Genomic DNA, 112811 nt, shown 5'->3' with positions numbered 1-112811 from the left:
GCCAGGGCGGGCGGGACGGCCAGGACGAGGTGCCTGGCGTACAGCGTGCCGGCCGGGGTGCGGACGGCGAGGGGGCCGTCGCCGTCCGGGCGGATGGCGGTGACGGGTGTGTTCAGCCGCAGCGTGTGGCCGGGCAGTGCGGCGGCGAGGGTGGTGGCGAGGCGCTGGGCTCCGGCGGCGAAGCGGCGGGAGGGGACGTCGAGCAGGTTGCCGGCCAGCCGGCGTACACCGGTGGCCTCCTGGAGCAGGGTGTCACCGGCGAGGTGCTGGCCGAAGGTGGCGATGCCGCTGCGCGCGACCAGGGTCCGTACGCGCTCCTCACCGTCCCAGAACCAGGTGGCGCCCAAGTCGAGGGCGCGTTCGGGGTGTTGGGCGGGAACGGAGAGCAGGCGTCCGCCGATGCGGTCGCGGGCCTCCAGGCAGAGCGTGTCGCGGCCGGCGGCGTGCAGCGCGGTGGCCGCGGCCAGCCCGGAGGCGCCGGCGCCGATCACGAGCACGTCGTGGGCGTCCCGGTGGGGCATGGAGGGTGCGTCCTTTCGCGTGGGACATGGGGCTTGAGACAGGGGGCATGGGGCGGACCGAGTCCCCGCTGGCGGTCACCGGGGGTGCGCCGTCCGGCTTTCGGGGCGGGCTGACGCCGAAGGGGGCTGGTTGCGCGCGGCCGGGGCACGGCCTCGTCGGCCTGCCCCCGGCGGCAGCGGGCCCCGTGCGCCCGGTCGTCGGACGTAGGAGGCGGGAGGGCGTGACGGCGACGGCCGTGGCTACCGGCTGCCCTGCGGTCCTCCCTCCGGCAGCGGAACGACGTTCCGCTGCCCATAACTCATGGTTATGCTGCGTCAGCTGCTGGCTCTGCTGTGGTGGTGGCGGCCCACCGTATGCGGGGCCCCGGCAGCCCGGTAGGGGACGCCAGTGAATGGAGAGATAAACGGTGGCTATGGCCGATCGACTCAATCCCGAAGCGCTCCGGTACGCGCAGGCGGTCGCCGAGACCAAGTCGTTCAGCGCCGCCGCACGCGCCTACGGCGTGACCCAGCCCGCGCTGTCCAACGGCATCGCCAAACTGGAGGAGCGCCTGGGCGACAAGCTGTTCCACCGCTCCCCGCGCGGCGTGACCCGGACCGCGTTCGGCGCCCGGATCCTCCCCCTGATCGAGCGCGCCCTGGAAGCGCTCGACGCCGTAGCGGCGGAGGCCGGACGGCTGACCGAACCAGGTGAGCAGAAGATCCGCATGGGCCTCTCCCCGCTGATCGGCTCCTCTCTGGTCGCCCGCGTGTTCAGCATGGTCCAGGACCTGCCGGTGGCCCGCGACCTCGTCCTGCGCGAGGCGAACATGCAAGAGCTGCGCGCAGACCTGCGGGACGGCCGGCTCGACATCATCCTGATCCCGGCCGTGGCAGCGATGCCGCGCTTCGAGCACCGCGTCGTCGACGTCGAGCCGATCGTGGTCGTCAGCCCCGACCCCGCGCAAGCGGCCCCGCTCGAACTCGGTGAAGCCGGTGACGAGCGCTTCATCCTCGTGCCGGACACCTGCGGCCTGACCACGTTCACCACGCAGCTCTTCCAGGCGCACGAGATGCCCCTGCGCACCTATCCGGGCGAGGCCGCCAGCTACCAAGTCCTGGCGGACTGGACGAAGTTGGGCCTGGGCTCGGCCATGATTCCCCGCTCCAAACTCACCTCCCCCGACGTCCCCCACCGGCCGCTGCTGAACGGGGGCCGCGAGGTGCAGATCTCCTTCGAAGCGGTCTGGAGCGCCGCCTCCCCGCTCGCCGCTGACCTCCTCCACCTCGCCGACGGCCTCGCGGCAGCCCGCCCCTAGCCATACGCACTGCTTATGACGTGATTCAACGAGGACCCCTACCCGGCCCGTTGGCGGGACGCCTAACGTGGCGTTCGCCCGCACCCCTGACCCTCTGACCCGGCAGGCGGCATCATGCACGACACGACAGAACTGCTCCGCGAGTACGATCGGGCCCGCGCCTATACCGACGAGCTGTGGAAGGACCTCACCCCGGACGAGGTCACCTGGCGTCCGCACGAGAACTCCAGCGCCATCGGCTGGCACCTCGGCCACCAGGCCCACGTCGCCCACTTCATGATCCGCAACCTCACCGCGGCCGAGCCCAGCCCCGACCCGGAACTGGACGGGATCATGGACTCGGCCAACCCGGAGAAGTTCCGCGGCGCCCTGCCCACCGTCGAACGCCTCACCGCCTTCCGCGACACCGTCGCCGAACGCGTGCACGCCCGCATCGGCGACATCGCCGCCGGCAGGGTCGGCGCCCCTGCCCAACTGGCCGTCGTCGCCCATCACCTGCTGGTCGCGTTGATCAATCACGAGTACCAGCACGACCAGTGGATCAGCGAGGTCCGCGCCGACAGCCTCGGCCGTGCACTCCCGCCCGACCCCACCTCGGACCGCCTCAGCCGCATCGACGGCTACCTCGTCTGCAACCCGTACGCCTGAGCCTGGCCGCCGGCCACTTCCTCCCTTGCCGTGCAGCCCGGCGCCGATGAGGCGGCGGCGTCTCAAGCCGTGGGCTGCGCGGCCTGGGTGTGCAGGTGCTGTTGGAAGAGGAGGCCGTAGCGGTCGATGCGCCAGAGTTGGCCCATGACGACCATGGTGGTGCCGAGGGCGAGCGGCCAGATGCGCAGGGCGGTCAGGCCCCAGAGGATGAGGGCGAAGCCGGTCAGGCCGGTGGCGATCAGCACGTTGAGGATCGTCTTGTGCTCGGCGGGGAGTCTGCCGTCGACGTGGAGCTGCTCACCGTAGATGCCTCTGGCCGTCCAACCGGTCGGCTGGACCGGCGGGAACACGCGTACGTTGAGCCAGAGCCAGGCAATGACCGCGGCGAGGGCGGCCAGGCACCACCAGCCGAGCCACTGCCGGCTCCAGACGGCCAGCTCGAAGGCCGGGATGGCGGCGAAACGGGTCCAGACGCTCCAGGGGTTGGCGTGCCTCTGCCATGCCTCGTCGGACATTCCGTGGAGGGCGGCTACCGCGTTCTTGCCGGACATGGTGGGTGGGCCCTTCTGGTGGGTGTGGGCGGTGGCGTGGTGCCGTGCAACGCAGCTAATCGTGCAGAACTTTCAGAGATCTGTAAATACTCTGAGTGGGGAGAGTTTTGGTTAGGGTTGCGGGATGAGCGATGACGAGCAGCTGCGGGCGGTGGCGGAGAGGCTGGCGCTGATCCTGGCGCAGGGCGGTATGCAGAAGACGACGGCGCGGGTGATGACGTCCCTGCTGTTCAGCCAGCGGGGCACGATGACCGCCGCTGACCTGTGCGAGGAGCTCCAGATCAGCTCCGGCGCGGTTTCCGGGGCGGTGAAGCAGCTCACCGCGAGCGGTCTGCTGGAGCGGGTGCCGGCGCCGGGCAGCCGCCGGGACCACTACCGCTTCCCGGACGGTGCCTGGGCCAGGCTCATGACGCAGCAGAACCAGATGCTGGCCACCATGGGGGAGGTCGCCGGGCAGGGGCTTGTGGCGGCTGGGGACCCTGCCACGCCGGCGGGGCAGCGGTTGACGGAGATGGCCGACTTCTACGCGTTCATGCTGCGTGAGTTGCCTCCGCTGGTCGACCGGTGGCGGGCGGACTTCGCGGCGAAGGGGGAAGGAGCGGGGGAGGGGGAGGGGGCCGGGCGGTGACGGCCCTCGCACGTCGCACGGTTGTTGTAGGGGCGGTCGGGTTCGGGTTCGGGGTGTGGCGTGGGTGGGCCCCGGCTCCAGGTGGGGAGTCGGGGCCTGGCCGTTTGGTGCGTTGTCGGCCGAACGGTGGTGCTGGGTGGGCGCGGCGGTCAGTCCTTTTCGTACTGGGACAGTGCCAGGCCCAGGCCGAAGAAGGTGGGTGCCCACTCGCCGACGAAAATGCCCCACCGGTCGGCGCGCTCCACGCCGGCCGATTCACCCTTCACGGATCCGGCCCAGGCCACGAATGCCAGGCCGATCGAGGCGATAGCGGCCGTGTAGGCGTGGTCGCTGCGCAGGCCGGCCTCGTGCAACTTCTTGATCACCATGGAGAACCCCTCGGATGGTGGAAGGCAACAGACCCCTCCACGGTCCTCTTCTTGCAGGTGGCGCGCCCGGAGATACCGCCAAACGGGTGAATGCCTGGCGTCGGGGGCCCGTGACTTCGCGGTCCGGTTGCGGGGCCCGTGCGGTGCGTAGCCTTGTGTGTGCCGGGTGCCGGGTGCCGGGTGCCGGGTGCCGGGTGCCGGGTGGCTTGTGCCTTGCCGGGTTCGGCGTCAGTCGTCGATGGCCTGGTAGACCGTGGTCCAGAAGTCGTGGATGAGGCGGGCCGAGTCCGGGGTGGACATGCCGACCTGGGTGAGGAGGGTTCCGGTGAGCTGGTGGTGCGGGTCGGCGTAGGTGGTGGTGCCGGTGCCGCCGTCCCAGCCGAACTGGCCGACGGGCGCGTAGTCGCCGCGGTAGGTGCGTACCGCCATCCCGAAACCCCAACCGCCGTGCTGCCCTTGCCCGAACGAGATGTGGACGTTGTCGCGGGCCATGGCGTTGCGGACGGCGTTCTGTTCGGGCGTGAGGCAGTTGGTGGTCATCAGCGCGACGGCGGCCCGGGACAGGATGCGTGCGCCGCGGTGCGTACCGCCGTTCAGCAGCATCTGGAAGTAGGCGTGGTAGTCGTCGACGGTGGAGACCAGACCGCCGCCGCCTGACCGGAACGCCGGGGGCCGGCTGTACTGGCCGCCCGCGGCCTCGTCCCACACGGTGAACTCCCCGGTCTGCGGGTCGGGGACATAGCTGGTCGGCAGCCGGTGGATCTTGTCGGCGGGTACGTGGAATCCGGTGTCGGCCATCCCGAGCGGATCGAAGATGCGTTCCCGCAGGAATGTCTCGAACGCCTGGCCTGTGACCCGGGCGACGAGCACGCCGAGCAGATCGTTGCTGATGTGGTACTGCCAGCGCTCTCCGGGCTGGTGCATCAGCGGGAGTGTGCTCACTCGGCGCATCCACTCATCCGGCCCGGGCGCGGCTTCCGCTCCCTGCGAGAAGACACCGCGCTCGAAGATCGCGTCCATGATCGGGGTGCCCAGCGACGTCAGGTCCACGCCGAGACCGAAGGTGGAGGTCAGCAGGTCCCGTACGGTGATCGGTCGCCGCGCCGGAACGGTGTCGTCCAGCGGGCTGTCGATGCGCTTGAGCACCCGCCGGTCGGCCAGTTCCGGCAACCACGGTTCCACGAGGTCGTCCAGGCGCAGCCGGCACTCGTCGAGCAGGACCATCGTCGCCGCCACGGTGACGGGCTTGGACGTCGAGGCCATCCGGAAGAGCGTGTCCCGGCGCATCGGCGCGCCACCGTCATGGCGCATCGTCCCGAGCGCTTCGACGTGTGTCTGGCCGCCGCGGCTGACCAGGGCGACGAGGCCGGGGATCTTTCCGCTCTCCACATGCCGTGCCAGCACGTCGTGGATCCGGCGCAGCCCTGACGGGGAGAAGCAGTGGTGCCGGTCGGCAAGGGCGGTGGTGGGGGTGGACATGGGTGGGTGCTCCTTTGATGGGACAGGTGGTGGGAGGAGGGAGGGAGGTGGGCGGAGGGGGATGGGGGACGGCGGTCAGAGGGGCTGGGGGCTCCTTCGGCTGCCTGGGGGCTTGTGCGAGCCGTGGGGCGGGAGCAGGGGACTGGCAGTCCGGTGCTGCTGCGCGTTCAGAGGCTGCGGGCGGTGATGTCGCCGTTGTCGGTGGTGGCGTGGATGGTGAGTTGGGGGGTGCCGTTGTTCTTGAGGGTGTTGTTGATGCGGCCGTGGGGGGTGCCGGCGTCGAGGGTGGCGGAGGTGCCGGGGGCGGTGCCGAGGGTGATGTCGCCGTTGTGGGTGTGGAGGGTGAGGGTGCCGGTGGTGGCTTCGGTGATCTGGATGTCGCCGCGTGCGGTGGTGATCCGGGCAGGACCGTTGAGGCGGCCGATCTCGATGTCGCCGTCGATGGCGGTGAGGTGGAGGCGGGCGGTCTCGTCGAGCTTGATGTGGCGGTGGGCGCCGTCGAAGGTGACGTTGCCCAGACGGCCGACGGTGCGCAGCTCGCAGCTGGCGGTCGTGGCCTGGAGGTGGGATCCGGCGGGCAGTTTGATGGTGATCTCGACGGATCCGGTGGGGCCGAAGTACTGGTCCGTGGCCGTGGACCGGATGTGCAGGGTGCCGTTGGTGTGGGTGGCGGTGGTCCGTTCGGCGGCCTTGATGTCGCGGCTCTTGGCGGGGTTGGCGGGCAGGATCTCGACGGTGGTGTCGGAGCGGTGGGCGGCGATGATCTGGATGCGGCCGGCGGGGATGTTCACGACGGCGGAGAGGGGGGCGGGGGTGTGGAAGGTCTGCATGGCGTTCTCCTGGCGATCGGGGCGGGTGCCTCGGTGTTTCCGAACACTGGAAAAGCTACGTTGCTTTCCGCTAGGTGGCAACGATTGATGTGCAGAGGCAGGCTATTTCCGCAGGTAGTTGGGCTGAAATCATTGCAACGCGCTCTCGCTTAATGCAATGTTCGGGACGACTGTCGTTGCAACGGGGTGTTGGTGAACGCTATGGTGGGGGCGTCGAGGGACGTGGAGAAGCCCTGCCGAGCGGTGGTGGGGCGCGAAGGGGGTTGTGGTGCCGGGAGGCAGGCTTTCCCAGTCCGAGCGTCAGGCCATCGCGGCGGGATTGGCCGAGGGCCTGGCCTATGCGGAGATCGCGCGGCGTTTGGGCCGTCCGACCTCCACCGTCACGCGTGAGGTGATGCGCAACGGCGGCCCCTCCGCCTACCGCGCCGACCTGGCCCACCGCGCCACCCGGCAACGGACCCAACGTCGCCGGCAGAACGCGCCCGCGGGGCCCCAGGCGGCCCCGCAGCCCTATGGACGCGATCCCCAGGCCGTGCGCGACTACCAAGAGGCCCTGACCACCGTCTACATCACGTCCGGCGTGCCCAAGATGATGGCCCGGGTGCTGGGCTGCCTCTACACCACCGACTCCGGCAGCCTGACCGCCTCGGAACTGGCCCAGCGCCTCCAGGTCAGTCCGGCCTCCATCTCCAAAGCCATCACCTTCCTGGAAAGCCAGGACCTCGTCCGCCGCGTGCGGGACGAACGCCAACGCCGTGAGCGCTACGTCGTGGACGACGACCTGTGGTACCAAGCGATGATCCGTAGCGCCCGGGCCAACGACGAGTTCATCGAGGCCGCGCGGCAGGGCGTCGGAGTCCTCGGCCGCGGGACCCCGGCCGCCGTGCGCCTGGAGAACGCCGCCCGTTTCCTGGACTTCGTCAGCGAAGGACTCATTCGCGCCGCGGAGCAGGGACGCGAAGTCCTCCACACCCCAGCCACGGCAACGGGCAAGGCGGCCCCGACGGACGCGGATGCCGAGCGTGGATGACGTAAGGCTGTGAGGGGCTGGGGGGCTGAAGGGGCGGTCGGAGACCCGATGATGACGGCCCGTCAGGAGCGTGCTTAGACAGCGGCGTTGGTAGTAGCGGCGTTGGTAGTACGCGTAGGTCAGGACCAGCAGCATGGGTCCCCACAGGAGGAACAGGCCGCTGACGGTCATGGCCAGGATGTCCCAGCCGTCGGCGAACGGAAAGCGCCGGCCGCCGAGGTGGAAGGCGCTGCGCAACCAGTCGGCCAGCAGGACGAGGAACGCGAGCACGCCGAGCGCCGCGGGGACGATCACCGCGAAGGGTGGGATCCGCCTGCCCCGCAGCCCGGGTACCCAGGCAGGCACCACCTCGCCCCAGCGTCGCACCAGGCCGAAGCAGAGCAGTGCCAGCAGTTCGGAGACGATGCTCAGGGCGAGGGCGTAGGGGGCGTTCCACGGTGACGGAGGCATGGGCGTCCCGCCCATGGCGTAGCCGAAGCCGATGGGCAGTCGCCAGAGGCACACGGGCAGTGCCGTCAGGGGGATGAGGTGAGGTTCCGGCCGGGCCTGCTCGCTGCCGGACCTCTTTGCTGCCGGGCCTGCTTGGGCGGCGCCGGAGTCCGTCAGGGCCCTCTGTGGGGTGGTGGAGGGGGCAGGCGGGTCGGGAGGAAGGGGCTGTGGCCGGATTTCGATCGTGGGTGGGGGGTGTCGGATTGGATCGCCTTCTGTGAGTACCTTCCAGACGCCACCGCCCTCCCAGCAGCCCGGTCCCGGCTTCGGGCCGGTGCAAGCACCGTACGGTCAACCGCAGGGCGTGCCGTCCCAGCCGTATCCCGCGCAGTCCGCGGTGCCGGCCTACGGGCCGCCGCAGACCCTGGCGCCGCAGACGGGCGGGCCGCAGGGGCCGCCGGCGCAGGCGCTCGCGGTCCCCGGCATGCGCCTGCTGGCCCGGTTCCTCGACTACCTGATCACCGGCGCGCTGATCGCGGGTGCCTGGGTACCGACAACTCTGTGGATGGGCAGGACCTTCGTGCCTGGGGACAGTCGCGGGGTGCCGGTGGTTCTCGGCCTCTTCGCCTGGTCGTTGCTCGTCGGCCTCTTCTTCGAACCGCTGACGATGGCGATGGGCGGCACCCTCGGCAAGGCCATCTGCGGCCTGCGCGTCGTCCGTGTCGAAACCGGTCGCAAGCTCGGCTTCGGTCAGGCGCTGGGGCGCTGGCTGGCCTATCTCGGTATCGGCATGGTGCCGGTCCTGGGCCTCATCGGCGTGTTGTCGTGCCTGTGGAACGAGCCGTTCCGGCAGTGTCTGCACGACCGGGCCGCCAAGACGGTGGTCGTCAAACGCCGCTGGCAGTGACACGTCGCCGCATGGCTGGGGAGGCGAGCGGGGCCGTGGAGCGCGGGGTGGGGAGGAGGCTGCGGCCTCCGGTGTGAGGGCCGGATGCCGGTGCACGACGTCACCGGCCGGGTGCGCAGGCCGCCGGTGCCGCCGCAGCGCTTCGAGCGCCACGCCCAGGTGGCCCTGCTGTGGACGGATCCGCGACCGGGTGGCGGACTGGCTGCGGGCGGGCCAGGCCCTGGAACGGGAGCTGCTGACCGCCACCGCGCACGGGGTGCGCACGTCGATGCTGCACCGGGCGAGCGAGTGGCCGGACCTGCGGGCGGCGGCCGGCCTGCCGCGGCGCCGCTGCTGCGCGCAGGCGCTGATCCGGTTCGCTACGGCCCCGACGGCGGCCGGACGCCGCGCGCTACCGCCTGGGCGAGCCCGTGCCGGTCAGTTCCCGCCCGGTGACCCACTCGGCCTCGATGCGGAGGAAGACCCCGTCCCGGGCGGCGATCCAGGGGCGCGGGCCGGTCCGGGCCAGGCGCCGGCGCTCCGCGGGATCGGTCACCACCGCGGCCCGGCCGGTGACGACCACGCTCCAGCCCGAGTGCGCCGCGGTGTCGAACGCGTCGGCCTCGAAGGCGACCACCACCCCGTCGACCGCCCGGACCAGGTCGGAGGCGGCCGAGGTGCGGATCAGGACCGAACAGTCCCGGTCCAGGCCGAAGTTGACCGGGAGGACCGCGGGCAGCGCCTGCCGGGTGTAGACGACGCGGCCGACCGGCACCCCGGCCAGCAGCCGGAGGCACTCCTGCCGGTCGAGCGCGTGGAAACCCTCGTCATGGATCACCCGGCCATGCTCGCGCACCCGGCCGGAGCTGCGTAGGGCCGGGCGACCCCTCCTCGCCCGGCGTTCACGAGGGGCGCGCGGGCCCGGACCGGGGACCAAAGGCCCGCCGATGCGGGCCCGACGGCGGAGGTGGCCAGGGAGATCATGCGGCTCCTCGGTCCGCCCACCGAGGTCGAGGAGGGCGGCCTGTTCCCCGCGCCGGCCGGGGGCGCCCCCGACCGGATCGCCGCCCTGGACGACGCGCACCCCCGTAGCGGGGCGGTGCCGGCCGAGGCCGTCGCGGACCCGCCTCGGCACCCAGGAGGGGGGAAGCGGTCGAGGCCGCGCGCCAGGCGGGCCGCCCGCCGGCCCGCCCCGCCGTCCGACCGGTCCGGCGCTTCCGGGTCCTCCGGGCCGCGGCGGGCTCACTGCGTGCGGGGGAGCGGCACCACCCACTCGACGACGGTGCCGCGGGGCGCGTTCGCGGTCAGGCGGAACTCCCCGCCCAACTCCTCGGCCCGGCGGCGCAGGTTGGCCAGTCCGCTGCGGCGGCGCACCGCGGGGTCCATCCCGCGGCCGTTGTCGGCCACCCGCAGCCGCAGCTCCGAGGCGGTGACCGAGACGCTGACGTCGACCGCGGTGGCGTGCGCGTGCCGGGCCGCGTTGGACAGCGCCTCGCCGAGCACGGCCAGCAGGTGGTCGGCGTGCTCGCCGGGGACGGTGGTGTCCAGCAGACCGGTCATCCGCAGCGCCGGGGCGAAGCCGAGTGCCTGGCCGGCCCGGTCGGTGGCGGTCACCAACCGGGAGCGCAGGCCGGCGCCGAGCCGGTCCCGGTCGTGCTCGCGCAGGCCGTAGATGGTGGACCGGATGATCTTGATGGTGTCGTCCAGGTCGTCCACCACCCGCTGGACGCGCTCGCTCACCTGCGGCCGGTCGGCGACCCGGCCCAGGGTCGACTGGAGGGTCAGGGCGCCGGCGAACAGCCGCTGGATGACCAGGTCGTGCAGATCGCGGGCGATGCGGTCGCGGTCGGTCAGCACGAGCATCTGCTCGCTGTCGCGCCGGCGTTCGGCGACCTCCAGGGCCAGCGCCGCCTGGTTCCCGAACCCGATCACCATGTCGACCACGGCGTCGGGGAAGAGCGGGCCGCCCGGTACGTTCGCCACCTGTAGCACCCCGCGGACGTGCGCGCGCGTCCCGAGCGGTACCAGGAACGCCGGCCCCAGCTCCACCATCGAGGCGCTGCCGCCCTCGGCGCGCGGATCGGCGCTGACCGCCTCGCTGAGGACCGTCTCCCCGGAGGCGAAGACCTTGGCGGCCAGCGTGGTGGCGGGCAGCGCCAGCCCGCGCACCTCGGCCGCGCAGGTCCCGGCGGCCGCCTCGATGACCAGCTCACCGCGGTCGCCGACCGGTACCGCCAGGGTGACCAGGTCGGCGCCGGCCATCTCCCGCACGGTGCCGGTGAAGCGCTCCAGGACAGCCGGGGGCTCCTCGCCCGACAGCAGGCTGCGGGTCAGCTCGTTGCCGGCCGCCAGCCACCGCTGCCGGCGCCGCGCGTCGTCGTACAGCCGGGCGTTGTCGATCGCCACACCGGCCGCCGCGGCCAGGGTCTGGAGCACCGCTTCGTCGTCCGCGTCGAACGGTGCGCCGCCCTTCTTGTTGGTCAGGTAGAGGTTGCCGAACACCCGGTCGCGCACCCGGACCGGGGCGCCCAGGAAGCTGGTCATCGGCGGGTGCCCGGGCGGGAAGCCCGTGGACGCCGGGTGCTGCGACAGGTCCGCCAGGCGCAGCGGCTCCGGCTCGCGGACCAGCAGTCCCAGGATGCCCTCGCCGCGCGGGTAGTGGCCGATCCGGGCCACGGTCGCCTCGTCCATGCCGACCGTGAGGAACTGCGTGATCGTGCCTTCCTCGCCCAGCACCCCCAGCGCCCCGTACTCCGCGTCGACCAGGGCCACCGCGGACTCCACGATGCGGTGCAGGACCACCCCCAGCTCCAGGTCGGAGCCGATGGCCAGCACGGCGTCCAGCAGCGTGTGCACCCGGTCCCGCGCCGCCCGCACCTGCGTCACCTGCCGCTGCAACCCCTCCAGCAGCTCGTCCAGCCGCAGCTGCGCGACGGATCCGGACGTCGCCTCCCGGCAGCAGGGCCCCTGTGTTCGCTCTTCCACCCCAGCTCCCGTTCCCTCTCGTACGGCCCCCCACCAGCATGCCCGACGCGCCCTCTCCCGCCGCCGGCCGCCGGGCCCCGGACGACGCCGCGGAGCACGCGCCCCGCCCCAACGCCCCCTCCCCGCACGGGAACCGGCCGGCCGCGCCCGCCGGCGCCGTGACCGGCATCACTCCCCCCGCCATCGAAGTACCCCGGCCCCGGCCCCGAAGTCCGGACCGAAAGCCCCTCCCACCAGGGGAGTTCGCCCCTGGCCAGGCACCGCCGACGCACACACCCCCCTCCACGCCGCGGGCGCCGCGCCCCGACCCCGCAGGACCCCGGCCCGCTCCCGCCGCCGCCCACGCCGCCACCCCGGCCCCGCCGCTGCCCGGGGCGGCCGGCAACTCCCGTATCCCGCACGCGGCTTGACCGGCCACCAGCTCCTATGCTCCTCCCATGACCGACACGGAAACCGCCCACGAGACCCCGGCGGCCAGGGACGCCCGATTCCGCGCCGAGGCGGCCGCCCGGGGCATCCCGGCCGCCGAGGTCGCGGCGCACCTCCGCGCCGCCCGCCCGGCGCTCTACCTCGCCGAGGACGGCCCCGGCCCGGTGGCGGCGCTGACCGGCGGGCACCCGCCGCTGCCGGCGGACGCACCCGCACCGGAGACGGCGTTCGTCGCGGCCGTCGACTGCGCGGCGCTGCCGCCCGGGGCGACGGACCTGCCGCTGCCCGCCGACGGCCGGCTGCTGTTCTTCGCCGACCCCGATCCGGGCCATGGGTACGTGGCCGCCGACGCGGTGCGGTACGTACCGGCCGGGACACCCACGGCCGAGCGGCCCGCCGATCCGGACCGGGGCCCGGATCCGTACCGCCGGGCGCGGTTGGACTTCTGCTTCCACCAGTGGTCGTGGCCGTGCCCCGAGGAGGACGACGACGAGGAGTCGCAGCGGGCCGCCGAGCTGGCGGCCGCCTGGTCGCACGTGGTCGGCTGGCGCCCGCGCTGGCGCCTCCAGCTCGGCGGCCACCCGGTCCTCTTCAACTGGGACCCGGTCGAGGCGGCCGGGGACGACGTGCCGCTGTCCGCCGCGGACGGCGACGCGTGGACGCTGCTGGCCACCTGGCGCGGCGACGACGACTGCGACGCACTGGAGTCGGGCCTCTTCCACTGGGTCATCCGCCGCACCGACCTGGCCGCCCGCCGCTTCGACCGGGTGTACGTGTACGTCGACGCGTTCTGACCGCCGGGCGCCCCCGCGGAACCCGGGGGCGCCGCGCCCGGCGCCGGTCCCGCCGGGTCAGCCCGCGGCGATGACGGCCCGGATCAGGCCCGGGAACCGGCGGTCCAGGTCCTCCGTGCGCAGGCGCATGTGGAGCCCGTTGCCCGCGTCGCGCTGATGGACCAGGCCCGCCTCGCGCAGGACGCGCCAATGGCGGGTGCGGCTGGACTTGCTCACCGGCAGGTCGAAGGAGGCGCACAGCCGCTCCTCGTCCGGCCGCTCGGCCAGTTCGGCCACCACCCGGCGCCGGTTCGCGTCCGCCAGGGCCAGCAGGATGGGCCCCACTTCCAGGTCCTCGGCCCGGGGGTGCACCAACTCGTCCGCCGCCATCACTCCACCCCTCGGCAAGGTACGCGTCCGTGCGTACCTTGCCGTCATCGGGGGAGTCATGTCCGCACCCGCATCCGCATTCGCGCCCGCATCCGCACCCGCGCCGGGAACCGCCCCGCGGCGCCGGTGGCTCCCCGCTCGCCCCGAGAGCCTTCGCCCGATGCGCCGGTCGGGAAAAGTAGTCTTCTGCGGTAAGAACCGGCAAATGCGAGTAAAGGGTGTCGCATGGGCAGCAAACGGACCCGGTCACCAGCGCGCGACCACCGGCTGCCGCGGCCGCCCGGGAGCCGGTGGTGGCGCGGTGTGGTGGGGGTGCGCAGCGTCGCGGGGCAGGTGTTCGTGCTCCAGTGGGTGATGGTGCTGCTGCTGATCGCGGTCGGCGCGGCCGTGCTGGCGTGGCAGAACCACTCCGCCGATGTCCAGGCCGCCCGGGACCGCTCACTGGCGAGTGCGGTCGCCCTGGCGGAATCCCCCTCGACGCTCGCGGCGTTGCGGTCACCCGAGCCCACCGCGACGCTGCAACCCGTCGCGGTGCGCGTGGGCCGCTCCTCCGGAGTCGACTTCGTCGCCGTGCTGAGCCCGTCCGGCATCCGCTACACCGACACCGACCCCCGCCTGATCGGGACGCGGGCCGCCGGGGACTTCAGCCGGGCGCTGGCCGGCCAGTCGTACACCGAGCGGTTCCAGGGGGCGCCGCAGGCCGCGGTGCGCGCGGTGGTCCCGGTCAAGGGCGCCGACGGCGCGGTGGCGGGGATCGTGACGACGGGGGTGGAGTTCACCACGGTCTCGGCGATCCTGGGCCGGGAGCTGCCGCTCATCGCGGCCGGCGCGGCGGTGGCGCTCGCCCTGGCCACGGCGGGCGCCGGCTGGCTGAGCCGGCGCCTGAGCCAGCAGACCCACGGGCTGGGCCCGGCGGAGGTCACCCGGATGTACGAGCACCACGACGCGGTCCTGCACGCGGTGCGCGAAGGCGTCCTCGTCACCGGCGGCGACCGGCGCCTGGTGCTGGCCAACGACGAGGCCCGCAGGCTCCTGGCGCTGCCCGAGGACGCCGAGGGCCGGCCCGTCGGCGAGCTGGGCCTGGCGCCCGACCTCGCCGACCTGCTGACCGGCCGGCGGGTCGCCACCGACGAGGTGCACCGGGCCGGGGACCGGCTGCTGGCCGTCAGCCACCGCCCCGCCGGGCGCCCCGGACAGCGCGCCGGCAGCGTGGCGACCCTGCGGGACACCACCGAGCTGCGGGCGGTGGCCGGGCGCGCCGAGGCCACCGCGCAGCGGCTGCAACTGCTCTTCGACGCCGGGGCGCAGATCGGCACCACGCTCGACGTCGTGCGCACCGCCGAGGAGTTGGCCGCGGCCGCCGTCCCGGGCTTCGCCGACGCGGCCAGCGTCGACCTGCTCGACTTCGTCGTCGCGGGCGAGGATCCGCCGCCGGCCGTGCCGGAGGCGACGCGCCGCGTGGCGGCGTGCAGCATCACCGCCGAACACCCGCAGTTCGCCGTCGGTGCGCAGGTGCCGCTGGTGCCCGACACGCCGCAGCGGCGGAGCCTGGAAGAGGACCGCGCGGTCCTGGTGTCCGACCTGGCCGCCGCCGAGGACTGGCGCGCCCCCAGCCCCGGGCACGCCGAACGCGCGGTTCGTGCGGGCTTCGACTCGCTGATCGTCGTCCCGATCCGGGCCCGCGGCACGGTGCTGGGCCGGGCCAACTTCTGGCGCTGCGAGGACAATCCGTTCCACCCCGACGACCTGGCGTTCGCCGAGGAACTGGTGGCGCGGGCGGCGGTGTGCCTGGACAACGCCCACCGCTACACCCGCGAACACGTCCTCGCCGTCTCCCTCCAGCGCAGCCTGCTGCCCGGCGACCTGCCCGAGCAGAACGCCGTCCGGGTCGCCCACCGCTACCTGCCCGCCCAGCCCGGCGTCGGCGGCGACTGGTTCGACGTCATCCCGCTGCCGGGCGCCCGGGTGGCCCTGGTCGTGGGGGACGTGGTCGGGCACGGCGTGCACGCCGCGGCGACCATGGGTCGCCTGCGCACCGCCGTCCACAACTTCACCGCGCTGGACCTGCCGCCGGACGAACTGCTCAGCTACGTCGACGAACTCGTCACCCGGATCGACCAGGACCCGCCGCGCGGCGTCCAGCCGGGCCAGATCACCGGCGCCACCCTGCTCTACCTCGTCTACGACCCCACCACCGGCCGGTGCCGCAGCGCGAGCGCCGGCCACGTCCCGCCCGCCCTGGTCCGGCCCGACGGCACCGCGGACTTCCTGCCCGTACCGGCCAACCTCCCGCTCGGACTGGGCACGTCGGTGTTCGAAACCCATACCGTGGACCTGCCCCCGGGCAGCCGGCTCGTCCTCTACACCGACGGGCTGGTGGAGAGCCGGGACCGCGACCTCAACACCGGTCTCGATCTGCTGTGCACCGTACTGGGCGGTGCCCGCGGCGGAAGCGAGCAGACCTGCGACGAGATCCTCGGCGCCCTGGTGCCCCCGCGCCCCACGGACGACATCGCCCTGATGGTGGCGACCACCTGCCGGCTCGACCCGTCCCGTGTGGCGCAGTGGGACGTCGAGCCCGACCCGTCGGCCGTCGGCCCCGTCCGCGCGGCGTGCGCGGAGCAGCTGGTCCGCTGGGGCCTCGGTGAGACGGTCTTCACCACCGAGCTGCTCCTCAGCGAACTGATCACCAACGCCATCCGCTACGGCGCCCCACCGATCACCGTGCGCCTGGTCTGCGACCGCCTCCTGACCTGCGAGGTGGCCGACGCCAGCAGTACCGCGCCCCACTTGCGCAAGGCCGCCGCCACCGACGAAGGGGGCCGCGGCCTGTTCCTCGTCGCCCACCTCGCCCAGCGCTGGGGCACCCGCTACACCTCGCGCGGCAAGATCATCTGGGCCGAGCAGGCGCTCTCCGACGGCACCGGCCGGCCCCCCTCCGACCTGGCCGACACCCTCCTGGACCAGGCGGACGAGCTCGGCCGGTGAGGTGCGCGGCAGCTGCCGCTTGAGAAATACATACGCCCGACCGTATTCTATCCGGCATGGAGCAACTCGTCCTCACCGAGGCGACCGACCCGTTCTGCCTGGACCGGGCGGAAGCCGCGGCCCTGCTGGCCGGGGCCCCGTGGCGCAGGTACGCCGTGATCGGCGACAGCCTTTCGGCGGGTACCGGCGATCCCACCCCGGGCTACCGGGACCAGGGCTGGCCGGACCGGGTCGCCGACGCCCTGCGGTCCGTCCGGCCGGACGCGGCGTACCTCAACGTCTCCGAGCGGGGCGCGACCACCGCCCGGACGCTCGCCCACCAGGCGGCCCGCATGCGGGATTTCGCCCCCGACCTGCTGCACCTGCCGTGCGGGGCCAATGACATCGTGCGGCGCAGCCCGGACTTCGGCGAGATCGCGCGCACGCTGCGGCGGATGTACGAACTGGCCCACGCCACCGGTGCGTTGCTGACCACGTTCACGCTCGGCAAGGCGTACGTCGTCCCGGCCTTCCCCGACTGGCCGGAGCGGATCGCCGCGGTCAACGGCATCGTGCGCGGACTGGCCGCGGAATACGGCGCCCTCGTGGTGGACATGTGGGACCACCCGGTCAACGCCCGCGGCAACCTGCTCAGCGCGGACCGCATCCACTTCTCGACCTCCGGCCAGGCCGTGCTGGCGGCCGAGGTGCTCAGAAAACTGGCCGGTTCCCCGGGACCCGCCACCCCGGCGCAACCCGAACGCGAATGAGGTCTTTCATCGTGGCACGTAGTCAGCAGACAGCCGGCCGGCCGGTAGCGGCCGCGAAGGCCGATGCCATCCCCTGGATGACCATGGCGGTCGTCCTGGCGGCCCTGTTCATAGCGGTCCTCGACTCGTTCATCGTGGTGGTCGCCGACCCCTCGATCGTGGCGGACCTGCACGCCTCCGACAGCGACATCCAATGGGTGCTGGCGGGCTACCAGTTGAGTTACGCGGTCTTCATCATCACCGCCACCCGCCTGGCCGACCTGTACGGCCGCAAGCGGATCTTCCTCCTCGGGGTGGCCCTGTTCACCCTGTCCTCCATCGCCTGCGCCCTCTCCCCGAGCGCGGGCAGCCTCATCGCCGCGCGGGTCCTCCAGGGCTTCGGCGCCGCCCTGATGGTCCCCCAGGTGTTCGCCTACGTCACCGTGCTGGTGCCGGCGGCGAGACGGCACAGCGTCTACGGCGTGGTCGGCCTCGTGATGGGCATGGCCACCATCGGCGGGCAGGTCATCGGCGGACTGCTGATCGGTGCCGATCTCTTCGGCTCCGGCTGGCGCCTGGTGTTCTGGGTGAACGTGCCGATCGGCCTCGCCATGTTCCTGCTCGCCCTGCGCCACGTGCCGAGGACGGGCGCGGCCGCCACCCGCAAGCTGGACCTGCCCGGCGTCCTGGTGCTCAGCGCGGCCCTCTTCCTCCTGGTGCTCCCGCTGATCCAGGGGCAGCAGGCCGGCTGGCCGGGGTGGGTGTGGCTGTGCTTCGCGGGCAGCGCGGTCGCCTTCGGCCTGTTCACCGCGATCGAGCGGGGGCGGGAACGGCGGGGCGGGGATCCGCTGGTACCGCTGACGCTCTTCGGGCAGCGCTCGTTCTCGCTCGGCATCGTCCTCGTCCTCGCCCTCTACGCGCTGATCTACTCCTACTACCTGGCCCTGTCGGTCACGCTTCAGCAAGGACTCCACATGTCGGCGCTCGGCGCGGGCCTGACCTACGCGCCGGCCGCCACCGCGTTCTTCGTCTTCAGCATGGTGGCGAGCCGGACCATCCCGAAGTACGGACGACGGGTCCTCGAAATCGGGGCGGTCATCCTGGCGAGCGGCTATCTGGCGACCGGGCTCCTGCTGGTCTCCGGCCCGCGCCTGACCCCGCTGCTGGTGATCCCCACCCTCGTCCTCCAGAGCGTCGGTGGCGGACTGGTCATCACCCCGGCGCTCAACACCGTGCTGAGCCGCGTCACACCGGAGTCGGCCGGTGTGGCGTCAGGGGTGCTCTCCACGGCCCAGCAGTGCGGGGGAGCGCTGGGTGTCGCCGTGATCGGAGCGGTCTTCTTCAGTGCGTTCCGCCCCGCGGAAACCGGCCGGGTCGCCGCCGCCGGTCATGCCTTCGCCGTCGCGTCCTTCGGGACGTTCGTCATCGCCGTCATCGCGGGCATCGTGGTCTTCCTGCTGCCCAAACAGCCGGCGGCGCAGCCGAGCTGACGGATCGTCACTGCGGCGGGGCGGCCAGCAGGCCCTCGACGGTGCGGCGGACCTTGTCCACCGCGCTGTCGTCCCCGAGCCGCAGGGCCGTGTTGGCGGCGCACAGCACCGCGTCGATCTGGAACACGGCGAGGTCGACGTCGAGCGGGGCGATCTCGCCGAGGTCGACGGCGTGCCGCAGTTCGCCGGCGAGGACGTCCAGCCACTCCCGCTGGTCGCGGAAGAGCGCGTCGTGGACGGGCCCGCTCCGGCCGTCGAACTCCGCGAGGTTCGCGGCCCGGAAGCACCCGCCCTCGAACAGCGGGGCGGTGGCGTAGTCGACCCACGCGTCGAGCAGCGCACGCAGCCGTGCGGCGCCGCGCGGCGCGGACCGGGCCGGCCGGATGACGTGGTCGACGAACATCTCGCGGGCGAAGTCGACGGCCGCCAGTTGCAGCGCTTCCTTGGTCTTGAACAGCGTCTGGATGCCCGCCTTGCTGAGCCCGGTGTCCGTGGCCAGCCGGCCGAAACTGACGCCTTCGAGGCCGTCGAGGGAGGCGATGTCCACCGCCCGCTCCAGCACGGTCTTCCGGGTGCGGGCGCCGCGCAGGAGGCGTTTGTCGGTGACCTCCGCGACCTCTGCCCTGGCACTACCCATACGGTCGATCGTACCCCAGACGGTCCGGCCCGGTCAGGGCACGGAACGGCGGACCGGGCCGGCCTCGCGCACCGCCCGTTGTCGGATCCCCATAACCACAGCCCGCTCGCCTTGGCCCCGGACCACCGGCCCGGAAGCGGGCGGTCCGGAGAGGATGAGCCGCATGCTCCCTGTCCTGGACCCCTCGGACCCGGTGTTCGCCCGTGACCCCTACCCCTCCTACGCGCGGCTCCGCACCCAAGGCCCCGCGACCCGGGTGACGTTGCCCAACGGAACCCAGGCATGGCTGGTCACCGGTTACGACACCGCGCGCACCGTGCTGGCCGACCCGCGCTTCTCGAACGTGCCGCCGCCCGCCGCCGGCCGGCCCCGCCCCGACTCACCGGCCCGGCGCGCCCGGGCCGTGCTGGCCCGGCACATGCTCAACCGCGATGCGCCCGACCACCGGCGGCTGCGCGACCTGGTCGCCGGGTCGTTCACGCCGCCGCGCGTGCAGGCCCTGCGCCCGCGGATCGCGCAGTTGGCCGACGGCCTGGCGGCCGAGGTCGCGGACCGCCTGGCCGGCGGCGGGCCGGTCGACGTGGTGGACGCGTTCGCCTTCCCGCTGCCGGTCCTGGTCATCGCGGACCTGCTCGGCGTCCCGGAGCGCGACCGCACGGACCTGCGCACGTGGACCTACCGGGTGGGCTCACCCGCCGACGCGCTGCCGCCCGGCGCGCTCGACGACGCCTGGGCCTGCCTGTACGGGTACTTCACCGAGCTGATCGCCGCCAAGCGGCGGGCTCCGGCCGGGGACGTGCTGAGCGCGCTGGTGGCGCGGTCCGGCGACCCCGGGCTGGACGAGGGGGAACTGCTCGCCATGGCGTTCCTGCTGCTCTTCGCCGGCTACGAGACCACGATGAACCTGCTCGCCTCCGCGGCGCTGCTGCTGCTCACCCACCCCCGGGAACGCGCCGCCGCCCGCGCGGGCGGCCCGCCGTACTGGGCCGCCGTCGCCGAGGAGACCCTGCGGCACGCCAGTCCGCTGGAGGGGGCGACCTGGCGGCGCACCACCGAGCCGGTGGACCTGGGCGCCGGCGTGACCATACCGGGCCAGGCATCGGTCCTGGTCGTCCTGGCCGCCGCCAACCGCGACCCGGACCGCTTCCCCGACCCGGACGCCTTCCGGCCCGCCCGCTACCTGGCGGACGGCGCCAGGCCCGCCCCGCACCTGGCGTTCGGGCACGGTCCGCACGTCTGCCTCGGCGCCCGGCTGGCCCGCCTGGAGGCCGCGATCGCCCTGCCCCGCCTCTTCGCGGCGCTGCCCGACGCGGTCCTGAGCGCGCCCGCCGGCACCCTGCCCTACCGCCCGGGGCTGCTGGTCCGCGGCCCCCGCCACGTCCCCGTCCACCGCGGCCCCCGCTCCTGCGGGCCCTGATCCGACGAGCCGGACGCGCCGGCGGAGCGGAACCGCGCGCGTCAGGACTCGCCCAGCACCGCCCGGATCACGTGCCGGGCGTTTCGCGCCATACGCCGGATCGCCCACCCCCGCGCACCCGAAGTCGAGCACCGCGGTCGACGCCCTCCTGCGGGATCCCGCGCAGTTCCCCGATCGCCGCCCGGGTCGCCGCGTCGAGCGAGGCGAGCGGGCCGCCGCGATGGGCCTGCGGCGCGCCGGGTAGGGCGACCTCCCGGACGGCCGCCACGACCGCGGCCAGGTCTTCGGCCAGCGGCACCGGCCGGCCGAGCGCCCCCGCCTCCGGTTTCCTCCCGGCCAGCCTCCGGTACACCGGCCACGGCCACGGATACCCCTCGGCGGGCCGCCCCGCCCCGGGCGGACGTCCCCTCGTGCATCTGCCCGGTGCCCATGGGGCGCCATCCGACCGCCGGCCGCCCGCGCACGTCAAGTGCTGTGCGGGGGCGGGGACTTGGGTGAGGGGCGGGGCTGCTGCTCCGAGGGCTCCCGCACGCGCACCGCGAGGGCGGCGATGTCGTCGGCCAGGCGCCCCCTGCTGTACCGGAGGAGGTCGCGGTGGAGCGCCGCGAGCAGCTCGTGGGGCGGTGCCGGGCGCTGCCGGCGCATCCAGGCGGCCAGCGGGAAGAACCCGCCGTCGCGGGCGCGGGCCTCGGTGACCCCGTCGGTATAGAGGAGCAGCAGGTCGCCGGGGACGAGGTCGAACGTGTCGATGTGGTACTGATCGCCGATCAGCTCCGCGAGGTTGAGCAGCGGAGAGGGGGCGGTGGGGTCGAGGGCGCGGACACCGCCGCCGTTCAGGAGCAGCGGCGGGGGGTGGCCGCAGTTCAGGATCGCGAGGCGCCCGCCCCTGTGCGGGATCTCCACCAGGAGCGCGGTGGCGAAGCGTTCCATCGGCCCCTCGGGGGGAAAGGCGGCGTTGTAGCGGGCGCTGCTGGCGTCCAGCCGGCGTGCGACGCTGACCAGGTCGGCCTCGCCGTAGGCCGCCTCCCGGAAGGAGTTGACGATCGCCGCGGCCGCGCCCACGGCCGGCAGGCCCTTGCCCCGTACATCGCCGATGAGCAGCCGGACCCCGTACCGGGTGTCGGCGACCTCGTAGAAGTCCCCGCCGATCCGGGCCTCCGCCGCGGCCGCGAGGTACAGCGACTCGATCTCGACGTTCCCGAAGCGGCGCGGCATCGGGCTCAGCACCACCTGCTGCGCCGCGTCGGCGACGAGCCGCACCTGGAAGAGGGTCCGCTCCCGCTGGAGCCGGACGTGGCTTCCGTACGCGGCCGCCACGGTGACCGCGATGATCCCGCCGGCCGTCCACCACGTCCCCAGCCCGGGGAACACCACGCTCAGACCGATCATCAGGAAGAGGCAGGCCGTCCCCAGCAGGACGGTGGGGAGCACCGGCCACATGGCGGCGGCGAGGGCGGGCGCCGCGGGCAGGAGGCGGCTGAAGGCCAGTTCCGGGGGGGTGGCGTAGGCCAGGCCGGCGATGACGACGGTCAGGACCACCGGCGACAGCCGCACAAGCCTCCCCCGGCCGCGGGAGCGGCGGAGCCGCGGCCCTCCAGACTCGATCACGCACCACAGAATATCTACAGAAAGGTGGCATATGGGGCTAACGGGTCGGAGTCGGCCCGAGCACCCGTCCGGTTCACCGGATTCGCACGCGTGGCCGGCGCCTCGCCGGGGGTGGCCGCCCCGCCGGACGACGCGGGGCGGGCGGTGGCGTGCTCACCGGCGGCTGGCCGGTGCTCCCGCTGCCGTTCGGAGTCCGATGTGTGGCCGTTCCGTGTCCGCTCCCCCGGCAACCGACCGGGCCGCTGGCCGGTCGGGGGACGACCTCAACGTCGTGGTGGACGTGAAGGGGCAGGCGACGCCGCGCGCGGGCCGCCGGCCAACTGGAGTTCCTCGCCACCCGGCTCCAGGACGCGCAGGTCAACGGCTTCACCCTCCGGGCCAGGGTGGGCGAGGAGACCGCGCTCGACCTGATGGACGTGGACGGCTACCACGAGGGCGACACGTTGCTGCCCCTGCCGGAGGGCGTCGGCGTGGCGGGGAGCCGGGGAACAGCACCGCGCCGATCACGGTGGAGTACCTCGGCCGGCGTCCCGTCCGCCCCCCTCCCGGAGGACCGGCGGTACCGCGGTCGCCGCCCCTCAGCCGCCCAAGTAGTCGATCCGGACGGAATCGGCTCCGAGGGCGAGGATCTTGACCTGCTTCAAGGAGGTGCTGCGGGCCGATCGCGACGCGTTGCGGCACCGCAGGACGACGCTGTCCGCGTCCCGGTAGGTGTGGGCGACGGTCAGCGTGATCGGGGCGCTGCCCGCGGGAGGTACGTCCGCGGCGAGGATGTCGTAGTCGTTCCCCGCGTCGAGCCGGCAGGTGACCCGTACGCCGCTGTCCTCGGGGTTCTCCGCGTACAGCTTGGCCCAGATCACGTACGAACCGGCCGCCAGCGGCAGCGCACCGATCCGCACGTCCTCGTCGGCGTGGCTGCGGAGCAGGAACTCGTCGTTGAAACCGATGGCGACGGGCGGCGCCGTCACCGCCCCCAGCAGGGCGCCGGCGCCCAGCACCAGCGCCGTGCCCCCGCTCACCACCCCGCCGGCGACCGCCGTCGTGACCCACAGCCGCCTGCGGGGGGCTTCCCGGCGGGCCCGCACGGTCGCGAAGACGCTCAGCCCCAGGGACAGCGCGACGAGTGCGAGCAGCGCGCGGTTCCCGGGGCTGAGCTGCTCGGCGAGTTGCGGTAAGGAGGTGATGAGCACACCGATGACGGCGGCGACCAGACCGGTGGCCGCCCCTGAGGACGGCCCCCCGCCGGCCCGGTCGGGCGGTTGCGTATCCGGCTCCGACATGCCCCCTCATTCCGGCCCGCGGCTCGCGCGGCCCTCCACCCCGTGCACGTCGGCCCCAACTGTCCCCTCCCCACGGCCGTTTGGGAAGATGCCGGCGCGCGGGCGGCGCGGCACCGCCGCACGCCGCGGGGTGGCAGCAAGGGCCGAGCGCGGGCGTGAAGTTCTCCATGCGGTGCTACGTCACCCACCACGACGGCAACCTGTGGATCCACGGGCGACCGGCCGGGTCCGAAATCAAGGGCTGGGAGTCCGGTGACAACGTGTCCTGGGTGGCCGGTTCGCTCAGCCACTGCTGACGACGCAGCTCCAGGCGCCCCACCGGCCGGCCCGCTACCCCTGCCCCCCGAGGGAGAGGTGCCTGGGCTCGGCTCCGCCCCCGGTCGCGGACCTCGCCGTCCCGGGAGCGGCGCGGCGGAGTCCGCACCGCACCGGCCCGTTGCGGCCGTCAGTCCGACGCGCCCCGGGACGCACCGCGCGGCGCGGGGTGCCGGTCGAGGATCCCCGACACGATCCTCAGCACGCGGTCGCCGGGCCGGTCGATGCTGCCGTTCTGCATGCTGACCTGCGCACCTTCGAGGACGAAGGTGATCTCGGCCGCGGTCTGCTCGGGGTCGGGCAGGCCGGCCTCGGCGCACATGGCGACCATCCTGCGGGTCTGCCGGGCCTTGTGCTGCTCGATCACCTGCCGGGCCGGATGGGACCGGTCGGGCAGCTCGGCCAGGGAGTTGATGAACGGGCAGCCCCGGTGGGAGATCGTCGGCAACCCCTCGGCGATGAAACGGGCCACGCCCAGGATCTGCTCCCGCGGCCGGCCGGGGTGTTCCGCCTCGACCCGGTCGAAGACCGCCTGGTACTCCGCGGCAATGATCCGCAGCCACTCGGCGACCAGCGCGTCCTTGGTCTCGAAGTGCCGGTAGATCGCCATCTTCGTGGTCTCGGCCCGTTCGGCGATCGCCTGGACGCCCACCCGCCGGATCCCCTCGTTCTGGAAGAGCTCCTCCGCCGCGTCGAGGATGCGCTCGCGCGGCGGCAGTTTCGCCACCCTGCCCGGCCTTCCGGCGGTCGATGCCATGACTTGCTCCGTGACGTCCGTCCGTTGTGGGCCCTCCCACCTGCTGCTACGGTACCAGGCAGTTCCACGCGATACCGCTCGGTACCATTCGGAACCGCTTGGTATCGCCAGTCCCGCGGACGGGGCGTGGGGCACAGGCAGCCACGGCCGCGGCGACAGCGGCAGCGCCGGCGACAGCGCCGGCACCGGGGAGAGGGAGAGCAGCAGTGCGGGTGAGTGAGTACGTGGAGTTCGACGCGGTCGGGCTCGCGGAGTTGGTGGCCAGCGGCGAGGTGACCGCCGCGGAGGTGGAAGCGGCCGCGCGCCAGGCCGCGCAGGCGGTCAATCCGCAGATCAACGCCATCGTGGAGACCTGGCCGGCCGACGACCGGCCCCGCCCCGGCAGTGCGCCGCTGGCCGGGGTCCCGTTCCTGATCAAGGACATCGCGGTCGCCATGGCCGGGCGGCGCTCGGAACTGGGCAGCCGGCTCGCGGCCGGCAACGTCGCCGCCGCCGACTCCGCCCTGATGCGGCGCTTCCGCCGCGCCGGCCTCGTGACGTTCGGCCGCACCGCGACCCCGGAGCTGGCCTACAGCACGACCACCGAACCGGTGCTGTACGGCGCGACCCGCAACCCCTGGGACCTGGAGCGGAGCGCGGGCGGATCCAGCGGGGGCGCGGGCGCGGCCGTCGCCGCCGGGGTGGTGCCGCTGGCCCACGCCACCGACGCCGCCGGTTCGCTCCGCGTCCCCGCCGCCTGCAACGGCCTCTTCGGGCTCAAGCCCACCCGCGGCCGGGTCTCCATGGGCCCGTTCGTCGACGAGGTCTTCAACGGCCTGGCCGTCCACGGCAGCGTCAGCCGCACCGTACGCGACAGCGCCACGCTCCTGGACCGGATGCGCGGCCCGGAACCGGGCGACCCGTACACCGCCCCGGAGCCGTCCCGGCCGTACGCCGAGGAGGTCACCCGCGACCCCGGCATGCTGCGGATCGGCGTCCTGGCCCAGGCGTGGGGCGGCCGCCGCACCACCGCACCCGTGGCCGACGCCCTCGCCCGCACCGTCCGGCTGCTCGAAACCCTCGGCCACCGCGTGGAGGAGGCGTCGGTCGAACTCGGCGTGGAATGGGAGGAGTTCCTCCTCGCCAGCGCCCGCCAGTGGTCGGCGAACCTCACCGCGTTGATCGACGAACTGGCCACCGCCTTCGACCGGCCCATCGACCCCACCACCCTGGAACCGGCCACCCTCGCCGGCTACCACTACGGGCGGCAGGTCGGCGGCGCCCAGTTCGTCGCCGCCCTGGAGCTGCGGAACCGGGTCGCCCGGAGCCTGGCGCGCTCCTTCGCGGCGTACGACGTCCTCCTCACCCCGACCCTGCCCGAACTCCCCGTGCCCCTGGGCACCTACGCCGAGGGCGTGGAGGCGCTGGACGGCCTCGGCTGGCTGCACCGCGTCTTCGACCGCTCGCCGTTCACCGCGGCGTTCAACGTGTCGGGCACGCCCGCCATGTCCGTGCCCCTGACCACCGACCCCGCAACGGGACTCCCGATCGGCATGCAATTCGCCGCCGGCTACGGTCTCGAATCCCGCCTCTTCCGCCTGGCCGCCCAACTCGAACAGGCCAGCCCGTGGTCCCACCGCATCCCGCCGGTCTGGGCGGGCCGCCCGTAGGCGGGCCGGGCCGGGCCGCGGGCCCGCCGCGCGGGGCGCCGTTCCGGTGCGCGCCGCGGAACCGGAGGCCCGGTCAGCGCGCCGGCCCGGCTTCCGGGGCGCCGGTCGGGGCCGGGTGGTCGGCGGGCGGCGGGGTGCACAGGTCGGCGACGAGGGCCCGCGCGAAGCGGTCGTCCGTGCCCGGGAGGGAGAAGACGACGCGGAAGTAGAGGGGGGCGACCACTCGATCGAGGACGCGCTCCAGTGAGGGGGGCGACTCGCCCCGTTGCGCGGCGGCCTCCAGTGGGGCCTGGAAGCGGGCGCTGACCCGCTCCAGGCATGCCTGGAGACCGGCCCGGCGGTCGTCGACGTCCGGTGCCACTTCGGCGCGGAAGAAGGCCACGCCTCCCGGGCGGGCCAGATCCCTGAGCGTCCACACCGCCACCCGCTCCAGGTCCTGGCGCAGGTCGCCGACCAGTTCGGGGGTCTCCTCGTCCTGGCGCCGCGCGGCCACGTCCGCCAGGAGGGCGGAGATCGTGCCCCAACGCCGGTACACCGAACTGGGGTTGACGCCGGCGCGGCGCGCGGCGGCGGGGATGGTCACCTTGTCGGCGCCGACTTCCGCCACGAGGTCCACCACCGCTCGGTGGACGGCCTCGCGTACGCGGGCGCTGCGGCCGCCGGGCCGGCTGTCTTTGCTTTTGGCGGGCATGCCCCCATCTTAAAGCAAAGAGTTGTGCTTTAGTGGTCGGCCCGGTTAGCCTGCCTAAGGCATTGATCGTCGCTTTAAGCGTGCTGCTGCACGCGCACTCCGGGAGGAATCCATGACGCGGTACGACGCCGCCCACCAGCTCGGCAAGCGGTTCCACGGCTGCCTCGCGGCCGGGGACTGGGACGGCATCAGGTCGCTGCTGACCGACGACGCCACCTGGACGCTGCCCGGTGACAACGCCGTCTCCGGCACGGCGTCCGGCGCCGACGCGGTGGTGGAGCGGGCCAGGAAGATCGCTTCCTACGGTCTCCGCTTCGAGCTGCTGCACATCCTGGTCAGCCGGGAGAACATGGCCCTCTCCCTGCACAACACCGCCCGCCGGGGCGAGGTCCGGCTGGACGAATACCTGTCCACCGTCTGCCGCCTGCGCGACGGCAGGATCGCGAGCATCGAGACCTACCTGTCCGACGTGGCCGGGATGGACGCGTTCTTCGTCTGACCGGCTCGCCCCGCCGGGTCGCCCGGCCGGACGGCCCCGCCGGACCGGGCCTTCGCGCGCGGCCCGGTGGGGGGGCTCGCGGGTGCGCCGACGCCCGGGTGTGCTCAGGCGCGGTCGGGGCCGTGCCGGAGGCGGAGGGCCAGGGTGGGGCACTGGTTGACGGTGCGGCGGGCGTCGTGTTCTTGCCAGGGGGCGACGGGGAGGGTGGGGGACGTGGGGTAGCCGTGCGGGCCGAGGCGGACGAGGTCGGGGGCGAGGACGGCGCACAGGCCGTGGCCGGCGCAGCGGGACCAGTCCACCTCCAGGCGGGTGCCGCCGGCGCGCGGCAGGGGCAGGACGCCGCGGACGGGACGGCCGCAGCCGGGGCCGGCGAGGTGGGCGGCGACGTCCTCGGCGAAGACGTCGAGGGCGGTGAGGACGAAGCGGGCCGTGCCGTCCGGGTGGGAGCAGGCGCCGCCCGCCTGGGCCGCGCCGAGGGCGCGCCGGGCATCTTCCAGGACGGCCGGGTCGGCGGCCCCGGCGGCCAGGGCGGCGAGCGCCTCGGCGGCGTCGGGCAGGCCCCGTTTGCACGGTCCGCACTGGCCGGCCGACTCGGCCGCCAGCCAGGCGGCGACCTGGGCGGTCTCGCCCAGCGGGCAGGTGTCCTCGGGGAGCGCGACGATCGCGCCCGCGCCCAGGGTTCCGCCGAGGCCGGCCAGTCCGGCGCGGGAGAGCGGGGCGGCGGGCGCGTCCGCCGCGGGCAGCCAGGCACCGTGGTAGCCGCCCACCAGCACCCCGGCGCCCGGCCGGAGCCCGCAGGTGTCCAGGACGAGGCCCAGCGGTGTGCCGGCCGGCACCTCGACGACCAGTGGTCCGGCGTGCGGGCGGTTGACGGTGAGGAGGAGGGTGCCCGGTTCGGCGGCGGTGCCCACGGCGGCGTAGGCGTCGGGTCCGAGCCGGGCCGCGAGGGCGAGCTGGGCCCAGGTCTCGGCGTTGGAGAGGAGGGTCGGGCGGCCGCGCACACCGCCCGTTCCGCCGTCGGACGCGCGGGTCCTGCGCGGTGGCGGGGCCACCGGCAGGCCGTTGATGCCGCGGATCACGGCCCCGGACTCGCCGGAGACGAAGCGTTCGGGCAGGCATACCGTGCGGGCCCGGCAGGGCAGGTCGCGTTCGGCGAGGGCGGCCGGGACCGACACCTCGCCGGGGCTGCCCGCCGTGACGGCGACCACGATCTCCTGGGCGCCGAACGCCGCCGCGGCCAGGCAGGCGCCGTCCAGCACCAGATGCGGGGCGCGGGCGAGCAGCATCGTGTCCTTGGCGCTGGCCGGTTCGCCCTCGGCGCCGTTGACCACGATGACCGGCGGGGTGCCGGTGCGGTCGGCGGTGGTGAGCGCGGCCCTGGCCTTGCGGGCGAACGGGAAGCCGGCGCCGCCCCGCCCGGGCAGGCCGACGGCGTCGGCCAGGGCGAGCAGGCCGGCCCGGTCCGCACCGCCGAGCGGCGGGTGGACACGGGTGTGCGCGGCGAGGTCCAGGCGCTGGTGCCGGTCCAGGCCGGCGGTGAGCCGGGCCGCCCCCAGCCGGCGCGCCTCGGGCAGCTCCAGTGCGGTGGGGGTCATTCGGCGCTCCTTGGTTGGGCCAGCCGGAACGGCCGGGGCCGCGGGCCCGCGGCGTGCTTGGGCTGCCTGGCCGGGACGGCGCCCTGCCCGGTGCCGTGCCTGGACTGGCGGACCGCCGCCGGTGTCGCCGTCGGTCCCGGTGCCGGTGCCGGTGCCGCGGCCGGTGTCGCCGTGGCTGGGGGCGTCGCCGTGGGAGTGGGGGCCGTCGGTGCGGGGGCCGTGGGCGGTGTCGGTGGTGCGGGCCGGGGGCCGCGGGCCCATGCGGGGGAGTGGCGGGGAGCGGAGAGGGGGGCCAGCGCGGCGGGGCGGGTGGCGGCCGGGCGGTAGGCCCGGGCACCGCGCCGGTGCCGGCTGCGGGCCCGGTGGCGGCCCAGGCAGGCAAGGGCCCGCACCAGCAGGGCGAGCGCCACCGCGGCCGCGCACAGACCGTAGCCCCAGAACACCCACGGGTGCGCCATGCGCCCCGCCGACAGCCCGTGCGCCAGCGCGATCGGCCAGCACGCGTACGCCGTCGAGTGCAGCGCCCGCCACAGCCAGGGGCGGCGGCTGCCGGCGAACCGGCCGCGGAGCACGCCGGTGGCCGTGATCAGGATGAGCAGGTCGGCGGCGACGGTGCCCAGGCTCACCGCGAGGGCGGCGCCGCCGGTGAACGGGACCACCGCGGTCTGCGGGGCGGCGTGCCGCTCGACGACCTTGACCGCGATGTGGACGGCGAGGAAGCCGAGCGCGGCGACGGCGCACGCGCGGTGCACCGACTGCACGGCGACCCGCATCCGCGGGGTGAGCACCAGCCGGTCGGTGGCGGCGAGCCCGCAGACCACCACGGCGGTCAGCGCGAGCAGGGTGAACACCCCGGCGAAGTAGTCCAGGAACGCCAGGATCCGGCCGGCCGCTCCGGGTGTCGGGGCGCCCACCGGGGCCTGGGCGAGCAGGGCGACGCTGTGAATGGGGCACCTTCTTCCGTGCGCTCGGGTCACGCAGCCGGGACCGCGACGGGCGGGGCCGGCCGCCGGATCGGGAATCCGGCCCGCAGGTCCGCGTCGGGAGGTCACCGGCGATGGCACAGGCGGCCCTGCACGACTGCCGACATTCTTAGCGCGTCCCCGGGCAGGGACAACGCCCGCCAGTACGACCCGCGACCGTAGACGGGCCCGGGCCGGGGCCCGGGATTCCCGGCGCCGGGCTGCCGGTTGGGCACTACGAGCGCGCGTAGTAGACGCCGGGAGGGGTGTGACCGGACTCACCGGGGCGGCGGGGCGGCGGGGCGCGGGGCGCGGAGCGAGGGATGCGGGGCGAGGCCCGGGGCCCGCCCGCCCCTCATCCGCGCTGCCACCCGGCGCCCGTCAGTCCGCGCCCCGCGCCCGTCACCCCGAGAGCGTCGCCTCGGCCAGGGCCCGCCAGTCACCGTGCCGGCCGGTACGGGTCGCCTCGGCGAACGCGGCCTCCCCGAGGCGGTCCCGGGCGGCCCCGGCGATCCGGGGGGCGTCGGGCTGCGTACGGTCCGCGGTGCCGCGCACGCGGTCGCTCGCCGCGAGCAGCCGCACGGCCTGCGCGTACTCGCCCTGGCGCAGCGCGACGTCCGCGACCCCGACCAGCACCTGCGCGATCAGCGGCTGGTGCCCGATCGCCACCGCGGCGCGGAACGCCTCGGCCCGGTGCGCACGGGACCGCTGGAGATCCCCGGCGAGATAGCCGTACAGGTCCTCGGCCGCGGCGCCGATGCCGGTGCGCTCGGCGCCGCCCGGCCGCGGCCGCACCAGCGCCAGCCGCGCGCGGGCCTGCTCCGGGTCGCCCCGCCACCACGCCAGGTACGCCTGGGTCAGCGCCAGCTCTGCGAGGGCGTCCGGCCAGGCGATCCGGTCCGCGCACCGCTCCGCCTCGGCCATGGCCCGGGCGCTGGACCGCTCGTCGCCGAGCAGCCAGTACAGGTGGGCCTGCCGGGCCCGCAGACCCACCACGTCCTCGGTCGCGCCCACCTCCGTCAGTGCGGCCGCCGCCTGCTCGTAGTGCGCGCAGGCCCGGGTGAACTCGCCGCGCAGCGCGAGCCGTTCGGCCAGGGTGGTCAGCGCGAACGAGATCCCCCACCGCTCACCCAGGGCGCGCAGCTCGGTGAGGGCCGCCTCGATGTCCGCTTCCGCGTCCGGTGCGTCGTGGCCGAGCCGGAGGCGGAACCGGCCGCGGTTGAGCCGGGCCTGCGCGCGCACCCACGGGTCGTCGTCGGCCAACAGCGGCTCGAAGGCGGGCAGGAAGTCGTCCGGTTCGCGCAGCATCCGCTCCAGCGGCCCGATGAGCCAGCGCAGCGGGTGGCGGTGGTCGGCGCGCAGGGTGAGGCGGTGCGCCTGCCGGATCCACTCCTGTGCCTGGAACTGATCGCCGTGCCCGGCGGTCAGCAGCATCGCCACGATGGTGTACGCCATCGCCCGCGTCCCGTCGGGCACCGGACCGTCCAGGGAGGCCGCCGCGATGCTCAGCTCGGTGCCCTCGGCCTTGTGGCCGCTGAGGAACCAGTACCACCCGACGGCCGCGACCAGCCGCATCGCCTCCTGGGCCCGGCCGTCGGCGATCGCGCCGCGCAGCGCCGCGCCGATGTTGTCGTGCTCGGCTTCGAGGACGGCCAGCCAGTCCAGCTGCTCGGCCCGGCGCAGGTGCGGCTCGGCCGTCTCGGCCAGTTCGGTGAAGAAGGCGCAGTGGGCCTCGCGCGCCCGCTCGGCCTCGCCCGCCTCGGCGAGCCGCTGCGCCGCGTACTCCCGGATGGTCTCCAGCATCCGGAAGCGCGGCGCGCCCTCGCCGTCGGCGATCAGCAGCGACTTCTCGGTCAGCGCGGTCAGCAGGTCCAGGACGTGCTCGCCGTCCGCGCACACCCGCTCGGCGGCCTCCAGGCTCGCGCCGCCGGCGAACACCGACAGCCGCCGCAGCACCCCGCGCTCGTCGTCGGTCAGCAGGTCCCAGCTCCAGTCCACCACCGCGCGCAGCGTCCGGTGCCGGGGGAGCGCCGTGCGGCTGCCGCCGGTCAGCAGGCGGAACCGGTCGTCGAGCCGGCGCGCCAGCTGCTCGACGGACATCGTACGGAGCCGTGCCGCGGCCAGTTCGATCGCCAGCGGCACCCCGTCGAGCGCCCGGCAGATCCGGGCCATCGCGGCCAGGGTCCGCGCGTCGGAGCCGGTGTCCCGGCGCACCGCGGCGGCCCGGTCCCGCAGCAGCCGCACCGCGGGCGACGCGCCGGCCTCGTCCGGGCCCGCGCCCTCGGCGGGCAGCGGGAGCGGCGCGACGTGCCAGAGCGCCTCGCCGGTGATGCCGAGCGGTTCCCGGCTCGTGGCCAGGATCCGCAGCCGCCGGCACGCTCCCAGCAGCCGGTCCGCGAACGCCGCGGCCGCCTCGATCATGTGCTCGCAGTTGTCCAGGACGAGCAGGGCCGCGCGGTCCCGGAGCGCGGCGACGAGCCGGTCCACCGGGTCCCCGCCCGCGGCGCCGCCGGGCAGCGCCTGGTCCCGCAGCCCGAGCGCGGTCAGCGTGGCCTGCGCCAGCTCCCCGGCGGCCCGCACCGGGGCCAGCTCGACCAGCCAGACCCCGTCCGGCAGTTCACCGACCAGGGTCCGGGCGCTGCGGGTGGCCAGCCGCGTCTTGCCGGAGCCGCCCGCCCCGGTCAGGGTGACCAGCCGGTGGCCGGTGGCCAGGGCGGCGACCGCGGCGACCTCGTCGTCCCGGCCGACGAAACTCGTCAGCTCGGCACGCAGGTTCGTCCGGTGGTCCGCCGCCCGCCCGCCCAGCTCGCCGCGGAGCAACGCGGTGTGCAGGGCGGCGAGTTCGGCCGACGGGTCGGCGCCCAGCTCGTCGGCCAGCCGCTCCCGCAGCCGCTGGTACGCGGTCAGCGCCTCCGCGCCCCGGCCCGCCTCGGCCAGGGCTCGCATCAGCGCCGCGACGAAGCCCTCCCGCAGCGGGTGCTGCGCCACCAGACCGGTCAGTTCGGGGACCAGCTCCGCACCGCGACCGAGCCGGAGTTCCGCGTCGATCCGCTCCCCGAGCGCGGCGAGACGGCGTTCGCCCAGCCCCGCGACCGCGGCGTCGAACGCCGCGCTGCCGCGCAGCGCGATGCCCTCCATGGCGGTGCCGCGCCACAGGTCCAGCGCCGCGCGCAGCAGCGGGGCCCGGGCCGGCTCCCCGGCGGCGCGGGCCCGGGCGACGAGGCGGTCGAACCGGCTCACGTCCACCGCGTCCGGGTCGATGACCAGCCGGTACCCACCGGACCCGGCCTCGATCACCCCCGCCGGCAGTACCTTGCGCAGCCTGGACACCAGCGCCTGCACGGCGTTGGCGGCATCCGCGGGCGACCGCTCGCCCCAGACCCAGTCGACCAGCCGCTCCCGCGGGACGGTGCGGCCCGGTTCGAGCGCCAGCGCGGCCAGCAGCGCGCGCACCCGGGCGCCCGGCACCTCCACGGCGACCCCGTCGCCGGCCTGGACCAGGAACGGCCCGAGCATCCCGATACGCACCGGGCAATCCTGCCACAGCAGTTCGAGCCCCGGTCCGCCGGCGACGTCCGGACGCCGGGCGCCCGCACGACCCACCGGCGGCCCCCGCTGCGGTTACGTCCAGGACACCGGCAGCGCGTGCACGCCGTAGATGTTCATATCGGTCCTGAGCTTGACCTCGTCGGCCGGGACGGCGAGTTCCAGGGTCGGGAAGCGGCGCAGCAGTCCGCCGAAACCGGCGCGCATCTCGATACGGGCCAGCTGCTGGCCCAGGCACTGGTGGACGCCGTGTCCGAACGACAGGTGGCCGCGGGCCCTGCGGTGGACGTCCAGGGCGTCGGGGTCCTCGAAGCGCTGCGGATCGCGGTTGGCGGTGAGCACCGAGACCACGACGGTCGATCCCGCGGGGATGGTCTCCCCGCCGACTTCGAGGTCCTCCGTGGCGTAGCGATAGAAGATGTCGCCGACGGCCAGGTAGCGCAGGAGTTCCTCGACGGCGTCGGGCAGCAGGTCCGGGTCGGCGCGCAGTGCGGCCAGCTGGTCGGGGTGCTCCAGGAGCGCGAAGGCGCCCAGCGCCAGCATGTTGGCGGTGGTCTCGTGGCCGGCGAGCAGCAGCAGGAAGGAGATGCCGACCAGTTCCTCGGTGGACAGGTCGTCCTGCCGGGCCAGGTCGGACAGGATGTCCTCGGCGGGCTCGGCGCGCTTGCGGGCGACCAGTTCCGTGAGGTACGTGGTCAGCCCGGTGTACGCGGCGATCTTCTCCTCCAGCGTCTGGTCCTTGACCATGAACTGGGCGGAGTCGGCCTGGAAGCCGTCCCGGTCCTCGTAGGGGACGCCGAGCAGTTCGCAGATCACCAGGGACGGCACCGGCAGCGCGAACTCCTTCACCAGGTCGATCGGCGGGGCCAGCCGCGCCATCTCGTCCAGCTGCCGTTCGGTGATCTCCGCGATGCGGTCCTCGAGCTGCTTCATGCGCTTGACGGTGAACGCGCCGGTGAGCTTGCGCCGCAGCCGGGTGTGGTCCGGCGGGTCCATGGAGATGAACAGGCCCGGCTCCTGCGGGGAGGGTTCGGTCGGGGCGGGCATGCCGGGGGTCTCGTAGGGGACGTGGAGGATGCCGATGTCCTGGCGGGAGCTGAACCGGGTGTCGGCCAGCACCTGGCGGGCCGCCTCGTATCCGGTGACCAGCCAGCCCTCGTGGCCGTCGGGGAAGAGCAGCGGGCTGACCGGGCGGGACTCCCGCAGCCGGGTGAACTGCGAGGGCGGGTCGAAGGGTCCCGCATCGCGCTCACTGGTCAGACCGTTGGGGAGGGGGGCCGTGTCGCTCACCGGATGTCCTTTCGTGGCGGTTGATGCGACCACGCTCGCCGACCGCCCTGACATCCCGCTGACACGGCCCTGACACCGCCCGCGGCCGTGACGCTCTGGCTGAGGCCGCCGGCGGTGGCCGCGTACAGGGGCCAGGGCTCGTGCTCCACCGGGACCTCTTCCCAGGCCGGGGGATGGCCAGGGCCCTGATCCGGGCCGGTTCCGCCGGGTCGCGCAGCGGCCTGCCCGAGGCGTCGAGGTAGCGGAAACCCCGTCCCTGGCGCCGACGGCTGAGCCCGGGACCACCCGGGCCGGAGTGGGACATGCGCACACGGACCGCCCTCCTCGGACGGGCCGCCCCTGACCGGCTGCTTACCGGCAGGCGCCTTCCGGAAGGGAAGGGACCGGAACGGGCCGGAAGCGGCCGGAAGGGGCCGGACCGGACCGGTCCCGAACGGAAACGGCCCCGATCCGCTCGCCGCCCCGGGCGCCCACTCACCCCCTCGCACTCCGGCGCACAGCGCGCCGCGGCCGCAGGCCGGTCCGCGCGCCCCGGTGCCCCTCCTCCCGCACATCCGGTGCCGTTCCCCCTCGTTGTACTCCGTGATGGAAGGTGACATGTCGTGACAAGGGATGCGGAAGGCGGCACACCATGACGGCGGCAGCGGAGGCGGGTGCGGGCGGGGCGGCGGCGGGGGAGCGGGCGGCCGGGCAGGCGGCGGGCGGACGGACGGCGGTGCGTACGGTGGCCCGGCGCCTGCTGCCGCTGCTGTTCGTGCTGTACGTGGTCAACTTCCTCGACCGCGCCAACATCGGCGTCGCCGCCCTGGCCATGAACGCCGAACTCCACCTGAGCCCCACCGCCTACGGAACGGCCGCCGGGATCTTCTTCATCGGCTACCTCGTCTTCCAGGTCCCGGCCGCCTGGGCGCTCAACCGGTTCGGTGCCCGCCGCTGGCTGGCCGGGGTGATCACCGCCTGGGGGCTGTGCTCGGCCGCCACCGCGTTCGTCGCCGACGCCCGCGGGCTGTTCCTGGCCCGCTTCCTCCTCGGGCTGGCCGAGGCCGGCTTCTTCCCCGGTGTCGTCGCCTACCTGACCACCTGGTTCCCCGCCCGCCGGCGCACCCGGGCGCTGGCGGCGTTCCTGCTGGCCATCCCCGTGGCCACCGCCATCGGCCTGCCCACCTCCGGCCTGCTGGTCGAGCACGCCGGCCTCTTCGGCCTCAGCGGCTGGCGGTCGATGTTCCTGATCGAGGGCGCGCCCGCCGTCGTCCTCGGGATCGCGGCACTCCGCCTCCTGCCCGACGCACCGGACCGGGCCGCCTGGCTGTCGATCGCCCAACGCCGGGAACTGGCGGCCGAGGTGGCGTCGGACACCCCGCCCGACCGCACGGGCGGCGCGGTCCTCGGCCGCGTCGCGCACTTCGCGCTGGTGCAGGCGGGCATGGCCTTCGCCGCGTACGCGCTCCAGTTCTTCCTGCCGCAGGTCCTCACCGGCCTGTTCCCCGGCGTGCGCCCGGCCGGCGTCGCCGCGCTGGCCGCCCTCCCGTACGTGGTCGCCGTCCCGGCCATGCTGCTCTGGAGCCGCCACGGCGACCGGGCGGGCCACCGGGCGTCGCTCATCACCGTGCCCCTCGCGGGCTCCGCCCTCGCCGCCGCCGGAGCCGCGCTCTCCCACCTCCCCGTCCTCACTCTGACCGCGCTCACCGTGATGGTCGCGGCGAACCTCGCCGCGGTGCCCGCCCTCTGGAGCCGCTGCACCGGCGCACTGGCCGGCCGGCACGCGGCGACCGCCATCGCCGGGGTCAACGCGCTCGCCAACGTCGCCAGCTTCGCGGGCCCCTCCGTGACCGGGCGCCTCGCCGACGCCACCGGCGGCTACCAGGCGGTCTACGCGGTCATGGCCTGTGTCACGGCGACCTCCTGGGCAGCGGCCCGCCGCCTCCCCGGCCCACCGGCCGCCCCGGCCGTCCCCGCCCCGGCCGCCCTCCCCGACGGCACGGCCGGCTGACGCCGCCGAGGAGGAGCGCTCACGGTACGGCCCGGTGGGGTCGGCCGGGCCGGAGGGTGTGGTGACGAGCGTGATCGTGCCGGGGCGGGTGAGGGTGCCGGTGCTGGTCGGCTGCACGTCGTGCCGGGGCAGGCCCCACAGGATCATCGCCAGCATCGTGGCGGCCATGGCCGCCATCAGCCACAGGAAGGCCCGGGACGCCCGGAGTCCGTAGCCGGACAGCGCCCAGTACGCGGTGAGCAGCGCCCGTTCGGCCCAGGGGATGTCGACGGCGTGGCGCCGCATCGACTCCCCGCAGTGACACGACACGTACCCGGCTGCCGGGCGAACCCCTCTCCGCCAACGGCTCGCCGCCCGTGGTGAAGGGGCGGGAACGGGCGGCGATGCTCACCGGGTGTTCCAGCACGGCGTCGCTCAAGTCGACCTCGGCGTGCCGCAGCCGCAGTGCGGCGGTCGACGCCCAGCGCGTCCGCCGGCCGACCACCGCCGGTGCCGCCACCTCGATGGTCACGGAAGCTCCGAAGGTGGCCTCCGAAAGCTCCACCGTCCCCAGGCAGACCAACGGGCCTACCCCACCGCCCCGTTCGAAGGCAGCCCTGAGGAAGCCGGCTTCACCGCGGAACTCTGCCGCACGGAACCAGGTCTCGCCGCTGAACCGGGCACCGCCGAACCAGGCGGCCTGGCGGAAGCGCGCGGTGAGGAACGAGGCATCCCGCCCGAACCCCACACGTCCTCGACGCCCCACCCGAGCCGCCCATCGTGCAGTCCCCCTCCTACCTCCCGGAGCCGTGCCTCCTCTCACCCGAGCAGGTCACCGAATTCCCCAACCCCTCGGAGCTGAGCCGCCAGCTGCGGGAGCGGCTGGCGGACATGAGCCGCTGGGAGGCGATCGACCCCGCGCGGTACACCACGTACGCGGACGACCCGGGCGAGCTCTACCTGAACAACCTCTGCCACGCCCCCGGCTGGAAGACCGGCGGCTGGACCCGCTGGAGCCCCGCCGACCCCGTCGACCGCCCCTGCCCCGAGTGCGGCACCGAGATGATGCACGCCGTGCCGGCGTTGTCTCGGCGCAGGGCCCCGATGGGCCGGCTGGTGGGATACGGCTGGGGGCCGGCCGCCGCAGCCCGCGGTGCGCCTCCCCGAATCGCCGAGACGCCCGACGCACCACGCCCCTCAGGCGTCGTACGTCAGGCGTCATGGGTCGGGTGTCATGGGCCGGGCGTCGTGCGTCAGGCGCGTAGCAGCAAGGTGACGAGCATGCCCAGGCCCGCGCAGGTGGCCAGGGTCAGGGCGAGGCAGCGGTGCCGCAGCTGTCGGTAGCGGGCCTCGTATTCGGCGCGCAGCGACCGGCACCGGGCGGCGATGCGTTCGAGGTCCCGGCGGGCCCGTCGCAGGCTGTCCTCCACGTAGCGCTGCTCGATCTCCACGCGCTGCGAGGTCGTCAGCCACTCCAGGGGCCGGACGAACTCCTCCGCCCGCTGCTCCGCCTCGCGGACCCTGGCCTGCCACAGCAGGTACCCCTCGACCTCGTTGCCGAGGCGTTCGCTGTCGGTGCGGTGACCCGGTGTTCCGCTCACGGGTGTCCTCGGTCGGTCATGGCCGGACTTCGTGGTGCGCGGGCGCCTCGACGCGCGCGAGGTCGGGGTGGTGGAGGTCGAACGCCGGGGACTCGCTGCGGATGCGCGGCAGCGTGAGGAAGTTGTGCCGCGGGGGCGGGCAGCTCGTGGCCCATTCCAGCGAGCGGCCGTAGCCCCACGGGTCGTCCACCGCGACCGGCGTGCCGTACTTGGCGGTCTTCCAGACGTTGTAGAGGAACGGCAGCATCGACGCGCCCAGGACGAACGAACCGATCGTGGACACCGTGTTCAGCGCGGTGAAGCCATCGGCGGCCAGGTAGTCGGCGTAGCGGCGCGGCATGCCCTCGGCGCCCAGCCAGTGCTGGACGAGGAACGTGGTGTGGAAGCCGATGAACAGCGTCCAGAAGGTGATCTTGCCGAGCCGTTCGTCCAGGATCTTGCCGGTCCACTTCGGCCACCAGAAGTGGAAGCCGGCGAACATCGCGAAGACGACCGTGCCGAAGACCACGTAGTGGAAGTGGGCCACCACGAAGTACGAGTCGGAGACGTGGAAGTCCATCGGCGGCGACGCCAGGATCACGCCGGTCAGGCCGCCGAACAGGAAGGTGACGAGGAAGCCGATGGCCCACAGGATCGGCGTCTCGAAGGAGAGCGCGCCCTTCCACATCGTGCCGATCCAGTTGAAGAACTTCACCCCGGTCGGGACCGCGATCAGGAAGGACATGAAGGAGAAGAACGGCAGCAGCACCCCGCCGGTGACGAACATGTGGTGCGCCCACACGGTGATGGAGAGGCCGGCGATGGAGATCGTCGCGGCGATCAGTCCGATGTAGCCGAACATCGGCTTGCGGGCGAACACCGGGATCACTTCGCTGATGATGCCGAAGAACGGCAGCGCGATGATGTAGACCTCCGGGTGCCCGAAGAACCAGAAGAGGTGCTGCCACAGCAGCGCCCCGCCGTTGGCGGTGTCGAAGACGTGGGCGCCGTATTTGCGGTCCGCCTCCAGCGCCAGCAGCGCCCCCGCCAGGACCGGGAAGGCGAACAGCACCAGGACGCCGGTGAGCAGCACGTTCCAGGTGAAGATCGGCATCCGGAACATCGTCATGCCCGGGGCGCGCATGCAGATGATGGTGGTGACGAAGTTGACCGAGCCCAGGATCGTGCCGAAGCCGGAGAACGCCAGGCCCATGACCCACAGGTCACCGCCGATGTTCGGCGAGAAGACGTCGTTCGTCAGCGGCGAGTACGCGAACCAGCCGAAGTCCGCCGCGCCCTGCGGGGTGAGGAACGAGCTGACCGCGATCAGCGAGCCGAAGAGGTAGAGCCAGTAGGCGAACATGTTCAGCCGGGGGAACGCCACGTCCGGCGCGCCGATCTGCAACGGCATGATCCAGTTCGCGAATCCGGCGAACAGCGGCGTCGCGAACATCAGCAGCATCGCCGTGCCGTGCATCGTGAACGCCTGGTTGAACTGCTCCTTGGAGATGATCTGGAGGCCCGGCCGCGCCAGCTCGGCGCGCATCACCAGCGCCAGAAGGCCACCGACCAGGAAGAACGCGAACGACGTCGCCAGATACAGCGAGCCGATCACCTTGTGGTCGGTGGTCGTCAGCCACTTCACCACGACCAGGCCGGGGCGCTTTCGCCGGACCGGCACAGCACTGTCGTCGGTGGTGGCCGGCCCCGTGGGGTCGTTGAGAATGCTCACAAGTCCTGTGTCTCCCGATACGCGGTACGCCGAAGCGGTGGCGGCTGCCAGCCGTCATTTTTCCGGCGCGGGGGAGCCCCGGCGGCGCTGCGCCGCCGACACGCGGCACCCACCCGGCAGTCACACGCGAACGGAGCAACGGGACGTGCGGGGCCGGTCGGCGGCGGGCCGGCGGACGTCGCCGGGGGCCTCGTGCGGACCGAGCGCGCCACCCTGCTCGTCGCTGATCATGCGGAGGGCGGTGAGTCCCGCCGTCCGCGGCCGGTAGCCGGCACCGGCACGCGCAACTCACCCGTCGGGGCGGCCGGTTGGCGCGGACCGGCCGCCGGACGGTATCAGCGGAGCGCTAGCGGGGCAGGGGGCCGGGGTCGATGCCGGCCAGGTCGCGGCTCGCCGCCCACAGGCGGGCGGCGACGGCGGTGTCGGTGAGATGGCTCCAGAGCGCTTCGAGCCGGGGCGTGCCGCGCAGACCGAAGACCCGCGGCCCCCACAGCTGCCCGCCGCGTACGGCCGGGTCGAGGACCGCGCGGACCGCGGGCCAGGCACCGGCGTCCTTGCCCTGCACGAGGAGGCCGGCCGGGGCCGCGCGCAGCCGTGCGCCGGCGCTCCGTTGCTGCACCTGCGGCCGGGGCGGGGTGAGGGAGTCCAGGGCACCGCCGGGATGGACCACCACGCTCGCCACCGGGCTGCCGGCGGCCCGCAGGCGGCGGTCGAGTTCCAGCCCGAAGTACATCTGCGCCAGCTTGGACCGCCCGTAGCTGCGCTTGGCGCGGTAGTCCCGCAGGGATTGCAGGTCGGCCAGGTCCAGTCGTTCCGTTTTCGCCGCGAAGCTGCCGACGGTCACGATGCGGGCCGCCGGCGCGGCCGCGAGGAGCGGCATCAGGTGGCCGGTCAGTGCGAAGTGGCCGAGGTGGTTGATGCCGAACATGAACTCGTGGCCGTGACCGGTTTCGCGGCGGGGCGGGGCGTCGAGGGCGACACCGGCGTTGTGCACCACCGCGTCGAGGCGCCGGTCCGGGAGGGCGTCCACCGCGGCGGGGAGGGAGGAGAGGTCGGCCAGGTCGAGCCGGACGGCCCGGACCTGGGCGCCGGGCACCCGTGCCCGGATCGACGCCATGGCCGCCTCGGCCCTCGCCGCGTCCCGGCTGCCCAGCACGACGGTGGCTCCGGTGGTGGCCAGTTGCTCCGCGGTGAAGTACCCGATGCCCGCGTTGCCGCCGGTGACGAGGACCACGCGGCCCTCGGCGCGCGGCAGCCGGCGGACGTCCCAGGGCGGGGTGGCGGGGGTGGACGGCATGGCGGTGGCTCCCTTGCTGCGGCGGGACCGGGACGGCGGACGCCCCGGGGCGGGCGGTGCCTGCCGCTCGGCGGAGCGGCGGCGTGCCCGCCACGCTCCCAGGGGCCACCGACGCCTCGCCTACGGATCACCGACAGCCGCGCCGCGGCCGCGATGCCGCACCGCCACGCGGGACCGCCGGGCACGCGCGAACGCCACGCGGGCGTGCGGGTGCAGCACCGTGCGCGGCGTTCCGAGGGGCCCGGGGCGTCAGGCGGAGAGGGCTTCGAGGAGGTCCCCGACGTGCGGGTCGGGCAGTGCGCGGGCGACGTCGGCCTGGGCGACGATGCCGACCAGGCGGTGCCCGTCGATGACCGGCAGCCGGCGCACCTTGTGGGAGGTCATGGTGCGCAGGATCTCGTCCGCGTCGTCGTCCGCGCCGATGGTCACGGCCTCGCCCTGGGCCAGTTCGCCGGCCGTGGTGCGCTGCGGGTCCTTGCCCTCGGCCAGTACCTTCACCACGATGTCCCGGTCGGTGAGCATGCCCTTGAGCCGGTCGTCGGTCCCGCAGACCGGCAGGGCGCCGACGCTCAGCCCGGCCATCTTGCGGGCCGCCTCCGCGATCGTGTCCTGCTCGCCGATGCACTCGGCGTCCGGCGTCATGATCTCTCGTGCGGTGGTCATGGTCGTCCTTTCGCTGGGGTGGACGGGCGGGGAGGTCAGTGCGCGCGGCCGGTGAGATGGTCGCGGAGCCGGTCGACCAGCCCGGCGCCCGGCGCGAGGATCTTGTTCGCGGGCGGGGTGTCGGGCGCCGCCGGGTGCGGACGCGTCGGGGCGGTCTTCTTGGCCGTGCGGACCTTGTCGCCCAGTTCGGCCAGGGTCTGCGGGCTACAGGACGCCGCGAGCATCGGGAAGAGGCGCTCTTCCTCGTCCCGGACGTGCTCGGTGACCGCGGCCTTGACCTGCGCCACCAGCGCGTCGAACCCGGCGTCGTCGGCCTCGCGGCCTTCGAGGTCCTTCAGCAGCCGCTCGACCTGCGCATGGTCCTCGATCTCCTGGTCTGCCAGGGAATCCGCGTCGGCGACGTGCTTGCGGACCGCCGGGTAGAGGTACTGCTCCTCGGCGACCGAATGGCGTACCAGCTCCGCCGTCAGTTCGTCCGCCAGCTCCCGGCGGCGCTTGTGCCCCGCGGGCTGCGCCTCGATCCGGGTGAACAGCGCGTCCACCTCCCGGTGGTCCTTCGTCAGCTCGGCGATGACATTTCCACCGTGTCCCATACCGGCTCCTTCCGTAGTCGGGATACGCATCGGCGCTGGCCGCCGCTCCGGGTGCCCCGCCCCGCACGCGGTCCCCGCCGGGCAGCGCGGACGGTGCTCCGCACCTCCCGTCACCCGTCGCTGTGCTGCGTCGCGGCGCTCGTACAGCCGGGGAAGCGGTGGGAGGGGGAGAAGAGGGAGAGGAGGCGGGCAGGCCGCGGACGGGGTCCGGGCGGCCGCCCGGGCTCTGGTCAGCCCGCGCCCAGGTGGCGGGGAGGGGCAGGCCGCAGGCGCGCGGTGGCGGCTGCGGCCTGACGCGGCGCGGTGGGCCCGGGGTCGCGGGCCCGGCGCCGGGTCAGTGGCCGCCGCCGCTCTCGTGGCCGCCCTTGTGGCCGGCTTCGGCGGCGCGCTGGCGGTCGTTGGCGAAGTTGCCGCCGCTCTCGTGGCCGCCCTTGTGGCCGGCTTCGGCGGCGCGCTGGCGGTCGTTGGCGAAGTTGCCGCCGCTCTCGTGGCCGCCCTTGCGGCCCGCCTCGGCGGCCCGCTCGCGGTCGTTGGCGAAGTTACCGGAGTTGGTGGACGCAGCCATGATGTGCCTTCCTTACGTTGTGGCGTGTCCTTCCACCCACGCACGTGCCCGACACTCCCACCCCTATGCGCCCCGATTTCCACCGATCTGCCGGTAGGGGTCGAACGCCCCGGGAGGAGCGGCTGGCCTCGTCCGGGCGGGCGGCGAGGCAGACCGGCGCCGCGGCGAGCAGCGCGACCGCGCAGCCGAGGAGCGCGGGGGTGTAGCTGCCGGTGGCGTCGTGCAGGACGCCGGGGAGGTAGGAGCCCAGGGCGGAGCCGACCTGGTGGGCCATCGACAGCAGACCGAAGACCAGGCCCAGGCAGGCGCCGGGGAAGTGCCGGGCGGCGATCAGGTGGGTGGGGGCCACGGTGGCGAAGTCCACGAGACCGAACGCGGCGCTGAGCGCGAGCAGCGGCACCCCGGTGGGCATGAGGGCCATGAGGGCCAGCGTCACGGCGCGCGTCCCGTACAGGACGGCGAGGAGGCGGGCGCAGTCGTAGCGGTCGCCGAGCCGGCCGGAGAGCACGGTGCCCGCGACGTTGGCCGCGGCCATCGCCCCGACCGCCGTCCCCGTCAGACCGGTCGAGACGCCCATGTCCCGGCACATCGAGACCATGTAGGTGTCCATCAGGCCCGTCGTCGTCACCCCGCACACGAAGAACGGGCCGAGCAGTGCCCACAGCAGCGGTGAGCGCAGCAGCGCCCCCAACTCGCCCCGCGCGGTGGCCTGTTGGGTCGGCGCCGCCTCCGGCGTGTCCGGGCCGCCGTACGGCTCGTGGCCGCTGTCCTCGGGCCTGGACCGCAGCGCCAGCGCGATCAGCGGGCCCACCGCGACCACCAGGAGGGCGCCCTCGGCGACGAGGGGGGTGCGCCACAGGAACGCCAGGCCCGGCACGGTGGACGCGGTCGCCGCGGCGAGCAGGCCGGCTCCCGCGACGAAGACTCCGCCGGACAGCACCGCGCGCGGCCCGAAGCGCCCGGCCAGCCGGCCGACCAACGGCTGGGTGCAGCCGTAGACCAGGTAACTCACCTGGCTGAGGGAGCCGAGGCCGGCGTGCAGTCCGTCCCGCCAGGCGGGGACGAAGGCGCCGAAGGCGATCCGCACGCCCTGCGCGGTCAGCAGCCCCAGCAGGACCAGGGCGAGCATGGACCAGGCAGGGGGCACGCGCGGGGCGGCCCGCCGCTTCACCGCCGCGCCGCCGCTATCGCGCGCAGCCCGGCGTGGAGACCGGCCGCCCCCTCCGCCCCGAGCGGTCCCAGGATCTCCTCGTTCAGGGCGGCGACCACCGGCTGGACCGCGTCGCGCAGACCGGCGCCCGCCGCGGTGAGCCTCAGGCGCACCAGGCGCCGGTCCCGGTCGTCGGGGGAGCGGGTGGCCAGGCCGGCCCGTTCCAGGCGGTCGAGGACGCCGGTGAGGGTCGCGCTGTCCATGACCAGGCGCTCGCCCAACTGGGTGGGACGGGTGCGTCGCACCCGGCGGATCCGGTATGATCATGATGCAACTTCGGTTCGCGGCACGCGGACGGGAGTCGTTGCGTCCGTGGTCCAAGGAAAGACGTCCACCAACCGGTGGGAGATGCAGGTGCAAGGCCGGCCGGGCGCTCGTTGTCGAAGGTCCCTTCCCCAGGCGGGGAAGGGACCTTTCGCGTACCGGCCCTGCTCCGGGGCGGCGCCCGCCGTCCCGGTCAGCCCGTATGCACCCGCAGGGCGGTCCGGACGGCCGATTCCAGGGCGCCTTCGATCCAGGCGGGTTTGAGGGAGGTGTGGTCCCCGGCGAAGTGCAGCGGCCCCTCGGACGTGGGGATGTCGGGGAACAACTCCGCGTGCTGGCCCGGCAGGAGCACCGACGCCTCCCCGTAGGCGTAGTGGTCGCGCATCCAGGACTGGGTCTTGCACTTGTTGGTGAAGAAGACCTCGCAGCGGCGGCCGTAGATCTCCTGGATCCCCGCGAGCGCGCGCAGGTACCGCTCGTCGTCGGCGAACGCGTCCCACTTCAGGGCGTCGTCGGACCAGCTGTAGGAGGCGAGGACGACGCCCCCCTTGCCCACTTCGGTGCCGCCGGAGTGCTCGAAGTAGACGAAGCGGTTGGCGTTGTCGCTCACCGAACCGCCGCCGCGGGTGTGCGCCGCTTCGGGGTCGCGGTGCGCCGCGGGGCGGAAGGAGGCGAAGCACTTCTTGAGCTCGGCGGGGAGCGTCACCTTCAGGTCGCGTACGGACCGGTGCGCTCCCAGGTACCGGCCGTCCCGGACCGCGCCCGCCCGGTACTTCTTGTAGAGCCCGTTCTCGATGGAGTCCAGTTCCCGCTGCCAGTCGTCCTCGGTGAACTCCCACCAGCGGCGGGAGAATTCCAGCAGCACCTTGGTCGCGGCGTCGTAGTGGAGTTCGGTGACGGCCCGGCGCTTGCCGTAGCCGAGCGGCGGGTCGAAGGCCACGTGCCGCAGGCCGGAGAACGGGACGGTGATGATCGCCTCGTCGCCCTCGAAGACCTCCGTGACACCGCCCTTGCCGGTCTGGCAGTCCTCGGACACGGTGTGCACCCGCACCCGCCCGCCGCTGCGCTCGATGCGCACGGCCCGCCGGTCGAGTCTGACCTTGCCCTGTACCGGCTTGTAGAGCGCGTCGGCGAGCAGTGCGGTGCCGCCCCTGATCTCCCAGAACCTGGTCTCGGGGGCGATCAGGGCGCTGGACAGGAAGCTGTGGAGGAAGGAGAGGTGGAGCCGGGAGGTGAGGTTCTGGAGGGTGCCGACGAGGTCGATGGTCCGGGTGTCGAGGCCGGCGGCCTCGGTGAGGTACCGGTACATGGACCAGTGGCCGTACCGCTTGAGGATCTCGGCCCATCCGTTGACGAGGGCGGTGCCGGTCTTGCCCCGGATGAGCTGGTGGGCCGGTTCCAGGGCGTCCGCGAGGATGGCGGAGGCGGGCTTGCGCAGGTGGGGGCCCGTGACGCCGAAGGTGGCGTTGAGCTGCTCGGTCCGGTCGGGCTTGTCCTGGTAGTCGGCCCGGCGCAGGTGGACGCCGTTGGCGTGGATCCAGGTGCGGTTGGCCCGCTTCGACGGATCCCCGACCTCCACGTCCACCAGGTAGAACTCCTGGAGCGGCAGGCCGTGCTTCTTGAGCAGCGCCATGAGCAGGGGGTGGCTGTCGGGCAGCCGCATGGCCCCGGCCTCGGCGTACTGGGCGGGGTCGGCGAAGGGCTGTTCCCCCTTCTCGTGGCCGCCGCTGCGGAACGTCTTGATGCGGCCGCCGACGCGGTTGCCGTTGGCCTCGATCACGAGGACGTCGTGGCCCGCGCGGCGGAGCAGGTCGGCGGCGAGCAGGCCGGCCGGTCCGGCCCCGACGATCAGCACGCGCTTCGTCGCCTTGGCCCGGCCGGCCGGCAGGCCGTCCCGGATGACCTTCACATAGCCCGGTACCAGGGGCCTGTCGTGCTCGTCGTAGACCAGGACGGCGCGGGCGACCGTGGTGAACGCCGTGGGGTCGATGCCGGGCGGCGCCGCGGCCGGCGCCGCGGCGGGCGCGCTGCCGGGGCTCAGCGCCGTCGCGGGCGCCGCGGCGGTCAGACCGGCGGCGAGGGCCGAGGCGCCGGTCGCCGCGACGACGGACCGCCGCGAGGGCCGCGCGGCCCCGGTGGGGCGGGTGTCCGTGTCCTGTGTGCTCATGTCGTGTGTGCTCATCGCGCATCACTTTTGGCATACAAGCGACGCGGCGGAAGGGCCTTCACCCGGACGGGCGCGGTAAACCCACTCGCCGGGTGGTCAACTGGGCTGATGTGCCAGGTGAGTTGCGGTGGTCAGGATGCGGTGGAGGAGGCGGGCGCCGGTGCGGGCGGTGCGGTGGTCGACGTCGAGGCCGGGGTTGAGTTCGGCGACGTCGCAGACAGCCAGTTTCCCCCCGGCCGCGATGCGGGTGCAGACGTGCTCGATGACCTCCAACGGGACGCCGTAGGCGGCCGGGGCGCTGACGCCGGGGGCCGTGGCGGCGGGCAGGACGTCGAGGTCGATGCTGAGGTGCACCACGTCGCAGCTCGCCAGGAACGCGTCGAGGAAGAGGTCGACGCGGGCGAGCTGGAGCAGTCCGCACTCGGTGTCGCGGAGGTAGCGGACGCCGAGCGCGTCGGCGGTGTGGAAGAGCCGCTGGGTGTTGCTGGGCTGGCTCACGCCGAGGACCGCGTAGTTCAGCCGGCGGCCGAGGCGCTCCTCGGCCCGTGCCATCTGGCGGAACGGCGTGCCGGAGCTGGGCCGTTGGTCGTCGCGCAGATCGAAGTGCGCGTCGAGGTTGAGCACCCCGAGCCGGGCCCCGTCGCGCAGTTCGCGGCTGCCGGCCAGTCCCAGGTAGGTGCCGAACGCGACCTCGTGGCCGCCGCCCAGCACCACCACGGGCCGCCGGCGCCGGTGGTCGAGGAGGGCGCTGACGGCCTGGCCGAGGCGGTGCTGCCCGGCCTCCAGGTCGCCGTCGCCGACGACGATGTCCCCGGCGTCCAGCGCGTGCAGCGGCGCGGGCAGCGCCATGGAGGAGAGGGCGGCGCGCAGCGCCGGGGGGCCGCCGGCCGCACCCTGCCGGCCCTTGTTGCGCCGGACGCCCTCGTCGCTGCGGAAGCCGATGAACGCGGCGTCCCAGTCAGGGGTCCGGCCGGCGTCGGGGGTGACGGTGTGGTGCCAGCGCAGGGTGTCGTCGCCGGGCCCGTCGTCCCGGCCCGTCCACGGCTCGGACGGGATGTCCACGGGGACGTTCATGGGTGGGTGGTTGCCCTTCGTTCGGTGGGAGGGGGAGCGGAGGTGCGGGGCGTGGCCGGGCCGGGTCCGCCGCCCGAAGGGGCGGGCCCGGTCCGGCCGTTGCTCAGGGGCGCGCGGTCACTCCGACTCGTTCATCGGCACCCGGACGCCGCGCTCGCGGGCCACCGCGGCGGCGTGGTCGTAGCCGGCGTCGACGTGCCGGATGACGCCCATACCGGGGTCGTTGGACAGCACGCGGGCGAGCTTCTGCGCGGCCAGTTCGGTGCCGTCGGCGATGCAGACCTGGCCGGCGTGGATCGAGCGGCCCATGCCGACGCCGCCGCCGTGGTGCAGGGAGACCCAGGAGGCACCGGAGGCGGTGTTGACCAGGGCGTTGAGCAGCGGCCAGTCGGCGATCGCGTCGGAGCCGTCCTTCATGGCCTCGGTCTCGCGGTAGGGGGAGGCGACCGAGCCGGAGTCGAGGTGGTCGCGGCCGATGGCGACCGGGGCCGACAGCTCGCCGGCGGCGACCATCTCGTTGAAGCGCAGGCCCGCGCGGTGCCGTTCGCCGTAGCCGAGCCAGCAGATGCGCGCCGGCAGGCCCTCGAAGGCCACCCGCTCGCCGGCCATCTTCAGCCAGCGGTGCAGGTGCGCGTTCTCCGGGAAGAGCTCCATGATCGCTTTGTCGGTGGCCGCGATGTCCTTCGGGTCACCGGAGAGCGCCGCCCAGCGGAACGGGCCCAGGCCCTCCTCGAACAGCGGGCGGATGTGCGCCGGTACGAAGCCGGGGAAGTCGAAGGCGCGGGCGTACCCGGCCTTGCGGGCCTCGTCGCGGATGGAGTTGCCGTAGTCGAAGACCTCCGCGCCCGCGTCGAGGAAGCCCACCATCGCCTCGACGTGCCGGGCCATCGACGCGCGGGACCGCTCGGTGAAGCCCTCCGGGTCCTTGGCGGCCTGCTCGCGCCAGTCCGCGACGCTCATCCCGACCGGGAGGTAGGCGAGCGGGTCGTGGGCCGAGGTCTGGTCGGTGACGATGTCGATGGGCGCGCCGCGCCGCAGCAGCTCGGGGAAGACCTCGGCGGCGTTGCCGGTCACGCCGATGGACAGCGGCCGGCGCGCGTCGCGGGCCTCCACGGCCAGCCGCAGCGCGTGGTCGAGGTCGTTGGCCGCGACGTCGAGGTAGCGGTGGGCGATCCGGCGCTCGATACGGGAGGGGTCGCAGTCCACGCAGAGGGCGACGCCCTCGTTCATGGTCACCGCGAGGGGCTGCGCGCCGCCCATGCCGCCCAGGCCCGCGGTGAGCGTGATGGTGCCGGCCAGGGTGCCGTTGAACTTCTTGCGGGCCACCGCGCCGAAGGTCTCGTAAGTGCCCTGGAGGATGCCCTGGCTGCCGATGTAGATCCACGAACCGGCCGTCATCTGGCCGTACATGATCAGGCCGCGGGCCTCCAGGGAGCGGAACTCCTCCCAGTTCGCCCAGTCACCGACCAGGTTGGAGTTGGCGATGAGTACCCGCGGGGCCCACTCGCTGGTCCGCATGACGCCGACCGGCTTGCCGGACTGCACCAGCAGCGTCTCGTCGTCCTCCAGGGTCCGCAGGGTGCGGACGATGGCGTCGTAGGCGGCCCAGTTGCGGGCGGCCTTGCCGGTGCCGCCGTAGACGACCAGCTCGTCCGGATGCTCGGCGACCTCGGGGTCGAGGTTGTTCATGAGCATCCGCAGCGCGCCTTCCTGCTGCCAGCCGCGGCAGGTCAGCTCGGTGCCGCGGGGCGCCCGGACGGTCCGGGCCTGCGGAGCGACGCTGGTCATGGTGCCTCCTGGATCGGGGGTGGTGGGTTCGGCGACGGGGCCGGCCGGCGGTGGGCGGTGCCGCGCCGCCGTGGTGGGGGCGCCGGGGCGCCGCCGCGTTCCCACGGGCGCGTCCCGGGCGCCACCGCGGTCTGCGGTCCCATGACAGACCGCGCGCGCCGCCGGTGCCAGGCATCCCGGTCCGCCTTCTCGGATCCGAGAACGGACTTCGCGCTCGCCTAGAATCACCGCACGCACCGCAGGCACCGCGGGCGCGCCGCACGACCGGCCTGAGCGGGTGGGGGTGGACGAGGTGACCACGGGGATCGCGGATCTCGCGCGGCTCTACGAGGCGCGCGGCTCCGGCGCCGTCCCGGCGTACCAGCGGGTCAAGGACCTGGTGTCCGAGCAGATCACCAGCGGCCGCTGGCGGGAGGGCGACGCCCTGCCCTCGGAGAGCCAGTTCGTGGCGTCGCTGGGCCTGTCCCGGATGACCGTCAACCGCGCCCTGCGCGAGCTGGCCGCCGAGGGCCTGATCCGCCGGGTGATGGGCGTGGGCAGCTTCGTGGCGCTGGCCAAGGGCAGCTCGTGCCTGGTCGAGGTGCACAACATCGCCGAGGAGGTGCGGCGGCGCGGCCACCGCTACGAGGCCCGGGTGCTGGCCCTGGGCGAGGAGCCGGCCGGGGCGCGCACCGCCGCGGAGATCGGCGTCGCCGAGGGGCGGCCGGTCTTCCACTCGCGGCTGCTGCACAGCGAGGACGGCACGGTGATCCAGATCGAGGACCGCTACGTCAACCCGGGCTTCGCGCCGGGGTACTTGGCGCAGGACTTCACCGCCCGCACCCCGTTCAGCTTCCTCTCCGAGGTGGCCCCGCTCGACCGCGGTGAGCACATCGTGGAGGCGGTGCTGCCGTCGCCCGAGGAGGCCGCGCTGCTGGGGGTCGCCGGCTCCGAGCCGTGCCTGCTGATCCACCGCCGCACCTGGTCGCGCGGCGCCCCGGTGAGCGTCGCGCGGCTGCTGCACCCCGGCTCGCGCTACCGCCTCGAAGGCGCCTTCGAGGCGGGCCGGCCGGCGGGCTGACCCGCGGTCCGGCCGGCCGCGGTGGCGGGCGCCCGGCCCGAGACGGCCGAGGTCAGCCGGGCCGCGCCGTCCCACAGCGCGTCCCGTACGTGCGCGGGGTCGTGCGGGGCGCGGTGGGTGTGCCAGGTGCTGCTGAGCGCGGCGACCGGCCGCCCGAGGTGGTCGAAGGCGGCCACGCCCAGCGAGCGGAAGCCCTTGGACACCAGCTCGGTCTCCTCGGACCAGCCGCGCTCCCGGTCCCGGGCGAGCAGGGCCAGCAGCTCCGCCAGGGACCGCGGCCCCTTCCCGGTGCGGGTGATCAGGTCGCCCGGCCGGGGGAACAGCGCCCGGACCTGGGGCTCGGCGGTGTGCGCGAGGATGGCCCGCCCGTTGGCGGTGAGGTGGGCCGGCAGCCGGACGCCGATGTCGGTGACCAGCGCGGCCTCGGCGTCACCGGACCGGCCGGCGGGCGGGCGCTCCTTGAGGAGGTAGACGGACTCGGCGCCGTACAGGATGCCCAGGTGGACGGTCTGGCCGAGGTGGGCGGCGAGACTGCGCAGGATGGGGCGGGCCAGCCGCTCCAGCGGCTCGTGCCGCAGGTACGCCGAGCCGATCTCGAAGGCCGCCACTCCCAGGCCGTACGCCTGCTCCTTCGGCAGGTAGGTGACGAAACCGCGCTCGGCCAGGACCGTGAGGATGTGGTAGGCCGACGAGCGCGGGATGCCGAGGTCGCGGGCGAGGGCGGCGGTCTTGACCGGTCCGGAGCGGCCCGCGAGGTGCACCAGGATGTCCAGCGCGCGGCCGACCGCGGGGGAGGTGCTCGACGTCGAGCGCCGTTCACTCATCGATTCACCTCTTGACAATGCCTGTCTATACAGGAATATACAGGTGCCCTCTCGCGGTGCAGGGCACCCCCCACCACCGGGGTCCGCGCTCCACCGACCCGCCGCCTGCGCCTCCGCGAACGTCCGGCACCCACCCCCACTGGTCCCAAGGGAGGACGCAGTTGGCTACTGAAAAGGCCACGCTGAGCAGAGGTCTCCGTCCGCGGCACATTCGCTTCATCGCATTGGGCTCCGCGATCGGCACCGGACTCTTCTACGGCTCGTCGGAATCCATCAGGGCGGCCGGACCGGCCGTACTCCTGGCCTATCTTATCGGCGGCGCGGCGGTCTTCCTCGTCCTGCGCTCCCTCGGCGAAATGGCGGTCCGGGCCCCGTGTGCCGGCTCCTTCGGCGAGTACGCCACGAAATACCTCGGCCCGCTCGCCGGCTTCACCACGGGCTGGACGTACGCCTTCGAAATGGTCATCGTCTGCCTGGCGGACATCACCGCGCTCGGCCTCTACATGGGCTTCTGGTTCCCCGGCGTCCCGCGCTGGATCTGGCTGCTGGCCGCCATCCTCATCATCGGCGCGCTCAACCTCTTCAGCGTCAAGGCATTCGGCGAACTCGAATTCTGGCTCTCCCTCGTGAAGATCATCGCCATTGGCGCGATGATCATCGGTGGGGCCGCCCTCCTCTTCTTCGGTATCGGCCACAGCGGCGGGCACCACGTCGGCATCGCCAACCTCTGGAACAACGGCGGATTCTTCCCGCACGGCGTCCACGGCTTCATCCTCTCCTTCGCCGTGGTGATGTTCGCCTTCGGCGGCACCGAAGTCATCGGCGTCACCGCCGGCGAGGCCGAGGACCCGGAGAAGACGATTCCGAGCGCCGTCAATTCCATTCCGCTCCGGGTGGTCCTCTTCTACGTCCTCACCCTCGCGGTGCTGATGTCGCTCAACCCCTGGCAGGAAGTGGGCACCTCCGGCAGCCCGTTCGTCGAGATCTTCGCCGGCCTCGGCATCAAGTCCGCCGCGACCGTGCTGAACGTCGTGGTCATCGTCGCCGCGCTGTCCGCGATCAACAGCGACATCTTCGCCGCCGGGCGCATGATGTACGGCATGGCCCAGCGCGGCCAGGCCCCCGCCGCCATGCGCAAGCTCTCCCGCAACGGCGTGCCGTGGATGACCGTCCTGATCATGATCGTGGCGCTGCTGGTCGGCGTGGTGCTGAATTACCTGATGCCCGAGAAGATCTTCCTGATCATCTCCTCGATCGCGACCTTCGCCACCGTCTGGGTCTGGCTGATGATTCTGCTCAGCCAGCTCAACGCCCGCCGGAAGATGTCCCCCGAGGAAGCCGCCGCACTGCGCTATCCCGCACCGCTATGGCCGCTCGCCCAGATAGCCGCCACCCTTTTCATGGTCGGCGTGATGGTCCTCCTCGCTTTCTCCGGCGACACCCGCATCGCCCTGGTCGTCGGCGCGGTCTGGCTCGCCCTGCTCGGGGGCGTCTACGCACTGTGGGTACGGCCGCGGACCGCCACGGGACCGATGCCACCGCAGGAGGGCGAGGAGCCGGGAGCGCCCGGAGAACCGGGAGCGCCCGGAGCGCGGACACCGGCTACGGAAACGGATACGGCTACGGAAATGGATACGGAGGCCGAGGCGGTTTCCGGGAGAAGGGGATAGCCGTTTCCTGAACGGCCGAACGGCCGCCCCGGGTTCCCGGGGAAGGACTCTCCGGAATCCGGGGCGGCCGACGGTACCGGCACGTGGGAGCCGGTCGGCGCGAAGAAACCGACCGGTGCACGCCTCAGGAAAGGATCCGGCCGGCGCTCAGCGGCGCCGGACCGCGCCGGCCGTCCGCGCCGCGTTCACCGGCCTTTGCGCAGTACGAGGTGGCCCCGGCGGAACCGCTCCCCTTCGCCCGGCTCCCGCAGCATCCGGCCGATTTCCGCGAATCCGGCCCGGCCGGCCAGGACCGCCAGTTCGTCGATCGGCCATCGGTAAGCCGTCGTGACCTTGTGGTCGAAGGCCGAGACCGGCCCGCCCTCCGACTCGAAGAATCCGAGCAGGAGATGGCCGCCGGTGGCGAGCAGCCGCCCGAATTCGGCGAGGTACGCCGGTATTTCCTCCGGCGGTGTGTGAATGAGCGAATACCAGGACACGATGCCGTTCAGCGCGCCGTCGGCCAGGTCCAGGGCATGCATGGACCCGACCTCGAAGCGCAGGTCGGGGTACGCCTCGCGGGCCAGGCCGATCATCACCGGCGACAGGTCGACACCGAAGACGTCCAGCCCCAGGTCCCGCAGGTGCGCGGTCGTCTGCCCGGGTCCGCACCCGAGTTCGGCAACCGGCCCGGCGCCGGCGCTCTGCACGTACGCGGCGAACGCGGCGAGCACCGCGCGGTCCAGCGGAAAGGCGTCGAGCGCGTCACGGGCCATATCGGCGTAGCGGCGGGCGACGGCGTCGTAGGCATCGGCTGTCGAGCCGAGGTGGGAGGAAGGTTCAGTCACGAGCGAGGACCCTACCTCCGCCGCGCACCGGCGGGCCCGGACCGCGGCCCCGGGACCCGCGCGCCGCCACGTGGTGACGCCAACCTCCCGGTCATGCACGGGAGTTGGCGTTTACGGCGGAGCGGTCCGCCGGCGGTCCGGGCGGCCGTGGTCGCGGGCCGTTAGGGTGGGCCGGTGGAGAGCGGAAGCGACAACGGCGCGCGTACGGTGCCGGACTGCGGGGGCGCCGCCGCGCGGGCCGTGCCGACGAACGTCGTGGGGATGCCCGGCGTGTTCACCGATCCCCTGTGGCGGATACCGGTCCGCCTGGCGCCCGTGGAAGTGGCCCTGCTGCGCTCCGCACCGCTGCGCCGCCTGCACTTCATCGCCCACGGCGGTGCCTCGGCGCTCAGCACCATCCAGTCGTACTCCCGCCTGGAGCACTCCCTCGGGGTGTTCGCGCTGGTCGCGCACTTCTGCCCGGCGGACGAGCCGTTGCGGGTCGCGGCGCTGCTGCACGACATCGGCCATCTGCCGCTGAGCCACACCTGCGAAGGCGTGTCCGGCCTGGACCACCACGTCCTCGGCCGGCGGCTGCTGGACACCGATCCGATCCGTGCGCTCCTCCTGCGGCACTCGGTCGCCGCGGAGACCGTCGCCGCCGTGCTCGACGGCCGGTCGCCCTCGCCGCTGACCGGCCGCCCCGGTCTGCTGAACCTCGACCACCTCGACTCCTACGTGCGCAGCGGCCGGGCCGCCGGGTGCCTGGACGCCGACCCGGCCGCCCTGCTGCGCGGCCTCACCCTGCGGGACTCCGCGGTGTCGGCCGACCGCGCCACCGCCGCCGCCCTGGTCCGCCTGGTGGGCGCCGAAGCGCGGCTGCACACCTCGTGGGACAACGTGGGCCCGGTCTCGGTGGTCCGGCGCCTGGCCCGCCGCCTGCTGGACGGCAGCGGCCCGACCGCGGAACGGTTCGCCCGGATGACCGATCCGCAGCTGTGGTCCGCGTTCGAGACCTGCGCCGCCACGCGGGCGGAAAGCATCCGGGTCCGGTACGAGCCGCACCGGTTGGCGGTCGTGCCCGCGGACCGCCCCGCCGACCGGGACGCCGACCGGGCCTCCGGCTGGGACTTCTCGCTGCGGAAGATCTACCGCTCCGCGCCGCTGGTGGACGGTGCGCCGGTGGCGGCGGCCGCGCCCGAACTGGCCGCGGAGCTGGTCGCACTGGGCTCGCTGCCCACCGCCTTCCGCGTCCGGTGGACCTGAGCACGGCCCCTCCCGCGCCCGGCGGCAGCGTGCGGACCGCGACAATGGGCCGGGGCCCGGACCCGGGCAGGGGCCCCGGTGGGCGCGGTGGCGGGAGGCAGGCGCGGTGGACGTCCGGCAGTTGCAGTACTTCCTGGCGGTGGTGGACCACGGCGGTTTCACCCGTGCGGCGACCGCGCTCTACGTCGCGCAGCCCTCGCTGTCGCAGACCATCCGCACCCTGGAGCGCGACCTCGGTACGCAGCTGTTCCACCGGCTCGGGCGCACGGCGGTGCTGACCGGGGCCGGGGCCGCGCTGATCGAACCGGCCCGGGCCGCCGTCCGCAGCCTCGAACTGGCCCGCGCGACGGTCGCGGCCGTACACGGCCTGGACCGCGGCCGGGTGGACATCGCGGCACTGCCCTCCCAGGCCGTCGAGCCGCTGACCGGCCTGATCCGGCGCTTCGCGCAGCGGTACCCGCGGGTGTCCGTGGCGGTGCAGTCGGCCGCCACCCCGCGGGACGTCACCGAGCGGGTCCGGACCGGTGCGGCGGAGCTGGGCCTGGTGGCGGTGCCCGGACCGCTGGGGGAGGGGTGGCCGGCCGGGGATCCGGGGCAGCTGCGGTACCACCCGTTGGGGGAGCAGCGGTTCGTCCTGCTCGCGCCGCCCGGGGGGCCGTTCGCGGCCGGTGCGCCGGTGCGCCGGGAGGAGCTGGCCGGGCAGCGGCTGATCGTCGGTCAGCCGGGGACCGGGATGCGGCAGTACGCCGACGCGCTGCGCTCCGACGGCGTGGACTGGACGGTGGCGGTGGAGACCGAGCACCGCGTGGCGATCGTGCCCCTCGTCCTCGGGGGCGTCGGACTGGCCGTGGTGACCGATGCCTGGCGGGAGCCGGCCGAGCGCGCCGGGGCGCTCGTGCTCGACCTCGAACCGGCGGCCGGTCTGCACCTCGCGCTGGTCAGCCGCCGCACGGCCCCGACACCGGCGGCCCGGGCCTTCCTGGACGGCGCCCTGGAAGCGGGCGGCGGCCCCGGACGGTCCGGTCCGGCCCACCCATAGGCCGCCCCTATGGGGCCCATCGCGGAACGGTCTTTGACCGGTGCCGCGGGGCGTTGCTGCAATCCCGGTATGACGACCCACCACGCCGCCCCCGCCCGCCACCGCATCGCCCTCATCCCCGGGGACGGGATCGGGCCCGAGGTCCTGTCCGCCGCCCGGCGGGTGCTGGACGCCGTCACCGCACGGCACGGCATCGCCCTCGGCTACACCGCGTACGACTGGTCCTGCGCGCGCTACCTGCGCACCGGCGCGATGATGCCGGACGACGGACTGGACCGGCTGCGGGAGCACGACGCGATCCTGCTGGGGGCGGTGGGGGCCCCAAAGGTGCCGGACCACGTGTCGCTGTGGGGGCTGCTCATCCCCCTCCGCCGCGGCTTCCGCCAGTACGTGAACGTGCGGCCGGTCCGGGTCTTCGAGGGGCTGGCGAGTCCGCTGCGCGCCGTCCGGCCCGGGGAGGTGGACCTCGTGGTCGTCCGGGAGAACGTGGAGGGGGAGTACAGCGAGGCCGGGGGCCGCCTCAACCGCGGCTTCCCGGACGAACTGGCCGTACAGGAAGCGGTGTTCACCCGGGCCGGGGTCAGCCGGGTGCTCGCGCACGCCTTCGGCCTGGCGGCCCGGCGGGGCGGCCGGCTCACCTCCGCCACCAAGTCCAACGGCATCGTCCACACCATGCCGTTCTGGGACGAGCTGGTGCGGGAGGCCGCCGGGCACCATCCCGAGGTGCGGTGGGAGCAGGAGCACATCGACGCGCTGGCGGCCAAGTTCGTGCTCCAGCCCGGCCGTTACGACGTCGTGGTGGCCTCGAACCTCTTCGGGGACATCCTCAGCGATCTGGCCGCCGCGGTCGCCGGCGGCATCGGGATCGCGCCCGCCGCCAACCTCAACCCCGAGCGGGACTTCCCCTCGATGTTCGAGCCGGTGCACGGCTCCGCGCCCGATATCGCCGGGCGCGGGATCGCCAACCCGTTCGGCGCCATCTGGTCCGCGGCGCTGATGCTCGACCACCTGGGGCACCCGGCCGCGGCCTCCGAGGTCACCGGCGCCCTCGCCGCCGTCCTGGCCCGGACGGCCGTCCGCACCCCCGACCTCGGCGGCTCGGCCGGCACCGGGGAGTTCACCGAGGCGGTGGTGCGGATGCTGTGAGACCCTCGGCGACGCCCGGCCACGCCCGGCGCGCAGCACGGGCCGCAGCCCGGGAGCGGGAACGCCACCCCGCTCGACGGCTCCCCCCTCTTGTGGAGGGATTTACGGGTATAAGTGGAGGTATGGGCACTTCCAGCCCGGCGGAGGCGGCGTCCCGGCGCCTGCCCCCGGCGCCCGAGAGCGTGGTACTGGCCCGGCGGTTCGTCCGGGCCGCCCTGGCGGGGTCCCCGCCGGACACGGTCCGCACCGCCGAACTCCTGGCCGGCGAGCTGGTCACCAACGCCGTCCTGCACGCCCGTACCGAGATCGAGGTCCGCGCCTGGGCCGCCGACGGCCGGGTCGATGTACGCGTCACCGATCGGCGGCCGGAGCGCGGACTGGTCCCGCACGAACGCCACCCGTACGCCGCCACCGGGCGCGGTCTGATGCTGGTGGAGGAGCTGGCGCCCAGCCACGGCGTGCACGTCGGCACGGACCACAAGACGGTGTGGTTCGACCTGTGGGCCGAGCCGCCGGCGCCGCCCACCTCGGTGTGGGAGGCGGTGGTGCCCGCCGGACCGACCATGACGGTGACCCTGATCGACCTGCCCTACGCGGTGTACTGGGGCGCGCAGCAGCAGTGGGAGGGGTTGCTGCGGGAAGTGCACCTGGCCACGGCGGCCGGGGCGTTCCCGGGCATCCGGCCCGACGACCTCGCCGCCGCCCAGGACGTCAGCAACGTGATCAGCGCCTGCATGACGGCCGCGGTCGAGCAGGAGACCCCCGACAGCGTCACGTTCTCCCTGCTCGTGGCGTTCCCGGCGGACGCCGCACCGGCCGTGGCCACGCTGGCGAAGGTGCTCGACACCGCCGAGGCGGCGGCCCAGCAGGAGAGCCTGCTCGCCCTGCCGTCCCTCCCGCAGCTCCGCGCCTTCCGGCACTGGCTGCTCGACCAGATCACCGGCCAGCTCGCCGGTGCGGACCCCACCGCCTGGACCCTGGTCCCCGGGGCGGCCGGCATCACCTCCGCCGAGCTGGCCCCCTGGGACGCCGGGGACGTCGAGGCCAGCACCGCACCGACCGTCGCGATCGACGACGGCAACCGCATCATCGCGCTCAACGACCAGGTGGCCGAGCTGCTGGGCTGGTCGGCGGACGAACTGGTCGGCCAGGACCTCGACGTCCTGATCCCCGAGCACCTGCGGGAACGGCACACGGCGGCCTACACCTCCCTGATGCTCACCGGCCAGCCCCGCATCCTCGGCCGCCCCGTCCCGGTCCCCGCGCTGCACCGCGACGGCCGGCTGATCCCGATCCGCCTGACGGTCCAGACCCAGCAGGCGGTCGACGGCCGCACCGTGTTCGTCGCCCACCTCACCCCCCGGACGGTCGCGCCGCTCGCCCCGCGCGCTCCCGACGACGCCGGTGCGGCGGAGGTGCGGTCCCGGCAGCACCCCGTCCACGCGCCGGCCGCCACCCGGACCACCAAGAAGGAGCCGGAGCAGGGGGAGGGCGAGGCGAAGCGGGACCAGGAGGGCGAGGCGGGGACGGGCGGTGCGGCGTGGCAGCGGCTGTCCCTGCTGGCCGCCACCGGCAGCGCGCTCACCAGCTCCCTCGACCCGATCGAGCGGCTGCGCCGGGTGTGCCGGGTGCTGGCGCAGCGGCTGGCCGACTGGTGCGCGGTGGACCTGCTGGACGAGGCCCAGCAGGGGCACGTCGAGCGGGTCTGCGTCGTCCACCGCGACCCCCGGGCGCTGGAACCGGGCGTCGCCCTCGGTCCGCTGCCCCCGGTGTCCGACAGCGCACCGGGCTCCTCCCTGGAGCGGGCGCTGCGCGGTGCGGGCCCGCTGCTGCTGCCCGGCATCTCCGGCAACGGCGGCCGCGGCGGCTCCGTGGACACCCGGCAGCAGGACCTCTTCGCGCAGCTGGGGGCGAGCAGCGCGGTCATCGCCCCGCTGCGGGCCCGCCGGGAGGTCCTCGGCGCCCTGACCATGGTGCGCGTCCGGGACGACCACCCGTTCACCGAGGAGGACATCCTCCTGGTCGCCGAACTGGTCCGCAGCATCGGCCTCGCGGTGGACAACGCCCGGCTGCACAGGCACGTCCAGCACACCGCCGAACGCCTCCAGCGCTCCCTGCTGCCCCCGCTGCCGCACCTCGACCACCTGGCGCTGGCCGCCCGCTACGCGCCCTCCAGCACCACCGCGCAGATCGGCGGGGACTGGTACGACGCCTTCGTCCTGCCCGGCGGCGACACCGCGCTGGTCATCGGCGACGTGGCCGGCCACGACCTGCGGGCCGCGGTGGCCATGAGCTCCCTGCGCAACATGCTGCGCGGCCTGGCCGTCGACCGCCGCCGACCGCCCGGCGACGTACTGCGCCGCCTGGACGTGGCGAGCCAGACCCTCTACCCGCACGCCACCGCCACCTGCATCTTGGCCATGGTCGAGGGCGGCGCGACGGGCCCCTGGACGCTCCACCACTCCTCCGCCGGCCACCTCCCGCCGCTGCTGACCACCCGGGACGGCGAGACCCGCTACCTGGACGAGGGCCCCGGCCTGCTGATCGGCATGGACCCCGACCTGCCGCGCCCCACGGCCCGCGATCCGCTGCCCCCGCACTCCACGCTGCTCCTCTACACCGACGGCCTGATCGAACGCCCCGGGGAGTCCCTGGACGACGCCATGACCAGGCTCCGCCGCCACACCGCGGCCGTGGCCCGGGCACCCCTGGACTCGTTCTGCGACGAACTGGTCTTCAAGCTCGGCTCCGACAGCACCGACGACATCGCCGTCCTGGCCGTCCGCCCGACCCCGCCACCGGACTGAGACCCGACCGCAACGTTTGCGCCAACCCTTTGCAACTGCGCCTCGCCGGGCCCGGGTTCCGGCTACACAAGGGGGAGGGCGGGGCCCTGCTCGGGATGGAGCGGGGACGGCGGTCGAGCGGGAGGTCCGGAAGGTTGCTGACGATCAACATCGTGGTGCTGCTCGTGGTGATCGTCATCCTGCGGCTGCGCCGCCGCACCGAGGCCAGGAGCCGCCGGGACGAGAAGCTGACCGTGGCGATCGTGCTGGTGCTGGGCGTCCTCCTGGCTCCGACACCGGTCGGGCAGGGGATCGTGCAGTTCCTCGGCCAACTGGTGCACGGGGTGTCGCAGGCCGGGGAGTGAACGCCGCGCCACGGGCGGGGCGGCCGGCCGCGGTGGTGCGGCCGGGGTGCTGGGGAGGGGGAGCGGGATGGGTGCGCCGGCGCGGCGACGGCGGAGGGGGACGGCTCGGGGGCCTGTCCGGCGGCGGCCGGGGCGGCGGGTGCGCGGAGCGGCCGCTCGGCGTCGCAGACGCGAACAAGCGTACGCCCGGCTCGGTGTCGCCGCCGTGGTCCTGGTCGCCGTGGGGGCGGTCGTCCGGGAGTACCCCGGCACGTCGCTCGTCCTCGGCGTCGCCGCCGCCACCGCGGCCGTCGTCCTGCTCGTGCGGACCGGCCGGCTCCGGCTGCCCGGGCCGGCCCTCGGGCGGCCGGACGCCCCGCACACCCTCGCCGCGTACCAGCGCATGACCGGCCCGCAGTTCGAGCACGCCATCGCGGATCTCGCCCGGCGCGACCCGGGCGTCCGCTCCGCCACCGTCTCCGGCGGGGCGAACGACCGCGGGCTGGACGTCCTCGTCGTGCTGCGCGACGGCCGGCGCGTCGCCGTGCAGTGCAAGCGGTACGCGGAGGGCAACCGCGTCGGCGCCCCGGCGATCTACACCGCGAACGGCACCTACCGCGCGTTCCACCGCTGCGACCACGCGGTCATCGTCACCACCTCGCGCTTCACCCGCGACGCCGAAGTGGCCAACGCCGCGCTGCCGGAACCGCTGCGCCTGATCGACGGCCGCAAGCTGGCCCGCTGGGTCGGCGGCGGCCGCGCCCCGTGGGCGTGACGGCCGGTCCTCCCTCCCCCCGCGGCAGGCCGCCGTCCGCCACCTGCCGTCCGCCGTCCGCCCGTCCGCCGTCCGCCGCGCCTGATCACCTCGCCGCCTTTGGCCGGCCGACCGGTTGTCATACTGCTTGCCTGCACGGGAGTTCAGCGGCCGAGCACCGGCGACCAGGGGGAAGCGGACAGTCATGAGCAGTGCCGACACGGACGGGCAGGACGGGCACCGCGGCGGGATGCGGCCGCTCGCACCGGGGGACCCGCGGCGGATCGGGCCCTACGCGCTGCTGGGCCGGCTCGGGGCCGGCGGAATGGGGCGGGTCTTCCTGGCCCGGTCGGCGGGCGGCCGCACCGTGGCGGTCAAGGTCGTCCACGAGGAGCACGCGGCCGATCCGCAGTTCCGGGCCCGCTTCCGCCGGGAGATCGACGCCGCGCGGCGGGTCGGCGAGCGCTACACGGCGCCGGTGCTCGACGCCGACCCGGACGCGGAACTCCCCTGGGTGGCCACCGGTTACGTACCCGGGCCCTCGCTGGAGCAGGTCGTCCGCCGCTACGGACCGCTGCCCGCCGCGTCGGTGCACGCGCTCGCCGACGGCCTGCTGCGGGCGCTCCAGGACATCCACGAGGCCGGGATCGTGCACCGGGACCTGAAGCCCTCCAACGTGATGCTCACGGTGGAGGGCCCCCGGGTCATCGACTTCGGCATCGCCCGCGCCCTGGACGCCTCGGTGGAGTCGCTGCTGACCAGCACCGGCATGGTCATCGGCTCGCCGGGCTTCATGTCGCCGGAGCAGATCCTCGGCCGCCCCGTGGGCGCCGCGAGCGACGTCTTCACCCTCGGCGGTGTCCTGATGTACGCGGCGACGGGCCGGTTGCCGTTCGGGCAGGACGCCACCAACCAGCACGCCGTCATGTACCGCATCGTCGAGGGCGAGCCGCGCCTGGACCAGGTGCCGGACCAGGCGCTGCGGGATCTCATCGGGCGCTGCCTGACCAAGGACGCCGGTCAACGACCGGACGTGGCCGCCCTGTTGGCGGCCACCGCGCAGGCCGGGACCGCCGGCCCGGACGGGGAGTGGCTGCCCGCCAAGCTCGTCGTGGCCCTCGCCCAGCAGGCGGCCCGGCTGCTGGACGTCGACGCCCAGGTGGACGGGGGCAAGGGCGGAGGTGAGGACGGAGACGGGGACGGGTCGGCGGACCGGGGCGGTTCGTCCGCCGGGAGCGGAGGAGCGGGTGCGGTAGCCGGGGCGGCGGCGCGGCCGGAGGAGGCCGGGGCCGCCGTTGCGCCCGGCCCCGGTGGCGGGGCCACCGCCGGTTCCGGTGCCGGGGAGCCGGAGGACGCGCAGCCGGAGGACGCGCAGCCCCAGGACGTGCAGCCGGTGGCCGCCGTCCGGGAGACCGCCCCCGGCGCCGACCGTGCACCGCGCCGGCGTCGGCCCTGGGTCGTCGGCGTCGCCTTCGTGGGGGTGGCCGCGGTCGGCGGCGGTTCGGTGTGGGTGCTCCAGCCGTACCTGAAGCCCGACACGGTGCCGCCGGCCGTCGGCCGGTCGGCCGGTCCGGGCCCCGGCACCCCGGGGACGCCGTCCGCGTCGGCCTCCGGCAAGCCGTCCGCCGGGCCGTCCGGCGGCGCGCACGATGCCAAGGACCCGGGCGGCGCCACGGCGGCGGGCGCGGGCGGCGCCCCGGCGGACGCGACGGCCGGGCCGGGCGGCGGCAGCGGGAGCCGCGGGGCGTCCGGCGGCTCGGCGTCGTCCGGCGGCACCCCGGGCGGTGGCGCGTCGAAGGGCACGGGCGGTTCCGGCAGCGGCGGGCAGCCGGCCCCCGGCCCCGCGTCCGGCGGCAACGCGGTGCCCGCGGCCTTCGTCGGCACCTGGCGGCTGACGAACCCGTACGCCCAGCAGCCGGGCACGGTGGTCATCTCCCGGGCCACCACCGGCGCCCACGCCGTCCGGCTGATCAGCGACATCAACGGCACCGGGCACTGCGAGACGGTGGCCGAGCTGGTGTCCGTGACGGACGGCGGCAGCCGGATCGCCCTCGGCCCGGCCGCCGTGGACCAGGCGCGCTCCAACGGCATCTGCGGCACCGCCGACCCGTCCGCGTTCCTCCTGGACGACCCCAGCGGCATCCGCCACGACGTGGGACCGGCCCACGGCAGCGGCTACCACTACGAACGGGCGGGCGGCTGACGCCCCGGACCGGGATCCGGGCCGGCACCGGAACCGGGCCGGGCACTCTCCACCGGCCCCGGACCGGACCGGGCCCGTGCGGCGCTGCGTGGGGCGTGGCAGTCCCGGGCCGCCGCCCGGCTCGCGGCGAGCGCCTGCCGTGCGTCGCGGTAGCGGCCGACCGGCCTCCCGCAGCTCCGCCACCGGCGCGGCGAGCAGGCCCGGCGTGCGGTCCTCGGTGGCGCGGCTGAGTTCGTGCACCAGGCAGACGTCCCCGAGGAAGGCGAGCGGGGCGTTGGCCCGGACCGTCGGCAGCCGGCCGTACGGGGAGTCGTCGTCCACCGTGCGGGCGGTCCAGTGCGCCGGGCCGACGCGGATCAGCGTCTCGCCCAGACAGCGCACCGCGCCGGTGGCGAACGGGTCGCCGCCGGCCGCGGCCGCGCCGAACGCGGCCGGGCCGGTGAACCGCTCGCCCACCAGCCGCGCCAGCGCGTCCAGCGAACCCGCGCCGAAGTGGAGGGGGAAGTCCGCCGGCAGGAAGCGCGCCCGCCAGGCGGCGAGGGCGCCCGCCATCCCGGCCGACCACCGGTCGAACGCGGTGCGGGCCGGCCCGGACAGATACCTGCGGTCGTCCTGGACGTACCACAGCGCGGTCCCGGGCTCGGCCGTCGGCGGCTCCCCGCGGCGCGGCCGGCCGCCGTCCGGGCCGAGGACGTCCGGGCCGGCGAACTCCAGGCCCCAATCCGTGCGCAGCGCCCGCGCCTGCTCCGGGGTGGCGAGGACGTACATGTCGTCCTGGCAGGACCCGGGGCCGTCCCGCTCGATGAGGTGGAAGGTGCGGGGGTCGTCCCCGCCCGGGTCCAGATCGCTGAACTGCGCGGCCACCGCCGCCTGGTCCGGGTAGGAGCCGAAGGGGTGCTCGACGTACCACCACACCGGCTCGCCGTCGCGGAGGAAGTGCAGGTACTCCTCGTCCTCCGCGATGCGCACCAGCTCGGCGCCGGAGAAGGCCACCGCGCCGCCGGTGCAGGCGGAGACCTGTGCCAGGAGGCGCGGGTAGTACTCCGCCACGTCGTCGACGTCCTCGGCGTGTACCGGGACGGCCGGGCCGAAGTCCGGGAGCCGGGCGATCAGGTCCCGGCGCGTCAGCTCCTCGTCCAGGCGGCCCGCCGCCACCGCGGCGATCCCGGCCAGCACCTCGGCGGCCTTCTCCGCGGTCACCATGCCCAGCCCGACCAGCCGCTCGGCCAGGTCCCGCACCGTCTTCTTCCCCATACCGCGAAGTGTCGCAGCGACCACTGACAGTCCGGTTCCGGCCGCCTCCGGCACCGCCGCCGGGTGCTGATGCGCCGTCAGGAGGTAAGGGCGTGTGGTGCGGTGGGGGCGGACGGGGGCGGCGTACGCTGTGGCGCCGAACGCTCTCATGTCCGACCCGGGCAGCCGGGTGCGCCCGCTGGAGGGAGGAGAGGCCGTGCTGGACCGGCGTTCCGTGGAGGAGACCGGGCGACTGGTCGAGGCGAGGACCGGGGGCCTGCCGGTCCGGTGCGAGCAGATGGCGCTGGTCGCCGGGATCTACCGGGCCGCGGCCGCCGTGCGGCAGCACTTCGAGAACTCGGTGCTGCGGAGCGCGGACCTGACCTGGACCGGTTTCGTGGTGCTGTGGGTGGTGTGGCTCCGGGAGGAGCCGGAGACCCGGCACGTGGCCGAGGAGGCCGGGATCTCCAAGGGCACGCTCACCGGGGTGGTGCGCACGCTGGAGTCCCGGGGGCTGGTGCGCCGGACCGGGCACCCCGGCGACGGGCGGCTGGTGCTGCTCAGCCTCACGGAGCGGGGCGCGGCGCTGATGCGCCGGCTGTTCCCGGAGTTCAACGCCGAAGAGGTCTTCGTCACCGGGCAGTTGGACGAGGAGGAGTGCCGGTACGCGGCGGAGCTGCTGCACCGGGTCGTGGCCCAGGTCGCCCTCCACGGGGAGGAGCGGCGGCGGCTGCTGCTCGGCGGTGAGCGGCCGGCGCCGCGCCGCAGCGGCCGGCGGCGGGCGAACGGCGGGGAGGGGGCCGACGCTCCCGGTGACGCCGGGGCCGAGGGCGGCGCCGAAGGCCCGCACGGCGCATAGCGGCGAACAGGTGTGGTCGAAAACCATGGACAGGGCCCGCCCGTCACTGCAAATATATTCCGTGTGACACATAATCATTCTCCAGAGGGTCCTGAGTGGCCGGTCGGCTTCCGGGCGCACACCGGGCACGGCGGGCTGCGCCCGGACGGCGACGACATCTCCGTCGTGGTGTCGGACCGGCCGGCGGTCAGCGCGGCCATGTTCACCACCAGCCTGTTCGCCGGGCCCGCGGTCGTCCTCAGCCGCGCCCACGCCGCCGGGCGGAAGCTGCGGGCCGTGGTCACCCTGGCGCAGAACGCCAATGTCGCCACCGGGCGGCAGGGCGCGGAGCACGCCGCCGAAGTCGTCGGCCGGGTCGCCGGACTGCTCGGCATCCCCGCCGAGGAGGTGCTGATCGGCTCCACCGGGGTCATCGGGCGGCCGCTGCCCATGGACGCCATCCGGGCGCACTTCGACGCCGCCGAGGCGCGCGGCACCGGCGCGTTCACCGCTGCACCGCTGGCGGTGGCGCGGGCCATGATGACCACCGACACCCGCCCGAAGACCGCGGTGCGCACCGTCGGCGGCGCCCGGATCACCGGCATCGCCAAGGGCGTCGGCATGCTGGAGCCCAACATGGCGACGATGCTGGCCTACGTCGTCACCGATGCCGCGGTGGCGGCGGACGCGCTGGACGAGGCGCTGCGGGCGGCCGTCGAGGGGTCGTTCCACTGCCTGAGCGTGGACACCGACACCTCCACCTCCGACACCGTCGCGGTGCTCGCCAACGGGGCGGCCGGGCCGGTCGATCCGGGGGAGTTCGCCGCCGCCCTCGCCGACCTGTGCCTGGACCTCACCCGCCAGCTCGCCGGTGACGGGGAGGGCGCGACCAAGCTGCTGCGGGTCACCGTCGGCGGGGCGCGGGACGCCGCCCAGGCCAGGCGGATCGCCAAGAGTGTCGTCAACTCGCCGCTGGTCAAGACCGCGGTGCACGGCGCGGACCCCAACTGGGGACGGGTCCTGATAGCCATCGGCAAGAACACCGGGGAGCGGGACATCGTGCCCGAGCGGGTCACCGTGGCGTTCGGCGCCACCGAGGTGTACCCGGCCGAACCGACCGGGGAGACGCTGGCGAAGCTCACCGAGGAGATGCGGGCGAGCGAGGTGGACCTCGCGATCGGGCTGGGCATCGGCGGTGGCACGGCGACCGTGTACGGCTGCGACCTCTCCGCCGGCTACGTCCGGGTCAACGCGGACTACACGACATGAGCGGGCCGCGGGAGGGCCGCGCGGTGCCGGGGCGGTCGGGGCGGCTGCTGGTCGTACCGCAGTGGCAGGGGTCGGCGGCGGGCGACCCGCACCTGCTGGCCGAGGGGGCGCACCGGCTCGCCGCGCTGCTGCCCGCCGCCCGGCGGACCGTCGTCCCGGTCGGCGCGCGCCCGGGCCGCACCGCCGGCCGGGTCCGCCATCTCGACGTACTGGCCGAGGCGTTGCGCGCCACGCAAGCGGCCCTGGACGACTGGGCGGACACCGAAGTGCTGCGGACCGCCGGCGGGGACTGCGGGAGCGAACTCGGGCCGGTGTCCCGGGCGGTGGCCCGCCACGGGGACGAGCTCGCGGTGGTGTGGTTCGACGCCCACGCCGACCTCAACACCCCCCAGTCCTCCCCCTCCGGCGGCTTCCACGGCATGGTGCTGCGGACCCTGCTCGGGCAGGGCCCGGCGGAGTTGGTGCCCCCGCCGGGGCGGCGGCTCGCCGCCCGGCAGGTGGTGCTGGCCGGGGTGCGCGCCCTGGACGCCGGGGAGCGGCGGTTCGCCGCCGAGGCGGGCCTCGCCTCCCTCCCGGTCGCCGGTCTGGCCGACCCGGGCCGGCTGGTCGCGGCGGTGGCGGCCACCGGCGCCCGGCGCGTCTACGTCCACCTCGACCTGGACGTGCTGGACCCCGGCCACGTCCCCGGGCTGTCCTGCCCCGAGCCCGGCGGCCTGCACCCCGATCGGCTGGCGGCCGCCCTGGACGCGCTCGCCGGCGCCTTCCCGGTCGCCGGCTTCGGCGTCACGGAGTACGCACCGGCGGACGGCGGCGGGGGGCGCGGCGCGGACGGCTCCCGGGGCGCGGAAGCGGTGCTGCGCCGGCTCTTCGCGGGGCCGGTCTTCCGGTAGGCGGGCCTGCGCAACCGGGCCGTCCGGCCGGGCCGCGCTGCCGGATCAGGCGTCCACGGCCTCCCACACCGGGCCCGCGCCGCCCGGCCGGACCCGGCCGAAGACCACGTCGGCGAAGTGGATGCCGAAGCCGAGGGTGTCCGGCTGCTGGAGCTCGGCGACCAGCCGCCGGCGGGACTGCACGGCGGCGGCGCGGTCGTGGTCGGGGGCGGCGTACCACTCCGGGTGGCCTATCTGGACGGGGGAGTGCAGGGCGTCGCCGAACGCGATCAGCCGCCGCCCGCCGGAGGAGAGGACGTAGGAGGCGTGCCCGGGGGTGTGGCCGGGGGAGTAGCGGATCCGGACGCCGGGGAAGATCTCGGCGCCGTCCGCCAGCGTCCGGACGTGCGGCTCCAGCACCGAGAGGACGTCGGGGCCGATGCCGTGCGCGGCGAGGTGGTCGCGGCCGCGCCACTCCGGCTCGGCGAGCAGGCAGGGGGCGTGCGCGAAGGCGGGGCGGTCGCCGCCGGGTGCCGGGTGGCGGACCCAGCCGAGGTGGTCGGCGTGCAGATGGGTGAGCGCCACCGCCTCGATGTCGGCCAGCCGGCGGCCGAGGGCGGCGAGATTCTCCAGCAGCGCGCCGCCCCGGAGGCCGCTGACCGGGCTGCCGGGCTCGGACGGCCGCTCCTCGGGTCCGACGCCGGCGTCGATCAGCAGGGCCCGCTCGCCGCGCTCCACCAGCAGCCCGCCGACGCCCGCGGTGAGATAGCCGTCGGCGTCCAGGTATTCCGGGTGCGCGGCCCAGTCCTCGTCGGTGGTGTCCGGGAGCCAGCCGCGTCCGGACAGCCGCGCCGCGCCGTCCGGGACGTAGGTCACCGTCAGCTCACCGAGTCGCAGGGAGCGCAGGGTGCCCGGGCGGCGCAGGCGGGTGGCGGGGGCGGTCGTGCTCATGGCGGTACCTCCTGGAGGGCGGACGGGCAGGACGGGGTGCCGCCGGGGCCGCGGTGCCCGGGGAACGGGCCGCGCCGCGGCGGCACCTCCACCATAAGCATCAAGCTTGAATCATTCAAGCTCGGATTATTTAGATTAGGTGCACTTGCTAGGATGGGGCCATGACGACGAACCCGGAGGCGCAGACCGCCGCGGAGCGCCAGCTGTGCGGACTGCTGAACGGGATGGCCCAGCGGATCGGCGACCACGTCCGCCGGGGCGCGGCCCGGCTCGGCCTGACCGCGCCGCAGGCCACCGCGCTGCGCGAGCTGACCGGGCCGATGACCATGCGGGAGCTGGCCGAGCGGATGAGCTGCGAGCCCTCCAACGCCACCTTCGTCGTCGACAAGCTGGAGAAGCAGGAGCTCATCGAGCGCCGGCCGCACCCCACCGACCGGCGCGCCAAGCAGCTGGTGCTGACGGAGCAGGGCGCCGCCCTGCGCGAGCGGCTGCTGGCGCTGCTCGGCGAGGAGTCCCCGCTCGCCGGCCTCACCGACGTCGAACGGGCCACGCTCCGCGGGCTCCTGGAGCGGGCGATGACCCACCCCCGGGAGGGCGAGCCGACCTCCCGCGCCTGACGGCCGGGCAGGCCCGCGGCCCGCGCCCGCCCGGCGCCACCGGACGCCGCGGCGGCCCCGGAGCGGCCCCGGAGCGGCCCCGGAGCGGCCGCGGGGCGGCCCCGGCGGCGGAACGGGTGAGCCGCGCAGGTGGCAGGGTTGCCGGGCGGCCGCGGGGGACAGGCGCAGGGGAGGGGCGCGGCCCGCGCCCCGTGACCCAGCAGCCAGGAGGCAGCCATGCCGGTGGAACCGACCGATCCCGCCCACCCGGACCACCTCGACGACCCCGACGACCTCGCCGGCGCCGAGGAGACCGCGGAGTTCGGGGTGGAGGCGCCGGAGGCGGACGCGGTGGAGCAGCGGGCCGCCCTCGCCCCGCGGCGCGACACGCCGCTCGCCGCCGACCTGCCGGAGCCGGCCGACGAGGCCGACCGGGCCGAGCAGGCGCGGGTGGTGGAGCTGGACGAGGACGACTACCGCTGAGCTGCCGGCCGCCGCGCCCGGCCCGTCCAGGACGCGGGCGCGGCGGCCGGGCCGGGGCGTCAGAGCCGGCCGAGGATCGCCTTCATCTGCGTGATCTCGGCGGCCTGGTTGCGGATGACGTCGTCGGCGAGCTTCCGGGCCGCGGGGTTCTTGCCCTGCCGCTGCTCCTTCTTCGCCATGTCGATCGCGCCCTGGTGGTGGTCGATCATCATCGACGCGAACTTCCGGTCGAAGTCCCGGCCCTTGGCGGCGGCGAGCTGCTTCATGTCCGCGTCGGACATCATGCCGGACATCCCGGAGCCGTGGCCGGACCCGCCGTGGTCCATGGCGCCCGAACCGTGGTCCATCCCCGGCATCGAGCCGGCGGCCTGCGGCTTGCCCCAGGCGGTGAGCCAGGACCGCATCCGCCGGATCTCCGGGTCCTGGGCCTGCTCGATGGCCCCGGCGAGCGTCTTGACCTCGGGGTCCGCGGCGCGGCCGTCGGCGAGCTTCGCCATCTCCAGCGCCTGCTGGTGGTGCGGGATCATCATCTGCGCGAACGTCACGTCCGCGTCGGCGACGGGCCCGGGGGCAGGGTTGGCCGCCGGGGAGCCGGCCGTGGCCGAGGGTGAGGCGCTCGCCGCCTTCCCCTGGTCCGTGCCGCCGCTGCCGCAGGCGGCCAGGAGCAGGGCCGCGGTGGCGGCGAGACCGGTGAGGGCGAGCCGGCGGGCAGGCCGGCGGGTGCGCTGATGCGCGGTCATGGGATACCTCGTGCTGTCGATGTGTCGGGATACGCGGAAAAGGGGGAACGCGGGGTGTGCGGGCAGCGCGGAGCGCCCGCGGTGGCGTTCGGCCTATATCCGCAGAACCGACAACCGGGCGAGGTCCGGTGGCCGCGGCGGGGGATTCGGGCGCAGCACGAGCGCGCCCGCGCGCAGGAGCACGAGCCAGTCGGCCCGCCGGCGCACCACCAGGCGCAGCAGGCAGGCCAGCACCCAGGCGCCCAGCACGGCCACGCACAGCGAGGTCATGTCCATCCCCGCCCCGGGCGAGTGGGACGACGGCCCGCTGCCGTGGTGCGCGGTGGGCCGGTCCGGGGCGGGGTCGGAGCCGTGGTGCGCGGTCGTACCCGCGGCAGCGGCCGCCGCCGGGGTGCCGTGGGCGGCGGGCCCCATGGCCGGGCCGGCCATCTCCCGGGGGCCGCTGGGGTGGCCGAGGGTGTGCATCGCGAAGACGCCCAGCGCGAGGACGGCGATCAGCAGCAGGTGCCCCCAGGCACCGGCCGCCCGGATCCGCCGGTTCGCACGCATGGTCTCGACCTCCTCCCGGACCGAGGGTAGGGCAGGCGCCCACCGGGCCGCGCCCCGGCCCCCACCGCCGGACGCGCCGCCGCGCGCCGCCCGCGCCCCGGCGCCCTCCGTACCGGCGGGGTACGGAGGGCGCGGGGCGGGGCCGCCCGGGGCGGCGGGGCGCGGGATCAGGCGTCCGCCGCCCGGAAGCCGCGCAGCCGCAGGCTGTTGCCGACCACGAAGACCGAGGAGAAGGCCATCGCCGCCCCCGCGATCATCGGGTTGAGCAGCCCGGTGGCGGCCAGCGGCAGCGCCGCGACGTTGTAGGCGAACGCCCAGAAGAGGTTGGACTTGATGGTGCCCAGGGTGCGCCGGGAGAGCCGGATGGCGTCGGCCGCCGCCCGCAGGTCGCCGCGGACCAGGGTGAGGTCGCCGGCCTCGATGGCGGCGTCGGTGCCGGTGCCCATGGCCAGTCCCAGGTCGGCCTGGGCCAGCGCGGCCGCGTCGTTGACGCCGTCGCCGACCATCGCCACCGAACGGCCCTCCGCCTGGAGGCGCTTGACCACGTCCACCTTGTCCTGCGGGAGCACCTCGGCGATCACCTGGTCCGCGTCGATGCCGACCTCGGCCGCCACCGAGCGGGCCACCGCCGCGTTGTCACCGGTCAGCAGGACCGGCGTCAGCCCCAGCCGGCGCAGCCGCCGGATCGCCTCCGGGCTGCTCTCCTTGACCGCGTCGGCGACCTCCAGGACCGCCCGGGCCGCGCCGTCCCAGGCCACCGCGATCGCGGTCCGCCCGGCCGCCTCGGCCTCCGCCTTGGCCCGCGCCAGCTCCTCCGGGAGCGCGATCGCCCACTCGGCGAGCAGCCGCTCCCGGCCGACCAGCACCGCGTGCCCGCCGACGACGCCCTGGACGCCCAGACCCGCGACGTTGGCGAAGTCCTCCGGCGTGGGCAGGGTGCCCACCTCGGCGCGCGCGCCCGCCGCCACGGCCTGCGCGATCGGGTGCTCCGAGCTGTGCTCCAACGCGCCCGCCAGCCGCAGGACTTCGGTCCGGTCGGTGCCCGCCGCGGTGTGCGTGGCCAGCAGGGTCATCCGCCCGGTGGTGACGGTGCCGGTCTTGTCCAGGACGATGGTGTCGACCTTGCGGGTGGTCTCCAGGACCTCCGGGCCCTTGATGAGGATGCCGAGCTGGGCGCCGCGGCCGGTGCCGACCATCAGTGCGGTGGGCGTGGCCAGTCCGAGCGCGCACGGGCAGGCGATGATCAGTACGGCGACCGCGGCGGTGAAGGCGGCGGTCAGCCCGGCGCCGCTGCCGAGCCAGAAGCCGAGGGTGGCCAGCGCCAGCCCGATGACGACCGGGACGAAGACCGCGGAGATCCGGTCGGCGAGCCGCTGGGCGGCGGCCTTGCCGTTCTGCGCGTCCTCGACCAGCCTGGCCATCCGGGCCAGCTGGGTGTCCGCGCCGACCCGGGTGGCCTCGACGACCAGGCGGCCGCCGACGTTGAGGGTGGCGCCGGTGACGCCGTCGCCGGCCGCGACCTCCACCGGCACCGACTCGCCGGTCAGCATCGAGGCGTCCACCGCGGAGGAGCCCTCCACCACCGTGCCGTCGGTGGCGATCTTCTCGCCCGGCCGGACCAGGAAGCGGTCCCCGACGCTCAACTGCCCGACCGGGACGGTCTCCTCGCGTCCGCCGCGCAGGACGGTGACGTCCTTGGCGCCCAGCTCCATCAGCGCCTTCAGGGCCGCGCCGGCCTTGCGCTTGGACCGCGCCTCGAAGTACCGGCCGGCGAGGAGGAAGGCGGTGACGCCGGCCGCGGCCTCCAGGTAGATGTTGCCCGCGCCGTCGCTGCGGGCGATGGTCAGCTCGAACGCGTGGGTCATCCCCGGCGTGCCGGCCGTACCGAAGAACAGCGCCCACAGCGACCACAGGAACGCGGCCGAGGTGCCGACCGAGATCAGGGTGTCCATGGTGGCCGCGCCGTGCCGGGCGTTGGTCCAGGCGGCGCGGTGGAACGGCCACGCCGCGTAGGTGACCACCGGTGCGGTCAGGGTCAGCGACAGCCACTGCCAGTACGTGAACTGGAGCGCCGGCACCATCGCCAGGGCGATCACCGGGACGGCCAGCGCCACCGCGGTGAGCAGCCGCTGCCGCAGCGGGCGCAGCGGGTCGGCGGCGTCCTGCCCGCCGGTCCCGCCGTCCGCGCCGGGCTCTGCCGCGGGCCCCCCGGCCGGGGCGGCCGGCGCCGGCTCCTGGGCGGTGTAACCGGTGGCCTCGACGGTGGCGATCAGATCGCCGACCGGGATGTCCTCGCGGAAGGTGACCTTGGCCTTCTCGGTGGCGTAGTTGACGGTGGCGGTGACCCCGTCCATGCGGTTGAGCTTCTTCTCGATCCGGGCGGCACAGGAGGCGCAGGTCATACCGCCGATGGCGAGCTCGACCTCGGCGGCGCCGGGAGTGGTGGTGCGGCCGCCGGTGGCGGGGGCGGGGCGGGACGCCATGGGTTCCTCCGGTGGGGGTGTACGGGCCGCGGGTGCGGGCCGGTGGACGGGTGCGGCGCTGTCGGGCGGATACCCCTGGGGGGTATTGCTCGGGCGACTCCATGTATACCCCCCGCCCGTATCGAGCGCAAGGGGCCCCGGCGGCTTGATCGGGTACCCCCGGGGGGTATGGTGTGGGCGAGTTGATCGGCCGGGTGCGCCGGCGGTGTTCCGCCGCTCGCGCCCCGTTGAGGAGGGATTGCGCCATGCACACCGGACTGAAAGCCGGCATCTTCGCCGTCGCGCTCGCCGCGACCTTCGGCACCGCCTACGGCGTGGGCGCGGCGGTGGGGCCCGCGGCCGCCCCGGCCCCCGCCGCGCACGCCGGCCACGCCCCCGGGCCGAACGGCCGGGCAGCCGCCCCGGAAACGCCCGGCGGGCTCCAGGTCTCACAGGGCGGCTACACCCTGGACCTGAAGACCCCGGCCGTCACCGCCGGCACCCCCGCCGAGCTGCGGTTCGCGGTCCGCGACGACCGCACCGGCCGCCCGGTCACCGCCTACCGCCCCGAGCACGGCAAGGAGCTGCACCTCATCGTGGCGTCCCGGGACCTGGCGGTCTTCCGCCACCTGCACCCGCGGCGGGCCGCCGACGGCACCTGGTCGGTCCCGGCCGACCTGCCCGCGGCCGGCGGCTACCGGGTCTTCGCCGACTTCACCCCCGAGGGCGCGGAGGACGGCCTGACGCTCGGCGCCGACCTGGCGGTCACCGGCGCGTACCGGCCGGCCGGACTGCCCGCACCCGCCGCCACCGCCGAGACCGACGGCTACCGCGTCACCCTCGACGGCGCCCTCCGTCCCGGCGCGCCCAGTGCCCTGACGCTGCGCGTGACCAAGGACGGCAAGCCGGTCACCGATCTCCAGCCCTACCTCGGCGCGTACGGGCACCTGGTCGCGCTGCGCTCCGGCGACCTGGCCTACCTGCACGTCCACCCCGGTGGCGCGGCGGGCGACGGCCGGAGGTCGGCCGGTCCCGCGGTGTCCTTCACCGCCATCGCGCCGAGCGTCGGGACCTACCGCCTCTTCCTGGACTTCCGGCACCAGGGGGCGGTCCACACCGCCGCCTTCACCGTCCGCACGGCCGGCGCCGCCCCCGCGGACGGCCCCCGGGAGGGCGCGGACGGGGCGGCGGACGGCCACCACCACTGACCGCCTCGCCGGCCCCGCCACACGCCTGACCAGCAGGGAAAGGCTTTACTGCACATTGGTTGCAACAAAAACCTACCGGCAGGAAGGTAGATGGGGTGTCCCGGCGCCGGCCGGGGCGGAACGGAAAGAAAGCAGTGCCACCCATGCCTACCTCCCCCTCCCCGGCCCTGGCCGGCCAGGCCCCGCCGTCGCGCCGGCAGCGGATCGCGCGGTCGATGACCCGCGCCGAGTGGGGGCGGATGGCCGGTATGGCCGGGTTCATTCTCGCGCTCCACGTCATCGGCTGGTTCACCCTGGTGGCGATCGTGGCCCCCGAGCACTACAGCCTGGGCACCAAGAGCTTCGGCATCGGCATCGGGGTGACCGCCTACACCCTCGGCATGCGGCACGCCTTCGACGCCGACCACATCGCCGCCATCGACAACACCACCCGGAAGCTGATGCACGAGGGCCGGCGGCCGCTGTCGGTCGGCTTCTGGTTCTCGCTGGGGCACTCCAGCGTCGTCTTCGGCCTGGCGTTCCTGCTCTCCCTCGGCGTCAAGGCGCTGGCCGGACCGCTCAAGGACGACAACTCCCGGCTGCACGCCGTCACCGGCCTGATCGGCACCACCGTCTCCGGCGTCTTCCTCTACGTCATCGCCGGCATCAACCTCGTCATCCTGGCCGGCATCTGGGGCGTCTTCCGGCGGATGCGGGCCGGCGACTTCGACGAGGCCGCGCTGGAGGAGCAGCTCAACAACCGCGGCCTGATGAACCGCCTGCTGGGCCGCGTCATGAAGTCGATCACCAAGCCCTGGCAGATGTACCCGCTCGGCCTGCTCTTCGGCCTCGGCTTCGACACCGCCACCGAGGTCGCGCTGCTCGTCCTGGCCGGCTCCGGCGCCGCCTCCGGGCTGCCCTGGTACGCCATCCTCTGCCTGCCGGTGCTGTTCGCCGCCGGGATGAGCCTGCTGGACACCATCGACGGCTCGTTCATGAACTTCGCCTACGGCTGGGCCTTCTCCAAGCCGGTCCGCAAGGTCTACTACAACCTCACCATCACCGCCCTGTCGGTCGCCGTCGCCCTGATCATCGGCACCGTGGAGCTGCTCGGCCTGCTCGCCGACAAGCTCGGCCTGCACGGCGCCTTCTGGGACTGGATCGGCGGGCTCGACCTCAACCTGGTCGGCTTCCTCATCGTCGGCCTGTTCTTCCTCACCTGGGTCGTCGCCCTGGTGGTGTGGAAGGCCGCCCGCATCGAGGAGAAGTGGAGCGCGCACGTCCGCCCGGCGGCGGGGGACCCGGCCGCCGACTGACCGGCGGCGCTCAGGGGGCCGGTGCGGCCTCGTCGGCGCCGCCGTCCGCGGCGTGCGCGGCCAGCACCCCGGTGCGGTGCCGCTGGACGCACCAGTAGTAGGCGAAACCGCCCAGCCCCACCACGCCGATGAACAGGAAGGCACCCCAGCGCAGGTACCAGTGCTGGGGGCCGGTGGCGTTGTAGACCGCGGCCCGCGGCCAGGCGAGGTTGACGGACATCGCCAGGCCCCACAGCACCGCCAGGACGTTCACCGGCAGCCCGAACCGGCCCAGCGAGAAGGTGCCGCGCCCCGGCGGCGGCCAGGCGCCGCGCAGCCGCTGCACCAGCATCGGCAGCGTCACCATCAGGTACGCCAGGTAGATCATGATGATCGCGATACTGGTGATCACCGAGAAGATCTGCGGCTGGTCGACGTTGAGCAGCAGGATCGCGATCCCCACCAGCCCGATGACCACCGCCGGCAGCACCGGCGTCTGGAACCGCGGACTGACCTTGGCCAGCCGGGCCGACGCCGGCAGGTTGGTGTCCCGCGCCATCGCGAACGCCAGCCGGATCGCCGCGGTGTGCACCGCCAGCTCGCACACCGTGATCGCGATGACCACGCACCACAGCACCGCCTGCCCGACCGCCGGCCCCAGCGTCGCCAGCACCACGTACTGGAGACCGTCCACCGACAGCCGCGCGTCGTGCAGGTCGGGCACGGCCATCAGCGCGAACAGCAGGATCAGCCCGCCGATCAGGAACGACGCGAACAGCGCCCGCAGGATCGCCCGCGGCGCGTTGCGCGCCGGATCCTTGGACTCCTCGCCCAGCGACGAGGCGGTGTCGAAGCCGTACATCACGTACGCCGAGGCCAGCGACGCGGTCAGGAACGCGCCGAGGTACCCCAGGCTCTCCCCGCGGCCCCGCCCGAACGTCTCGGTCACCGCGGACGGGCCGCGGGTCAGGTGCGCGGCCAGCAGCAGGATCAGCACCACCGCCGCGATCAGCTCGATGGCCACACCCGCGGAGTTGATCCGCGCCATCAGCTTCACCCCGAAGGCGTTGACCAGCGTGGTGAAGGTGATCAGTACGGTGCCCAGCAGCACCGCATTGGCCGCCGCGTCGGTCTTCCCGGTGCCGTCCCCGATGACCTGGAACCACGACGAGATCTGCGGCAGCGTCACCTGGTAGGCCAGCGCCACCGCGGCCAGCGACACCATCGAGGCGGTCAGCATCATCCAGCCGCCGAGCCAGCCCACGTGCGGACCGCCCAGCTTCTTCGCCCAGTTGTAGACCGACCCGGCCACCGGATAGCGGGCGGCCAGCTCGCAGAAGCACAGCGCCACCATCAGCTGGCCGCCGAAGACCATCGGCCAGGACCACCAGTACGCCGGACCGCCGTGGCTCACCCCGAAGTAGAACAGCTGGAAGGTGCCGGTGAGGATGGAGATGTAGCTGATGCCGGCGGCGAAGGTGTGGAAGTTGCCCAGGGTGCGCTTGAGTTCCGGTTTGTACCCGAGCTCGGCCAGCGCCCCGTCGTCGTGCCCGGCGCCGTCCGCCGCGTCCCCGCCCGGCGCGCCCGGACCGGTCACTCGAACCACCTCTGCGGCCGCGGCGCGGTGTTCCGCCACACGTGCTTGGCCTCCTGGTACTCCGCCAGTCCGGCCGGCCCCAGCTCCCGGCCGACCCCGGACTGCTTCATCCCGCCCCACTCGGCCTGCGGGACGTAGGGGTGGAAGTCGTTGATCCACACCGTGCCGGCCCGCAGCCGGGCCGCCACCCGGTGCGCGCGCCCGGCGTCCTGGGTCCACACCGCCCCCGCCAGCCCGTACACCGTGTCGTTCGCCAGCGACACCGCCTCCTCCTCGGTGCGGAACCGCTCCACCGTCAGCACCGGACCGAACGACTCGTCGCGCACGACCGACATGTCGGGGGTGCACTCGTCCAGCACCGTCGGCAGGTAGTAGAAGCCGTCGGCCAGCTCCGGATCGTCCGGCGGCGCGCCGCCGCAGCGCAGCACCGCGCCCTCCGCCAGCCCGGCCGCCACGTACGCCGCGACCTTCGCCCGGTGCTCCGCGGAGATCAGCGGACCGGTCCGGGCCTGCTCGTCGAACGGGCCGCCGAGCCGGATCCGCCGCGCCCGGTCGACCAGTTCCGTCACGAAGCGGTCGTGCAGCCCGTCCTCCACCAGCAGCCGGGCACCGGCCGAGCACACCTGCCCGGAGTGCAGGAACACCGCCGTCAGGGCGTGGTCCACCGCGGTGTCGAAGTCCGCGTCGGCGAAGACGATGTTGGGGTTCTTACCGCCCAGCTCCAGGGCGATCTTCTTCACTGTGGGCGCCGCCGCGGCCATGATGCGCCGCCCGGTGGCCAGCCCGCCGGTGAAGGACACCATGTCCACCCGCGGGTCCTCGGTCAGTGGCGCGCCCACCAGTGGGCCGGTGCCCAGTACGAGGTTGGCCGCCCCGTCCGGCACGCCGGCCTCCGCCAGCAGCCGCATCAGGTGGATCGCGGTGTGCGGGGTCAGTTCGCTGGGCTTGAGGACGAAGGTGTTGCCCGCGGCCAGCGCCGGGGCGACCTTCCAGGCGGTCTGGAGCAGCGGGTAGTTCCACGGCGTGATCAGCGCGCACACGCCGACCGGCTCGTGCCGCACGGTGCTGTCCACCTCGGCGGGCCCGGCGTCCACCACCCGGTCGCCACCGCCGGCCGCGCCGAGGTTGCCGAAGTACCGGAAGCAGCCCGCGATGTCGTCCATGTCGTAGCCGCTCTCCACCAGGCGCTTGCCGGTGTCCAGCGACTCGGCCCGGGCCAGCGCGTCCCGGTCCCGCTCCAGCAGCTCGGCCACCCGCAGCACCACCCGGCCCCGCTCGGCGGCCGGGGTGCGCGGCCACGGTCCGTCGTCGAACGCCAGCCGGGCGGCGGTGACCGCCGCCGCGGCGTCCTTGGGTCCGGCCTCGTCGACGGTCGCGACCAGCGTGCCGTCCGCCGGGCAGCGGATCTCCCGCACCTGCCCGTCGGCCGCTGCGGTCCACTGACCGCCGATGAACAGCTCCGGCATGGGTGAGCCTTTCGGTCTCGCGGTCCGGTCAGGGGCGGGATCCGGCGGCCGGACCGCACGGGCGGCCGGCCGCGGCGGTCCCGGTCGGTGGTGACGCCGGTACCGAGCGTAGGACGGCCGCACCCGGACCGCACGGTGCGCGGCCGCGCCGCGGCCGGGCCGCACCCCCGGTGGGGCCGATGGGGTGACCGCCCGCCGCTGCCCGACAATGGGGGTATGTACGCCGTCCCCGACACCGCCGCCTACCTCACCGGCCGCTGGGAGCTCGAACGCACCGTCCACGATCTGCGGGCCGGGGTCGAGGGCAGCTTCCGCGGCACCGCCGAGATCCGCCCGGACGGCCCCGACGGGACCCTGTGCCACGTCGAGGAGGGCGAGCTGACCTGGCAGGGCACCGTCCACCCGGCGACCCGCACGCTCCGGCTGCACCCCCGCCCCGACGGCACCGCCGCGGTCACCTTCGCCGACGGCCGCCCCTTCCACGACCTCGACCTGCGCACCGGCAGCTGGACCGCCCACCACCCGTGCGCCGCCGACCACTACGAGGGCACCTTCACCGCCGTCGGCGCGGACCGCTGGCTCCTCCGGTGGCGGGTCACCGGCCCGGCCAAGGACCAGCTGCTGCGCTCGGTCTACCGCCGGGTCCGCTGACCCCGCGACCGCCCGGCGCACCGCTACTCCTTGACCGCCTTCAGCGCGTACAGCATCGGCAGGATCGGCTCCGTGCCGGGCAGCCGCCACCAGCCGCTGCCGTCCGGCACCATCGACGCGAACCGCGGCCACGGCAGCACCTCGGTCTCCCGCAGCGTCCGCACCGCGAGCCCCGCCCCGACCACCGCGGTGACCACCTCGCCGATGCCGTGCCGCCACTCGTAGCTCGTCGTGGCGCCGGCCAGCGGCGGCCCGTCGGTGTACGTCGTCGGGGTGTCGCTGCGCAGCGCGCCCCGGCCCGCCAGGTAGTCGTGCCGGAGCAGCAGCGGCGGGGCGTCGGGGTCGGCGGGCGGGGTCGGGCCGAGCGCGTTGAGCAGCGGGTGGAACTCCACCAGGTAGAACGTGCCGCCCGGGCGCAGCAGAGCGGCGACGGTGCGGGCCCAGGCGGCCAGGTCGGGCAGGTAGCACACCGCGCCCTTGCCGGTGTAGACCACGTCGAACCGGCGGTCGCCGAGCGCCTGGCGGGCGCGGTAGACGTCGGAGCGGACGAACTCCACGTCCCGGCCGGTGCGTTCGGCAAGGCGCCGGGCCTGCGCCACCGCCTCGGCGGAGAAGTCCAGGCCCACCGCCCGCGCGCCCCGGTCCGCGAACGCCGCGGTCTCGGTGCCCAGATGGCACTGGAGGTGCAGCACGTCGCGGCCCGCCAGCTCCCCGAGGTCCGCCCACTCGAACGGCGCGAACCAGTCCTCGGCGTGCCGTGACCCGTCCAGGCCGTAGAACGCGCTGGCCGCGTGCACCGGCGTCCGGGCATCCCAGTTGGCCTCGTTGGCGCGCACCATCTCCGCGGTGTCCGGAAGCCCGGACCCGGGCGGCGCCTGCCCGGTGGACTCGCTCTGCTCTGTGGTCATGCCCCTCTTCTACCGGCCCGCACCACGCCCGCACCAGGCCGCCGCCCCGGGCCGCCCGGTACCGGCCACCGGCCCGGCGGCGGTCACCCGGCCCCCGGCGAGCACCACCCGCCGGCCCGCCCGCCGGGCCAGCTCCGCGTCGCCGGTGGCCAGCACGCAGGTCAGCCGCCGCTCGCCGCACACCCGGGTCAGCAGCGCGGTGAAGTCCGCCCGCTCGCCCGGCGGGAGGCCGGCGGTCGGCCGGTCGGCCAGCAGCACGGTGGGCCGGGTGACCAGGGCCCTGGCCAGCGCCGTGCGCCGCCGCGCGGACGCGGCCAGCCGCCCGTACGGCAGCTCGCCCGCCTCCGCCAGCCCGACCTCGGCCAGCGCCTGCCCGGCCAGCTCCCGGCGGTCGGCGGGCCGCAGCCCCAGCGGGACCAGCGCACCGGCCACCCACTCCCGCGCCGTCGGCCCGGCGGCCGGCCCCGCGGCGGAGTCGTCCGCGCCGCCGAGCAGGCCGATCGCGTCACCGCGCAGCCGGCCGAGCCGGGACGCGGTGAGCGTGGCCAGATCCGTGCCGTCCAGCAGCACCCGGCCCCGGGTCGGGCGCTCCAGCCCGCCGAGGATCCGCAGCAGCGTCGAGCTGCCCGCGCCGGGGCGCCCCTGGACGGCGAGCACGGTGCCGTCCGGGACGTAGAGGTCGATGCCGTCCAGGACCCGCACCAGGCCGCCGCCGCGCCGGTAGTGCTTCGTCACGCCGGTCAGGTGGTACACGCGCTCTCTCCTCCGGGCCGCCCGCCGCGGCCCCGACGGCACCGTAGGAACCCCGGGTGACCGGACGGTGAGCGGACGGTGAGAGCCGGATGAGAACGCCCCGCAGCGCCGCCCCGCACCGGGCCCGCACGGCACCCGCGCCGGACCCGCGCCCGCCACCGCCGGCCCCCGACTGCCGCCCCCGCCAGGGCAGTTGGCCGCCGGGCCCGGTGGACGTACGGTTACCGGCACCGCAATCCGACGGGAAGAGTGGGGAATGAGCCAAGAACTCCGGCCGCTGTCCGGCGCCGTGGACGTGAGCATCCCGAGCGTGGCCCGGATGTACGACTACTACCTCGGAGGCAAGGACAACTACGCGGTCGACCGCGCGGCCTGCGAGGAGCTGAGCAAGGTCGTGCCCAGTACGCAGGTGCTGGCGCTGAACAACCGGCGCTTCCTGCGGCGGGTGGTCCGCTGGCTGGCCCGGGAGCGCGGCATCCGGCAGTTCCTCGACCACGGCTCCGGCCTGCCGACCCAGGACAACGTCCACCAGGTCGCCCAGCAGGTCGATCCCGGCTCCCGGGTGGTCTACATCGACAACGACCCGATCGTGCTGGCCCACGGCCGGGCGCTGCTGGAGGAGGACGACCGCACCGCGGTCATCCAGGCCGACATGCGGGACACCGACGGCATCTTCGGCAGCCCCGAGGTGCGCCGGCTGATCGACCTCGGCGAACCGGTCGCCGCGCTGTTCGTCTCGGTGCTGCACTGCATCCCGGACGCCGACGACCCGGCCGGACTGGTCCGCCGGGTCGCCGAACGGCTCGCGCCGGGAAGCTTCCTGGTGGTGTGTCAGCTCGTCAGCGAGGACGCCGCGACCCGGGACTTCGTCACCGAGTTCATGCGCGTCAGCACCCAGGGGCAGTGGGGCCGGGTGCGGCAGCAGCACGAACTCCGGGCGTTCCTGGACGGGTTGGAGATCGAGGAACCGGGGCTGGTGGAGGTCTCGACCTGGCGGCCGGACCCGGCCGATGCCGGCCCCCGGCAGCTGACCCAGGAGTGGATCGAGTACGGGGGAGTGGCCCGCAAGCCGTAGCGGGCGGGCGGCGGCGCGCGGTCCGCCGGTCCGGCTCAGCCCACCTGCGCCAGCAGCCGCTCCAGGAGTGCCAGCGACTCCCGCGGCGACTCGGCCTGGGCGCTGAGCCGGTCCATCACCGCCAGGTAGTGGTCGACGTCGTCGCGCTTGTCCAGATAGAGCGCGCTGGTCAGCTGCTCCAGATAGACGATGTCGGGCAGGTCCGGCTCCAGGAAGCGCAGGATGGTGACCGGTCCGCCCGCCGCGGCGAGCCCGCCGAGCGCGAACGGCGCGATCTGGAGGGTGACGGTCGGCAGCCGCGCCATCGCCAGCAGGTGGCGCAGCTGACCGGCCATCACCTCCGGCCCGCCGAGCGGCCGCCGCAGGCACGCCTCGTCGAGGATGGCCCACAGCCGGGGCGCGTCCGGCAGGGTCAGCAGCCGCTGCCGCTCCAGCCGCAGCGCGACCCGCTGCTCGGTCTCCTCGGGTGTGGCGCCCGGGTGGCCCAGCAGCGACACCGCCCGGGCGTACTCCGCGGTCTGCAACAGCCCCGGCACGAACTGCACTTCATAGGTGCGGATCACCGATGCGGCCGACTCCAGGCCGAGGTGGGTCTCGAACCAGCTGGGGAGCACATCGCCGTACTGGTGCCACCAGCCGGGCGTACCGGTGCGGCGGGCCAGGGCGAGGAAGGTGTCCCGGGCGGGGGCGTCGGTGACGCCGTAGAGCGTCAGCAGATCGGCGACATCGCGTTCCTTGCAGCTCACCCGCCCCAGCTCCAGGCGGCTGATCTTGGCGTGCGAGGCGCGGATGGCGTCCCCGGCGGCCTCGCGGGTGATCCCGGCGGCCTCCCGGAGCCGGCGCAGCTGGGTGCCCAGCACGATGCGCAGCACGGTGGGGCCGCCGCGCGGCTGGTCGAGATAGCGGCGCAGGGACGGTTCGCTGCTCGGCTGCGCGGCGCTCATACGGAACTCCCCTGGATGGTCGGGCGAACGCCCAGTGTCCCATCGCCCCCTCCAGGGGCACAGCTGCGCCGACTATCCGGCCGACATATGACGCCGTAATTCCTTGCCGGAAGGGGCAGTTGGTCAGTCGCGGGCGAACAGATCGTCGAATTCGCCGTCCCTGGCGCCTTCGAGGAAGGCGGCCATCGCGGCGCGCGGATAGAGCAGAGCCGGGCCCGCGGGGTGCCGCGAATTGCGCACCGCGACCTCGCCGTCCGGAAGAACTGCCAGCTCAACGCAGTTACCGCTGGGGTTACTGCGACCGCTCTTGCGCCACACCGCGCCCTCCAGGGCGTCGGCCGGCATGCCGTTGGTCATCGTCTCGCTCACCACTGCTCCTTCGTTGCGGGGGTGTGCTCGGGACCGTTACGGGCCGCGATCAGCTTGGCGTGATCCCGACCCTGGGGGCCCGTCCGTGCCGATGTAATTGCAGATGCACTTGCAGCGTCGGACGGCCGACGAGGATATTAGCCCTCCGGGGCGGCCCCGCCCAGACCGTCCCCGACGCGCCCACCCCGTATGCCCCTTCGCGGAGACGTGATGACCACACACCCGGCACAGTCCGAGCACGACACCCTCCGGAACGGGAGGCCGCCGGCCCCCGGCACCGGCCGGGACACGTGGTGGATGCCGGGACCCGACGGCTTCGCCGCCTGCGCCCTCAGCGGCTCGGCCCGCACCGTCGCCGAGGCCCGCCGCTTCACCCGCACCACCCTCGAAGGCTGGCGGATGTGCCCCGGCCTCGCCGACAACGCCGTACTGATCGTCTCCGAACTGGTCACCAACGCCCTCCGGCACGGCACCGCCGCCCCCGCGGAGACCGCCGGCCCCGCGGCGGACGACCGCTTCTGCCATGCCTGGCTGGCCCTGACCAGGCAGGGCCGCGGGGTACTGTGCGCGGTCTCCGACGGCGGCACCCGCGCACCCGTGCTCCGCCCGGCCGGCGAACTGGCCGAGTCCGGCCGCGGACTCCAGCTCGTCAACCGCCTCAGCGACTCCTGGGGCTGGACCCCGCCCGACCGCTCGGGCAAGACGGTGTGGGCTACGGTGATGGCGCGCGGCTGACCGGCCGCGGAGCCGACCGCCGGGGGACGGGAGCCGATGGACCTGCTGTCGCTGCGCTACTTCCGCGCGGTCGCCCGCCGGGAGCACATCAGCCGGGCCGCCGAGGAGCTCCGCGTCGCCCAGCCCTCGGTGAGCCGCACCCTCGCCCGCCTGGAAGCCGAACTGGGCGTACCGCTCTTCGACCGGCAGGGCCGCACCATCCGGCTCAACCGCTACGGCGCCGCGTTCCTGCGCCGCGTCGAGCGGGCGCTGGACGAACTCGACGTCGGGCGGCGGGAGTTGGCCGACGCGGCCGGACCGGACCGGGGCAGCCTCGCGCTCGCCGCCGAGACCCTGCTGCCGCTCGCCGGCCTGCTCGGCGACTACCGCACCGCGCACCCCGGCGTCGCCGTCCGGCTCCACCAGTCCACCCCCGCGGCCATGCTCGACCAGCTCCGGGCGCGCGAGGTGGACTACTGCGTCGCCTCCCAGCCGCTGACCGCGCCCGGACTCGACACCGTCCGGCTGCGCCGTGAGGAGGTGCAGCTCGTCGTCCCGGCCGGCCACCGGCTGGCCGGCCGGGACCGGGTCACGGTCGCCGACCTGCGCACCGAACCGTTCATCACCACCCGCACCGGGCACTGGCAACGCGACCTGCTGGAGCGGCTGTTCGCGCCCACCGGGCAGCGGCCGGTGGTCTGCTGCGAGGGCGACGAACCCGGCGTCACCCTGCACCTCATCCGGGCCGGCATCGGGGTCGGCCTGGCCCCCGCCGCCGCCCGCGACGTCACCGCCGGCGAACCGGTCGCCTGGGTGCCGATCGACGCCCCCGGCTGCCACCGCACCCTCAGCCTGGTGCGGCGCGCCGACAGCTACCTCTCCCCGGCCGCCGCGCGCTTCCGGGACCTGGCCGTGGCGCACTTCGCGGCAGCCGGCGGCCCGGCCCCGGACCCGCGCGGCTGAGCCCGTCAGGAACCGCCGCGCAGCACGTACCCGTCGCGGACCGCGGCCGGATCGGCGAACGGGCCGCCGCCGTGGGCGTGCACCGCGATCGCCAGCTCGTTGGCCGCCGGGCCCTGCTCCGGATGCGGTGCGAAGTCCCGCTGGCGCGCGTCGAGTTGACGCTGCACACCGCGCTGGCAGAACGCCGCCAGCCGGTCCGCCTCCACCGGCGACAGCGCCACCCCCGGTCGCAGCTGGACGTGGACCACCGGCCGGGCCTCCAGCTCCCCGTCCGCGTCCAGCGTCAGGCAGAAGCCCTCGATCAGGTCGGCCAGCGGATTGCCCGCGAAGAGCCCGCGCGCCACGTCCTGCGGATAGCTGTCAGCCCCCATGATGGCTCCCGGCTTCCGGTCGGTGGATCGGTCACCGACATTGTCCGGGCCGCGCCCCGGGGGCGGCATGAGTCGCGCTACTCAGCTCCGCGGCTGAGTACCGGACCCGTCCTCCGTGCCGAACGCCGCCAGCAGCCGCTCGGCCGCCAGCGTCGCGGTGATCTCGCCCGCCCGGACCGCCCGCTCGACCTCCGGGCCCAGCCGGCGGACCTCCGGATGCTCCTGGAGGCGGTCCATCAGCCGCTCCCGGACCATCGACCACGTCCAGTCGACCTGCTGGGCGCGCCGCCGCTCGGCCAGCGCACCGCTGGACTCCAGCAGTGCCCGGTGCTGCTCGACCCGCTCCCACACCGCCTTCAGCCCGGTGCCCTCCCGCGCACTGCACGTCAGCACCGGCGGCGTCCACGCCGCCTCGGGCGGCCTCAACAGGCGCAGCGCACCGGACAGTTCGCGCGCCGCCGACCGGGCGTCCGGCTCGTGCGGCCCGTCGGCCTTGTTGACCGACACCAGGTCCGCCAGCTCCAGGACCCCCTTCTTGATGCCCTGGAGCTGGTCGCCGGTCCGGGCCAGCGCCAGCAGCAGGAACGTGTCGACCATGCCCGCGACGGTGGTCTCCGACTGGCCGACGCCGACCGTCTCCACCAGCACCACGTCGTACCCCGCCGCCTCCATCACCACGATCGACTCCCGGGTCGCCCGCGCCACCCCGCCCAGCGTCCCCGACGTGGGGGAGGGGCGGACGAACGCCGCCGGGTCGGTGGCCAGCCGCTCCATCCGGGTCTTGTCGCCCAGGATGGAGCCGCCGGTCCGGCTCGACGACGGATCGACGGCCAGCACCGCCACCCGGTGCCCCAGCCCCGTCAGCAGCGAGCCCAGCGCGTCGATGAACGTCGACTTGCCGACCCCCGGCACACCGCTGATCCCCACCCGCCGGGCCGCACCGGAGTGCGGCAGCAGCCGCACCAGCAACTCCTGGGCCGCCGCCCGGTGATCGGCGCGGGTGGACTCGACCAGGGTGACCGCCCGGGCGATCCAGGCGCGGGAACCGGCCCGCACCCCCTCGGCGTACCGGTCGACATCGATCGTCGCAGGCATGGCCCTCCGCCCTACAGTTCGTGGCCCAGGGCCGCCGCCAGCTCCCGCACCAGGTCGTGCGCCGCCTCCGGGATGACCGTGCCGGGCAGGAACACCGCGGCCGCGCCCATCTCCCGCAGCGGCTGGACGTCCTGCGGCGGGATCACCCCGCCGACCACGATGGTGATGTCGTCCCGGTCCTCCGCCGCCAGCGCGTCCCGCAGCGCCGGTACCAGCGTCAGGTGCCCGGCCGCCAGCGACGAGACGCCCACGATGTGCACGTCCGCCTCGACCGCCTGGCGGGCCACCTCGGCCGGGGTCTGGAACAGCGGGCCGACGTCCACGTCGAAGCCCAGGTCGGCGAAGGCCGTGGCGATCACCTTCTGGCCGCGGTCGTGGCCGTCCTGGCCCATCTTGGCCACCAGGATGCGCGGCCGGCGCCCCTCGGCCCGCTCGAACGCGGCCACCAGCTCCCGGGTGCGCTCGACCCCCGACGCGGGGCCCGCTTCGTCTCGGTACACACCCGAGATGGTACGGATCTGCCCCGAGTGGCGTCCGTAGACCTCCTCCAGGGCGTCCGAGATCTCCCCGACCGTCGCCATCGCCCGGGCCGCGTCCACCGCCAGCGCCAGCAGATTGCCCTCGAGGCCCGGGCCCGGCGCGGCCTTCGCCGCCTCGGTCAGCGCCCGCAGCGCCGCCCGGCAGGCGTCCTCGTCGCGCTCCGCGCGCAGCCGCTTGAGCTTCTCGATCTGCTGGGCCCGCACCGCGGAGTTGTCGACCTTGAGGACCTCGATCTCCTCGTCCGTCGCCACCCGGTACTTGTTGACGCCGATCAGCGCCTGCCGCCCGGAGTCGATGCGCGCCTGCGTCCGCGCCGCGGCCTCCTCGACCCGCAGCTTCGGGATGCCCGCGTCGATCGCCTTGGCCATCCCGCCGGCCGCCTCCACCTCCTCGATGTGCGCCCACGCCCGCCGCGCCAAGTCGTGCGTCAGGCGCTCCACGTACGCACTGCCGCCCCACGGGTCGATCACCCGGCAGGTGCCCGACTCCTGCTGGAGGAACAGCTGGGTGTTGCGGGCGATCCGCGCCGAGAAGTCGGTGGGCAACGCCAGCGCCTCGTCCAGCGCGTTGGTGTGCAGCGACTGGGTGTGGCCCTGGGTCGCCGCCATCGCCTCCACACACGTGCGGGTGACGTTGTTGAACACGTCCTGCGCGGTCAGCGACCAGCCCGAGGTCTGCGAATGGGTGCGCAGCGACAGCGACTTGGGGTTCTTCGGGTCGAACTTCTGCACCAGCCGGGCCCACAGCAGCCGCGCCGCCCGCAGCTTGGCGATCTCCATGAAGAAGTTCATGCCGATCGCCCAGAAGAACGACAGCCGCGGCGCGAACGCGTCCACGTCCATCCCGGCCGCGATCCCCGCCCGCAGGTACTCCACCCCGTCCGCCAGGGTGTACGCCAGCTCCAGGTCGGCCGTCGCCCCGGCCTCCTGGATGTGGTAGCCGGAGATCGAGATGGAGTTGTACCGCGGCATCTTCTGCGAGGTGTACGCGAAGATGTCGGAGATGATCCGCATCGAGGGCTGCGGCGGATAGATGTAGGTGTTGCGGACCATGAACTCCTTGAGGATGTCGTTCTGAATGGTCCCCGCGAGCTTCTCGGGCGGTACGCCCTGCTCCTCCGCCGCCACGATGTACAGCGCGAGGACGGGCAGCACCGCGCCGTTCATCGTCATCGACACCGTCATCCGGTCCAGCGGGATGCCCTCGAAGAGCTGCCGCATGTCGTAGATCGAGTCGATCGCCACGCCCGCCATGCCGACGTCGCCGGTCACCCGCGGGTGGTCGCTGTCGTAGCCCCGGTGCGTGGGCAGGTCGAAGGCGACCGACAGGCCCTTCTGACCGGCGGCCAGATTGCGCCGGTAGAACGCGTTGGACTCCTCCGCGGTGGAGAAGCCCGCGTACTGTCGCACGGTCCACGGCTGGTTGACGTACATCGTCGGGTACGGGCCGCGCAGGTACGGCGCGATGCCCGGGTACGTGCCCAGGAAGTCCAGGCCGTCGAGATCGGCCGCGGTGTACAGCGGCTTGACGTCGATGCCCTCCGGCGTCTCCCAGGTCAGGTCCGCGACGCTCTTGCCGGTCGCCTGCTGGACCGCCTCCGCCCAGCGGCCGCCGCCGTCCGCGCCGGACGCCTCACCCAGCTCCACCGTGCTGAAGTCCGGAACGGCGCCGGACCGCGGTGCCCCTTGACTCATGCCGCCACCTCCGTGACATCCAGGGCCGAGGACAGCACCCCGACCGCGTCGCAGCCCGCGAACACGAACGTGTCCACCCCGGCCGCCACCAGTTCCTCCCGGCCCTCGGCCGGCCTGCCCGCCAGATACACCCGCACCGCGCCCGCCGCCTTCAGCGCCGCGGCGACCTCCGCCGCCTGCTCGGCGTACACCGCGTCGGCCGCGCACAGGCAGGCGATCCGCGCGCCGGTGGCCGCGAACGCCGCGGCCGCCGACTGCGCCGTCACCGGCTCCGGCACCGTCTCGATCCCGCCCGCCTGGAAGAGGTTGGCGGCGAACGCCACCCGCGCGGTGTGCGCCGCGACCGGCCCCAGCGCGGCCAGGAACACCTTCGGCCGCGCCCCGGCCGCCGCCAGCTGCGCGTCGGAACGGGCCCGCAGCGCCTCGAACGCGTCGTCCCGGCGCACCCGCGGCAGCCCCCCGCCGGCCGGTGCCGGGGCCGGCTCGCGCTCCAGCGGCGCCTGGGCCAGCTGCGGGAACTCACTGACGCCGGTGATCGGTTCCCGCCGGTGCGCCAGCTCCGCGCCGCGCCGCCGCCAGGTCCGCGCCAGCCGCTCGCCGATCATCCCGGACCGCAGCGCGGCCGCCTGGCCGCCCGCCGCCTCGATCTCCTGGAAGAACGCCCAGCCCGCCCGCGCCAGTTCCGCGGTCAGCGACTCGACGTACCAGGAGCCGCCCGCCGGGTCGATGACCTTCGCCAGGTGCGACTCCTCCAGCAGCACCGACTGGGTGTTGCGCGCGATCCGGCGGGCGAACGCGTCCGGCAGGCCCAGCGCCGCGTCGAACGGCAGCACCGTCACCGCGTCCGCCCCGCCCAGCCCCGCCGACAGCGCCGCCACCGTGGTCCGCAGCATGTTCACCCACGGGTCCCGGCGGGCCATCATCACCGAGGAGGTCACCGCGTGCTGTACCTGCCCGGCCGCGGCCGGCGACGCCCCGCAGACCTCCGCGACCCGTGCCCACAGCCGCCGGGCCGCGCGCAGCTTGGCGATGGTCAGGAACTGGTCGGCGGTCGCGGCGTAGCGGAACTCCAGCTGCCGGCAGGCCGCGTCGATGCCCAGCCCCCGCCCGTCCGCGGTCAGCTCCCGCAGGTACGCCACCGCGGTGGCCAGCGACGCGCCCAGCTCCTCGGCCGGCGACCCGCCCGCCTCGTGGTACGGCAGCGCGTCCACCACCACCGTCCGGATCCGCGGCGCCTGCTGTGCGACCCGGCCGGCCAGCCGGGCGGCCGCCGCCAGCCCGTCGGCCAGGTGGCGGTCGTCACCGGTGCGGGCCAACACCCCCAGCGGATCGGCGCCCAGCACCCCGGCGGCCTCGGACAGCGCCACCCCGGACTCGCCGTACAGCCGCAGCAACTCCTCGGCCGCCGCCGGGAATTCCGCGCCCGCGTCCAGCACCACGGGCGCCAGGTCCAGATAGACCCCGCGCAGCGCCTCGGCCAGCCCGGACACCGGCACCCCGCCGGCGCCGACGACCGGCCACACGGAGGTGACGCCGTTCTCCAGGTCGGCCAGCAGGGCCTCGTTGACCCGGCGCGGATCGGTGCCCTGGTGGCGCTGGCGGACGTCCCACCCGGACACGGCCGTGCCTTCGGGCCGGGACGCCCGTACGAACGGCGGGAATCCGGGCGGGCCCGGCAGGGGTGGCGCGTCCTGCGCGGTATAGAGCGGACGGACGCGGATGCCGTCCTCCAGGTCGGTGGCGAGCGCCTCCTCGGCGGCGTCACCCGCGGCCTCGGACGCGCCCGATTTGCGCAGCACGCCTGCCACGAGGCGCTGCCACTGCTCGCGGTCGGCCGCCGGAAAGGCGGCGGCCAGGGGGAGTTCGGGGGACTCGGCGGTCATGGCAGCAGGCTAGGCGAACGACCGTTAGCCGGAGCAGGGGATCGCGCTGTGACCTTGCCCTCTTTGGCCCGGCGCCCGATCACCACGTAGCCGGGCGAACCCGCACCGGACGGGCCGCCCGGCCGCTCCCGCACCCGGCCCGCCCGGCGCGTTACGGTGGCCGCGCACCGAACCGAGGAGCGGAATGCCGACACCGCCGATCACCCGCACCACCCTCGCCGCCGCCCTGCTCGCCGTCGTCCTCCTCACCGTCGCCGCCGCCCTGGCCGTCCCCCCGCCGCACCCCGCCCCGGCCCGCGCCGCCTGCACCGGCCGCGTCCCCACAGGCTGGTCCGCCGACCCCGGCCCCACCGCCGCCTTCGCCCGCTACGGCGACGACAACTCCCGTACCGACGACTGGACCGGCGGCGACGGCACCCACTCGGTACGGCTCCCCGACGGCCGGACCCTGTGGCTGTTCTCCGACACCTTCCTGGACCGGATCCACCCGCCGCCGGGCCCCCGCGGCGGCCCGTACCGCTGGCGCACCACCGCCACCGGCGGCACCCCCTATCTGCGCCACAACTCCCTCGTGGTGATGTCCCCGGCGGGCGTCCCCGAACGCACCCTGACCGGCGGCACCCCGGCCGCACCCGGACCGTTCTTCCCCGACCCGCCCGGCGGCGGCTGGCGCTGGCCGGTCCACGCCGCCGTGGAACCCCGCGCCCCCGGCTCGGCCGAACGGGTCGTCCGGGTGCTGCTGTGGATCCGCGCCCCCGGCACCGGCCCCTGGGCCTTCGGCACACCCCGCGGCACCGAGGTCGCCACCCTCTCGCTGCCCGCCCTGCACCTGGAGTCGATCACTCCGGTCGCCCCGCAGGGCGCCACCGACCCGGCGCGCCGGGTCCTCTACGGCGCCGCACTGGTCCGCGACGGCGGCTGGACGTACGTCTTCGGCGGCGACGACCCGCCTTCCACCCCGGCCGACAGCGCCTACCTGGCCCGGGCCCCGGCCGGCCGGCTCGCGGACGCCGCGGCCTGGCGGTTCCGGGACGGCGCCCGCTGGCAGCCGGACGCCGGACGGGCCGCACCGGTCCTGCGCGGCGGCGGCCGGCGCGGCGTCGGCAGCGCCTTCACCGTCGCCCGCGCGGGCCGCACCTGGGTGCTGCTCACGATGGACACCCCGGCCGGCGGCGCCGCCGGCCTGCGGACGCTCACCGGCTACTGGTCCTGCACACCGCAGGGCCCCTGGCACGGCCCGGCCGGCCGGATCACCCCGCCGCGCCCCGCCGGCCCCGACCCGGCCCACGTCGCGGTGTACAACCCGCAGGCGCACCCGGAGTTCACCACCGGCGCCGGACTGCTGGTCAGCTACGACGTCAACTGGCTCGGCCCGCCCGGCGCCCCCGCCGACCCGGTCGTCAACGGCGACGTGGAGCTGTACCGGCCGCGCTTCCTGCGGCTCCGCTTCGCGCCCGCGAGGCCCTGAACCGCCGCGCGGCGCCGCTCACCTCCCGTGCCGCTCCCGCCACAGCCGGGCCTGCTCCTCGATGTCGTACGGGGCGAGGCCGAGCGGCGGGCCCTCGGGCGGGGCGGCCAGCGCGGCCCGGATCCGCTCGTTGATCCCGGTCAGGATGCGGCGCAGCGCGGCCTCGCTGGGCGCGTCGGCGGCGGCCCGCAGCGCGTCCTCGGCCTCCTTGCGCAGCACCAGGCTCGCCGGGAGGACGGAGAGCCCCTCCCGCGCCATCTTCTCCTTGACCCACCACAGCTCGTCGTAGGGCCGGTCGAGGTGGGGGAGGGGTTTGCCGAAACCGGGGAGGTCGGCGAAGCCGCCGCGCTCGGCCGACTCGCGGATCTGCTTGTCCACCCAGCTCTCGAAGCTGACGCCAGGGGGCTTGCGCTCGGTCATCGTCGATCCTCCCGGGTGCGGCGCCGGACGGTCCTCGTTCCTTCACCCTAGCGCGGCGCCCCGGCCGGCCCGGGCGCCGGGACGCGCCCCGGCCGGTCAGCCGCCTCCGCCGGCCGTACCGCCGGTGTCGCCCGGGCCGGTCGGCGTGGGCTGTACCAGCGGGAAGGCGTTGTTGCCGCCGCACACCATCGGGCCGACCCGGACGCCGCCGCCGACCAGGGTCACGCTGACCTGCCCGGGCGGCTTGTCGCCGGGGACGCGGGCGTTGGCGGCGGTGCACACCAGCTGGTTCAGCGAGGCGGGGTCCAGCAGCTTGGCGTTCACCGGCAGGTCGATCACCACCCGCCCCGGCCCGGTCGTGGCGGTGAGCGGGCCCGGGAACTTCGGGACCACGCTGGACAGTCCGCGCATCCGCTCGGCGTGGTTGGGCCCCTGCGCCAGCAGGTCGATCGCGGCCTGCGGGTCCAGCGGTTCCTTCGCCCGCCGGGTCGCCGGGTGGAGGCCGTCCGGGCCGTAGAAGTACAGCTGGACGTCGGCGGGCGGTTTGCCCGGCGCCCGCAGCCCGGACGCCGGCTCACCGGCGTCGATCACATCGGTCGGCTCGACCCCGCAGCCGGCCAGCGCCACGGCCAGCGCACCGGCCAGCGCCACCGGGGCGGCCAGCCGGCCCGCGACCTGCCGGGCCGTGGTCCGTCCGGCCGTCGTCCATCGAGTGGTCGTCCGTCGGGTGGTCATCCGGCCTCCCCGCCCTTCCCGCCGTCCGCGGCACCGAACTCGGAGACGCCGGGCTCCGTGGCGTCGGGCTCCGCGGCACCGGACTCCGGGAGACCGCCGTCCCGCTCGGCCGATTCCTCGCCGGCCGGTGCCTCCTCCTGCCGCAGCGGCAGCTCCACGGTGAACACCGCACCGCCCTCGGGGGCGTTGGCGGCCCGCAGCGTACCGCCGTGCAGCCGGACGTTCTCCTGCGCGATGGCCAGCCCCAGCCCGCTGCCCTCGGACCGGGCGCGGGCCGAGTCGGCCTTGTAGAAGCGGTCGAAGACGTGCGGCAGCACCTCGGGGTCTATTCCCGGGCCGCTGTCGCGGATCTCGATCAGCAGGGTCGGATCGCCGGGCTCCGGCGCGTGCAGCACCACCCGGACCGGCTCGCCGCCGTGGTGCAGGGCGTTGCCGACGAGATTGGCCACCACCACGTCCAGCCGGCGCGGGTCGAGCCGGGCCCGCACGTCGTCCGGCAGCTGTGCGGCCACCCGCTGCTGCCAGGCGCGGGCCTGGAGCGACTTGCGGATGGTCTCCGCGACATCGACCTCGTACAGGTGGAGCGCGGCGGCGCCCGCGTCGAACCGCGAGACCTCCATCAGGTCCTCCACCATCCGCGCCAGCTTCCCGGTCTCCTGGCTGATCAGCCGCACCGCGGCGGCGGTGTCCGGGTCGAGCGACTCGGCGTCCTCGTCCAGCACGTCGGTGACCGCCGTCATCGCCGCCAGCGGCGTCCGCAGCTCGTGCGAGACATCGGCCGCGAACCGCCGGGAGTTGGCCTCCATCCGGCGCAGCTCCGCCATGCTCTCCTCCAGCTTCGCCGCCATCTCGTTGAACGAGCGTGACAGATCGGCGAGTTCGTCGGTGCCCTTGACCACCAGCCGGGTGTCCAGCTTGCCCTCGGCGATCCGCCCCGCGGCCTGCCGCAGTCCCCGCACCGGCCGCAGCACCCCGCGCGCCGCGACCAGCGGCAGGATCACCGCCAGCGCGAACGCCGGCAGCGCCCCGCCCCGCGCGGCGCTCACCAGCGCCTCGACGTTGGCCTCCTCGGCCCGCAGCGGGAGTTGTGCGTACACCGTCAGCGGGGACGGCCCGCCGTCGCTCTGCCGCACCGGCATCCCGATCAGCAGCCACGGCTCGCCGTCCCGGTCGATGCGCTGGAAGGCCGGCACCCGGCGCTTCTCCACCGACGCCTTGAAGCCGGCCGGGACCACCACCTCGCGGCGCAGCCCGCCCTCGTCGCTGTCCGGCATGCCGTTGTAGTGCACCGAGATGTCCCAGTCGCGGGACTTGCCGGAGCGCTCCAGCTGCACCCGGAAGAAGTCCAGGTCCGCCCGGGCCGGCGGCACCGTCAGCTCCGGCGCCAGCGAATTGACCTGCGCCCGCAGGTCGTTGACGGCGGTGTCCTGGGAGCGCTGGAGGATGGCGTTCCGGGCCTCCCGGTACGTCAGTCCCGCGGTGGTGAGCGCGCTGACCGCGGCGACCAGCAGGAACGCCACCACGAGCCGGGCGCGCAGCCCGCGCACCACGGAGACCCCCGGCACCAGGCGGCGCAGGCGCCTCACAGCGGCCCGAAGCGGTAACCGAAGCCGCGGACGGTCTGGACGTAGCGGGGGCTGCGCGGGGTGTCCTCTATCTTCGTGCGCAGCCGCATCACGCAGGCGTCGACCAGCCGCGCGTCGCCGTGGTAGCTGTGCTCCCAGACGTGCTCCAGCAGCTGCTGGCGGCTGAAGACCTGGCCCGGCGTCGCCGACAGGAACAGCAGCAGCTTCATCTCGGACGGTGCCAGCGCCAGGTCCTGGCCGCCCTTGCTGACCACCAGACCGGCCCGGTCGATGGCCAGTTCGCCGTAGGTCTCCACCGGGGCGGGCCCCGGCTCGGCGGCCGGGGCCCCGTCGGCGGGCAGCGCGGTGCGCCGCAGCACCGCCCGGATCCGGGCCTCCAGGACCTCGCCGCGGGCGGGTTTGACGATGTAGTCGTCGGCCCCGGCCTCCAGCCCGAGGACCACGTCGAGGTCGTCGCCGCGGGCGGTGAGCATGATGATCGGCAGCTGCCGCTCGGCCCGGATCAGCCGGCAGATCTCGAAGCCGTCCTTGCCGGGCAGCATCAGATCCAGCAGGACGATGTCCGGGCGGAAGGCGGGCAGCGCGGCCAGCCCCTCCTCGCCGCTGGCGGCGGCCGCGACGTCATGGCCGCGGCGCCGCAGCGCGAGGGAGACCCCGTCGCGGACGGCGGCGTCGTCCTCGATCAGCAGTACACGTGGCATGGGTCCAGTATCGACAAGTTTCATGATGGATCCGTAACAGGTGCATCCGGCCCGCCCTCCCGTGCATCTGAGGTGGTGGAAACGGCGTCCGTGCAAAGGGGCACACCACGCCACCGACCGGGAAACACCAGCACAGCAGATGAGGGGCGGGCACGACATGGCACGGCGCTTCGGCAGGGGACGGCGCTTCGGGATCGAGAGCGGCATCATCGGCGTGACCACCGCCGCGGTGGCCTCCTTGGCGGCCGTGGGGGCCTTCGCGCTCCTCCAGCCGAGCGCCGAGGCCGACACCGTCGGGTCCGCCCACATGCCGGCCCAGCCGCCGCGCACCGCGCCGGTCGACCCGTCCATCGTGCACGCCTCGGACCGCCCCGGCCGCAGCCTGAACATCACCATCGACGACGGCCCGGACCCCGTCTGGACCCCGAAGGTCCTCGCGGTCCTGAAGGAGAACGGCGTCAAGGCGACCTTCTGCATGATCGGCCCGCAGGCCGCCGCCCACCCCGACCTGGTCAAGAAGGTGGTGGCCGACGGCCACCGGCTCTGCGACCACACCACGGACCACAACACCGCCATGGACCACCGGCCGGAGAGCTACCAGTCCCGGCAGATCCTCGATGCCCAGAAGATGATCGAGGACGCGGCGGGCGGCGCCCGGGTCGACTACTACCGCGCGCCCGGCGGCGCCTTCACCCCCTACAGCCGCAAGCTCGCCGCCGACCACGGGATGCGCCCGCTGGGCTGGAACGTCGACAGCAAGGACTTCGAGGGCGGCAGCGTCGCCGGCATCGAGGCGAGGGTCCGCGGCGAACTCCGCAACGGCCCGACCGTCCTCTTCCACGACGGCGGCGGCAACCGCGCCCGCACGGTCGCGGCCCTGGAGCGCCTGCTGCCGTGGATGAAGCAGCAGGGCTACGGCTTCGGCTTCCCGCAGCGCTGACCCGCCACCGGCGCCCCGCACCCGCGGGGCGCCCGGCCGGAACCGTGAGGCGCCCGGCCGGCTCCGCTCACGCGGTCCCGAACAGCTCCGCCAGCCCGCGGTCCACCCCGAGGAACACCTCTTCCTCCCCGGCCGGCACCGCCTCGTAGGAGCGGGCCAGGAACCGCCGCACGTCCTCGGTCCGCAACTGCACCATCGCCACGCCCTCGTCGGCGTGGAACTCCATCACCGTCCGGTCCGGTCCCGACGGCCGCACCCGCACATCGCCCCGGCCCGCCGTGGTCCGCAGCCCCTCGGCGAGCAGGTCCCGGGCGAACGCCCAGTCCACCGCCGCGCCGTCCAGCGAGATCTCCGGTGGGAAGGTCATCCGTACCGCCAGCGGATCGGCCCGCTGGTAGTGCAGCACCGCCGGCACCGCGTGCCCGACCGACGTCGCGAGGAGTCGTACCTGTACGGCATGGTCGATGGCGGTGTGCATCGCGGCGGCTCCCTCGCTGTCGGCCCCCGGTCACGGGGCAACGGTCGTCCTCTAGGACGGTGTGTCCGGGCTCACCGTGCATCACGCCTAGGTGTGATCTGTGTCATGTCACGGACGCCGGATCACCCCCGCGTTCCGGCCGCACGAGGAATTCATCCAGAATGCCCGGAGTTGCCGCCGCCGCGAACCCGGGCGCCGCCCCCGCACCGAGGTCCCGCACCCGGTACGCCTCCTCGCCGGCCGCCACCGCCGCGGTGAGCGTCACCAGCCCCGCCCGCCGGGTGAACGGCGAGGTGCGGAACGTCCACGCCGCGACCGCGTCCCGCCGCAGCGCCACGGTGTCCCGGCTGAACGTGCCCGAGCGGAGCACCAGATGCTCACCCGCGATCCCGTGCCCCAGGCTCCGGTACGCGTCCCGGGCCAGCCACAGCGCCACCGGTGCGGCCACCACCGCGTAGCCCCACGCGACGTGCAGCAGTACGGGCGTGAACGCCGCGCCCAGGCCCGCCGCCAGCGCCGTGCCGGGCAGCACCCCGTACAGCAGCCCGCGCACCCGCCGCCGGCGCAGCGCCGCCCGGGGGTGCGCCGTCAGCCGCACCCCGTCCTGACGCTCCGTCAGTTCTGAGCCGGGGTCCGGGAACGGGGCCCGGAGTGTGCCCGCGGCCACCCGGACCGCCTCCCGGCGCGGCGCCGGCGGCAGCAGCCCGCTGCGCTTGCGGTTCTCCTCCTTGTTGCCCAGGCCGCCGGCCACCGCCCGCACCGTGGCCCCGCCGCCGGCCCGCAGCAGCAGCGGTTCGCGCAGCACCACCCCGCGCAGCCGGGCCCGTTCGATGGTCACCGACCGGGTCGTCAGCAGCCCCCGGCGCACCCGCAGGGTGGCCGCGTCGGACCACTCCAGGCGGTACCCCCACCAGTTCTCGACGTAGAGGACCACCGCCCCCACCGAACCCAGCGCGATCACCGCCAGCAGTGCCGCCGGCACCGTCAGCCACAGCATTCCGTTGCCGAACTCGGCGAACGCCCGCCGCACGAAACCCAGTTTCCACGGCTCGATGCCCATCTCGTGCAGGGCCCGGTACGCCGAACCGCCCGCCGCGAACACCCCGCCGACCACCCAGAAGGTGAGCGGCGCGTACCGCAGCCACCGCCAGCTGATCCGCGCCAGCACCGGGTCCTCGGTCGCCGCGCCGAGGTCCGCGCGGGCGAGCAGTTCGGCCCGCAGCCGCTCCGCCTCGGCCACCGGCAGTGCCTCCAGCGACAGTTCGCCGGCGCGCAGCCCGGAACCGGCCGTACCGGCCCGCAGGACGGTGACGCCCAGCAGCCGGTGCACCGGCGACGCGGTCAGGTCGACGGTGCGGACCCGGCGCAGCGGCACACTGCGCAGCCGCCGGGTCAGCAGCCCGCTGCGGACCTCCAGGTTCTCCCCGGTGACCCGGAACTCCGTCCGCGCCCACCGGACCAGCCCGGCCAGGGTGGCCAGGGCGAACGCGGCACCGATGCCGCCGAGGGTGAACCACGCCCCGGTGGTGATCCGGCCCCCGGTGGCCAGCGCGGTCAGCAGCAGCGACCCGAGCGGCGCCACCAGCCAGCCGCAGTGCACCAGCAGCGTCCGCGGACTCAGCCGGCGCCACTCCGGAGCGGGGGCGGTGACAGGGGTGGCCGGTGCGGTGGGTGTGGCGCTCATGTGGCATCCCCCGGCACGTCCTGCGTCGCCTCGCCGATCCGCCGCGACAGCTCCTCGGCGTCCGCCTCGGACAGCCCGGCGATCTTGATGTCGCCGGCGGTGGACGCGGTGGTGACGGTCACCGTCGCCAGCCCGAACCGCCGCTGCACCGGGCCCCGCACGGTGTCCACGGTCTGCACCCGCGACAGCGGCGCGATCCGCCGCTGCTGCCAGCACCAGCCGCCCGCCGCGTAGACCGCCTTCTCGCCCAGCTCCCAGGCGTGCACCGCGTACCGCATCCGCGGCATGACCAGCAGATAGCCCACCGCCGGCAGCACCAGCACGACCAGCAGCAGCGGCCCCAGCCACGGCAGCGCCCCCGGGAAGAAGAGCGCCGACAGCGCCCCCAGCGCCACCGCCGTCAGGACCAGCGGACCGCTGACGGCCAGCAGCGCCTGGGCCCGCCACCAGCTGCGGGCGCGTGGATCGACGCGATGGCGCGGCGGTCGGAGAAGCGGTGCGGCGTGCTCGCCCATGAGGATCCCCCTGTGTCCCACGCCGGCGTTCCCGGCCGGCGTTGCCCAACTCAAGCTTCCCAAGTCAAACGTATTGCTTCCGGTACGTTATAACGGTACGAGCGACTTGTAAAAACCGCCCGCTGCGTGGACGGGGCGATGGGGCCCCGGACGCCGCCCGAGGTGCCGCCGCACGAGGAAGGACGCCGGATCGCGGGCCCGGGATGAGCGGCCCGCACCACCGGGCCGGCGTCGCCGGACCGGCACCACTGAACCGTTCCGCACGACCGGACCGTTCCGTACGGCCGCGAAGAAACCAGAAAGAACCAGAGCGAACGAACCAGAGCGAACCGGGAAGACCCGGAGAGCACTGGGAAGAACCGGAAGGCTGAGGAACCCCGTGCCCAAGAAGGTGGATCACGAAGCCCGGCGCCGGGAGATCTCGGCGGCGCTCTGGCGGCTCGCGAACACCCGGGGCGTGGACGGCGTCAGCCTGCGCGACGTCGCCGCCGAGGCCGGTGTCTCGCTCGGCCGGGTCCAGCACTACTTCCGCACCAAGGACGACCTGCTGCTGTACGCCCTCCGCAACATCAACCGGCTGGCCACCGAACGCATCCGGCAGCGCATCGAGGCCCTGGAGGACGAACCGACCCCGCGCACGGTGCTCCGTGCCTGCTGCGCCGGCATGCTGCCCCTCGACGCCGAGAGCCGCGCCGGCCTCCTGGTCGGCGCCGCCTACTACTCCCGCGCCGTCCACGACCCGGCCCTCGGCGCCGAGGCCCGGGACGGCATCCCCCGGCTCCGCGACTTCTTCGCCGACCAGCTGCGGCTGGCCGCCGAGCGCGGCGACATCCCGCCGGAGCGCGCCACCGAGGACGAGGCCATGCTGCTGATCAGCCTCACCGACGGCCTGGCCTCCTACGTCCTGCTCGGCGTCCACGGCCCCGACCAGGCCCTGGCCCTCCTCGACCGCCACCTGACCACCCTCTTCGGCCCGGCCCGGCCGGACCGCGCGGACCGGCCAGAGGGCTCGGACCCCCCGGCCCACCCGGCCGGTCCGGACACCGCCGGGAGGGACTGATGGCGTCCGCGCGGACCGAGGCCGCCTCCGCACGGGCCGCGGCTGTCTCCCACGGGGTGGGGCAGCCGCCCTTCCTGCCGCCGTTCCCGTCTCGCTTCCCGCGCATTCCCGCCACCGCGCTCGGCGCTCCCGCGGGGTCTGCCATCCTGTCGTCCGACCGACGCGCAGGACTCGCCCCGACCGGATCCCGGCCGGGCGCTTCCGCGCGCCACTGGCACGGCCAACGGGAGGCGGCAATGGCGTACATCGGGGAGATCTGGCGGGTGGAACGCGGTACGGACGTGGTCGGGGAGATCACCGTCACCCAGGCCGACTTCCCGTGGCTGAACGGGCGCTTCGTCCCCGGCCCCGCCTTCGCCGAGCTGCGACCGCACTTCGCCCGCGAACTGGCCCTCCTCGACACCCTCGACGACGACCCGACCGCCTGGGAGGAGGCGTACGCGCGCGCCAGCGACGGTGTCCGGCTGATCGCCCCGGACGGCCCGGTCGCGGAATTCCTGCTGCACATCGAGGACGACGCGGCCTGGTTCCGCTGGAGCGACGAACCGTTCCCGGGCGAGTGAGGCCGCACCGTTCCCGGGGGGATGGGGGAGCGGCTGACGCAACGAGCTGTCGGCCATGACGCCGAGTCGCTCAGCCGGCCAGCCAGTCAGCCGGCCAGCCACTCAGCCACTCAGTCAGTCAGCCACTCGGTCAGTCCATCAGGCTCGCGAGCCGGCCCTCCAGCACCACCAGCAACTCACCGAGCGCCGTGGACAGTTCCTCCTGCCGCTCCTCGCCGATGCCTTCCAGCAGCGCGGCCTCGTACCGCAACTGCTCGGGCAGCAGCCGGTCGATGACCTCGCGGCCTTCACCGGTGAGTGAGAGGTGGGCGACCCGCCGGTCCCGGTCGTCCGGCCGGCGGCTGATCAACCCGCGTGCCTCCAGCTGCCGTACGCGTTTGGTGACCGCCGCGCCCGACGCGAAGGTCTCCCGGGCCACCCGGCCCGGCGTCAGCTCACGGTCCATCCGGCGCAGCGTGCCGAGGATGTCGAACTCGGGCCGGGTCAGTCCCGCCCGCCGCAGCGGCGCGTCGGCGGCCTGCTGGAGCAGCGCGGAACAGCGGTTGAGCCGTCCGATCACCGCCATCGGGCCGGTGTCCAGCCCCGGGTGCACCTGCTGCCACTGCCGCAGCACCCCCGCGACGATGTCCTCGGTCACCCGCACGCTCCTCTCGCCCCGTCCGTCCGGCCGGTGTCCCGGCCCACTGCCCGACCCCTCATTGTGCCTGCCCCGCACGCCCCGTCGGCCGCGTGCCGGTACGCCGACGACGGGGCGGCGGCCCGGGCGCTCTCGCGGGCTTCGGTGCGGCCCGCCCGTCGGGGTGCGGCGCGAGGCCGGGCTCGCGTCCGGACTCCCGCGCGGCCGGGCCTCGGCAGGCTTCGGCGTGGGCCCTCGCGTGGTCGTTCGGCGCCTCCCGGCCTTCCGCCCGGCTTCGGCGCGGGCCGCAAGCCGCCCGCGTATCGGCGCACTCCCGCAGCTGCCCGACGCCCCGACCGGCCGGGCGAGGCCAGGCGAGAACAGGCAGGGTCAGGCGAGACCAGGCAGGGTCAGGCGAGACGAGGTGCGGTCCCGCCCCGTCATGCCGGTGGCAGGCACGTCAGGCGGCCAGCGCCGGGGCGCTCAGGCGACGGACCAACGCCGCCAGCGTGCGGTGGCCCTGCTGTTCGGCGCGGGTGATCCGTTCCTCCGGGAGGGCCCGCTGCCACCACTCGCCGGCCGCCACCTCCACCGCCTCGCGCAGCTCGACCAGCGACCCGGCGAGCCGGTCCCGCACCCAGCCGGCCTCGCGCAGCGCATCCGCCCCGGCCAGCGCACCCGTCCGCCCGGCCGCCAGCAGCCGGGACGCCGCCGCCTCGGCCGCCGCGACCCGCTCCAGCGCCTGGTCGATCCGGTCGGCGGCCCGCCGGTTGGTGACCAGCACACAGCAGAGCAGCCCGACCGCCGCGCCGACCACGGTGTCCAGCCACCGGTCGGCGATCAGCGTGCCGGCCGGCAGCGGCCGGCCGAACTCGGTCAGCAGCAGCGCCATCGGGGTCACGCACACCGAGCCGAGCCAGTAGTTCCGGGTGATCATCGCCTCCGCGCCCAGCTGGAACGCCAGCGCCAGGACGATCATCGCGAGGTGCCCGGTGTGGACCAGCGGCAGCAGCGCGGTGTACAGGGCCAGCCCCAGCAGGTTCCCCAGCGTGCGCTGGAACGCGCGCTGCCAGGAGAGCGTGGTGTTGGCCTGGTAGATCGACGCGGCGGTCACCACCGCCCAGTACGGGTGCCCGACGCCGGCGGCCATCGAGGCCCAGCCCGCCAGCACGCAGCCCACCGCGACCCGCGCCCCGATGGGCAGCAGCGGCGAACCGGGCCGCAGCCGCCCGACCACCGCCCGGACCCCGCGCACCCGCCCGGGCACCGGCCGCCGCAGCCCGTGCCCGCCGGCGGCGATGCGCCTTCCGGCAGCGATCCGCCGTCCGGCCTCTCCACGCCTTCCGGCGGCAGCACGGTCCCCGGCGGACCCCGGGCCCTGGCCCGGTTCCGGCGCGGCGCCGCCTTCCGGAGCCGCGCCGCTCGCGCCGTCCCGCAGGGCCGCGCCGGCCCCCGGGATCCTCCCCTCCCCGAGCACCGCCCCGGTCTTGAGCGCCACCCCGGACTCCCAGGCCACCCCGGCCAGTTCCTCGATCTCCGCCGTGGAGAGCGTCACTTCGGGCAGCGGCCGCCCGCTGCGCAGCTCGCGCGCCCAGCCGCCGAGGCGCCCGGCCTCCGTGGTCGCGTCCCGCCGTACCCCGCCCAGCGCCGACTCCGCCCGTACCAGCAGCCGTTCCAGCCCCGCCCGTGCCGCGGCCTTCGCCGGCGTACGGGCCGGGACCAGGAACAGCGTGTGCCAGGCGGCGTTCACGGCGGCCGCGGTGGCATGCCGGGCGTGCGCCACGGCGGCCGGTTCGGCCCCGCCGGCCGCCGGCGCGGAACCGGCGGCTCCGGCCCGGGCCCGCAGCAGCCCGGCGGCCGCCTCCAGCGCCCGTGCGGTGGCGATCCGCTCCGGCCCGTGCGGCCGTACCAGCGCCGGCGCCATGCAGACCAGCCACGCGAACGCCCCGGTGGCCAGCGCCAGCCCGGTGTGCGGCAGCACCTCCGCCGGCCGCTGCGGTACGAAGAAGGCCGAGGCCGCGATGAACGTCAGGATCAGATTCCCCGGCGGCCCGATCCGGGTCGCGTCGCACAGCACCTTGTGCGCGGCGGCGACCAGCGAGGCCAGTACCACCAGCACCGCGGCCGAGGTGACCAGCGACGCCGCGGTCAGCGCGACCGCCAGGCTCGCCACCATCCCGAGGACCACCCACGGCAGCGTCCGGGCCCGCGCCGCGTACGGCAGCCCGTGCGCGTACAGCGCGCACATCGCTCCGGCGGAGGTGTACAGCACCAGGTCCAGCCGTCCCAGGCCGAACAGGACGAGGTCGGGGACGCCGAGCGCCACCACGGCGCTGAGCGCCGGTTTGTGCCAGATGTCGACCGGCCGCCGCAGCCGCACCGTGCTCCGGACCGGCAGCGGCCGGAACCGCACCGCGCCCGCGCCGCCCCGTGCCCCCTGCGACCTGCTCCCGATGTCCTCGACGTGCTTCCCCATACCCAAAACGTTAGCAGGTGTTTTACAAGTAAAAGAAATGCGCCGGGCCATTCCGGGGGCGCGCGACAATAACCCCGTGCCAACCGCCAAGAACACCCAGCAGACCCCGCTCCCCGAGAACGCCCCCGAGACCAGCACCGCCGGGGCCCCCACCGCCAGGACCTCCGCCGAGGCCCCCGCGAAATCCGCCGCCAGGGCCAACGCGAGGACCGACGCGAAGCCCGACGAGACCTCCGCAGGGAAGTCCGCGGCGCGGCCCGCGGGGGAGAGGTCGGCGCGGTCCACGGCGAAGTCCGCGGGGGAGACCTCGGCGAAGTCCCCAGCGGGGACCTCGGCGGAGGGCCCGGCGACGAGCACCGCGCAGCCCCTCGGCAACCCGGCCGGGAAGACCTCCAGGAAAGCGGCCGCCGGCAAGTCGGCCGCCGGGAAGACGGCTCCCCAGCAGGTGGCTTCCGGGCAGGAGGTTCCCGGGCAGGCGACCGGTAAGGAAGCCGCCAAGACGGCGGCCCGGGGGAAGGCCGGCGGCGCCGCGACCGCGGGGGCGCCCGCCGGCCCGCCCCGGAAGCGCGCCTCCGCCAAGACCGCCGCCCCGGCCCGCAAGCCCGCGCCCGCGAAGCCCCGCCCGGCCTCCGCGCCCGCGCCCGCCGCACCGGACCGCCGGCAGGAGCTCCTGGACACCGCCGCCGAGGTCTTCGCGGCCCAGGGCTACAACGCCACCACCGTCCGGCAGATCGCCGACGCGGCCGGCATGCTCGCCGGCAGCCTCTACTACCACTTCGACTCCAAGGAGTCGATGGTCGACGAGATCCTCTCCGCGTTCCTGGACGAGCTGTGGGCCGGTTACGACGCCGTCCTGGCGGCCGGCCTCGGGCCGCGGGAGACCGTCGAGGCGCTGGTCACCGAGTCGTTCCGGGAGATCGACCGGCACCGGTCGGCGGTCGCGATCTACCAGAAGGAGGCCCGGCACCTCGCCACCCAGCCGCGCTTCGACTACCTCACCGCCTCCCGGCGGAAATTCGAGGAGGTCTGGCTCGGCACCCTGGAGCGCGGAGTGGCCGAGCGGGTCTTCCGCGCCGACCTCGACCTCCGGCTGGCCTACCGCTTCCTGCGCGACACGGTCTGGGTCGCCGCCAGCTGGTACCGCCCCCAGGGCCGCCACACCCCCGAGGAGATCGCCCGCCAGTACCTCGCCATGGTCCTGGACGGCATCGCCCTCCCCGGCTGAGGCTCCGGCCGGGGAACCGGCCGAGGGCGCGGCTGAGAATCCGGCCGGGGAACCGGCTGGGAGCTGGACCGGGGGCGCCACTACGGCCCGCCCCGGGGCGGGCGCGGCGCCCGGCGCTCAGCAGGCCACGCCCGTCCCCCTGCATCAGCAGGCCACGCCCGGCCGGTGCATCAGCAGGCCACGTTCTTCACATACAGGGCGCGCGGCCCCGCCGTCGTCCCGTAGCGCACGTCCTTCGTCGCCCCCTTGGGCAGGCGGCCGCGCGGATCCGCCGCGTGCGGAACGACGATGGTGTAGCAGGCGGGCCGCTGCGCGCACAGATTCGTCAGCCGGACGTACCGCTGCCCGCCCTGGCTGAAGTACTTCCGCACCTTCACGCACCGCGGCACCTGCCCCGCGGCCGCCGCGTCCGCCGCCGTCGCCATCGTCAACGACGCGCCGCACACCACGCCCGCCAGCGCTATCGACATGATCTTCCGCATCAGCTTTCCCCCGTCCGGCGTGCGGCGGCCGGTCCACCGGCGGCCCGCAACCGGCCGCGGGCACCGCCCGGCACGCACGCTCCTGGTTCCCTGGCAGTCCTGCTTCTCGCCGCCGCCTTCGCCGGCTCCCGGCCCATTGTCCACGTCCGCCCCGCGGAATTCAGCCGCGGGCCGCTGCCTGGAGCTCGTCCACCCGCAGGTACGCCAGCGCCCGCCGGGTCAGCTCCGCCACGTCATCCGGGTCCTCCTGCCATGCCCAGTGCTCCATCGCGACGGAGAGTGCGTCGATCAGCGCACAGGCCAGCAGCCGCACCTCCATGCTGTCCGCGGGCGTCCCGGTGCGCGCCGCGAGCACCGGGACCAGCTGGTCCTGCATGTCCCGCCCCGCGGCCAGCCAGCGCATCCGGACCGCCGGCACACTGCCCATGACCCGGATCAGCCGCCGTGCCTTGTCGGCGTCGGCCAGCCGCCGGGCCGACGCCGAGCTGTCGAACGCTGCCCGCACCGCTCCGGTCAGCGGCTCGTCCACCGGCCGCCGCGCAAGCTCCTCGACGAGCACCCCCACGCTGGAGGTCAGTACCGGAGTCAGCGCGTCCTCCTTGGCCGCGCAGTACCGGTAGAAGGTGCGCAGCGAGATCCCGGCCGCCGACGCGATGTCCTCCACGGTCGTCGCCTCGTAGCCCCGCTCGGAGAACAGCGCGGCCGCGGCCTCCGCGATCTCCAGCCGGGTCTCGTGCCGCCGCCGCTCGGTCAACGAGGGCCTGCCCCGCACCGCCGTCATCCGCCCCTCCGCCCGGTTCCGTTCCGTTCCGGCTCACGGTCGCCGCCCGCCCGGGGGCCGCGGCCCCGGTACCTCTCCCGCCGCCACCGACCCATATTTTGTCACGACCAAGCACCTTGGCACGTCATGCCAAAAAAGCTATGTTGACCGAACCGGCCCTCATCCACACCACCCACCCATCGCCCCGGCCGCCCCACCCCCGCCCCGGCCGGCCGCCGATACGCCGCGTCCCACGCTCCGCCCGCCATCGCCAGCCGCCCGGCCGCCCTGACGCCTACCGCCTCCCTGCGGCCCCCGTCGGCCCCCTCCTCCCGCTCCCGCCCCGCTCACCCCTGCCCCACCGCCACCCCACCGTCCCGCACCCAAGACTCAAGCCACCCCGAACCCCACCGCACCGAACCCCACCGCACGGAATCGCACCACCCCGAACCCCACTGCACCGAACCCCACGGCACCGAACCCCACGGCACCGAACCCCACGGCACCGAACCGCACCTACGGAACCGCCCCTATCGACCGGAACCGCACCTACCGCATACCAAGGAGCCGCCCATGCCCCACCGCACCTACCTCGTCACCGGAGCCGCCTCCGGGATCGGCCGCGCCACCGCGACGCTCCTCCGCGACCGGGGCCACACCGTCCTCGGCGCCGACCTCCAGGACGCCGACATCGCGGCGGACCTCGCCACGCCCACCGGCCGCACGGAACTGGCCGAGCGCGCCCGCGAGTTGACCGGTGGGCGCCTGGACGCCGTGATCGCCTGCGCCGGACTCGCGCACTTCCACCCGCGTACCCTCCAGGTCAACTACTTCGGTACCGTCGCCACCCTCGAAGGACTGCACCCTCTGCTCGCCGCCGGCACCGACCCGCGCGCGGTACTCGTCTCCTCGGTGGCCGCCATCCACCCGCCGGACCCGGCGATCGTCGACGCCGCCCTCGCCGGCGACGAGGACACCGCCGTCGCCGTCGCCCGAGCGGCCCTCGACCGGGGCGAGGGGTACACCATCTACGGTTCCTCCAAGCACGCCCTCACCCGCTGGCTCCGCCGGGCCGCCATCACCGACGACTGGGCGGGCGCGGGCATCCCGCTCAACGCCGTCGGACCCGGCACGGTCACCACGCCGATGACCGCCCCCATGCTCGGCGACCCCGCGCTGCGCGAGGCCGTCAACGCCAGTGTGCCGATGCCCCTGCACGGCCACGCCCGCCCCGAACAGGTGGCCCCGCTCCTGGCCTGGCTGACCTCCCCCGAGAACACCCACGTCACCGGCCAGATCCTCTTCGCCGACGGCGGCGCCGACGCCACCCTCCGAGGCGACACGGCCTGGTGACCCGGGCCCCGCACCCAGGGCCGAGTCACCCACCCACCTGCCCTGTCCACGTACCGCGCCCGGCCCGGTCAGTCGCCCTCGGGCTCGGGCTCGGGTCCGGGGCCGGACGGGCGGGCCGCCACCACCTTCAGCCCCCGCTCCGCGAACTCCCTCCGCATCTCCTCGGCCACGCCCTCGTCAGTGATGAGAGTGTCGAAGACATCCGCGTCACCCACCCGGGCGAAACACCGTGCACCGACCTTCGACGAATCCGCGACGACCACGGCCCGCTGGGCTCGCTCGGCCATCAGGCGGTTGATGCGCGCCTCCGCCTCGTCGTGCACCGTGGCGCCCATCACCGGATCCACCCCGTTGGCCCCGATGAAGGCGAGGTCGATGGAGATCTGCTGGAGCACCAACTCGCTGAACGGCCCCACCAGTTCGTAGGAACGCGAATGCGCCACACCGCCCGTCAGCACGATCTTGATCTGCGGCCGGACGGCCAGTTCATTGGCGATGTTCAGCGAGTTGGTCACGATCGTCAGATGCGGCTGCGGCCCCGCCTCCGCGAAATCGGGGCGCGTGGCGAGCACCCGGGCGATCGCGGTGGTGGTCGTCCCACCGCTCAGTCCGACCACGTGGCCGCGCTCCACCAGCTTCGCCGCCGCCTTCGCCACCGCCTCCTTCTCCGCCGAACGGTGCCCGTGCTTGTACCGGATCGGAAGGTCGTACGCCACCGAGCTGAGCACCGCACCGCCCCGCGTGCGCACCAGCAACTGCTGCTCGGCGAGGGCGTCCATGTCGCGCCGCATCGTGGCGGCCGAGACCGCCAGCTCCGCCGCCGCCTCCTCGACATCCACCCGGCCCCGGTCGCCGAGCAGCTCAAGCAGTGCGTTCATTCGTTCATGGCGCTTCATGACGCGAGCCTAATTCGTCCCACCCCCGACCTCGCTCCCCACCTCGACCGACTCCCTCCCGCGGCCGCACCAGGGCGGGCGGCCGGATCGCCGACCGGGACGAGGTGCGACGGCCTGACGCCGCAGAAGGCGACGCCGAAGATGTGGTCGCACCACACGGTCGCAGAACACGGGGGTGTGGCCCGGGCCCGGACGGGCTCACCTCGTGAGGGGCGCCACCCCGAGGAGGGCCGCGCTCTTGGTGCAAACGGTGTGGGCGAGGGTGTCGTTCGGAGCCGGACGCGAAGGGGTGTCCGGCCGGGACGTGCTGAAGAAGCCCCCACTGGGTGCGGTGCGGGCGAGGCGGTGGCGAGCCAGACAGGCGTCGCGATCACGCAGCGCGCACCCCTCGGAGGCGAGCTGGATGACTTTCACGCGCTCCACTCGACGCGGAGGGGCGAGACGAGACGCGCGTTCTGCGCAGATCCGGGCCAACGGCGGGCCATGACGGGCTCTCGGCGGCCCTCTGAGGACCGGGCCGCCTCCGCTCCCCTCCCGCGGCGTTCAGCGCTCAGCGTTCACCCGCCGGCCGTCACCTCCGCTCGCCGCGGCGCAGGCGACGCCACCGGCGTGTTCAGTACCTCCAGGAGCCGGGCCGCCTCCTGGGCCACTGCCTCGCGGGCCGGTTTGACGTACTTGCGGGAATCCACCAGGGCCGGGTCCCCGTCCAGCGTCTGCCGTATCGAGCGGGTGAAGACGGAGACCAGGTGCGTGGAGATGTTGATCTTCGTCATGCCGGCGGCGATGGCCCGGCGCAGTTCGTCGTCCGGAACACCGGAGGAACCGTGCAGCACCAGCGGTACCGGCAGCGCCGCGCGCAGGGCCGCGATCAGCTCCTTGTCCAACTCGGCGGTGCGCTCACGCATTGCGTGCGAGGAGCCCACGGCGACGGCGAGCGCGTCCACGCCGGTGGCCCGGACGAAGGTCAGCGCCTCGTCGGGGTCGGTACGCGCGCCCGGGGCATGGACCCCGTCCTTACCGCCGACTTCGCCCAGTTCCGCCTCGACGTAGACGTCCCGCTCGTGGCACCAGGCGGTGAGGGCGGCGGTGGTGGCGACGTTCTGCTCGTAGGGGAGGGCGGAGGCGTCCACCATCACCGAGCCCGCGCCGGCGGCGACGCCCTGGTGGACCAGCTCGGCGTCGGTGATGTGGTCGAGATGGACCGCGATCGGGGCCGCGGACTCCTCGGCGAGCGCCAGTGTGGCCTTGGTGAGGGGGCGCAGGCTGCCGTGGTAGCGGACACAGTTCTCGCTGATCTGGAGGATCAGCGGGAGCCGCGTGCGTTCGGCGGCGGTGACCAGTGCTTCGGCGGTTTCCAGATGGATGACGTTGAAGGCCGCGGCGCCGATCCGCGCGTCACGCGCGGCACCGACGATCGACCCGGTGGGAACGAGAGGCATGGCGTCCTGACTCCTTTGTGGAGTGCGGAGTGGGGAGTGTGGCGGGCGGGGGCGTGAACCGGAGGGGAGGGGGCAGCGCTGAGGCGCGAGGGGGGCAAGGGGGGAGAGGCGCAGGAGGCGGCACGACCGCATGCGCCCTGCCCTCGCAGGAGCCGGTCAGTCCCTCGGGAACGACTCCGGTCAGCCCCGCGGGGACGTCCCCGGAGGTGGCCGGTCGGCCCGCACCGAGGGGATCAGCCGGTCCTCACGGGGTGGCCGGTTCCTGGAGCATGACCGAGCGGGTCAGGCTGCGCGGGTTGTCCGGGTCCAGGCCGCGGGCGCGGGCCCGTTCCAGGGCGACCCGCTGGACCAGCACCAGGTCGGCGAGCGGGTCCCGGGCGTGGCACACGAAATGCGCTCCGGTGCGGGCCACGTCGGCCTCCAACCCCTCCGGGGCCTGGCCGAAGAGCCAGGTCACCCGCCCCGGGGCGGCTATGGAGATGGGGCCGTGGCGGTACTCCATGGCGGGGTAGGACTCGGTCCAGCTCTGGGACGCCTCGCGCATCTTGAGCGCCGCTTCGTTGGCCAGGCCGTACGTCCAGCCGGTGCCGAGGAAGGCGAACTGCTCGGCGTCCACCCAGTCCTTCTCCACCGGTGCCGCCAGGGCCTCTTCGGCGTCGGCGACCGCCCGGGAGACATCGTGGCCGAGGTGGGCGCGCAGCAGGGTCAGCGCGGTGGTGGCGAAGCGGGTCTGCACCACGGACCGCTCGTCGGCGAACGGGAGCGGGACCGTCTCGTCGGACAGCTCGACAGCGGGGGTGTCGGGGTCGCCGAGCACCGTGACCGTGCGGATCCGCCCCTTGACCGCTTCCAGGATCCGCAGCACCTCGGTCGTCGTGCCGGAGCGGGTGATCGCGACGAGTGCGTCATAGCCGCGGGCGGCGCCGAGGAAGGCTTCCGAGGCCGGGAACGGGTCGGTGACGCCGAGCCCGGCCCCCTCGCGCAGGGCCGCGTAGGACTGCGCCATGAACCAGGAGGTGCCGCAGCCGACGACGGCCACCCGCCGGCCGGGCTCGGGCAGCGGCCCGCCGGCGGCACCGATCCGCGCGGCCTCCCGCCAGGTCTCCGGCTGGCTGCGCAGTTCCTGCTCCATGTACGAGGTCTCGCTCATGGCCACCCTCCCGTGGTGTGTGACCGGCGATCGCTGCGGGGTCGGTCGGCTCATCTCCGCCTCATCCCGCACGGACGCTCGCTCGGTGCGCATTTCTGGTCGATGCAATCGATGCAACTTCCTGCTTCGATGACGCCGACTCTACGCACTTTCGCTCAGTCGTTCCATCCCTCGTCCGGGTGGCGCGGTAGAGGGGAGGGCGGCCGGGGTGCTGTGGAGACGTGCGGTTCTCCGCGATGCGGTGGCGTGAAGTGGGCGTGGCGGAGCAGTGCAAAGCTGAGTATGGAGCTGTTGACAACTGCGCGAAACGTGCCTGATATTCGCAAGATCAGTCATGTGCCCGGCGTTGCCGGTCATGACGATGGCCCGGCGCCGCGACGCCGGGCGCGCAGTTACGCAGCAATGACGCTCCGTCGCACGAAGGACTTCCGATGTCCACTGCCCCGCTCTCCGTGCCCCCGCCGCGCCCGCCGTCCGCGGCCCCGCGCCGCACCGGCCGGATGTTCGCCCTCACCGGCGCCGTCGTCGGTGTCATCTACGGCTACGACACCGGCAGCATCTCCGGTGCCCTGGTGTTCCTCAGCAAGGACTTCCAGCTCACCGAGACCGAGAAGGGGCTGGTCAACAGCATCCTGGTGTTCGGGTCGATCCTCGGGGCACTGATCGGCGGCAAGCTCGCCGACGCCCTGGGCCGCAAGGTCGCGATGCTGATCGTCGCGGGCTCCTACGCGGTCTTCGTCGCCCTCTCCGCGATCGCCCCCACCGTCGAAGTGCTCGACGCCGTCCGCTTCCTGCTCGGCGTCGCGATCGGCATCTCGATCGTCGCGGCGCCCCTCTACGTCGCCGAGTCGACCCCGGCCCGGATCCGCGGCGCCTCCGTGGCGGCCTACCAGGTGGCCACGGTCGTCGGCATCGTCCTGACCTACTTCGTCAACTGGGGCCTGTCGGGCGGCGGCCACTGGCGCTGGATGCTCGGTCTCTCGGCGATCCCCGCGGCGCTCGTGGTGATCCCGCTGCTCCGCCTGCCGGACACCCCCCGGTGGTACGTCCTCAAAGGGCGCACCGAACGGGCCGCCGAGGTGATGGCGACGACCGACCCGGACGTGGACCCGCACGCCGAGGTCGCCGCGGTGCGGGCCGCGCTGGCCGAGGAGAGCGGCGGCTCGCTGCGCTCACTGCTGCGCAAGCCGTACGCCCGCGCCGCGTTCTTCGTCGTCGGCCTCGGATTCTTCTGCCAGATCACCGGGATCAACGCGGTGACGTACTACAGCC

100 protein-coding genes and 1 pseudogene (2 of these 101 cut by a window edge) are annotated in these 112811 nt (G+C 74.6%); 42 read left to right on the top strand and 59 right to left on the bottom strand.

From position 1 onward, the window contains the following. Positions 1 to 521 carry the 5' end (the start) of a flavin monoamine oxidase family protein gene (locus MUU72_RS07030; protein WP_248012251.1) on the bottom strand. Its footprint begins 592 nt before the window's first position, so only the first 521 of its 1113 coding nucleotides appear in the window; the start codon lies at positions 519 to 521; its stop codon lies off the left edge, out of view. A 413-nt stretch (positions 522 to 934) separates the two neighbouring features. Between MUU72_RS07030 and MUU72_RS07025 the strand changes: the two genes are divergently transcribed. Both MUU72_RS07025 and MUU72_RS07020 read left to right on the top strand, forming a co-directional pair. Next, on the top strand, positions 935 to 1819 hold the full coding sequence (locus tag MUU72_RS07025) for a LysR family transcriptional regulator (protein ID WP_248012250.1): 885 nt from the start codon (positions 935 to 937) through the stop codon (positions 1817 to 1819). Between the two features lie 114 nt (positions 1820 to 1933). Beyond that, complete coding sequence (locus tag MUU72_RS07020) at positions 1934 to 2467, top strand: DinB family protein (RefSeq protein WP_248012249.1); 534 nt, start codon at positions 1934 to 1936, stop codon at positions 2465 to 2467. Between the two features lie 62 nt (positions 2468 to 2529). On the opposite strand, the gene MUU72_RS07015 is transcribed toward MUU72_RS07020, so the two are convergent. After that, complete coding sequence (locus MUU72_RS07015) at positions 2530 to 3018, bottom strand: DUF6653 family protein (RefSeq protein ID WP_248012248.1); 489 nt, start codon at positions 3016 to 3018, stop codon at positions 2530 to 2532. Between the two features lie 124 nt (positions 3019 to 3142). On the opposite strand from MUU72_RS07015, the gene MUU72_RS07010 reads away from it, so the two are divergent. After that, positions 3143 to 3646 carry a GbsR/MarR family transcriptional regulator gene (locus tag MUU72_RS07010; protein ID WP_248012247.1) on the top strand — a complete coding sequence of 168 codons (504 nt, stop codon included), beginning with the start codon at positions 3143 to 3145 and terminating at the stop codon, positions 3644 to 3646. Between the two features lie 149 nt (positions 3647 to 3795). Here the strand turns inward: MUU72_RS07010 and MUU72_RS07005 are convergent, their stop codons facing one another. From MUU72_RS07005 to MUU72_RS06995, 3 genes are all read right to left on the bottom strand, one after another. Next, complete coding sequence (locus MUU72_RS07005; RefSeq protein ID WP_248012246.1) at positions 3796 to 4014, bottom strand: hypothetical protein; 219 nt, start codon at positions 4012 to 4014, stop codon at positions 3796 to 3798. Positions 4015 to 4242: 228 nt separating this feature from the next. Next, positions 4243 to 5493 (bottom strand): serine hydrolase domain-containing protein, encoded by a 1251-nt coding sequence (locus MUU72_RS07000; protein WP_248012245.1) that lies wholly within the window; start codon positions 5491 to 5493, stop codon positions 4243 to 4245. Between the two features lie 167 nt (positions 5494 to 5660). Then, complete coding sequence (locus MUU72_RS06995) at positions 5661 to 6323, bottom strand: DUF4097 family beta strand repeat-containing protein (protein WP_248012244.1); 663 nt, start codon at positions 6321 to 6323, stop codon at positions 5661 to 5663. 268 nt (positions 6324 to 6591) lie between these two features. Between MUU72_RS06995 and MUU72_RS06990 the strand changes: the two genes are divergently transcribed. Further along, positions 6592 to 7353, top strand: coding sequence for a GbsR/MarR family transcriptional regulator (locus tag MUU72_RS06990; protein ID WP_248012243.1), 762 nt, complete (start codon positions 6592 to 6594; stop codon positions 7351 to 7353). A 706-nt stretch (positions 7354 to 8059) separates the two neighbouring features. After that, positions 8060 to 8689 carry an RDD family protein gene (locus tag MUU72_RS06985; protein WP_248012242.1) on the top strand — a complete coding sequence of 210 codons (630 nt, stop codon included), beginning with the start codon at positions 8060 to 8062 and terminating at the stop codon, positions 8687 to 8689. 391 nt (positions 8690 to 9080) lie between these two features. Here the strand turns inward: MUU72_RS06985 and MUU72_RS06975 are convergent, their stop codons facing one another. Both MUU72_RS06975 and MUU72_RS06970 read right to left on the bottom strand, forming a co-directional pair. Beyond that, positions 9081 to 9506 (bottom strand): pyridoxamine 5'-phosphate oxidase family protein, encoded by a 426-nt coding sequence (locus MUU72_RS06975; RefSeq protein ID WP_248012241.1) that lies wholly within the window; start codon positions 9504 to 9506, stop codon positions 9081 to 9083. Between the two features lie 404 nt (positions 9507 to 9910). Further along, positions 9911 to 11653 carry a sensor histidine kinase gene (locus tag MUU72_RS06970; RefSeq protein ID WP_248012240.1) on the bottom strand — a complete coding sequence of 581 codons (1743 nt, stop codon included), beginning with the start codon at positions 11651 to 11653 and terminating at the stop codon, positions 9911 to 9913. Positions 11654 to 12090: 437 nt separating this feature from the next. On the opposite strand from MUU72_RS06970, the gene MUU72_RS06965 reads away from it, so the two are divergent. After that, positions 12091 to 12876, top strand: coding sequence for a DUF1963 domain-containing protein (locus MUU72_RS06965; protein WP_248012239.1), 786 nt, complete (start codon positions 12091 to 12093; stop codon positions 12874 to 12876). A gap of 57 nt (positions 12877 to 12933) precedes the next feature. Here MUU72_RS06965 and MUU72_RS06960 read toward each other — a convergent pair whose 3' ends face one another. Then, positions 12934 to 13245, bottom strand: a complete 312-nt coding sequence (locus MUU72_RS06960; RefSeq protein WP_248012238.1) for an ArsR/SmtB family transcription factor — start codon at positions 13243 to 13245, stop codon at positions 12934 to 12936. Between the two features lie 225 nt (positions 13246 to 13470). On the opposite strand from MUU72_RS06960, the gene MUU72_RS06955 reads away from it, so the two are divergent. From MUU72_RS06955 to MUU72_RS06945, 3 genes are read left to right on the top strand one after another with little or no spacing between them, the layout of a single operon-like run. Further along, complete coding sequence (locus tag MUU72_RS06955; RefSeq protein WP_248012237.1) at positions 13471 to 16233, top strand: SpoIIE family protein phosphatase/ATP-binding protein; 2763 nt, start codon at positions 13471 to 13473, stop codon at positions 16231 to 16233. A gap of 56 nt (positions 16234 to 16289) precedes the next feature. Beyond that, positions 16290 to 16982 carry an SGNH/GDSL hydrolase family protein gene (locus MUU72_RS06950; protein ID WP_248012236.1) on the top strand — a complete coding sequence of 231 codons (693 nt, stop codon included), beginning with the start codon at positions 16290 to 16292 and terminating at the stop codon, positions 16980 to 16982. Between the two features lie 11 nt (positions 16983 to 16993). Then, entirely contained in the window at positions 16994 to 18451 is a 1458-nt protein-coding gene (locus MUU72_RS06945) for an MFS transporter (protein WP_248012235.1), read from the top strand. Between the two features lie 7 nt (positions 18452 to 18458). Here MUU72_RS06945 and MUU72_RS06940 read toward each other — a convergent pair whose 3' ends face one another. Then, on the bottom strand, positions 18459 to 19088 hold the full coding sequence (locus MUU72_RS06940) for a TetR/AcrR family transcriptional regulator (protein ID WP_248012234.1): 630 nt from the start codon (positions 19086 to 19088) through the stop codon (positions 18459 to 18461). Between the two features lie 163 nt (positions 19089 to 19251). Here MUU72_RS06940 and MUU72_RS06935 point away from each other — a divergent pair, with 163 nt between their 5' ends. Continuing rightward, on the top strand, positions 19252 to 20505 hold the full coding sequence (locus MUU72_RS06935; RefSeq protein WP_248012233.1) for a cytochrome P450: 1254 nt from the start codon (positions 19252 to 19254) through the stop codon (positions 20503 to 20505). 79 nt (positions 20506 to 20584) lie between these two features. Here MUU72_RS06935 and MUU72_RS06930 read toward each other — a convergent pair. The 3 genes and pseudogenes from MUU72_RS06930 to MUU72_RS06920 all read right to left on the bottom strand — a co-directional run. Next, positions 20585 to 20899, bottom strand: a pseudogene (locus tag MUU72_RS06930) (phosphotransferase); the annotation flags it as partial. 71 nt (positions 20900 to 20970) lie between these two features. Further along, positions 20971 to 22113 carry a PP2C family protein-serine/threonine phosphatase gene (locus tag MUU72_RS06925; RefSeq protein ID WP_248012232.1) on the bottom strand — a complete coding sequence of 381 codons (1143 nt, stop codon included), beginning with the start codon at positions 22111 to 22113 and terminating at the stop codon, positions 20971 to 20973. 578 nt (positions 22114 to 22691) lie between these two features. Then, entirely contained in the window at positions 22692 to 23393 is a 702-nt protein-coding gene (locus MUU72_RS06920; protein WP_248012231.1) for a hypothetical protein, read from the bottom strand. A 155-nt stretch (positions 23394 to 23548) separates the two neighbouring features. Between MUU72_RS06920 and MUU72_RS06915 the strand changes: the two genes are divergently transcribed. Next, positions 23549 to 23689: a hypothetical protein gene (locus MUU72_RS06915; protein WP_248012230.1), complete on the top strand. Its 141-nt coding sequence runs from the start codon at positions 23549 to 23551 to the stop codon at positions 23687 to 23689. Between the two features lie 149 nt (positions 23690 to 23838). Here MUU72_RS06915 and MUU72_RS06910 read toward each other — a convergent pair whose 3' ends face one another. After that, entirely contained in the window at positions 23839 to 24465 is a 627-nt protein-coding gene (locus MUU72_RS06910) for a TetR/AcrR family transcriptional regulator (protein ID WP_248012229.1), read from the bottom strand. Positions 24466 to 24671: 206 nt separating this feature from the next. Between MUU72_RS06910 and MUU72_RS06905 the strand changes: the two genes are divergently transcribed. After that, positions 24672 to 26114, top strand: coding sequence for an amidase (locus MUU72_RS06905; RefSeq protein ID WP_248012228.1), 1443 nt, complete (start codon positions 24672 to 24674; stop codon positions 26112 to 26114). Between the two features lie 73 nt (positions 26115 to 26187). Here the strand turns inward: MUU72_RS06905 and MUU72_RS06900 are convergent, their stop codons facing one another. Beyond that, positions 26188 to 26805 carry a TetR/AcrR family transcriptional regulator gene (locus MUU72_RS06900; protein ID WP_248012227.1) on the bottom strand — a complete coding sequence of 206 codons (618 nt, stop codon included), beginning with the start codon at positions 26803 to 26805 and terminating at the stop codon, positions 26188 to 26190. A gap of 112 nt (positions 26806 to 26917) precedes the next feature. On the opposite strand from MUU72_RS06900, the gene MUU72_RS06895 reads away from it, so the two are divergent. Next, positions 26918 to 27304 (top strand): nuclear transport factor 2 family protein, encoded by a 387-nt coding sequence (locus MUU72_RS06895; RefSeq protein ID WP_248012226.1) that lies wholly within the window; start codon positions 26918 to 26920, stop codon positions 27302 to 27304. Positions 27305 to 27408: 104 nt separating this feature from the next. Here the strand turns inward: MUU72_RS06895 and MUU72_RS06890 are convergent, their stop codons facing one another. The 4 genes from MUU72_RS06890 to MUU72_RS06875 form a co-directional block, all read right to left on the bottom strand. Next, entirely contained in the window at positions 27409 to 28899 is a 1491-nt protein-coding gene (locus tag MUU72_RS06890; RefSeq protein ID WP_248012225.1) for an NADH-ubiquinone oxidoreductase-F iron-sulfur binding region domain-containing protein, read from the bottom strand. Next, entirely contained in the window at positions 28896 to 29813 is a 918-nt protein-coding gene (locus MUU72_RS06885) for a hypothetical protein (protein ID WP_248012293.1), read from the bottom strand. The genes MUU72_RS06890 and MUU72_RS06885 overlap by 4 nt, the downstream gene beginning before the upstream one ends. A gap of 450 nt (positions 29814 to 30263) precedes the next feature. Next, positions 30264 to 33389 (bottom strand): AfsR/SARP family transcriptional regulator, encoded by a 3126-nt coding sequence (locus tag MUU72_RS06880; protein WP_248012224.1) that lies wholly within the window; start codon positions 33387 to 33389, stop codon positions 30264 to 30266. A 93-nt stretch (positions 33390 to 33482) separates the two neighbouring features. After that, entirely contained in the window at positions 33483 to 34697 is a 1215-nt protein-coding gene (locus MUU72_RS06875; protein WP_248012223.1) for a cytochrome P450, read from the bottom strand. A 631-nt stretch (positions 34698 to 35328) separates the two neighbouring features. On the opposite strand from MUU72_RS06875, the gene MUU72_RS06870 reads away from it, so the two are divergent. Further along, positions 35329 to 36687: an MFS transporter gene (locus MUU72_RS06870; protein ID WP_248012222.1), complete on the top strand. Its 1359-nt coding sequence runs from the start codon at positions 35329 to 35331 to the stop codon at positions 36685 to 36687. Positions 36688 to 37919: 1232 nt separating this feature from the next. Here the strand turns inward: MUU72_RS06870 and MUU72_RS06865 are convergent. The 11 genes from MUU72_RS06865 to hutU all read right to left on the bottom strand — a co-directional run bounded on the left by MUU72_RS06865 (position 37920) and on the right by hutU (position 49599). After that, complete coding sequence (locus MUU72_RS06865) at positions 37920 to 38267, bottom strand: cytochrome C oxidase subunit I (RefSeq protein ID WP_248012221.1); 348 nt, start codon at positions 38265 to 38267, stop codon at positions 37920 to 37922. Positions 38268 to 38283: 16 nt separating this feature from the next. Continuing rightward, the gene (ctaD, locus tag MUU72_RS06860; protein ID WP_248012220.1) at positions 38284 to 39978 is read right to left on the bottom strand and encodes an aa3-type cytochrome oxidase subunit I; all 1695 of its coding nucleotides are present in this window, start codon (positions 39976 to 39978) and stop codon (positions 38284 to 38286) included. A gap of 346 nt (positions 39979 to 40324) precedes the next feature. After that, positions 40325 to 41275 (bottom strand): SDR family NAD(P)-dependent oxidoreductase, encoded by a 951-nt coding sequence (locus MUU72_RS06855; protein ID WP_248012219.1) that lies wholly within the window; start codon positions 41273 to 41275, stop codon positions 40325 to 40327. A 249-nt stretch (positions 41276 to 41524) separates the two neighbouring features. Further along, a complete protein-coding gene (locus MUU72_RS06850; protein WP_248012218.1) occupies positions 41525 to 41938 on the bottom strand; it encodes a CBS domain-containing protein in 414 nt (137 codons plus the stop codon). 35 nt (positions 41939 to 41973) lie between these two features. Next, positions 41974 to 42531: a hemerythrin domain-containing protein gene (locus tag MUU72_RS06845; protein ID WP_248012217.1), complete on the bottom strand. Its 558-nt coding sequence runs from the start codon at positions 42529 to 42531 to the stop codon at positions 41974 to 41976. 334 nt (positions 42532 to 42865) lie between these two features. Further along, positions 42866 to 43096 (bottom strand): con-10 family general stress protein, encoded by a 231-nt coding sequence (locus MUU72_RS35855; RefSeq protein WP_372503012.1) that lies wholly within the window; start codon positions 43094 to 43096, stop codon positions 42866 to 42868. Further along, the gene (locus MUU72_RS06830) at positions 43071 to 44243 is read right to left on the bottom strand and encodes an MFS transporter (protein WP_248012216.1); all 1173 of its coding nucleotides are present in this window, start codon (positions 44241 to 44243) and stop codon (positions 43071 to 43073) included. Before MUU72_RS06830 ends, MUU72_RS35855 begins: the two co-directional genes overlap by 26 nt. Before the next feature lie 20 nt (positions 44244 to 44263). Beyond that, positions 44264 to 44551, bottom strand: coding sequence for a MarR family winged helix-turn-helix transcriptional regulator (locus MUU72_RS06825; RefSeq protein ID WP_248012215.1), 288 nt, complete (start codon positions 44549 to 44551; stop codon positions 44264 to 44266). A gap of 212 nt (positions 44552 to 44763) precedes the next feature. Beyond that, positions 44764 to 46752, bottom strand: a complete 1989-nt coding sequence (locus MUU72_RS06820; RefSeq protein ID WP_372503011.1) for a flavin monoamine oxidase family protein — start codon at positions 46750 to 46752, stop codon at positions 44764 to 44766. 81 nt (positions 46753 to 46833) lie between these two features. Beyond that, complete coding sequence (gene hutG / locus MUU72_RS06815) at positions 46834 to 47811, bottom strand: formimidoylglutamase (protein WP_248012214.1); 978 nt, start codon at positions 47809 to 47811, stop codon at positions 46834 to 46836. A gap of 117 nt (positions 47812 to 47928) precedes the next feature. Next, the gene (hutU, locus tag MUU72_RS06810; protein ID WP_248012213.1) at positions 47929 to 49599 is read right to left on the bottom strand and encodes a urocanate hydratase; all 1671 of its coding nucleotides are present in this window, start codon (positions 49597 to 49599) and stop codon (positions 47929 to 47931) included. Positions 49600 to 49891: 292 nt separating this feature from the next. On the opposite strand from hutU, the gene hutC reads away from it, so the two are divergent. Next, positions 49892 to 50659: a histidine utilization transcriptional repressor HutC gene (hutC, locus tag MUU72_RS06805; RefSeq protein WP_248012212.1), complete on the top strand. Its 768-nt coding sequence runs from the start codon at positions 49892 to 49894 to the stop codon at positions 50657 to 50659. Here the strand turns inward: hutC and MUU72_RS06800 are convergent. Then, positions 50614 to 51483, bottom strand: a complete 870-nt coding sequence (locus tag MUU72_RS06800; RefSeq protein WP_248012211.1) for an IclR family transcriptional regulator — start codon at positions 51481 to 51483, stop codon at positions 50614 to 50616. The two genes, hutC and MUU72_RS06800, sit on opposite strands and share 46 nt — an antisense overlap. Positions 51484 to 51500: 17 nt before the next feature. On the opposite strand from MUU72_RS06800, the gene MUU72_RS06795 reads away from it, so the two are divergent. Further along, positions 51501 to 53153 (top strand): amino acid permease, encoded by a 1653-nt coding sequence (locus tag MUU72_RS06795; RefSeq protein WP_282503741.1) that lies wholly within the window; start codon positions 51501 to 51503, stop codon positions 53151 to 53153. Positions 53154 to 53338: 185 nt separating this feature from the next. Here MUU72_RS06795 and MUU72_RS06790 read toward each other — a convergent pair whose 3' ends face one another. Beyond that, positions 53339 to 53980, bottom strand: coding sequence for a class I SAM-dependent methyltransferase (locus MUU72_RS06790; RefSeq protein ID WP_248012209.1), 642 nt, complete (start codon positions 53978 to 53980; stop codon positions 53339 to 53341). 174 nt (positions 53981 to 54154) lie between these two features. Here MUU72_RS06790 and MUU72_RS06785 point away from each other — a divergent pair, with 174 nt between their 5' ends. From MUU72_RS06785 to MUU72_RS06735, 11 genes are all read left to right on the top strand, one after another. Continuing rightward, entirely contained in the window at positions 54155 to 55225 is a 1071-nt protein-coding gene (locus MUU72_RS06785; RefSeq protein ID WP_248012208.1) for an HD domain-containing protein, read from the top strand. Between the two features lie 106 nt (positions 55226 to 55331). Further along, on the top strand, positions 55332 to 56264 hold the full coding sequence (locus tag MUU72_RS06780) for a LysR family transcriptional regulator (RefSeq protein ID WP_248012207.1): 933 nt from the start codon (positions 55332 to 55334) through the stop codon (positions 56262 to 56264). Between the two features lie 69 nt (positions 56265 to 56333). Beyond that, a complete protein-coding gene (locus tag MUU72_RS06775) occupies positions 56334 to 57410 on the top strand; it encodes a tartrate dehydrogenase (protein ID WP_248012206.1) in 1077 nt (358 codons plus the stop codon). Positions 57411 to 57532: 122 nt separating this feature from the next. After that, a complete protein-coding gene (locus tag MUU72_RS06770) occupies positions 57533 to 60217 on the top strand; it encodes a SpoIIE family protein phosphatase (RefSeq protein ID WP_248012205.1) in 2685 nt (894 codons plus the stop codon). A 134-nt stretch (positions 60218 to 60351) separates the two neighbouring features. After that, positions 60352 to 60561, top strand: a complete 210-nt coding sequence (locus MUU72_RS06765; RefSeq protein WP_248012204.1) for a hypothetical protein — start codon at positions 60352 to 60354, stop codon at positions 60559 to 60561. Positions 60562 to 60766: 205 nt separating this feature from the next. Beyond that, positions 60767 to 61315: a restriction endonuclease gene (locus tag MUU72_RS06760; RefSeq protein WP_248012203.1), complete on the top strand. Its 549-nt coding sequence runs from the start codon at positions 60767 to 60769 to the stop codon at positions 61313 to 61315. A gap of 184 nt (positions 61316 to 61499) precedes the next feature. Further along, the gene (locus MUU72_RS06755; protein ID WP_248012202.1) at positions 61500 to 63497 is read left to right on the top strand and encodes a serine/threonine-protein kinase; all 1998 of its coding nucleotides are present in this window, start codon (positions 61500 to 61502) and stop codon (positions 63495 to 63497) included. Between the two features lie 807 nt (positions 63498 to 64304). Continuing rightward, positions 64305 to 64778, top strand: a complete 474-nt coding sequence (locus tag MUU72_RS06750; protein WP_248012201.1) for a hypothetical protein — start codon at positions 64305 to 64307, stop codon at positions 64776 to 64778. A 121-nt stretch (positions 64779 to 64899) separates the two neighbouring features. After that, positions 64900 to 65589, top strand: coding sequence for a MarR family winged helix-turn-helix transcriptional regulator (locus tag MUU72_RS06745; RefSeq protein WP_282503740.1), 690 nt, complete (start codon positions 64900 to 64902; stop codon positions 65587 to 65589). Positions 65590 to 65652: 63 nt separating this feature from the next. Further along, complete coding sequence (gene argJ / locus MUU72_RS06740; protein ID WP_248012199.1) at positions 65653 to 66837, top strand: bifunctional glutamate N-acetyltransferase/amino-acid acetyltransferase ArgJ; 1185 nt, start codon at positions 65653 to 65655, stop codon at positions 66835 to 66837. Beyond that, positions 66834 to 67727 carry an arginase family protein gene (locus MUU72_RS06735; RefSeq protein ID WP_248012198.1) on the top strand — a complete coding sequence of 298 codons (894 nt, stop codon included), beginning with the start codon at positions 66834 to 66836 and terminating at the stop codon, positions 67725 to 67727. The genes argJ and MUU72_RS06735 overlap by 4 nt, the downstream gene beginning before the upstream one ends. 45 nt (positions 67728 to 67772) lie before the next feature. Here the strand turns inward: MUU72_RS06735 and MUU72_RS06730 are convergent, their stop codons facing one another. Then, the gene (locus MUU72_RS06730) at positions 67773 to 68657 is read right to left on the bottom strand and encodes an MBL fold metallo-hydrolase (protein ID WP_248012197.1); all 885 of its coding nucleotides are present in this window, start codon (positions 68655 to 68657) and stop codon (positions 67773 to 67775) included. A 161-nt stretch (positions 68658 to 68818) separates the two neighbouring features. Between MUU72_RS06730 and MUU72_RS06725 the strand changes: the two genes are divergently transcribed. Next, entirely contained in the window at positions 68819 to 69274 is a 456-nt protein-coding gene (locus MUU72_RS06725; RefSeq protein ID WP_248012196.1) for a MarR family winged helix-turn-helix transcriptional regulator, read from the top strand. Between the two features lie 216 nt (positions 69275 to 69490). Then, positions 69491 to 69736, top strand: coding sequence for an Rv3202a family protein (locus MUU72_RS06720; protein WP_248012195.1), 246 nt, complete (start codon positions 69491 to 69493; stop codon positions 69734 to 69736). A gap of 59 nt (positions 69737 to 69795) precedes the next feature. Here MUU72_RS06720 and MUU72_RS06715 read toward each other — a convergent pair whose 3' ends face one another. From MUU72_RS06715 to MUU72_RS06705, 3 genes are all read right to left on the bottom strand, one after another. Further along, complete coding sequence (locus MUU72_RS06715; RefSeq protein ID WP_248012194.1) at positions 69796 to 70476, bottom strand: DUF305 domain-containing protein; 681 nt, start codon at positions 70474 to 70476, stop codon at positions 69796 to 69798. 93 nt (positions 70477 to 70569) lie between these two features. Beyond that, entirely contained in the window at positions 70570 to 71025 is a 456-nt protein-coding gene (locus MUU72_RS06710; protein WP_248012193.1) for a DUF6153 family protein, read from the bottom strand. Positions 71026 to 71192: 167 nt separating this feature from the next. After that, entirely contained in the window at positions 71193 to 73508 is a 2316-nt protein-coding gene (locus tag MUU72_RS06705; protein ID WP_248012192.1) for a heavy metal translocating P-type ATPase, read from the bottom strand. A gap of 245 nt (positions 73509 to 73753) precedes the next feature. Between MUU72_RS06705 and MUU72_RS06700 the strand changes: the two genes are divergently transcribed. Continuing rightward, entirely contained in the window at positions 73754 to 74695 is a 942-nt protein-coding gene (locus MUU72_RS06700) for a DUF8832 domain-containing protein (RefSeq protein WP_248012191.1), read from the top strand. A 143-nt stretch (positions 74696 to 74838) separates the two neighbouring features. Further along, positions 74839 to 75990, top strand: coding sequence for a Nickel transporter NicT (gene nicT / locus MUU72_RS06695; protein ID WP_248012190.1), 1152 nt, complete (start codon positions 74839 to 74841; stop codon positions 75988 to 75990). 10 nt (positions 75991 to 76000) lie between these two features. Here the strand turns inward: nicT and MUU72_RS06690 are convergent, their stop codons facing one another. Together MUU72_RS06690 and MUU72_RS06685 are read right to left on the bottom strand one after the other, a co-directional pair. Beyond that, a complete protein-coding gene (locus MUU72_RS06690) occupies positions 76001 to 77575 on the bottom strand; it encodes an APC family permease (protein WP_372503015.1) in 1575 nt (524 codons plus the stop codon). After that, entirely contained in the window at positions 77563 to 79032 is a 1470-nt protein-coding gene (locus tag MUU72_RS06685) for an aldehyde dehydrogenase family protein (RefSeq protein ID WP_248012188.1), read from the bottom strand. The genes MUU72_RS06690 and MUU72_RS06685 overlap by 13 nt, the downstream gene beginning before the upstream one ends. A gap of 216 nt (positions 79033 to 79248) precedes the next feature. Between MUU72_RS06685 and MUU72_RS06680 the strand changes: the two genes are divergently transcribed. Further along, positions 79249 to 79683 (top strand): DUF6314 family protein, encoded by a 435-nt coding sequence (locus MUU72_RS06680; protein WP_248012187.1) that lies wholly within the window; start codon positions 79249 to 79251, stop codon positions 79681 to 79683. Between the two features lie 23 nt (positions 79684 to 79706). Here the strand turns inward: MUU72_RS06680 and MUU72_RS06675 are convergent, their stop codons facing one another. Continuing rightward, a complete protein-coding gene (locus MUU72_RS06675) occupies positions 79707 to 80591 on the bottom strand; it encodes a class I SAM-dependent methyltransferase (protein ID WP_248012186.1) in 885 nt (294 codons plus the stop codon). Between the two features lie 9 nt (positions 80592 to 80600). Further along, positions 80601 to 81344: an ATP-binding cassette domain-containing protein gene (locus MUU72_RS06670; RefSeq protein WP_248012185.1), complete on the bottom strand. Its 744-nt coding sequence runs from the start codon at positions 81342 to 81344 to the stop codon at positions 80601 to 80603. Between the two features lie 256 nt (positions 81345 to 81600). Between MUU72_RS06670 and MUU72_RS06665 the strand changes: the two genes are divergently transcribed. Next, positions 81601 to 82419, top strand: a complete 819-nt coding sequence (locus MUU72_RS06665; RefSeq protein ID WP_248012184.1) for an SAM-dependent methyltransferase — start codon at positions 81601 to 81603, stop codon at positions 82417 to 82419. Positions 82420 to 82454: 35 nt separating this feature from the next. On the opposite strand, the gene MUU72_RS06660 is transcribed toward MUU72_RS06665, so the two are convergent. Together MUU72_RS06660 and MUU72_RS06655 are read right to left on the bottom strand one after the other, a co-directional pair. Beyond that, entirely contained in the window at positions 82455 to 83363 is a 909-nt protein-coding gene (locus MUU72_RS06660) for a Sco1979 family transcriptional regulator (RefSeq protein WP_248012183.1), read from the bottom strand. A gap of 123 nt (positions 83364 to 83486) precedes the next feature. Further along, complete coding sequence (locus MUU72_RS06655) at positions 83487 to 83720, bottom strand: DUF397 domain-containing protein (RefSeq protein WP_248012288.1); 234 nt, start codon at positions 83718 to 83720, stop codon at positions 83487 to 83489. A 309-nt stretch (positions 83721 to 84029) separates the two neighbouring features. Here MUU72_RS06655 and MUU72_RS06650 point away from each other — a divergent pair, with 309 nt between their 5' ends. Next, positions 84030 to 84467 carry an ATP-binding protein gene (locus MUU72_RS06650; protein ID WP_282503739.1) on the top strand — a complete coding sequence of 146 codons (438 nt, stop codon included), beginning with the start codon at positions 84030 to 84032 and terminating at the stop codon, positions 84465 to 84467. Between the two features lie 36 nt (positions 84468 to 84503). Continuing rightward, complete coding sequence (locus tag MUU72_RS06645; protein ID WP_248012181.1) at positions 84504 to 85409, top strand: LysR family transcriptional regulator; 906 nt, start codon at positions 84504 to 84506, stop codon at positions 85407 to 85409. Positions 85410 to 85414: 5 nt separating this feature from the next. On the opposite strand, the gene MUU72_RS06640 is transcribed toward MUU72_RS06645, so the two are convergent. The 4 genes from MUU72_RS06640 to MUU72_RS06625 all read right to left on the bottom strand — a co-directional run bounded on the left by MUU72_RS06640 (position 85415) and on the right by MUU72_RS06625 (position 90992). Further along, positions 85415 to 85780, bottom strand: a complete 366-nt coding sequence (locus MUU72_RS06640; RefSeq protein WP_248012180.1) for a coenzyme f390 synthetase — start codon at positions 85778 to 85780, stop codon at positions 85415 to 85417. 81 nt (positions 85781 to 85861) lie between these two features. Further along, the gene (meaB, locus tag MUU72_RS06635) at positions 85862 to 86875 is read right to left on the bottom strand and encodes a methylmalonyl Co-A mutase-associated GTPase MeaB (protein ID WP_248012179.1); all 1014 of its coding nucleotides are present in this window, start codon (positions 86873 to 86875) and stop codon (positions 85862 to 85864) included. A gap of 11 nt (positions 86876 to 86886) precedes the next feature. Beyond that, positions 86887 to 89109, bottom strand: coding sequence for a methylmalonyl-CoA mutase (gene scpA, locus MUU72_RS06630; protein ID WP_248012178.1), 2223 nt, complete (start codon positions 89107 to 89109; stop codon positions 86887 to 86889). Continuing rightward, positions 89106 to 90992: a methylmalonyl-CoA mutase subunit beta gene (locus tag MUU72_RS06625; protein ID WP_248012177.1), complete on the bottom strand. Its 1887-nt coding sequence runs from the start codon at positions 90990 to 90992 to the stop codon at positions 89106 to 89108. The genes scpA and MUU72_RS06625 overlap by 4 nt, the downstream gene beginning before the upstream one ends. A gap of 184 nt (positions 90993 to 91176) precedes the next feature. Between MUU72_RS06625 and MUU72_RS06620 the strand changes: the two genes are divergently transcribed. Next, positions 91177 to 92460: a DUF5005 domain-containing protein gene (locus MUU72_RS06620; protein WP_248012176.1), complete on the top strand. Its 1284-nt coding sequence runs from the start codon at positions 91177 to 91179 to the stop codon at positions 92458 to 92460. A gap of 18 nt (positions 92461 to 92478) precedes the next feature. Here MUU72_RS06620 and MUU72_RS06615 read toward each other — a convergent pair whose 3' ends face one another. The 4 genes from MUU72_RS06615 to MUU72_RS06600 all read right to left on the bottom strand — a co-directional run bounded on the left by MUU72_RS06615 (position 92479) and on the right by MUU72_RS06600 (position 95902). Next, complete coding sequence (locus MUU72_RS06615) at positions 92479 to 92880, bottom strand: DnaJ family domain-containing protein (protein ID WP_248012175.1); 402 nt, start codon at positions 92878 to 92880, stop codon at positions 92479 to 92481. 96 nt (positions 92881 to 92976) lie between these two features. Next, positions 92977 to 93615 carry a hypothetical protein gene (locus MUU72_RS06610; protein ID WP_248012174.1) on the bottom strand — a complete coding sequence of 213 codons (639 nt, stop codon included), beginning with the start codon at positions 93613 to 93615 and terminating at the stop codon, positions 92977 to 92979. Next, the gene (locus MUU72_RS06605; protein ID WP_248012173.1) at positions 93612 to 95201 is read right to left on the bottom strand and encodes an ATP-binding protein; all 1590 of its coding nucleotides are present in this window, start codon (positions 95199 to 95201) and stop codon (positions 93612 to 93614) included. The genes MUU72_RS06610 and MUU72_RS06605 overlap by 4 nt, the downstream gene beginning before the upstream one ends. After that, complete coding sequence (locus MUU72_RS06600; RefSeq protein ID WP_248012172.1) at positions 95198 to 95902, bottom strand: response regulator; 705 nt, start codon at positions 95900 to 95902, stop codon at positions 95198 to 95200. The genes MUU72_RS06605 and MUU72_RS06600 overlap by 4 nt, the downstream gene beginning before the upstream one ends. A gap of 157 nt (positions 95903 to 96059) precedes the next feature. Here MUU72_RS06600 and MUU72_RS06595 point away from each other — a divergent pair, with 157 nt between their 5' ends. Next, on the top strand, positions 96060 to 96842 hold the full coding sequence (locus MUU72_RS06595; protein WP_248012171.1) for a polysaccharide deacetylase family protein: 783 nt from the start codon (positions 96060 to 96062) through the stop codon (positions 96840 to 96842). Between the two features lie 67 nt (positions 96843 to 96909). Here MUU72_RS06595 and ssgD read toward each other — a convergent pair whose 3' ends face one another. From ssgD to MUU72_RS06580, 3 genes are all read right to left on the bottom strand, one after another. Next, on the bottom strand, positions 96910 to 97320 hold the full coding sequence (ssgD, locus tag MUU72_RS06590) for a spore wall synthesis regulator SsgD (RefSeq protein ID WP_248012170.1): 411 nt from the start codon (positions 97318 to 97320) through the stop codon (positions 96910 to 96912). Between the two features lie 103 nt (positions 97321 to 97423). Beyond that, a complete protein-coding gene (locus MUU72_RS06585; protein WP_248012169.1) occupies positions 97424 to 99004 on the bottom strand; it encodes a PH domain-containing protein in 1581 nt (526 codons plus the stop codon). Continuing rightward, positions 99001 to 99519: a PH domain-containing protein gene (locus tag MUU72_RS06580; RefSeq protein WP_248012168.1), complete on the bottom strand. Its 519-nt coding sequence runs from the start codon at positions 99517 to 99519 to the stop codon at positions 99001 to 99003. The genes MUU72_RS06585 and MUU72_RS06580 overlap by 4 nt, the downstream gene beginning before the upstream one ends. Positions 99520 to 99898: 379 nt before the next feature. Between MUU72_RS06580 and MUU72_RS06575 the strand changes: the two genes are divergently transcribed. Next, positions 99899 to 100579 carry a TetR/AcrR family transcriptional regulator gene (locus MUU72_RS06575; RefSeq protein ID WP_248012167.1) on the top strand — a complete coding sequence of 227 codons (681 nt, stop codon included), beginning with the start codon at positions 99899 to 99901 and terminating at the stop codon, positions 100577 to 100579. A 236-nt stretch (positions 100580 to 100815) separates the two neighbouring features. Then, positions 100816 to 101142, top strand: coding sequence for a hypothetical protein (locus MUU72_RS06570; RefSeq protein WP_248012166.1), 327 nt, complete (start codon positions 100816 to 100818; stop codon positions 101140 to 101142). Between the two features lie 130 nt (positions 101143 to 101272). Here MUU72_RS06570 and MUU72_RS06565 read toward each other — a convergent pair whose 3' ends face one another. Together MUU72_RS06565 and MUU72_RS06560 are read right to left on the bottom strand one after the other, a co-directional pair. Further along, the gene (locus MUU72_RS06565; protein ID WP_248012165.1) at positions 101273 to 101779 is read right to left on the bottom strand and encodes a MarR family winged helix-turn-helix transcriptional regulator; all 507 of its coding nucleotides are present in this window, start codon (positions 101777 to 101779) and stop codon (positions 101273 to 101275) included. A gap of 439 nt (positions 101780 to 102218) precedes the next feature. Further along, positions 102219 to 104234 carry an FUSC family protein gene (locus MUU72_RS06560; RefSeq protein ID WP_282503738.1) on the bottom strand — a complete coding sequence of 672 codons (2016 nt, stop codon included), beginning with the start codon at positions 104232 to 104234 and terminating at the stop codon, positions 102219 to 102221. Positions 104235 to 104904: 670 nt separating this feature from the next. Here MUU72_RS06560 and MUU72_RS06555 point away from each other — a divergent pair. Beyond that, a complete protein-coding gene (locus tag MUU72_RS06555; RefSeq protein WP_248012286.1) occupies positions 104905 to 105459 on the top strand; it encodes a TetR/AcrR family transcriptional regulator in 555 nt (184 codons plus the stop codon). Positions 105460 to 105629: 170 nt separating this feature from the next. Here the strand turns inward: MUU72_RS06555 and MUU72_RS06550 are convergent, their stop codons facing one another. Together MUU72_RS06550 and MUU72_RS06545 are read right to left on the bottom strand one after the other, a co-directional pair. Continuing rightward, positions 105630 to 105941: a hypothetical protein gene (locus MUU72_RS06550; protein ID WP_248012164.1), complete on the bottom strand. Its 312-nt coding sequence runs from the start codon at positions 105939 to 105941 to the stop codon at positions 105630 to 105632. Positions 105942 to 106101: 160 nt separating this feature from the next. After that, entirely contained in the window at positions 106102 to 106722 is a 621-nt protein-coding gene (locus MUU72_RS06545) for a TetR/AcrR family transcriptional regulator (RefSeq protein WP_248012163.1), read from the bottom strand. 552 nt (positions 106723 to 107274) lie between these two features. Here MUU72_RS06545 and MUU72_RS06540 point away from each other — a divergent pair. Then, positions 107275 to 108054 carry an SDR family oxidoreductase gene (locus MUU72_RS06540; protein WP_248012162.1) on the top strand — a complete coding sequence of 260 codons (780 nt, stop codon included), beginning with the start codon at positions 107275 to 107277 and terminating at the stop codon, positions 108052 to 108054. Between the two features lie 68 nt (positions 108055 to 108122). Here MUU72_RS06540 and MUU72_RS06535 read toward each other — a convergent pair whose 3' ends face one another. The 3 genes from MUU72_RS06535 to MUU72_RS06525 all read right to left on the bottom strand — a co-directional run bounded on the left by MUU72_RS06535 (position 108123) and on the right by MUU72_RS06525 (position 111539). Further along, positions 108123 to 108950 (bottom strand): DeoR/GlpR family DNA-binding transcription regulator, encoded by an 828-nt coding sequence (locus MUU72_RS06535; RefSeq protein ID WP_248012161.1) that lies wholly within the window; start codon positions 108948 to 108950, stop codon positions 108123 to 108125. Positions 108951 to 109507: 557 nt separating this feature from the next. Continuing rightward, positions 109508 to 110389, bottom strand: a complete 882-nt coding sequence (locus tag MUU72_RS06530; RefSeq protein ID WP_248012160.1) for a class II fructose-bisphosphate aldolase — start codon at positions 110387 to 110389, stop codon at positions 109508 to 109510. Positions 110390 to 110633: 244 nt separating this feature from the next. Then, positions 110634 to 111539, bottom strand: coding sequence for an SIS domain-containing protein (locus tag MUU72_RS06525; protein ID WP_248012159.1), 906 nt, complete (start codon positions 111537 to 111539; stop codon positions 110634 to 110636). A gap of 431 nt (positions 111540 to 111970) precedes the next feature. On the opposite strand from MUU72_RS06525, the gene MUU72_RS06520 reads away from it, so the two are divergent. After that, positions 111971 to 112811: the 5' portion of a sugar porter family MFS transporter gene (locus MUU72_RS06520; protein ID WP_248012158.1), read on the top strand. The gene runs 635 nt beyond the window's last position; only the first 841 of its 1476 coding nucleotides appear in the window; its start codon is at positions 111971 to 111973; the stop codon falls past the right edge of the window.

Origin of the sequence: Streptomyces rhizoryzae, assembly GCF_023155275.1 — a bacterium.
In the GTDB taxonomy this organism is placed as follows: domain Bacteria; phylum Actinomycetota; class Actinomycetes; order Streptomycetales; family Streptomycetaceae; genus Streptomyces; species Streptomyces rhizoryzae.
The sequence above is the reverse complement of the archived record's forward strand: the minus strand, read 5'-3'. Positions and strand labels throughout refer to the sequence as shown.

What these genes read in the sequence shown, in the direction of transcription:
- MUU72_RS07025 (WP_248012250.1), top strand. Translation starts at nt 935, where the DNA reads ATGGCCGATCGACTCAATCCCGAAGCGCTCCGGTACGCGCAGGCGGTC.
- MUU72_RS07020 (WP_248012249.1), top strand. Translation starts at nt 1,934, where the DNA reads ATGCACGACACGACAGAACTGCTCCGCGAGTACGATCGGGCCCGCGCC.
- MUU72_RS07015 (WP_248012248.1), bottom strand. Translation starts at nt 3,018, where the DNA reads ATGTCCGGCAAGAACGCGGTAGCCGCCCTCCACGGAATGTCCGACGAG.
- MUU72_RS07010 (WP_248012247.1), top strand. Translation starts at nt 3,143, where the DNA reads ATGAGCGATGACGAGCAGCTGCGGGCGGTGGCGGAGAGGCTGGCGCTG.
- MUU72_RS07005 (WP_248012246.1), bottom strand. Translation starts at nt 4,014, where the DNA reads ATGGTGATCAAGAAGTTGCACGAGGCCGGCCTGCGCAGCGACCACGCC.
- MUU72_RS07000 (WP_248012245.1), bottom strand. Translation starts at nt 5,493, where the DNA reads ATGTCCACCCCCACCACCGCCCTTGCCGACCGGCACCACTGCTTCTCC.
- MUU72_RS06995 (WP_248012244.1), bottom strand. Translation starts at nt 6,323, where the DNA reads ATGCAGACCTTCCACACCCCCGCCCCCCTCTCCGCCGTCGTGAACATC.
- MUU72_RS06965 (WP_248012239.1), top strand. Translation starts at nt 12,091, where the DNA reads ATGACCGACACGGAAACCGCCCACGAGACCCCGGCGGCCAGGGACGCC.
- MUU72_RS06960 (WP_248012238.1), bottom strand. Translation starts at nt 13,245, where the DNA reads ATGGCGGCGGACGAGTTGGTGCACCCCCGGGCCGAGGACCTGGAAGTG.
- MUU72_RS06955 (WP_248012237.1), top strand. Translation starts at nt 13,471, where the DNA reads ATGGGCAGCAAACGGACCCGGTCACCAGCGCGCGACCACCGGCTGCCG.
- MUU72_RS06950 (WP_248012236.1), top strand. Translation starts at nt 16,290, where the DNA reads ATGGAGCAACTCGTCCTCACCGAGGCGACCGACCCGTTCTGCCTGGAC.
- MUU72_RS06940 (WP_248012234.1), bottom strand. Translation starts at nt 19,088, where the DNA reads ATGGGTAGTGCCAGGGCAGAGGTCGCGGAGGTCACCGACAAACGCCTC.
- MUU72_RS06935 (WP_248012233.1), top strand. Translation starts at nt 19,252, where the DNA reads ATGCTCCCTGTCCTGGACCCCTCGGACCCGGTGTTCGCCCGTGACCCC.
- MUU72_RS06920 (WP_248012231.1), bottom strand. Translation starts at nt 23,393, where the DNA reads ATGTCGGAGCCGGATACGCAACCGCCCGACCGGGCCGGCGGGGGGCCG.
- MUU72_RS06910 (WP_248012229.1), bottom strand. Translation starts at nt 24,465, where the DNA reads ATGGCATCGACCGCCGGAAGGCCGGGCAGGGTGGCGAAACTGCCGCCG.
- MUU72_RS06900 (WP_248012227.1), bottom strand. Translation starts at nt 26,805, where the DNA reads ATGCCCGCCAAAAGCAAAGACAGCCGGCCCGGCGGCCGCAGCGCCCGC.
- MUU72_RS06895 (WP_248012226.1), top strand. Translation starts at nt 26,918, where the DNA reads ATGACGCGGTACGACGCCGCCCACCAGCTCGGCAAGCGGTTCCACGGC.
- MUU72_RS06890 (WP_248012225.1), bottom strand. Translation starts at nt 28,899, where the DNA reads ATGACCCCCACCGCACTGGAGCTGCCCGAGGCGCGCCGGCTGGGGGCG.
- MUU72_RS06870 (WP_248012222.1), top strand. Translation starts at nt 35,329, where the DNA reads ATGACGGCGGCAGCGGAGGCGGGTGCGGGCGGGGCGGCGGCGGGGGAG.
- MUU72_RS06855 (WP_248012219.1), bottom strand. Translation starts at nt 41,275, where the DNA reads ATGCCGTCCACCCCCGCCACCCCGCCCTGGGACGTCCGCCGGCTGCCG.
- MUU72_RS06850 (WP_248012218.1), bottom strand. Translation starts at nt 41,938, where the DNA reads ATGACCACCGCACGAGAGATCATGACGCCGGACGCCGAGTGCATCGGC.
- MUU72_RS06845 (WP_248012217.1), bottom strand. Translation starts at nt 42,531, where the DNA reads ATGGGACACGGTGGAAATGTCATCGCCGAGCTGACGAAGGACCACCGG.
- MUU72_RS35855 (WP_372503012.1), bottom strand. Translation starts at nt 43,096, where the DNA reads ATGGCTGCGTCCACCAACTCCGGTAACTTCGCCAACGACCGCGAGCGG.
- MUU72_RS06820 (WP_372503011.1), bottom strand. Translation starts at nt 46,752, where the DNA reads ATGAGCACACACGACATGAGCACACAGGACACGGACACCCGCCCCACC.
- hutG (WP_248012214.1), bottom strand. Translation starts at nt 47,811, where the DNA reads ATGAACGTCCCCGTGGACATCCCGTCCGAGCCGTGGACGGGCCGGGAC.
- hutU (WP_248012213.1), bottom strand. Translation starts at nt 49,599, where the DNA reads ATGACCAGCGTCGCTCCGCAGGCCCGGACCGTCCGGGCGCCCCGCGGC.
- MUU72_RS06800 (WP_248012211.1), bottom strand. Translation starts at nt 51,483, where the DNA reads ATGAGTGAACGGCGCTCGACGTCGAGCACCTCCCCCGCGGTCGGCCGC.
- MUU72_RS06795 (WP_282503741.1), top strand. Translation starts at nt 51,501, where the DNA reads ATGCCTGTCTATACAGGAATATACAGGTGCCCTCTCGCGGTGCAGGGC.
- MUU72_RS06775 (WP_248012206.1), top strand. Translation starts at nt 56,334, where the DNA reads ATGACGACCCACCACGCCGCCCCCGCCCGCCACCGCATCGCCCTCATC.
- MUU72_RS06770 (WP_248012205.1), top strand. Translation starts at nt 57,533, where the DNA reads ATGGGCACTTCCAGCCCGGCGGAGGCGGCGTCCCGGCGCCTGCCCCCG.
- MUU72_RS06755 (WP_248012202.1), top strand. Translation starts at nt 61,500, where the DNA reads ATGAGCAGTGCCGACACGGACGGGCAGGACGGGCACCGCGGCGGGATG.
- MUU72_RS06745 (WP_282503740.1), top strand. Translation starts at nt 64,900, where the DNA reads ATGTCCGACCCGGGCAGCCGGGTGCGCCCGCTGGAGGGAGGAGAGGCC.
- MUU72_RS06735 (WP_248012198.1), top strand. Translation starts at nt 66,834, where the DNA reads ATGAGCGGGCCGCGGGAGGGCCGCGCGGTGCCGGGGCGGTCGGGGCGG.
- MUU72_RS06730 (WP_248012197.1), bottom strand. Translation starts at nt 68,657, where the DNA reads ATGAGCACGACCGCCCCCGCCACCCGCCTGCGCCGCCCGGGCACCCTG.
- MUU72_RS06725 (WP_248012196.1), top strand. Translation starts at nt 68,819, where the DNA reads ATGACGACGAACCCGGAGGCGCAGACCGCCGCGGAGCGCCAGCTGTGC.
- MUU72_RS06720 (WP_248012195.1), top strand. Translation starts at nt 69,491, where the DNA reads ATGCCGGTGGAACCGACCGATCCCGCCCACCCGGACCACCTCGACGAC.
- MUU72_RS06715 (WP_248012194.1), bottom strand. Translation starts at nt 70,476, where the DNA reads ATGACCGCGCATCAGCGCACCCGCCGGCCTGCCCGCCGGCTCGCCCTC.
- MUU72_RS06710 (WP_248012193.1), bottom strand. Translation starts at nt 71,025, where the DNA reads ATGCGTGCGAACCGGCGGATCCGGGCGGCCGGTGCCTGGGGGCACCTG.
- MUU72_RS06705 (WP_248012192.1), bottom strand. Translation starts at nt 73,508, where the DNA reads ATGGCGTCCCGCCCCGCCCCCGCCACCGGCGGCCGCACCACCACTCCC.
- MUU72_RS06700 (WP_248012191.1), top strand. Translation starts at nt 73,754, where the DNA reads ATGCACACCGGACTGAAAGCCGGCATCTTCGCCGTCGCGCTCGCCGCG.
- nicT (WP_248012190.1), top strand. Translation starts at nt 74,839, where the DNA reads ATGCCTACCTCCCCCTCCCCGGCCCTGGCCGGCCAGGCCCCGCCGTCG.
- MUU72_RS06685 (WP_248012188.1), bottom strand. Translation starts at nt 79,032, where the DNA reads ATGCCGGAGCTGTTCATCGGCGGTCAGTGGACCGCAGCGGCCGACGGG.
- MUU72_RS06680 (WP_248012187.1), top strand. Translation starts at nt 79,249, where the DNA reads ATGTACGCCGTCCCCGACACCGCCGCCTACCTCACCGGCCGCTGGGAG.
- MUU72_RS06675 (WP_248012186.1), bottom strand. Translation starts at nt 80,591, where the DNA reads ATGACCACAGAGCAGAGCGAGTCCACCGGGCAGGCGCCGCCCGGGTCC.
- MUU72_RS06665 (WP_248012184.1), top strand. Translation starts at nt 81,601, where the DNA reads ATGAGCCAAGAACTCCGGCCGCTGTCCGGCGCCGTGGACGTGAGCATC.
- MUU72_RS06660 (WP_248012183.1), bottom strand. Translation starts at nt 83,363, where the DNA reads ATGAGCGCCGCGCAGCCGAGCAGCGAACCGTCCCTGCGCCGCTATCTC.
- MUU72_RS06655 (WP_248012288.1), bottom strand. Translation starts at nt 83,720, where the DNA reads ATGACCAACGGCATGCCGGCCGACGCCCTGGAGGGCGCGGTGTGGCGC.
- MUU72_RS06650 (WP_282503739.1), top strand. Translation starts at nt 84,030, where the DNA reads ATGCCGGGACCCGACGGCTTCGCCGCCTGCGCCCTCAGCGGCTCGGCC.
- MUU72_RS06645 (WP_248012181.1), top strand. Translation starts at nt 84,504, where the DNA reads ATGGACCTGCTGTCGCTGCGCTACTTCCGCGCGGTCGCCCGCCGGGAG.
- MUU72_RS06640 (WP_248012180.1), bottom strand. Translation starts at nt 85,780, where the DNA reads ATGGGGGCTGACAGCTATCCGCAGGACGTGGCGCGCGGGCTCTTCGCG.
- meaB (WP_248012179.1), bottom strand. Translation starts at nt 86,875, where the DNA reads ATGCCTGCGACGATCGATGTCGACCGGTACGCCGAGGGGGTGCGGGCC.
- scpA (WP_248012178.1), bottom strand. Translation starts at nt 89,109, where the DNA reads ATGAGTCAAGGGGCACCGCGGTCCGGCGCCGTTCCGGACTTCAGCACG.
- MUU72_RS06625 (WP_248012177.1), bottom strand. Translation starts at nt 90,992, where the DNA reads ATGACCGCCGAGTCCCCCGAACTCCCCCTGGCCGCCGCCTTTCCGGCG.
- MUU72_RS06620 (WP_248012176.1), top strand. Translation starts at nt 91,177, where the DNA reads ATGCCGACACCGCCGATCACCCGCACCACCCTCGCCGCCGCCCTGCTC.
- MUU72_RS06615 (WP_248012175.1), bottom strand. Translation starts at nt 92,880, where the DNA reads ATGACCGAGCGCAAGCCCCCTGGCGTCAGCTTCGAGAGCTGGGTGGAC.
- MUU72_RS06610 (WP_248012174.1), bottom strand. Translation starts at nt 93,615, where the DNA reads ATGACCACCCGACGGACGACCACTCGATGGACGACGGCCGGACGGACC.
- MUU72_RS06600 (WP_248012172.1), bottom strand. Translation starts at nt 95,902, where the DNA reads ATGCCACGTGTACTGCTGATCGAGGACGACGCCGCCGTCCGCGACGGG.
- MUU72_RS06595 (WP_248012171.1), top strand. Translation starts at nt 96,060, where the DNA reads ATGGCACGGCGCTTCGGCAGGGGACGGCGCTTCGGGATCGAGAGCGGC.
- ssgD (WP_248012170.1), bottom strand. Translation starts at nt 97,320, where the DNA reads ATGCACACCGCCATCGACCATGCCGTACAGGTACGACTCCTCGCGACG.
- MUU72_RS06585 (WP_248012169.1), bottom strand. Translation starts at nt 99,004, where the DNA reads ATGAGCGCCACACCCACCGCACCGGCCACCCCTGTCACCGCCCCCGCT.
- MUU72_RS06580 (WP_248012168.1), bottom strand. Translation starts at nt 99,519, where the DNA reads ATGGGCGAGCACGCCGCACCGCTTCTCCGACCGCCGCGCCATCGCGTC.
- MUU72_RS06570 (WP_248012166.1), top strand. Translation starts at nt 100,816, where the DNA reads ATGGCGTACATCGGGGAGATCTGGCGGGTGGAACGCGGTACGGACGTG.
- MUU72_RS06560 (WP_282503738.1), bottom strand. Translation starts at nt 104,234, where the DNA reads ATGGGGAAGCACGTCGAGGACATCGGGAGCAGGTCGCAGGGGGCACGG.
- MUU72_RS06550 (WP_248012164.1), bottom strand. Translation starts at nt 105,941, where the DNA reads ATGCGGAAGATCATGTCGATAGCGCTGGCGGGCGTGGTGTGCGGCGCG.
- MUU72_RS06545 (WP_248012163.1), bottom strand. Translation starts at nt 106,722, where the DNA reads ATGACGGCGGTGCGGGGCAGGCCCTCGTTGACCGAGCGGCGGCGGCAC.
- MUU72_RS06540 (WP_248012162.1), top strand. Translation starts at nt 107,275, where the DNA reads ATGCCCCACCGCACCTACCTCGTCACCGGAGCCGCCTCCGGGATCGGC.
- MUU72_RS06535 (WP_248012161.1), bottom strand. Translation starts at nt 108,950, where the DNA reads ATGAAGCGCCATGAACGAATGAACGCACTGCTTGAGCTGCTCGGCGAC.
- MUU72_RS06530 (WP_248012160.1), bottom strand. Translation starts at nt 110,389, where the DNA reads ATGCCTCTCGTTCCCACCGGGTCGATCGTCGGTGCCGCGCGTGACGCG.
- MUU72_RS06525 (WP_248012159.1), bottom strand. Translation starts at nt 111,539, where the DNA reads ATGAGCGAGACCTCGTACATGGAGCAGGAACTGCGCAGCCAGCCGGAG.